The 110,849-nt window shown below is 67.7% G+C and carries 113 protein-coding genes, 1 tRNA gene and 3 pseudogenes (2 of these 117 only partly in view); 57 read left to right on the top strand and 60 right to left on the bottom strand.

The genetic code is table 11. The annotated features are described in order from the left end of the window. On the bottom strand, positions 1 to 197 hold the 5' portion of the coding sequence (locus MF610_RS15680; RefSeq protein ID WP_339328539.1) for a YnfA family protein. Its footprint begins 148 nt before the window's first position; only the first 197 of its 345 coding nucleotides appear in the window; the start codon lies at positions 195 to 197; its stop codon lies beyond the left edge, outside the window. Between the two features lie 24 nt (positions 198 to 221). Next, positions 222 to 308, bottom strand: a tRNA-Tyr gene (locus MF610_RS15675). Between the two features lie 181 nt (positions 309 to 489). On the opposite strand from MF610_RS15675, the gene MF610_RS15670 reads away from it, so the two are divergent. Further along, on the top strand, positions 490 to 2,040 hold the full coding sequence (locus tag MF610_RS15670; RefSeq protein ID WP_242200330.1) for a M20/M25/M40 family metallo-hydrolase: 1,551 nt from the start codon (positions 490 to 492) through the stop codon (positions 2,038 to 2,040). 1 nt (position 2,041) lies between these two features. Next, positions 2,042 to 2,788 (top strand): 23S rRNA (guanosine(2251)-2'-O)-methyltransferase RlmB, encoded by a 747-nt coding sequence (gene rlmB / locus MF610_RS15665; protein ID WP_242199956.1) that lies wholly within the window; start codon positions 2,042 to 2,044, stop codon positions 2,786 to 2,788. Between the two features lie 372 nt (positions 2,789 to 3,160). Here the strand turns inward: rlmB and MF610_RS15660 are convergent, their stop codons facing one another. Further along, positions 3,161 to 3,478: a 2Fe-2S iron-sulfur cluster-binding protein gene (locus MF610_RS15660; protein WP_242199944.1), complete on the bottom strand. Its 318-nt coding sequence runs from the start codon at positions 3,476 to 3,478 to the stop codon at positions 3,161 to 3,163. 59 nt (positions 3,479 to 3,537) lie between these two features. On the opposite strand from MF610_RS15660, the gene MF610_RS15655 reads away from it, so the two are divergent. Continuing rightward, positions 3,538 to 4,182: a DNA-3-methyladenine glycosylase family protein gene (locus MF610_RS15655; RefSeq protein WP_242199942.1), complete on the top strand. Its 645-nt coding sequence runs from the start codon at positions 3,538 to 3,540 to the stop codon at positions 4,180 to 4,182. Between the two features lie 383 nt (positions 4,183 to 4,565). On the opposite strand, the gene MF610_RS15650 is transcribed toward MF610_RS15655, so the two are convergent. The 3 genes from MF610_RS15650 to MF610_RS15640 all read right to left on the bottom strand — a co-directional run bounded on the left by MF610_RS15650 (position 4,566) and on the right by MF610_RS15640 (position 8,142). Continuing rightward, entirely contained in the window at positions 4,566 to 4,877 is a 312-nt protein-coding gene (locus tag MF610_RS15650; protein ID WP_242199937.1) for a hypothetical protein, read from the bottom strand. Then, entirely contained in the window at positions 4,874 to 6,538 is a 1,665-nt protein-coding gene (gene recN / locus MF610_RS15645) for a DNA repair protein RecN (protein WP_242199935.1), read from the bottom strand. Before recN ends, MF610_RS15650 begins: the two co-directional genes overlap by 4 nt. 632 nt (positions 6,539 to 7,170) lie before the next feature. Beyond that, positions 7,171 to 8,142, bottom strand: a complete 972-nt coding sequence (locus MF610_RS15640; protein ID WP_242199929.1) for an outer membrane protein assembly factor BamD — start codon at positions 8,140 to 8,142, stop codon at positions 7,171 to 7,173. A 94-nt stretch (positions 8,143 to 8,236) separates the two neighbouring features. Here MF610_RS15640 and MF610_RS15635 point away from each other — a divergent pair, with 94 nt between their 5' ends. Both MF610_RS15635 and MF610_RS15630 read left to right on the top strand, forming a co-directional pair. Next, positions 8,237 to 9,061 carry a class I mannose-6-phosphate isomerase gene (locus MF610_RS15635; protein ID WP_242199927.1) on the top strand — a complete coding sequence of 275 codons (825 nt, stop codon included), beginning with the start codon at positions 8,237 to 8,239 and terminating at the stop codon, positions 9,059 to 9,061. Positions 9,062 to 9,152: 91 nt separating this feature from the next. Continuing rightward, positions 9,153 to 9,716, top strand: a complete 564-nt coding sequence (locus MF610_RS15630; protein ID WP_242199925.1) for a glycine zipper 2TM domain-containing protein — start codon at positions 9,153 to 9,155, stop codon at positions 9,714 to 9,716. Between the two features lie 7 nt (positions 9,717 to 9,723). On the opposite strand, the gene rarD is transcribed toward MF610_RS15630, so the two are convergent. Together rarD and MF610_RS15620 are read right to left on the bottom strand one after the other, a co-directional pair. Continuing rightward, on the bottom strand, positions 9,724 to 10,626 hold the full coding sequence (rarD, locus tag MF610_RS15625) for an EamA family transporter RarD (RefSeq protein ID WP_242199915.1): 903 nt from the start codon (positions 10,624 to 10,626) through the stop codon (positions 9,724 to 9,726). 4 nt (positions 10,627 to 10,630) lie between these two features. Next, positions 10,631 to 10,852, bottom strand: a complete 222-nt coding sequence (locus MF610_RS15620; protein WP_242199904.1) for a hypothetical protein — start codon at positions 10,850 to 10,852, stop codon at positions 10,631 to 10,633. 123 nt (positions 10,853 to 10,975) lie between these two features. On the opposite strand from MF610_RS15620, the gene MF610_RS15615 reads away from it, so the two are divergent. Both MF610_RS15615 and MF610_RS15610 read left to right on the top strand, forming a co-directional pair. Then, positions 10,976 to 11,692 (top strand): hypothetical protein, encoded by a 717-nt coding sequence (locus MF610_RS15615; RefSeq protein ID WP_242199900.1) that lies wholly within the window; start codon positions 10,976 to 10,978, stop codon positions 11,690 to 11,692. A 49-nt stretch (positions 11,693 to 11,741) separates the two neighbouring features. Beyond that, on the top strand, positions 11,742 to 12,188 hold the full coding sequence (locus MF610_RS15610; RefSeq protein WP_242199898.1) for a hypothetical protein: 447 nt from the start codon (positions 11,742 to 11,744) through the stop codon (positions 12,186 to 12,188). 57 nt (positions 12,189 to 12,245) lie between these two features. Here the strand turns inward: MF610_RS15610 and MF610_RS15605 are convergent, their stop codons facing one another. The 5 genes from MF610_RS15605 to MF610_RS15585 all read right to left on the bottom strand — a co-directional run bounded on the left by MF610_RS15605 (position 12,246) and on the right by MF610_RS15585 (position 20,911). Next, positions 12,246 to 13,814 (bottom strand): efflux transporter outer membrane subunit, encoded by a 1,569-nt coding sequence (locus tag MF610_RS15605; protein WP_242199896.1) that lies wholly within the window; start codon positions 13,812 to 13,814, stop codon positions 12,246 to 12,248. Beyond that, positions 13,811 to 17,005 carry an efflux RND transporter permease subunit gene (locus MF610_RS15600; protein WP_242199893.1) on the bottom strand — a complete coding sequence of 1,065 codons (3,195 nt, stop codon included), beginning with the start codon at positions 17,003 to 17,005 and terminating at the stop codon, positions 13,811 to 13,813. The genes MF610_RS15605 and MF610_RS15600 overlap by 4 nt, the downstream gene beginning before the upstream one ends. Before the next feature lie 3 nt (positions 17,006 to 17,008). Further along, entirely contained in the window at positions 17,009 to 18,220 is a 1,212-nt protein-coding gene (locus MF610_RS15595) for an efflux RND transporter periplasmic adaptor subunit (RefSeq protein ID WP_242199881.1), read from the bottom strand. 296 nt (positions 18,221 to 18,516) lie between these two features. After that, on the bottom strand, positions 18,517 to 19,806 hold the full coding sequence (locus tag MF610_RS15590; protein ID WP_242199866.1) for an L-fuconate dehydratase: 1,290 nt from the start codon (positions 19,804 to 19,806) through the stop codon (positions 18,517 to 18,519). A gap of 301 nt (positions 19,807 to 20,107) precedes the next feature. Next, the gene (locus tag MF610_RS15585) at positions 20,108 to 20,911 is read right to left on the bottom strand and encodes an IclR family transcriptional regulator (protein WP_242199840.1); all 804 of its coding nucleotides are present in this window, start codon (positions 20,909 to 20,911) and stop codon (positions 20,108 to 20,110) included. A 138-nt stretch (positions 20,912 to 21,049) separates the two neighbouring features. Here MF610_RS15585 and MF610_RS15580 point away from each other — a divergent pair, with 138 nt between their 5' ends. The 10 genes from MF610_RS15580 (at position 21,050) to MF610_RS15535 (ending at position 34,658) form a co-directional block, all read left to right on the top strand. After that, complete coding sequence (locus MF610_RS15580) at positions 21,050 to 23,125, top strand: TonB-dependent receptor (RefSeq protein ID WP_242199838.1); 2,076 nt, start codon at positions 21,050 to 21,052, stop codon at positions 23,123 to 23,125. Between the two features lie 140 nt (positions 23,126 to 23,265). After that, positions 23,266 to 25,431, top strand: a complete 2,166-nt coding sequence (locus MF610_RS15575) for a primosomal protein N' (RefSeq protein ID WP_242199837.1) — start codon at positions 23,266 to 23,268, stop codon at positions 25,429 to 25,431. Between the two features lie 94 nt (positions 25,432 to 25,525). Then, entirely contained in the window at positions 25,526 to 27,040 is a 1,515-nt protein-coding gene (locus MF610_RS15570) for a hypothetical protein (RefSeq protein ID WP_242199834.1), read from the top strand. A gap of 88 nt (positions 27,041 to 27,128) precedes the next feature. Next, entirely contained in the window at positions 27,129 to 28,676 is a 1,548-nt protein-coding gene (locus tag MF610_RS15565; RefSeq protein ID WP_242199825.1) for a S1C family serine protease, read from the top strand. Between the two features lie 413 nt (positions 28,677 to 29,089). Next, the gene (locus MF610_RS15560; protein WP_242199816.1) at positions 29,090 to 29,689 is read left to right on the top strand and encodes a F0F1 ATP synthase subunit delta; all 600 of its coding nucleotides are present in this window, start codon (positions 29,090 to 29,092) and stop codon (positions 29,687 to 29,689) included. Positions 29,690 to 29,691: 2 nt separating this feature from the next. Beyond that, the gene (gene atpA / locus MF610_RS15555) at positions 29,692 to 31,221 is read left to right on the top strand and encodes a F0F1 ATP synthase subunit alpha (RefSeq protein ID WP_242199814.1); all 1,530 of its coding nucleotides are present in this window, start codon (positions 29,692 to 29,694) and stop codon (positions 31,219 to 31,221) included. A 129-nt stretch (positions 31,222 to 31,350) separates the two neighbouring features. Continuing rightward, positions 31,351 to 32,229, top strand: a complete 879-nt coding sequence (locus MF610_RS15550; RefSeq protein WP_242199786.1) for a F0F1 ATP synthase subunit gamma — start codon at positions 31,351 to 31,353, stop codon at positions 32,227 to 32,229. Next, a complete protein-coding gene (locus MF610_RS15545; RefSeq protein ID WP_242199782.1) occupies positions 32,229 to 32,813 on the top strand; it encodes a hypothetical protein in 585 nt (194 codons plus the stop codon). The genes MF610_RS15550 and MF610_RS15545 overlap by 1 nt, the downstream gene beginning before the upstream one ends. After that, the gene (atpD, locus tag MF610_RS15540; RefSeq protein WP_242199779.1) at positions 32,813 to 34,285 is read left to right on the top strand and encodes a F0F1 ATP synthase subunit beta; all 1,473 of its coding nucleotides are present in this window, start codon (positions 32,813 to 32,815) and stop codon (positions 34,283 to 34,285) included. Before MF610_RS15545 ends, atpD begins: the two co-directional genes overlap by 1 nt. 121 nt (positions 34,286 to 34,406) lie before the next feature. Continuing rightward, positions 34,407 to 34,658 carry an ATP synthase F1 subunit epsilon gene (locus MF610_RS15535; protein ID WP_242199777.1) on the top strand — a complete coding sequence of 84 codons (252 nt, stop codon included), beginning with the start codon at positions 34,407 to 34,409 and terminating at the stop codon, positions 34,656 to 34,658. A gap of 186 nt (positions 34,659 to 34,844) precedes the next feature. Here the strand turns inward: MF610_RS15535 and MF610_RS15530 are convergent, their stop codons facing one another. Next, positions 34,845 to 35,726, bottom strand: a complete 882-nt coding sequence (locus MF610_RS15530) for a tyrosine recombinase XerC (RefSeq protein ID WP_242199775.1) — start codon at positions 35,724 to 35,726, stop codon at positions 34,845 to 34,847. A gap of 198 nt (positions 35,727 to 35,924) precedes the next feature. Then, a complete protein-coding gene (fsa, locus tag MF610_RS15525) occupies positions 35,925 to 36,578 on the bottom strand; it encodes a fructose-6-phosphate aldolase (protein WP_242199773.1) in 654 nt (217 codons plus the stop codon). Between the two features lie 246 nt (positions 36,579 to 36,824). Between fsa and MF610_RS15520 the strand changes: the two genes are divergently transcribed. Together MF610_RS15520 and aguB are read left to right on the top strand one after the other, a co-directional pair. Next, positions 36,825 to 37,790, top strand: a complete 966-nt coding sequence (locus tag MF610_RS15520; RefSeq protein WP_242199771.1) for an agmatine deiminase family protein — start codon at positions 36,825 to 36,827, stop codon at positions 37,788 to 37,790. A gap of 12 nt (positions 37,791 to 37,802) precedes the next feature. Continuing rightward, positions 37,803 to 38,648 carry an N-carbamoylputrescine amidase gene (aguB, locus tag MF610_RS15515; protein WP_242199770.1) on the top strand — a complete coding sequence of 282 codons (846 nt, stop codon included), beginning with the start codon at positions 37,803 to 37,805 and terminating at the stop codon, positions 38,646 to 38,648. 6 nt (positions 38,649 to 38,654) lie between these two features. Here aguB and MF610_RS15510 read toward each other — a convergent pair whose 3' ends face one another. The 5 genes from MF610_RS15510 to MF610_RS15490 form a co-directional block, all read right to left on the bottom strand. Beyond that, positions 38,655 to 39,428 carry a crotonase/enoyl-CoA hydratase family protein gene (locus tag MF610_RS15510; protein ID WP_242199766.1) on the bottom strand — a complete coding sequence of 258 codons (774 nt, stop codon included), beginning with the start codon at positions 39,426 to 39,428 and terminating at the stop codon, positions 38,655 to 38,657. A gap of 63 nt (positions 39,429 to 39,491) precedes the next feature. Further along, positions 39,492 to 40,112 carry a winged helix-turn-helix domain-containing protein gene (locus MF610_RS15505; protein ID WP_242199762.1) on the bottom strand — a complete coding sequence of 207 codons (621 nt, stop codon included), beginning with the start codon at positions 40,110 to 40,112 and terminating at the stop codon, positions 39,492 to 39,494. A 33-nt stretch (positions 40,113 to 40,145) separates the two neighbouring features. Next, positions 40,146 to 41,054, bottom strand: a complete 909-nt coding sequence (locus MF610_RS15500) for a transposase (protein ID WP_242199760.1) — start codon at positions 41,052 to 41,054, stop codon at positions 40,146 to 40,148. Then, entirely contained in the window at positions 41,042 to 41,986 is a 945-nt protein-coding gene (locus MF610_RS15495) for a hypothetical protein (protein WP_242199758.1), read from the bottom strand. The genes MF610_RS15500 and MF610_RS15495 overlap by 13 nt, the downstream gene beginning before the upstream one ends. A 1-nt stretch (position 41,987) precedes the next feature. Continuing rightward, on the bottom strand, positions 41,988 to 42,143 hold the full coding sequence (locus tag MF610_RS15490; protein ID WP_242199756.1) for a hypothetical protein: 156 nt from the start codon (positions 42,141 to 42,143) through the stop codon (positions 41,988 to 41,990). Positions 42,144 to 42,275: 132 nt separating this feature from the next. On the opposite strand from MF610_RS15490, the gene MF610_RS15485 reads away from it, so the two are divergent. The 3 genes from MF610_RS15485 (at position 42,276) to MF610_RS15475 (ending at position 46,007) form a co-directional block, all read left to right on the top strand. Continuing rightward, positions 42,276 to 42,719, top strand: a complete 444-nt coding sequence (locus tag MF610_RS15485; RefSeq protein WP_242199754.1) for a PaaI family thioesterase — start codon at positions 42,276 to 42,278, stop codon at positions 42,717 to 42,719. Further along, complete coding sequence (locus MF610_RS15480) at positions 42,716 to 43,093, top strand: PaaI family thioesterase (RefSeq protein ID WP_242199753.1); 378 nt, start codon at positions 42,716 to 42,718, stop codon at positions 43,091 to 43,093. The genes MF610_RS15485 and MF610_RS15480 overlap by 4 nt, the downstream gene beginning before the upstream one ends. A 103-nt stretch (positions 43,094 to 43,196) precedes the next feature. Further along, positions 43,197 to 46,007, top strand: a complete 2,811-nt coding sequence (locus MF610_RS15475) for a porin family protein (RefSeq protein ID WP_242199750.1) — start codon at positions 43,197 to 43,199, stop codon at positions 46,005 to 46,007. Between the two features lie 86 nt (positions 46,008 to 46,093). Here the strand turns inward: MF610_RS15475 and MF610_RS15470 are convergent, their stop codons facing one another. The 13 genes from MF610_RS15470 to flgB form a co-directional block, all read right to left on the bottom strand. Beyond that, a complete protein-coding gene (locus tag MF610_RS15470; RefSeq protein ID WP_242199747.1) occupies positions 46,094 to 47,086 on the bottom strand; it encodes a flagellar motor protein MotB in 993 nt (330 codons plus the stop codon). Between the two features lie 3 nt (positions 47,087 to 47,089). Beyond that, positions 47,090 to 47,953, bottom strand: coding sequence for a flagellar motor stator protein MotA (gene motA, locus MF610_RS15465; RefSeq protein WP_242199744.1), 864 nt, complete (start codon positions 47,951 to 47,953; stop codon positions 47,090 to 47,092). Positions 47,954 to 48,084: 131 nt separating this feature from the next. Further along, entirely contained in the window at positions 48,085 to 49,077 is a 993-nt protein-coding gene (flgL, locus tag MF610_RS15460; protein ID WP_242199741.1) for a flagellar hook-associated protein FlgL, read from the bottom strand. An 8-nt stretch (positions 49,078 to 49,085) separates the two neighbouring features. Beyond that, a complete protein-coding gene (flgK, locus tag MF610_RS15455; RefSeq protein WP_242199739.1) occupies positions 49,086 to 50,414 on the bottom strand; it encodes a flagellar hook-associated protein FlgK in 1,329 nt (442 codons plus the stop codon). Beyond that, a complete protein-coding gene (locus MF610_RS15450; RefSeq protein ID WP_242199736.1) occupies positions 50,411 to 50,770 on the bottom strand; it encodes a rod-binding protein in 360 nt (119 codons plus the stop codon). Before MF610_RS15450 ends, flgK begins: the two co-directional genes overlap by 4 nt. Continuing rightward, on the bottom strand, positions 50,767 to 51,861 hold the full coding sequence (locus MF610_RS15445) for a flagellar basal body P-ring protein FlgI (RefSeq protein WP_242199733.1): 1,095 nt from the start codon (positions 51,859 to 51,861) through the stop codon (positions 50,767 to 50,769). The genes MF610_RS15450 and MF610_RS15445 overlap by 4 nt, the downstream gene beginning before the upstream one ends. Before the next feature lie 9 nt (positions 51,862 to 51,870). Next, on the bottom strand, positions 51,871 to 52,497 hold the full coding sequence (locus MF610_RS15440; RefSeq protein WP_242200329.1) for a flagellar basal body L-ring protein FlgH: 627 nt from the start codon (positions 52,495 to 52,497) through the stop codon (positions 51,871 to 51,873). A 70-nt stretch (positions 52,498 to 52,567) separates the two neighbouring features. Then, the gene (gene flgG, locus MF610_RS15435) at positions 52,568 to 53,356 is read right to left on the bottom strand and encodes a flagellar basal-body rod protein FlgG (RefSeq protein WP_242199730.1); all 789 of its coding nucleotides are present in this window, start codon (positions 53,354 to 53,356) and stop codon (positions 52,568 to 52,570) included. Positions 53,357 to 53,368: 12 nt separating this feature from the next. Next, on the bottom strand, positions 53,369 to 54,121 hold the full coding sequence (locus tag MF610_RS15430; protein WP_242199727.1) for a flagellar basal body rod protein FlgF: 753 nt from the start codon (positions 54,119 to 54,121) through the stop codon (positions 53,369 to 53,371). Between the two features lie 57 nt (positions 54,122 to 54,178). Next, positions 54,179 to 55,462, bottom strand: a complete 1,284-nt coding sequence (locus MF610_RS15425; protein WP_242199715.1) for a flagellar hook protein FlgE — start codon at positions 55,460 to 55,462, stop codon at positions 54,179 to 54,181. A gap of 40 nt (positions 55,463 to 55,502) precedes the next feature. Further along, positions 55,503 to 56,171, bottom strand: coding sequence for a flagellar hook assembly protein FlgD (locus MF610_RS15420; protein WP_242199713.1), 669 nt, complete (start codon positions 56,169 to 56,171; stop codon positions 55,503 to 55,505). A 2-nt stretch (positions 56,172 to 56,173) separates the two neighbouring features. Next, positions 56,174 to 56,581 (bottom strand): flagellar basal body rod protein FlgC, encoded by a 408-nt coding sequence (flgC, locus tag MF610_RS15415; RefSeq protein WP_242199710.1) that lies wholly within the window; start codon positions 56,579 to 56,581, stop codon positions 56,174 to 56,176. A gap of 4 nt (positions 56,582 to 56,585) precedes the next feature. Next, the gene (gene flgB / locus MF610_RS15410) at positions 56,586 to 56,936 is read right to left on the bottom strand and encodes a flagellar basal body rod protein FlgB (RefSeq protein WP_125654134.1); all 351 of its coding nucleotides are present in this window, start codon (positions 56,934 to 56,936) and stop codon (positions 56,586 to 56,588) included. 27 nt (positions 56,937 to 56,963) lie between these two features. Between flgB and MF610_RS15405 the strand changes: the two genes are divergently transcribed. The 9 genes from MF610_RS15405 (at position 56,964) to MF610_RS15365 (ending at position 63,520) form a co-directional block, all read left to right on the top strand. Continuing rightward, on the top strand, positions 56,964 to 57,131 hold the full coding sequence (locus tag MF610_RS15405) for a hypothetical protein (RefSeq protein ID WP_242199704.1): 168 nt from the start codon (positions 56,964 to 56,966) through the stop codon (positions 57,129 to 57,131). Further along, the gene (locus MF610_RS15400; RefSeq protein WP_242199703.1) at positions 57,128 to 57,781 is read left to right on the top strand and encodes a motility protein A; all 654 of its coding nucleotides are present in this window, start codon (positions 57,128 to 57,130) and stop codon (positions 57,779 to 57,781) included. Before MF610_RS15405 ends, MF610_RS15400 begins: the two co-directional genes overlap by 4 nt. 5 nt (positions 57,782 to 57,786) lie before the next feature. After that, positions 57,787 to 58,326 carry an OmpA family protein gene (locus tag MF610_RS15395; protein ID WP_242199702.1) on the top strand — a complete coding sequence of 180 codons (540 nt, stop codon included), beginning with the start codon at positions 57,787 to 57,789 and terminating at the stop codon, positions 58,324 to 58,326. Next, a complete protein-coding gene (locus tag MF610_RS15390; RefSeq protein WP_242199701.1) occupies positions 58,323 to 58,853 on the top strand; it encodes a flagella basal body P-ring formation protein FlgA in 531 nt (176 codons plus the stop codon). Before MF610_RS15395 ends, MF610_RS15390 begins: the two co-directional genes overlap by 4 nt. 205 nt (positions 58,854 to 59,058) lie before the next feature. Beyond that, on the top strand, positions 59,059 to 59,367 hold the full coding sequence (gene flgM, locus MF610_RS15385) for a flagellar biosynthesis anti-sigma factor FlgM (RefSeq protein WP_242199700.1): 309 nt from the start codon (positions 59,059 to 59,061) through the stop codon (positions 59,365 to 59,367). After that, positions 59,354 to 59,695 carry a flagellar protein FlgN gene (locus MF610_RS15380; RefSeq protein ID WP_242199699.1) on the top strand — a complete coding sequence of 114 codons (342 nt, stop codon included), beginning with the start codon at positions 59,354 to 59,356 and terminating at the stop codon, positions 59,693 to 59,695. Before flgM ends, MF610_RS15380 begins: the two co-directional genes overlap by 14 nt. 71 nt (positions 59,696 to 59,766) lie before the next feature. Then, positions 59,767 to 60,678, top strand: a complete 912-nt coding sequence (locus MF610_RS15375) for a lytic transglycosylase domain-containing protein (RefSeq protein WP_242199698.1) — start codon at positions 59,767 to 59,769, stop codon at positions 60,676 to 60,678. Continuing rightward, a complete protein-coding gene (flhA, locus tag MF610_RS15370) occupies positions 60,678 to 62,777 on the top strand; it encodes a flagellar biosynthesis protein FlhA (protein ID WP_242199697.1) in 2,100 nt (699 codons plus the stop codon). Before MF610_RS15375 ends, flhA begins: the two co-directional genes overlap by 1 nt. Next, positions 62,774 to 63,520, top strand: coding sequence for a sigma-70 family RNA polymerase sigma factor (locus tag MF610_RS15365; protein WP_242199696.1), 747 nt, complete (start codon positions 62,774 to 62,776; stop codon positions 63,518 to 63,520). Before flhA ends, MF610_RS15365 begins: the two co-directional genes overlap by 4 nt. Positions 63,521 to 64,389: 869 nt before the next feature. Here MF610_RS15365 and MF610_RS15360 read toward each other — a convergent pair. Together MF610_RS15360 and MF610_RS15355 are read right to left on the bottom strand one after the other, a co-directional pair. After that, a pseudogene (locus tag MF610_RS15360) lies at positions 64,390 to 64,641 on the bottom strand (flagellin); the annotation flags it as partial. Positions 64,642 to 65,964: 1,323 nt separating this feature from the next. Continuing rightward, a pseudogene (locus tag MF610_RS15355) lies at positions 65,965 to 66,372 on the bottom strand (flagellin N-terminal helical domain-containing protein); the annotation flags it as partial. A gap of 245 nt (positions 66,373 to 66,617) precedes the next feature. On the opposite strand from MF610_RS15355, the gene MF610_RS15350 reads away from it, so the two are divergent. The 23 genes and pseudogenes from MF610_RS15350 to MF610_RS15240 all read left to right on the top strand — a co-directional run bounded on the left by MF610_RS15350 (position 66,618) and on the right by MF610_RS15240 (position 85,558). Then, positions 66,618 to 67,907, top strand: coding sequence for a sigma 54-interacting transcriptional regulator (locus MF610_RS15350; protein ID WP_242199694.1), 1,290 nt, complete (start codon positions 66,618 to 66,620; stop codon positions 67,905 to 67,907). After that, positions 67,904 to 68,269, top strand: a complete 366-nt coding sequence (gene fliE, locus MF610_RS15345) for a flagellar hook-basal body complex protein FliE (protein WP_242199692.1) — start codon at positions 67,904 to 67,906, stop codon at positions 68,267 to 68,269. The genes MF610_RS15350 and fliE overlap by 4 nt, the downstream gene beginning before the upstream one ends. A 1-nt stretch (position 68,270) precedes the next feature. Further along, positions 68,271 to 69,959, top strand: a complete 1,689-nt coding sequence (fliF, locus tag MF610_RS15340) for a flagellar basal-body MS-ring/collar protein FliF (protein WP_242199686.1) — start codon at positions 68,271 to 68,273, stop codon at positions 69,957 to 69,959. Continuing rightward, positions 69,956 to 70,963, top strand: coding sequence for a flagellar motor switch protein FliG (fliG, locus tag MF610_RS15335; protein ID WP_242199658.1), 1,008 nt, complete (start codon positions 69,956 to 69,958; stop codon positions 70,961 to 70,963). The genes fliF and fliG overlap by 4 nt, the downstream gene beginning before the upstream one ends. Further along, positions 70,956 to 71,705, top strand: coding sequence for a FliH/SctL family protein (locus MF610_RS15330; protein ID WP_242199655.1), 750 nt, complete (start codon positions 70,956 to 70,958; stop codon positions 71,703 to 71,705). Before fliG ends, MF610_RS15330 begins: the two co-directional genes overlap by 8 nt. Beyond that, on the top strand, positions 71,705 to 73,033 hold the full coding sequence (locus MF610_RS15325) for a FliI/YscN family ATPase (RefSeq protein ID WP_242199651.1): 1,329 nt from the start codon (positions 71,705 to 71,707) through the stop codon (positions 73,031 to 73,033). The genes MF610_RS15330 and MF610_RS15325 overlap by 1 nt, the downstream gene beginning before the upstream one ends. Beyond that, on the top strand, positions 73,026 to 73,454 hold the full coding sequence (locus MF610_RS15320) for a hypothetical protein (protein WP_242199637.1): 429 nt from the start codon (positions 73,026 to 73,028) through the stop codon (positions 73,452 to 73,454). Before MF610_RS15325 ends, MF610_RS15320 begins: the two co-directional genes overlap by 8 nt. Positions 73,455 to 73,485: 31 nt before the next feature. After that, positions 73,486 to 76,137 carry a flagellar hook-length control protein FliK gene (locus tag MF610_RS15315; protein WP_242199634.1) on the top strand — a complete coding sequence of 884 codons (2,652 nt, stop codon included), beginning with the start codon at positions 73,486 to 73,488 and terminating at the stop codon, positions 76,135 to 76,137. An 11-nt stretch (positions 76,138 to 76,148) separates the two neighbouring features. Next, on the top strand, positions 76,149 to 76,823 hold the full coding sequence (locus MF610_RS15310) for a flagellar basal body-associated FliL family protein (protein WP_242199632.1): 675 nt from the start codon (positions 76,149 to 76,151) through the stop codon (positions 76,821 to 76,823). A gap of 78 nt (positions 76,824 to 76,901) precedes the next feature. Beyond that, on the top strand, positions 76,902 to 77,783 hold the full coding sequence (locus MF610_RS15305; RefSeq protein WP_242199629.1) for a flagellar motor switch protein FliM: 882 nt from the start codon (positions 76,902 to 76,904) through the stop codon (positions 77,781 to 77,783). Continuing rightward, positions 77,780 to 78,076, top strand: coding sequence for a flagellar motor switch protein FliN (fliN, locus tag MF610_RS15300; protein ID WP_242199628.1), 297 nt, complete (start codon positions 77,780 to 77,782; stop codon positions 78,074 to 78,076). The genes MF610_RS15305 and fliN overlap by 4 nt, the downstream gene beginning before the upstream one ends. Continuing rightward, entirely contained in the window at positions 78,076 to 78,330 is a 255-nt protein-coding gene (locus tag MF610_RS15295) for a FliO/MopB family protein (protein WP_242199626.1), read from the top strand. The genes fliN and MF610_RS15295 overlap by 1 nt, the downstream gene beginning before the upstream one ends. Before the next feature lie 185 nt (positions 78,331 to 78,515). Then, complete coding sequence (gene fliP, locus MF610_RS15290) at positions 78,516 to 79,265, top strand: flagellar type III secretion system pore protein FliP (RefSeq protein WP_242200328.1); 750 nt, start codon at positions 78,516 to 78,518, stop codon at positions 79,263 to 79,265. 4 nt (positions 79,266 to 79,269) lie between these two features. Then, positions 79,270 to 79,539: a flagellar biosynthesis protein FliQ gene (fliQ, locus tag MF610_RS15285; RefSeq protein ID WP_055758396.1), complete on the top strand. Its 270-nt coding sequence runs from the start codon at positions 79,270 to 79,272 to the stop codon at positions 79,537 to 79,539. A 259-nt stretch (positions 79,540 to 79,798) separates the two neighbouring features. After that, the gene (gene fliR / locus MF610_RS15280; protein ID WP_242199623.1) at positions 79,799 to 80,581 is read left to right on the top strand and encodes a flagellar biosynthetic protein FliR; all 783 of its coding nucleotides are present in this window, start codon (positions 79,799 to 79,801) and stop codon (positions 80,579 to 80,581) included. After that, entirely contained in the window at positions 80,578 to 81,705 is a 1,128-nt protein-coding gene (locus MF610_RS15275; protein ID WP_242199619.1) for an EscU/YscU/HrcU family type III secretion system export apparatus switch protein, read from the top strand. The genes fliR and MF610_RS15275 overlap by 4 nt, the downstream gene beginning before the upstream one ends. Positions 81,706 to 81,756: 51 nt before the next feature. After that, positions 81,757 to 83,262 carry a flagellar filament capping protein FliD gene (gene fliD, locus MF610_RS15270; RefSeq protein ID WP_242199616.1) on the top strand — a complete coding sequence of 502 codons (1,506 nt, stop codon included), beginning with the start codon at positions 81,757 to 81,759 and terminating at the stop codon, positions 83,260 to 83,262. Next, a complete protein-coding gene (locus tag MF610_RS15265) occupies positions 83,262 to 83,663 on the top strand; it encodes a flagellar export chaperone FliS (RefSeq protein WP_242199613.1) in 402 nt (133 codons plus the stop codon). The genes fliD and MF610_RS15265 overlap by 1 nt, the downstream gene beginning before the upstream one ends. Before the next feature lie 209 nt (positions 83,664 to 83,872). After that, positions 83,873 to 84,406: an NADPH-dependent FMN reductase gene (locus MF610_RS15260; RefSeq protein WP_242199609.1), complete on the top strand. Its 534-nt coding sequence runs from the start codon at positions 83,873 to 83,875 to the stop codon at positions 84,404 to 84,406. 190 nt (positions 84,407 to 84,596) lie between these two features. Beyond that, positions 84,597 to 85,025, top strand: coding sequence for a HAMP domain-containing protein (locus tag MF610_RS15255; protein WP_242199606.1), 429 nt, complete (start codon positions 84,597 to 84,599; stop codon positions 85,023 to 85,025). Between the two features lie 24 nt (positions 85,026 to 85,049). Then, positions 85,050 to 85,235, top strand: coding sequence for a hypothetical protein (locus MF610_RS15250; RefSeq protein ID WP_242199603.1), 186 nt, complete (start codon positions 85,050 to 85,052; stop codon positions 85,233 to 85,235). Further along, a pseudogene (locus tag MF610_RS15245) lies at positions 85,205 to 85,327 on the top strand (methyl-accepting chemotaxis protein); the annotation flags it as partial. The gene MF610_RS15250 and the pseudogene MF610_RS15245, both read left to right, overlap by 31 nt. Then, the gene (locus MF610_RS15240; protein WP_242199594.1) at positions 85,301 to 85,558 is read left to right on the top strand and encodes a hypothetical protein; all 258 of its coding nucleotides are present in this window, start codon (positions 85,301 to 85,303) and stop codon (positions 85,556 to 85,558) included. The pseudogene MF610_RS15245 and the gene MF610_RS15240, both read left to right, overlap by 27 nt. A gap of 7 nt (positions 85,559 to 85,565) precedes the next feature. Here the strand turns inward: MF610_RS15240 and MF610_RS15235 are convergent, their stop codons facing one another. From MF610_RS15235 to argH, 5 genes are all read right to left on the bottom strand, one after another. Next, on the bottom strand, positions 85,566 to 86,519 hold the full coding sequence (locus MF610_RS15235) for a zinc transporter ZntB (protein WP_242199591.1): 954 nt from the start codon (positions 86,517 to 86,519) through the stop codon (positions 85,566 to 85,568). 10 nt (positions 86,520 to 86,529) lie between these two features. Further along, positions 86,530 to 87,285, bottom strand: a complete 756-nt coding sequence (locus tag MF610_RS15230; RefSeq protein WP_242199587.1) for a precorrin-2 dehydrogenase/sirohydrochlorin ferrochelatase family protein — start codon at positions 87,283 to 87,285, stop codon at positions 86,530 to 86,532. Then, positions 87,282 to 88,547 carry a diaminopimelate decarboxylase gene (gene lysA / locus MF610_RS15225; protein ID WP_242199584.1) on the bottom strand — a complete coding sequence of 422 codons (1,266 nt, stop codon included), beginning with the start codon at positions 88,545 to 88,547 and terminating at the stop codon, positions 87,282 to 87,284. The genes MF610_RS15230 and lysA overlap by 4 nt, the downstream gene beginning before the upstream one ends. 158 nt (positions 88,548 to 88,705) lie before the next feature. Further along, the gene (locus MF610_RS15220; protein WP_242199580.1) at positions 88,706 to 88,945 is read right to left on the bottom strand and encodes a lipoprotein; all 240 of its coding nucleotides are present in this window, start codon (positions 88,943 to 88,945) and stop codon (positions 88,706 to 88,708) included. Further along, on the bottom strand, positions 88,942 to 90,306 hold the full coding sequence (gene argH / locus MF610_RS15215; RefSeq protein WP_242200323.1) for an argininosuccinate lyase: 1,365 nt from the start codon (positions 90,304 to 90,306) through the stop codon (positions 88,942 to 88,944). Before argH ends, MF610_RS15220 begins: the two co-directional genes overlap by 4 nt. A gap of 16 nt (positions 90,307 to 90,322) precedes the next feature. Between argH and MF610_RS15210 the strand changes: the two genes are divergently transcribed. After that, complete coding sequence (locus MF610_RS15210) at positions 90,323 to 90,913, top strand: TlpA family protein disulfide reductase (protein WP_242199577.1); 591 nt, start codon at positions 90,323 to 90,325, stop codon at positions 90,911 to 90,913. 134 nt (positions 90,914 to 91,047) lie between these two features. Here MF610_RS15210 and MF610_RS15205 read toward each other — a convergent pair whose 3' ends face one another. The 6 genes from MF610_RS15205 to MF610_RS15180 all read right to left on the bottom strand — a co-directional run bounded on the left by MF610_RS15205 (position 91,048) and on the right by MF610_RS15180 (position 95,684). After that, positions 91,048 to 92,328, bottom strand: coding sequence for a pilus assembly protein TadG-related protein (locus MF610_RS15205; protein WP_242199574.1), 1,281 nt, complete (start codon positions 92,326 to 92,328; stop codon positions 91,048 to 91,050). Positions 92,329 to 92,391: 63 nt separating this feature from the next. Beyond that, positions 92,392 to 92,928, bottom strand: coding sequence for a TadE/TadG family type IV pilus assembly protein (locus MF610_RS15200; RefSeq protein WP_242199567.1), 537 nt, complete (start codon positions 92,926 to 92,928; stop codon positions 92,392 to 92,394). Continuing rightward, positions 92,925 to 93,470, bottom strand: a complete 546-nt coding sequence (locus MF610_RS15195) for a TadE/TadG family type IV pilus assembly protein (RefSeq protein ID WP_242199557.1) — start codon at positions 93,468 to 93,470, stop codon at positions 92,925 to 92,927. Before MF610_RS15195 ends, MF610_RS15200 begins: the two co-directional genes overlap by 4 nt. Before the next feature lie 302 nt (positions 93,471 to 93,772). Continuing rightward, positions 93,773 to 94,114, bottom strand: a complete 342-nt coding sequence (locus MF610_RS15190) for a hypothetical protein (RefSeq protein ID WP_242199553.1) — start codon at positions 94,112 to 94,114, stop codon at positions 93,773 to 93,775. Between the two features lie 34 nt (positions 94,115 to 94,148). After that, positions 94,149 to 94,493: a hypothetical protein gene (locus MF610_RS15185; protein ID WP_242199551.1), complete on the bottom strand. Its 345-nt coding sequence runs from the start codon at positions 94,491 to 94,493 to the stop codon at positions 94,149 to 94,151. A 42-nt stretch (positions 94,494 to 94,535) separates the two neighbouring features. Further along, positions 94,536 to 95,684, bottom strand: coding sequence for a phospholipase D-like domain-containing protein (locus MF610_RS15180; RefSeq protein WP_242199549.1), 1,149 nt, complete (start codon positions 95,682 to 95,684; stop codon positions 94,536 to 94,538). Positions 95,685 to 95,810: 126 nt separating this feature from the next. Between MF610_RS15180 and rpoZ the strand changes: the two genes are divergently transcribed. Then, positions 95,811 to 96,155 carry a DNA-directed RNA polymerase subunit omega gene (gene rpoZ / locus MF610_RS15175; RefSeq protein WP_125654076.1) on the top strand — a complete coding sequence of 115 codons (345 nt, stop codon included), beginning with the start codon at positions 95,811 to 95,813 and terminating at the stop codon, positions 96,153 to 96,155. A gap of 99 nt (positions 96,156 to 96,254) precedes the next feature. Here the strand turns inward: rpoZ and MF610_RS15170 are convergent, their stop codons facing one another. Then, positions 96,255 to 96,635, bottom strand: coding sequence for a winged helix-turn-helix transcriptional regulator (locus MF610_RS15170; RefSeq protein ID WP_242199547.1), 381 nt, complete (start codon positions 96,633 to 96,635; stop codon positions 96,255 to 96,257). A gap of 99 nt (positions 96,636 to 96,734) precedes the next feature. Between MF610_RS15170 and MF610_RS15165 the strand changes: the two genes are divergently transcribed. Further along, on the top strand, positions 96,735 to 97,796 hold the full coding sequence (locus MF610_RS15165; protein WP_242199545.1) for an SDR family oxidoreductase: 1,062 nt from the start codon (positions 96,735 to 96,737) through the stop codon (positions 97,794 to 97,796). On the opposite strand, the gene MF610_RS15160 is transcribed toward MF610_RS15165, so the two are convergent. The 13 genes from MF610_RS15160 to MF610_RS15100 all read right to left on the bottom strand — a co-directional run. Continuing rightward, positions 97,786 to 98,511 carry an RlmE family RNA methyltransferase gene (locus tag MF610_RS15160; RefSeq protein WP_242199543.1) on the bottom strand — a complete coding sequence of 242 codons (726 nt, stop codon included), beginning with the start codon at positions 98,509 to 98,511 and terminating at the stop codon, positions 97,786 to 97,788. The genes MF610_RS15165 and MF610_RS15160 overlap by 11 nt on opposite strands. After that, the gene (locus tag MF610_RS15155) at positions 98,508 to 99,548 is read right to left on the bottom strand and encodes a Ppx/GppA phosphatase family protein (RefSeq protein WP_242200321.1); all 1,041 of its coding nucleotides are present in this window, start codon (positions 99,546 to 99,548) and stop codon (positions 98,508 to 98,510) included. The genes MF610_RS15160 and MF610_RS15155 overlap by 4 nt, the downstream gene beginning before the upstream one ends. 271 nt (positions 99,549 to 99,819) lie before the next feature. Then, positions 99,820 to 100,365, bottom strand: coding sequence for a hypothetical protein (locus MF610_RS15150; protein WP_242199541.1), 546 nt, complete (start codon positions 100,363 to 100,365; stop codon positions 99,820 to 99,822). Continuing rightward, entirely contained in the window at positions 100,365 to 101,543 is a 1,179-nt protein-coding gene (locus MF610_RS15145) for an SGNH/GDSL hydrolase family protein (RefSeq protein ID WP_242199538.1), read from the bottom strand. Before MF610_RS15145 ends, MF610_RS15150 begins: the two co-directional genes overlap by 1 nt. 147 nt (positions 101,544 to 101,690) lie before the next feature. Continuing rightward, positions 101,691 to 102,092 (bottom strand): hypothetical protein, encoded by a 402-nt coding sequence (locus MF610_RS15140; protein WP_242199535.1) that lies wholly within the window; start codon positions 102,090 to 102,092, stop codon positions 101,691 to 101,693. Further along, positions 102,092 to 102,235 (bottom strand): hypothetical protein, encoded by a 144-nt coding sequence (locus MF610_RS15135; RefSeq protein ID WP_242199532.1) that lies wholly within the window; start codon positions 102,233 to 102,235, stop codon positions 102,092 to 102,094. The genes MF610_RS15140 and MF610_RS15135 overlap by 1 nt, the downstream gene beginning before the upstream one ends. Continuing rightward, entirely contained in the window at positions 102,232 to 102,459 is a 228-nt protein-coding gene (locus MF610_RS15130; protein ID WP_242199530.1) for a hypothetical protein, read from the bottom strand. Before MF610_RS15130 ends, MF610_RS15135 begins: the two co-directional genes overlap by 4 nt. After that, on the bottom strand, positions 102,456 to 103,070 hold the full coding sequence (locus MF610_RS15125; protein WP_242199527.1) for a TIGR02594 family protein: 615 nt from the start codon (positions 103,068 to 103,070) through the stop codon (positions 102,456 to 102,458). Before MF610_RS15125 ends, MF610_RS15130 begins: the two co-directional genes overlap by 4 nt. Continuing rightward, positions 103,067 to 103,405: a hypothetical protein gene (locus tag MF610_RS15120; RefSeq protein WP_242199525.1), complete on the bottom strand. Its 339-nt coding sequence runs from the start codon at positions 103,403 to 103,405 to the stop codon at positions 103,067 to 103,069. The genes MF610_RS15125 and MF610_RS15120 overlap by 4 nt, the downstream gene beginning before the upstream one ends. After that, positions 103,398 to 103,568, bottom strand: a complete 171-nt coding sequence (locus tag MF610_RS15115; protein WP_242199522.1) for a hypothetical protein — start codon at positions 103,566 to 103,568, stop codon at positions 103,398 to 103,400. Before MF610_RS15115 ends, MF610_RS15120 begins: the two co-directional genes overlap by 8 nt. A gap of 3 nt (positions 103,569 to 103,571) precedes the next feature. Then, positions 103,572 to 106,196, bottom strand: a complete 2,625-nt coding sequence (locus tag MF610_RS19180; RefSeq protein WP_242199520.1) for a right-handed parallel beta-helix repeat-containing protein — start codon at positions 106,194 to 106,196, stop codon at positions 103,572 to 103,574. Between the two features lie 110 nt (positions 106,197 to 106,306). Beyond that, positions 106,307 to 108,925 (bottom strand): hypothetical protein, encoded by a 2,619-nt coding sequence (locus MF610_RS15105; RefSeq protein WP_242199518.1) that lies wholly within the window; start codon positions 108,923 to 108,925, stop codon positions 106,307 to 106,309. Continuing rightward, positions 108,922 to 110,849, bottom strand: partial view of a hypothetical protein gene (locus MF610_RS15100; RefSeq protein WP_242199516.1) — the 3' portion only. It continues 1,027 nt past the right edge of the window; the window shows 1,928 of its 2,955 coding nt (coding positions 1,028-2,955); its start codon lies off the right edge, out of view — the gene reads right to left on this strand; its stop codon occupies positions 108,922 to 108,924. Before MF610_RS15100 ends, MF610_RS15105 begins: the two co-directional genes overlap by 4 nt.

Here is a 110,849-nt window from a genome sequence, read left to right as displayed (position 1 = left end):
CGCCCCGCCCCGCCGGTGTCGCTATGTGCCAATATCCATGCAAAGCCGATCAGCGCGGCGATGCCGGGCACCAGCCACCAGGGCGACCGGTCGAGCCGCCACCATGCCCAGAAGGCGAAGCAGCCGCCGATTTCGAACAGTGCCGCGAACATGAAGAGGATGGGGGTCGGGATGTCGTGGTTTCCCGGGAAAAACACCGCCGCGCATTCCCGCGCGGGCGGTGGTGGACAGGGCTGGATTCGAACCAGCGTACGGGAAACCCGGGCAGATTTACAGTCTGCTGCCTTTAACCACTCGGCCACCTGTCCAGCCGCCACTTGCGGGGCCAGCCCCGAAGCGAGCGCGCCCATTGCCGTCCCCGAGCGGCGCTGTCAACGCCTTGCGCCACTTTGTTGGGCAACTTAGCGTCGTCGTCATCGCATTTCCGACCCGAGGATTTTCATTTTGCGCGCAATTTTGCTGGCTACCACCCTGATCGCCACGCCCGTCATGGCGCAGAGCGTCGACCGCGACGCCGTCAACCGCATCGTCGACGAGGGCACGTCGCAGACGCAGGTCATGCCGATCGCCCAGCACCTGACCGACCGCATCGGCCCGCGCCTGCCCAATTCGCCGCAGATGCGCGAGGCGGAACGCTGGACGCAGGCCAAGTTCCGCGAATGGGGGCTGACCACCAGTGCCGAGGGGTTCGAGTTCGGCCGCGGCTGGACGATCGAGCGTTCCAGCGTGCGCATGGTCACGCCCCGCCCGGTGCAGCTGACCGCGATCCCGATCGCATGGACGCCGGGCACCAACGGCCGCATCACCGCGCCGGTGATCGTCGCGCCGATCGCCGAGGAGGCGGACTTTGCCGAGTGGCGCGGCAAGCTGTCGGGCAAGGTCGTGATGGTGACGCGGCCGGGCGACGGGTCGGAGCCGGGCGAGGCGCCGTTCCGCCGCCTGACCGGCGAGGACCTCGCCAAGGCCGATAGCTGGAAGGAACCGGTGTTCGATCCGGCCGATACCGATCGCCGCGCCAAGCGGCTGGACTTCGCGCGGAAGCTCGATGCGTTCCTGAAGGCCGAGGGCGCGGTGGCGATGGCGACGATGTCGTCGCGTGACGGCAAGCTGCTGCACGGATCGGGCTATCTGTTCACCCGCGAGGTCGCGCCCGCGGTGCCGGCGATCGAGATCGCGGCGGAGGATTATCGCCGCCTCGCCCGGCTGTCGGTCGGCGGCACCGCCCCGACGATCGAAATCGATACGCAGGTCCGCTTCGACGACAGCGACCCGACCGCCTACAACATCATCGCCGACCTGCCCGGCACCGATCCCAAGGCCGGATATGTCATGGCCGGCGCGCATTTCGACAGCTGGGTCGCGGGCGACGGCGCCGCCGACAATGCTGCGGGCACCGCGGTGGTGATGGAGGCGGCGCGCATCCTGTCGACGCTGAAGGTCCGGCCGAAGCGCACCATCCGCTTCGCGCTGTGGAATGCCGAGGAACAGGGGCTGCTCGGCAGCCTCGCCTATGTCGAGCGGCATATCGCCTCGCGGCCCGAACCGACGGGCGGCAAGGACGGCGGTCTGGCGCGCTTCTATGGGTGGACCAACCGCTTCCCGATCACCAAGAAGCCCGGCTACGACGCGATGACCGCGTATTTCAACATCGACAACGGGTCGGGCAAGATCCGCGGGATCAATGCCGAGAACAATGTCGCGGCCGTCCCGATCCTGCGCGACTGGCTGAGCCCGTTCGCGTCGATGGGCGCGACGACCGTCGCCAACCGGCGGACCGGGTCGACCGATCACTATTTCTTCCAGTCGGTCGGATTGCAGGGCTACCAGTTCATTCAGGACCCGCTCGACTATGGCAGCCGCTTGCACCATACGAGCATCGACACCTACGACCACCTCAAAGGCCCCGACATGCGGCAGAACGCGATCATCCTCGCGTCGATCCTGCTGAGCGCGGCCAATGCCGAACGGCCGCTGCCGCGTCCGCCCCTGCCCACCCAGCCGGTCGCCACCGACCCTTACGCTATCCCCGAGAAAGACTGACATGGCCCGCAAAGGACACCGCCCCAGCAAGGCATCGCCGCAGCGTCCGCGCTTCTGGGGCCGGCACGCCGCCTTCGCTGCGCTGGACAATCCCGAGCGCAAGATCCGCAAGATCTGGTGCACGCACGAGATGGGCGCGCAGCTGGTGCTGCCCGAGGGGGTGCCGGTGGTCTATGCCGAGGTCGCCGACCTCGCCCGGCTGGTGCCGGCCGACGCACCGCATCAGGGGATCGTGATCGAGGCCGATCCGCTGGAGGATATCTGGCTGGCCGACCTGATCGAACAGGGGCGCGACGACGACCGGCCGATCCTGTTGCTCGACCAGGTGACCGACCCACATAATGTCGGTGCGATCCTGCGGTCGGCGGCGGCGTTCGACGCGCTGGGTATCGTCACGCAGGACCGGCACGCCCCGCCCGAATCGGGCACGGTGGCGCGCTCGGCTTCGGGCGCGCTGGAGAGCGTGCCGTGGGTGCGGGTGGTGAACCTGTCGCGCGCTTTGGTCGAGCTGGGCGAGGCCGGATATTGGCGCGTCGGGTTGACCGGCAAGACCGACACGACGCTGGCGCAGGCGCTGGGGCCGAAGCGGGTCGCGCTGGTGCTGGGTGCCGAGGGTGAAGGCATGCGGCAAAATACCGAGGCGCATTGCGACATCCTCGCCAAGCTGCCGATTTCGGACCGGGTGGAGAGTTTGAACGTGTCGAATGCCGCGGCGATCGCGCTATATGCGGTGGCAATGGCGGGCTGACGAATTAGCGACGCTAATTCGCAACCCGCCATTGCCCGGCCGGCGGGGCAACGCCCTGTCCGACGCCATGGGCTTTGCCCATGGCGGGTGCGTTCGCGGAACCCCGTTCTCGATACGGGCTCTCGACTTCGCTCGATCCCTACTCGAACCAAACGGGTGGGTGGGGAGAGGGGTCGCGCCAAACGCTACTCCGGTCCTGCCGCAAGATATCCCGTTCAGTTCGAGCAGCTTCGAGCCTGTCGAGAAGCGTCCGTCGAGAACCGGGCTGTCCCGAACACCGGCCCGACATGGGCGAAGCCCATGTCGTCGGTCGGGCTGAAGCCCGCCGGCCGGGCGGGGCATGTTGCGTCCGAGGCTAGCGCTACCGCGTCTCTAGTCCTCGTCTGCAATGGTGATTTTGAGTCCATCCAGCCCCGCCGTCACCGGCAACTGACACGACAGCCGCGACGTCGCATCCCGGTCCTCCGCCACGTCGAGCAGATCGTCCTCGTCCGCGCTGATCGGCGGCAGGCGGTCGAGCCAGGCCGGGTCGACATGGACGTGGCACGTCGCGCACGAACAGCAGCCGCCGCACAGCGCGAGCAGTTCGTCGAAGCCGTTGATCTTCAGCACCTCCATGACCGACAGCCCGATCTCCGCGTCCACGGTTCGTTCTTCCCCGGCACGGTCGACGACGGTAAGCATGGGCATCGTTCATTCTCCTGTCGCCGTCCCATGCCGGGGGCCGCGGCGCATTTCAAGGACCGCCCATGGGCCTTTCCGCCGATCAGTTGCGCGCCTCGCTCGACGCGCTTGCCCGCATCGAACCGGGCTTCGCGACCGCGCTGGCCTATGCCGGTTATCCCGAACCGCGCATCCGCGAGCGGGGGTACGTCACGCTGCTGCGCACGATCGTCGGGCAGCAGGTGAGCTACAAGGCGGCGGACGCGGTGTGGAAGAAGCTGGAGGCGACGCTGGGCGATGCCGCCGACCCGACGCGCATCGCGACCAAGACCGACGAGGAACTGCGCGCCGCCGGGCTGTCGCGGCAGAAGAGCGGCTATGCCCGCAGTCTGGCCGAGGAAGTGCTGAGCGGGCGGCTCGATTTGGCCAACCTGCCCGACGATGACGAGGAAGCGATCGCGCCGCTGGTGCGGGTGAAGGGGATCGGGCGGTGGTCGGCCGAAATCTACCTGCTGTTCGCCGAGGGGCGGCTGGACGTCTGGCCGGCGGGCGACCTGGCGGTGCAGGTCGAGATCGGGCGTATTTTGGGCCTGCCCGAGCGGCCGAGCGAAAAGACGATCCGCGAACTGGCCGAGAAATGGCGCCCCCATCGCAGCGCGGCGACGGTGTTCGCATGGCATCACTATATGTTCGATCCGGCGACGAAAGCGGCGAAGAACAGCGCGATCTGACGCGGCGGCCGAGGTCCGGCAAAGCCGGACCAAGCGCGCAAGCCGCGCCCGGCCGGCGGCGCCTGAAGCGCCGTCCGACGGCACGGGCTTTGCCCGTGGCGCGCCCCGATTTGTCCACCATGTGGTCAAAGTTCACTAAGTTCACACTCGCCACGTTTTCGTGCGGCGTTCGGGCCGGGTCACGGCGGGGGTGCGGTTGTCAAAGAGCGTCGGTGACTTTGACAGGCGGCTGGGCTGTAGGACAGGGGTTTCGCGCTTTACCTGTATCGCACCCTCACCCTTCCGCGGCTCCGCCGCTCCCTCCCTCTCCCCTCGGGAGAGGGAAAAGACGCCGGAGGCGGCGACGGGTAAGGGCGATCGGTAGGGCGGCCAAGGGGAGTCGCCTACCGCCCGGCCCACCACGCGGCATAGGGTGTATTCTCGACCTTGCGCCGGTTGAAGTCCGGGGCGCCGTCGTCCCACCACACCGGGCCGCGTTCGCCCAGCCCGACCTTTGCGGCATCGACCGATCGCCGCGCCTTCGCCACCGCGGCATCGTCCCCGGCACGCTTGCCCGCCCCCACCGCGCGTCTCGCGTCCATCAGGTCGTGGACCAGCCGGTCGCGGTCCTTGTCCGACAGGTCGGGACGGGTCGCACGCCACAGCACGCCGTCGACCACGATATAGCGGCCGTCGGGCGTGGTGGGCGGGGTCATGCCGGTTCGATCAGGCGGCGGGCCTGGGCGCGGGCTTCGTCGGTGATCTCGGCGCCCGAGAGCATCCGCGCGATTTCTTCGCGGCGTTCGTCGCTCGACAGGGGCCGCACGCCGGTGCGGGTGACGGTGCCGTCATGGGCTTTGGCGATCAGCAGGTGGCGGTCGCCGCGCGCCGCGACCTGCGGGCTATGGGTGACGACCAGCAGCTGGGTGGCGCGCGACAGGCGGTGGAGGCGGTCGCCGATCGCCGAGGCGACCGCGCCGCCGACGCCGCGGTCGATTTCGTCGAAGATCATCGTCGCCGCCCCGCCCTCTTCGGCCAGCGCGACCTTCAGCGCGAGGATGAAGCGCGAGAGTTCGCCGCCCGAGGCGATCTTGGCCAGCGGTGCGAACGGCGCGCCGGGGTTGGTGGAGATTTCGAATTCCACCCGGTCGCGGCCCGCCGAGGACCATTGTCCGTCGTCCAGCTCGGCGACGACGGTGCGGAAACGTGCGGCGTCGAGCTTCAGCGGCGCCAGTTCGCCCGCGACCGCCGCGTCGAGCCGGGCGGCGGCGTCGAGGCGCGCGGCGTGGACGCGGTCGGCCTCTTTCGCATAGGCGGCGCGGGCGGCGGTGACCTTCGCCTCCAGCGCGCCGATCCCGGCCTCACCCGATTCGAGCAGGGCCAAGCGCGCGGCGAGGTCGTCGGCGAGGGTGGCGAGGTCGTCGGGCTGGACGCGGTGCTTGCGCGCCATGGCGCGCAGCGCGAACAGCCGCTGTTCGTCGTCCTCCAGCGCGCCGGCGTCGAACGCCAGCGCGTCGGTCGCTTCGCGTAGCGCGACCTCGGCCGCTTCCGCCTCGATCAACGCGCGGTCGACCGCAGCGAGCGATTCGGTAAGTGCGGGATGCGCCTCGGCGATGCGTTCGAGCGCGCGGCCCGCCTGTCGCAGCGCCGACAGCGCGCCGTTCGGGCCGTCGAGACGTTCGTCGACCTGGGTCAGGTCGTCGGCGACCTTTTCGGCGCGCTGCATCGATCGGCGGCGCTCGTCGAGGATTTCCTCTTCGCCCGGTTCGGGGGCCAGCGCGGTCAGTTCGCCGACGGCGTGTTCGAGCCAATCGCGGTCGCGCTGCGCGACCTCGATCTCGGCCAGTGCCGCGCCCCGTGCCGCCTCGGCATCGCGCCAGTCGCGATAGGTGCTGCGCAGCGGCGCGGTGTCGATGCGGCCGAAACCGTCGAGCAACGCGCGGTGGCCGCGCGGGTTGAGCAGGCCGCGATCGTCGTGCTGTCCATGGATTTCGACCAGATGCGGGGCGAGGTCGCGGAGCAGTCCGGCCGAGGCCGGCTGGTCGTTGACGAAGCCGCGGCTGCCGCCATCGGCCTTGACGAGGCGGCGGATGATCAGCGGTTCGCCGGGTTCGAGGTCGAGGCCGTTATCGTCGAACAGCTGCGCGACGGGGCCGTCGGGGATCGGCGCGGCGAAGATCGCGGTGACCGCCGCCTGTTTCGCACCGTGGCGGACGAGCGCGGTGTCGCCGCGTGCGCCGAGCGCCAGGCCCAGCGCGTCGAGCAGGATCGACTTGCCCGCGCCGGTTTCCCCGGTCAGCACGCCAAGCCCGGCCGCGAAATCGAGGTCGAGCGCCTCGATCAGCACCACGTCACGAATGGAAAGCGCCGTCAGCATCGCGCCCTCCATACCCGCGGAACAGCCGGAGAACAAATGGCTTCGTACGGGTTGGGCGGGTTTTGGGGGTCTAGGGGACCAATTCTGTCGTACCTCCGCGCAGGCGGGGGTCCAGAGCCAAGCGAAACGATGGTTGCGTGTGCCGCCCTGGACCCCCGCCTTCGCGGGGGGACGGCAAATGTTGGGGGAGCGCTGCGAACGTCCTTGGTCCGTACCCCGGGTGAAGGCCGGCCCAGTTTTGGGCAATTGGAAGCGTCACCCCAGCGTAGGCTGGGGTCTCCAGCGGCTCCTGCTGCGTGCTGTCACCGGGAGATCCCAGCCTTCGCTGGGATGACGTTTGGGGCGTTGAGGGTGGAGAGCGGCAGAGGTAATCGCTGCCGTCGCGGCCGCTTTCGTCATTCCCGCACAGGCGGGAATCCATAGCCGCCGACGGTTCGGCTGGAGTTGCCAGGTCCGCGTGTATGGACTCCCGCATTCGCGGGAGTGACGATGGACGTGGGTCGTCCTGGTCAAACCCGAGCGATCGTCACGCCGGACTTGATCCGACGCTCCGCTTTCGCTCGACCGCTAAAGAAGAAGCGGGACCCCGGATCAAGTCCGGGGTGACGTAGGACGCAAGGCCCCCCCACCCGTCAGTTCGGAACGCCGCCCGGTGCGCCGGGACTGCCGCCGGTGGCGCCGGTGGTCGGGCCGACCGGCGACGGGGTGACCGGCGGCGGGGTGGTGGTCGGCTGCGCGGGCGGTTCGTCGGTGTCTTCGAGCTTCACTTCGCCGGTCAGCGGCTTGGGCTTGGCATAGGTGACCGGGATCGGCTTGGGCGGCGGCGGGGTCTTGTCGTTGATCAGGTCGTAGGCGCGCTTGTACCAGTCGGTGCCGGGATAGTTGGCGCCGAGCACCGCGGCCGACTTCTTCGCCTCACCCGGCACGCCCAGCGCCAGATAGGTTTCGGTCAGGCGCATCAGCGCTTCGGGGGCGTGGGTCGTCGTCTGATACTGGTCGACGACCGAGCGGAAGCGCATCGAGGCGGCGAGCCACTGGCCGCGCTGCTGATAGAAGCGGCCGATCTCCATTTCCTTGCCGGCCAGGTGGTCGCGCACCAGGTCGAGCTTCAGCCGCGCATCGGCGGCATAGGAGGTGTTGGGATAGCGGCGCGACAGTTCGCCCAGCGCGTCCATCGCCTGCATCGTGATCTTCTGGTCACGGGTCACGTCGCTGATCTGTTCGTAATAGCTCAGCGCGATCAGATAATAGGCATAGGGCGCGTCGCGGTTGCCGGGGTGAACCGACAGGAAGCGCTGCGCGCCGGCGATCGCCTTCGTATAGTCGGCGTCGAGATAATAGCTGAACGCGCCCATCAGCTGCGCGCGGCGGGCCCAGACCGAATAGGGGTGCTGACGCTCCACCTCGTCGAACAGCGCGGCGGCCACCTTGTACTGGTGACGGTCGAGCCGGCTCTTGGCGGCGGAGTAGAGCGTGCCCACGTCGCGCGCGACATAGGGCAGGTCGCGGCCCGCGCCGGCACCGCCCCGGGCACAGGCGGAAAGGCCGACACCGGCCAAGGCGACGAGGATGAGCGCAGAGGCGCGGGTCGATAGGGTACGCATATGGGCGATGCTTCTACTGCGGCAGGGGTAGCGCGAACAGTCCCTTTCGCGCATGAGCACGCGGACCCGTTCAACGATGTTCCGGAGCGTATCCATGCCCGTCACCAAGCTCGAAATGCACCGCGTGGAAAAGCCGTGGGGGCGCCATTCCCTCGGCTTCGGTTTCGCCGATCAGCCCGCCGATGCCGATCCGGTCGGCGAAATCTGGTACAAGACGCCGGGCGACGACACCCCCGACCTGCTGGTCAAATATCTGTTCACGTCGGAAAAACTGTCGGTGCAGGTCCATCCCGACGACCAGCAGGCGCAGGCGCGTGGGCTGCCGCGCGGCAAGGACGAGTGCTGGACGCTGCTGGCGGCCGAGGCCGATTCGACGATCGCGCTGGGCACGCTGGCGCCGATGACCGCCGAACAGCTGCGCGATGCGGCGCTCGACGGGTCGATCGAGGCGAAGCTGGACTGGAAGCCGGTGAAGGCCGGCGATTTCTTCTATGCGAAGTCGGGCACGGTCCATGCGATCGGCGCGGGCATCACGCTGATCGAAATCCAGCAGAATTCGGAAACGACCTACCGGCTGTACGATTATGGCCGCCCGCGCGAGCTGCATCTGGAAGACGGGGTCGCGGTGTCGGACGCGCGGCCGTTCGTCGCGCCGCCAGCGCCCGGCAAGATCGCCGAGGACCGGTCGATCCTGGTCGACGGGCCGAAATTCGTGCTGGAGCGCTGGACCGGCGGCACCCGCAGCGTGACGGTGCCGGCGGGGGTCAAGGGCTGGTTCGTGCCGGTCACCGGCAGCGGCAGCGCCGACGGGACGGCATGGGCGGCGGGCGACTGCCTGACCTTCGAAGGCGAAGTCCAGTTGGAGTCGAGCGAAGATGCCGACCTGTTGTTCGCCTATCCGGGCAGTCAATACGCCTGACCTGAAAATGAACGGGAAGTAGTTTTCCGTTCACGCAACTTGGGACCACACGCGTCGTTCTACTGCCAGTCCTCTGGATAGGAGTAGAACGATGCGTACCCCGATGCTTGCCGCGCTGGTCGCGGCCGTGACCTTGCCGACGATCGCCGCCGCGCCGGCGATGGCGCAGACCCCGCGCCAGGAATATCGCGACGAAGTGCGCGACGCACGCCGCGACTATCGCCGCGATGTCCGCAACGCCGACAGCCGCCGCGACCTGCGCCGCGCCGATCGGGAATACCGCCGCGACGTAAACGACGCGCGCCGTGACCTGCGTCGCGACCAGCGCGACTGGCGCGGCTATCGCAACTATAACTACAACCGGTTCGAGCCGGGCCAGAACCGCTACTTCGCCGACCGCTATTATCGCGACGGTCAGTTCTATCGCCAGCGTGCGCTGACCCGCAACGACCGCATCTATCGCGGGCAGAACGGGCGCTATTACTGCCGCCGCAGCGACGGGACGACCGGCCTGATCATCGGCGGCCTGGGTGGCGGTGTCCTGGGTAACGTGATCGCAGGTGGCGATTCGCGGCTGCTCGGTACGCTGATCGGTGGTGGCGCGGGTGCGCTGCTCGGTCGGTCGGTCGATCGTGGGCAGGTCGTCTGCCGCTAAAACCCCGCTACGCTCTGGTCGGGGCGGCCCCGCGCCGCCCCGGCTTGCGTCCGCCGAGGATGTAGACGGCCAGGCCAGCCCAGATCAGCGCGAAGCAGCCCAACCGCGCGGGCGTCAGATGTTCGCCGAATACGGCGATCGCCAGCAGGAACTGTAGCGAGGGCGCAAGGAACTGCAGCATCCCCATCGTCGCCAGTCGCAACCGGCGCGCGGCGGCGGAGAACAGCAACAGCGGCGCGGTGGTCACTGCGCCTGCCAGCACCAGCAGCCCGGCCATGTCCGGCCCCTGTTCGAACGCCATCGGCTGTTTCGCGCCCAGCCACAGCAGATAGCCTAGCGCGATCGGAGCGAGCAGCGTGGTTTCGACCATCAACCCTTCGAGCGTGCCGACCGACACCGTCTTGCGGATCAGGCCGTAGAGCGCGAAGCTGATCGCGAGGCTGAGGCTGATGCCCAGCGCCACCCAGGACGATCCGAACGCGAACAGCGCGACGCCCGCCCCGGCCAGCGCTACTGCCACCGCTTGCGTCCGGTTCATCCGTTCGCCCAGCAGCACGACGCCGAGCAGGACGTTCAATAGCGGGTTGAGGAAATAGGCCAGGCTGGCGGCGAGCACCTGTCCGTGCAGCACCGCCCACACATAGACCAGCCAGTTGATCGCGATGCACGCGGCGCTGGCAATAAGGTTCAGCAGCGCTCGGGCGTCGGCGAAGGCGGCACGCAGCGCCCTCCCCCGCCGTGCGGCCACGACGATGCCGGCGACCAGCAGCGCCGACCACAGCACGCGCTGTGCCACGATCTCACCCGCGTCGATCGGCCCCAACAGCCGGAAATAAAGGGGCAGCAGCCCCCACAGCACATAGGCGCCGACGCCGAACGCCAGCCCCCGCCGGTCCGCCGCTTCGTTCACGGGTTTAGATCAGGCCGCCGGTCAGGAAGAGGCGCAGGCCGGCGATGATCAGGATCACGAGGTTCAGGTTGCGGCCGGTATTCTTCGACGACAGCAACCCGACCACGAACCCGACCAGCGCGATCGGGAAGGCGATCCAGTTCATCAGCGAGACGACGGGGATCAGCGCGGGGATGGCGATCACCAGCGCGACGAGACCGATCACGATCGAGACGATGTTCAACATGGGACACGACATGGCCCCGCGGCGCGTCCACGGCAATGGCGGATGCGCGATTCTACGATACGATGGTTTCTTAACCGCGAGGCCCTAGCCTTGCGGCGCTTACTTCCGCGGAGTGCGTCGCCGATGATTCGTGCCGTTTCGATCCTGGTGCCGCTGGCGCTGCTCGGTGCCTGCAACCAGCAGGGCACGCCGCCTGCCAACAATGTCGATACGCTGGATGCCGAGCTGTTGCGCGGCAATGCCGGCGATCCGGCGGTGACCGCGGCGTTGCAGGACCAGATCATGGTCGACCCCAGCCTGGCCGGGCAATCGGGCAACGGCGCGGTTCGCCCGCCCGACCGGCCGTACAGCGCCGCCGGCCCGGCAGCGAACGTCGCATCGGGCAGCGCCGGGCAGAGCGAATCGCTGCAATCCGCGCCCAAGCCCGGTGCATGCCCGTCGTGCAAGGGCGGGCGCGAGGCGCTGACGCTGGGCGAACTGGCCGCAGTGCAACAGGCCGGCAACCGCCAGTGCGCGAACAAGGTCGGCTATAGCGCCGCATGGGCCAACCGCCTGCCCGCCGCGTTCGCGCTCCACCCCGATGCCAGACTTTCCGAAGCGGCGGGCACCGATGCCAATGGCTGCCGGATGCGGGTGGTCAGCTTTACCATCGCCCAGCCGGTCGATCGCATGGTCGACTGGTATTACACGCGGGCACGCAAGGGCGGCTATTCGGCGGAGCATCAGGCGGACGGGCAGCAGCACGTGCTGGGCGGCACGCGCGGCAATGCCGCCTATGCGGTATATCTGTCGCCCGAGGGGCGCGGCACGTCGGTCGACCTGATCGTCGACGGCGGCTGATCTTTACGGCCGACGATCGGCTCCCCATGTCGTTGCTGAGGGGGAATATATGCTGATCGTCGCCGCTACCTTGGTCGCCTGTATTGTCGTCCTGTGGCTATGGCCGGACCTGCCGGTGGCGCGGGTGTTGGCCGGGCTGCTGGTTGTGCCGGTCGCGCGGCGGTTCGCTGCGCTGACGCCGGGGCATTGGTTGCTGTTCGCGATGCTGTCGGCGGCGGCGGGTGCCGTCGTCTGGATGGGCGGCGACATGTTGGTCGTGTCGGCGATGGGATCGCCCGAACTGGCCGGGGTGCTGATGGCGATCGATATCGCCGCCTATCTCGATGCGATGCTGGCGGCGCTGGCTGTGGCGGGCGCGGTGCGGGGCACCTCGCTGAAGCTGTGGGTGGCGCGGATGTTGCCGCGGTCGCGTAGCCGCCGGGCGCGGCGGGTGCGCGTCGCGCGGAAGGCGGCGAATGATGACGACCCGGCGGGGGTTTGGCTGGCGGTGGCCTGAGCCAGTTTCGTCACCCCAGCGCAGGCTGGGGTCTCCCGCGGCGGGGCGCGCGTTTCCTTACCGGGAGATCCCAGCCTTCGCTGGGATGACGTTTGTGGCTGGCGTGCCTGCCGTCGCGGGCGTCACCGGCACCGGGCCGTTCGACCCCGCCTCCAGCAGCGAATCGCCGCCCAGCGTCCGGTACAGCGTCACGCGGTTGGTCGCCGCGACCAGCTGCGTCGCGACCAGCCGGCGTTGCGCGCTATAATAGGAACGCTGCGCGTCGAGGCTGGTGAGGAAGGTGTCGATACCGCCGCGATAGCGCGCCTCGGTCAGGCGGAACGTGTCCTGTGCCGCGACCAGATTGGCCTGTTCGGCGCGGGTTTGTTCGGTGATCGTCCCCTGGCGGGCGAGCGCGTCGGAGACTTCGCGGAACGCCGACTGGATGGTGCGTTCGTAGGTGCCGAGCAGGGCGTCACGCTGGGCGCGGCTGAATTCGACCCCCGCCCGCCCGGCGCCGGCGCGGAAGATCGGGTAGCTGAGCGAGGGCGCGACCGAATAGTTGAACGCGCCGCCGGTGAAGAGCGTGCGCAGCGCGTCGCTGGCGAAGCCGACCAGCCCGGTCAGAGACAGTCGCGGGAACAGTGCCGCGCGCGCCGCGCCGATATCGGCATTGGCCGCCAGCAGTTCGTACTCAGCCTGGACCACGTCGGGGCGGCGCAGCAGGATGCCCGAATCGATTCCCGCCGGCAGGTTGGCGATGGTCGGCAACGCGACGTCGATCGAGGCGGGCAGCGTCGCGGGATCGATCGGTGCCCCGACCAGCAGTTGCAGCGCGTTGATGTCCTGCGCCAGCTGCGTGCGCTGTTCGGCGAGGTCGCTTTCCGCGGTGGCGAGGATCTGTTCGGCCTGGCGCAGGTCGGTGCGCGGGGCGATGCCGCCCTGCAACCGGGCGCGGGTCAGCGTCACGCTGCGCCGCGCGCTGGCGGCGGTGGCCTCGGCCACGGCCATCAGGCTGCGGTCGGCGCCATAGGTGACCCATGCCTCGGCAATGTCGCCGACCAGCGTCAGGCGGGTGGCGCGGGCGCCGGCCTCGGTCGCGAAATAGCGGTTCTGTTCGGCTTCGGTCAGCGAACGGATGCGGCCGAACAGGTCGAGTTCGAACGCGGTCGCGCCCAGGTCGAGCGAGAAGCTGCTGGGCGAGCGGCTGCTGGTGACAACCGTGCCGCCGGTCCCGCCCGTGCCGGTGCCGGTGCCGCCGTTTCCGGTGCCGGTGCCCGTGCCCGGAATCGTCGTCGTGGTCGCGCCGTCACCGGTACCGCGATAGCTGTAGCGGGCCGAGGCATCGAGCTGCGGGAACAGGTCGGCGCGCTGGATGCGATATTGCGCGCGGGCCGCGCGGATGTTGGCGGCGGCGATACGCAGGTCGCGGTTGTTGACCAGCGCCTGCCCGACCAGCGTGCGCAGGCCGGGCGCGGTGAACACCTGTTCGAAGGTCAGCGCGGGCAGGCTCGCCTCGCTCTGCCGCAGATAGGCGTCGCCGACCGGCCATGATGGCGGCACCACGGCGGTCGGGCGTTCATAGGCCGGGGTCATCGAACAGCCGGCGAGCAACACCGCCGCCAGCGGACCAGCGAACCGCCTCATGCCTCGGCCTCCTTCGGCTCGTGATGGCGGAGTTTCGCGAGGCCGTCGCGCACGCCGCGGCGGACCAGCACGAAGAACAGCGGGATGTAGAAGATCGCCAGCACGGTCGCGGTGAACATGCCGCCGATCACCGCCGTGCCGATCGCGATGCGGCTGTTGGCACCCGCCCCGGTCGAGATGGCGAGCGGCAGCACGCCGAAGATGAAGGCGAGCGACGTCATCAGGATCGGGCGGAGGCGGATACGCGCCGCCTCCAGCGCAGCGTCGATGACGCGCGCGCCCTTCTTCTCCGCCTGTTCGGCGAATTCGATCATCAGGATCGCGTTCTTGGCGGCGAGGCCCATGGTGGTGAGCAGGCCGATCTGGAGATAGACGTCGTTCTCCAGCCCCCGCAATGTCACGAAGGCGATCGCGCCGATGAGCCCCAGCGGAATGACCAGCAGCACCGCGATCGGGATCGACCAGCTTTCGTAGAGCGCGGCGAGGCACAGAAACACGACGAGGATCGACAGACCGTAGAGCAGCGGCGCCTGTCCCGACGACAGCCGTTCCTGGAACGACAGCCCGGCCCAGGCGACGCTGGTCCCCGGAATCTGTCCGGCGAGTTCGGCGATGCGGTCCATCGCCTCGCCCGAGCTGACGCCCGACGCCGCCTGCCCCTGAAATTCGAACGAGGGCAGGCCCTGGAAGCGCGACAGGGTGGTCGGGGCGACGGTCCAGTTGGTGCGCGAGAAGGAGGAGAAGGGCACCATCTGCCCGTTGCTCCCCCGCACGAACCATTGCGACAGGTCGGTCGGTTCGGAGCGATAGGGCGCGTCGCCCTGCACGAACACGCGCTTCACCCGGCCGCGATCGATGAAGTCGTTGACGTAGCGCCCGCCCCAGGCGGTCGAGATCGTGTTGTTAACGTCGCCCTGGCTCAACCCCAACGTCGACAAGCGTTGCTGGTCGATATCCACGTTGAGCGTCGCGATGTCCGGCAGCTCGGACAATCGGACGCCGGTCAGCATCGGATCGGCGCTGGCGGCGGTGAGCAGCTTATCGCGCGCCTCGGCAAAGTCGGCCGCGCTCATCCCGCTGGCGTTCTGCAGCTCCATGGTGAAGCCGTTGGCCTGTCCGAGGCCACGGACCGCCGGGGGCAGGATCGCAAAGACCTGCGCATCGCGGAACCCCCGGAACGCGGCGGAGGCGCGCTCGACGATCGCGTCGGCGCCGTTGTCCTTGCCGGGGCGCTGCGACCAGTCGGTGAAGTTGATGAACCCCTGCCCCGTATTCTGTCCCGACGCGCCACCCCCGCCACCGCCGGCGACGACGAGCAGGGTCCGGACATTGTCCTTTTCATAGGTCAGGAAATATTTCTCGACCTCGCGCTGCACCGCTTCGGTGCGGCCACGCGTCGATCCGGCAGGCAGCTGGAACCGGATCGATGCCGCGCCCTGATCCTCGGTCGGCAGGAAGCTGGTCGGCAGGCGGAAGAACAGCAGCGCCAGGATCGCCAGCACCGCGGCATAGAGCAGCAGGTACAGCCATTTGCGGTCGATGACGTGGATGACGCCGCGTTCGTACTTGTCGACACCCTTGTCGAAATTGCGGTTGAAGCCGTTCCGCAGCCGTTCGCCGACATGGGCCACGCGCGGCAATTTTCGCTCCAGCCAGCCACCCTCAAGGCTGCCGTCGTCACCGCGCTTCTTCTGCTTGAGCAGCGTCGCGGTGAGCGCGGGCGACAGGATCAGCGCGACCAGCACCGACAGCACCATCGCCGCGACGATCGTCACCGAGAACTGGCGATAGATGACGCCGGTCGACCCGCCGAAGAACGCCATCGGCAGGAACACCGCCGACAGCACGATCCCGATCGCGATCAGCGCGACCTGGATTTCCTTCATCGATTCGATCGTCGCTTCGCGCGGCGTCATGTCGGGATTTTCGTCGAGCAGGCGCTCGACATTCTCCACGACGACGATCGCGTCGTCGACCAGCAGGCCGATGGCGAGCACCAGCCCGAACAGCGTCAGCGTGTTGATCGAGAAGCCGAAGAGATAGAAGATGCCGAAGGTGCCGAGCAGCACGACCGGCACCGCGATCGTCGGGATCAGCGTCGCGCGCCAGCTTTGCAGGAACACGAACATGACGATGACGACGAGGATGACCGCCTCGACCAGCGTCTTGACGACTTCCTCGATCGACAGCTTGATGAAGGCCGTCGTGTCGTTGGCATAGGCATAGGTGAGGCCGGCAGGGAAGTTCTTCGACTGGCGTTCCACCTCCGCCTTCACCAGCTCGGCGGTCTCCAGCGCGTCGGCGCCCGGCGCGAGGCTGATGGCGAGGCCGGCGCCGGGATGCGCGTTGACCCGGCTGAGCGCCGCATAGCTTTCCAGCCCCAGTTCGATCCGTCCGACATCGGACAGGCGGACGGTCGAGCCGTCGGGCAGCGTCTTGAGGATGATCGCCTTGAACTGCGCCGGGGTCTGGAGCCGCGACTGGGCGGTGACGGTGGCGTTCAATTGCTGTTCGGGACCGGTCGGCTGCCCACCCAGTTCGCCCGCCGCGACTTCGGTATTCTGGTTCTGGATCGCGGTGACGACGTCGCCGGGCATCAGCGAGAAGGAGGCGAGCTTGGCCGGATCGAGCCAGATGCGCATTGCATATTGCGACCCGAACACGTTGGTTTCGCCGACGCCGTTGATCCGCGCCAGCGGTTCGACGAGGTTCGCCTCCATGAAATCCGACACGTCACCATTGGTACGCTGGTCGGTTTCGTCGTAGATGCCGACGATCATCAGGAAGTCGGGGTTCGACTTGGTGACGCGGATGCCCTGTTGCTGGACCTGCTGCGGCAGGCGGCTGAGCGCCTGCTGCACCTGGTTCTGGACCTGCACCTGCGCGATGTCGGGGTCGACGCCCTTGTCGAAGGTCGCGCTGATCGTCACCTGCCCGCGCGACGAGCTTTGCGAGCTGAAATAGAGCAGGCCGTCGATGCCGGTCAGCTGTTGCTCGATGATCTGCGTGACGGAGTTCTGGATCGTGTCCGCATTCGCACCCGGATAGGTCGCGCGGATATTGACCTGCGGCGGGGCGACGTCCGGATATTGCGCGATCGGGAGCGACAGGATCGCGCCCAGCCCGCCGAGCATCACGATGATCGCGATGACCCACGCGAAGATCGGGCGGTCGATGAAGATGCGTGACATGGCTTATCCCGCTTTCGCGGGCGCCGACGGCTGGTCACCGGCGGGCTTGGGCTGGATCCGTTGCGCCACGTTGGCGGGCACGGGCTTGATCTTCGCCTTGGGACGCAGGTTCGCAGTCCCCTGCGTAATCACCTTGTCGCCGGGGTTCAGCCCGCCGGTCACGACCCAGAATTCACCCTGCGTACGGTCGGCCTGGATCACCTTTTGCAGCGCGGTGTCGTTCGGACCGACGACGAAGACCGTCGCCTGCCCCTTCGGATCGCGCTTCACCGCCTGTTGCGGCACGAGGATCGCGCGCTGGTTGATCGCCTGCGCGAACTGCGCCCGCACGAACATGCCGGGCAGCAATATGCCCTGCGGATTCGGGAAGCGCGCGCGGAGCGTCACCGTGCCGGTCTGTGCATTCACCATCACCTCGGCGAACTGGACGCTGCCGGTCTGACCGAAATCGCTGCCGTCCTCGAGGCGGAGGCGTACCGCAGCGGAGGCCGGAACCACCCCGCCGCTGGCCAGCTCGCGGCGCAGCGTCAGCAGGTCGGCCGCCGATTGCTGGATATCGACGAAGATCGGGTCGAGCCGCTGGATCACCGCCAGCGGATCGGCCTGGTTGGTCGTGACCAGCGCGCCTTCGGTAAAATAGCTGCGCCCGATCCGCCCGGTGATCGGCGCGGGGACGCGGGTGAAGGACAGGTTCACGCGCGCCGTTTCCAGCTGCGCGCGGCTCTGTTCGACCGCCGCGGCGGCCTGGCGCGCCTGTGCGGCGGCGTCGGTATAGTCCTGGCGGCTGACCGCCTCGATCTCGGCCAGCGGGCGGAAGCGTTCGGCGCGCACCCGCGTCGCTTCGGCATTGGCACGCGCGCTGTTGAGGTTGGCGGTCGCTTCGTTGGCCTGTGCGCGATAGAGGCGCGGGTCGATTTCGTAGAGCGTCTGGCCGGCGCGGACCAGCGCGCCTTCGGTAAAGAAGCGGCGGCGGATGAGCCCCGCGACCTGCGGACGGACTTCGGATTGCTGGAACGCGACGACGCGCGCGGCGAGGTCGGCGGTCTGCGCCACGCTGGTCTGCTGGACCACGACGAAGCCGACCTGGGTCGGGCCCTGATTGCCGCGGCCGCCCTTGGTCGCCTTCTCACTCCCGCCCCCGCCACAGGCCGAAAGCGCGATCAGGGCGGAGACGAACACGAACGGGCGGACGCGCGACGACGCGGATCGGATCAAGGCTGCAACCTTTGCGACGGAAAAGCGGCGCGGACGCGCCGACGCGTAACCGCCGGCCCATCCGAAAGTTTCATTGACCGTTTTCATACGCCCGACGTCGGTCGACGCAATGCGCGAGTTGTCGCAATTTGTCGCGGACGGGCAAAGAATCGTTACGCCAAGTGCCGATCAGCTTCCATCGCCTCGGGAAACGGTCGACCACACGTCATTCCAGCGAAGGCGGGGATCTCCCTGTGACAGCACCGGGCAGGAGCCGCCGGAGACCCCAGCCTTCGCTGGGGTGACGCTTCAGTCGGTCAGGCCTTTACGCCGCCCGTCCAGCGATGGGCGTCCATCGAGTCGCGCTTCATCTCGATCGAATAGCCCGGCCGGGTCGGCGCGACATACGCCCCGTTCCGCACGATGCACGGGTCGACGAAATGTTCGTGCAGGTGATCGACAAACTCGGCCGCGCGGTCGTGCTTCACGCCCGAGAAGCACAGATAGTCGATCATCGAGAGATGCTGGACATATTCGCACAGCCCCACGCCACCGGCATGCGGCCAGACGGCGAGGTTGAACTTGGCCGCCATCAGCAGCACCGCCAGCACCTCGTTCACCCCGCCCAGTCGGCAGGCGTCGATCTGCACCACGTCGAGCGCGTGGCGCATGATGAATTGTTTGAAGACGATCCGGTTCTGGCACATCTCGCCGGTGGCGACCTGCACCGGCTTCACGCCTTCGCGGATCGCCCGGTGCCCCTCGACATCGTCGGGCGAGGTCGGTTCCTCGATGAAGCGGGGCTTGGCGAAGGCGAGGTCGTTGACCCGGGCGATCGCCTGATCGACTTCCCATACCTGGTTCGCGTCGATCATCAGGTCGATGTCGGGCCCGATCGTTTCACGCGCCAGTGCGACGCGGCGGCGGTCGTTTTCGGGATCGCCGCCGACCTTCAGCTTGATATGGGTAAAGCCGTCGGCCACCGCCGCCTTGCACAGCCGCACCAGCTTTTCGTCCGAATAGCCGAGCCAGCCGGGCGAGGTGGTGTAGGCCGGATAGCCGTCCGCCAGCAACGTCGCGCGCCGCTCCGCCTTGCCGATCGCGCGTTCCTCGAGCAGCGCGACGGCTTCCTCAGGCGTGATGCAGTCGGTCATGTAGCGGAAATCGATCAGGCCGACGATCTCGGCGGCGCTCATCGACCCGATATAGTCCCATAGCGGCAGGCCCGCGGCCTTGGCCAGCAAGTCCCACACCGCGTTGACGACGGCGCCGGTGGCAAGGTGGATGATCCCCTTTTCCGGGCCGACCCAGCGCAACTGGCTGTCGCCGGTCATCCGCCGCCAGAAGCCCGCGCCGTCGCTGCGGATCGCATCGAGCGACAGTCCCTCGACCAGCGGCGCCAGCGTCGCGATCGCCGCGCAACACAGGTCGTTGCCGCGCCCGATGGTGAAGGTCAGGCCGTGCCCTTCCAGCCCCGGCATGTCGGTTTCGAGGATGCAATAGGCGGCCGAATAGTCCGGCTCCGGATTCATCGCGTCCGACCCGTCGAGAAAGGCCGAAGTCGGAAACCGGATGTCGTGGACCGATAGCCGGGTGATGATCGTCATGCACAGCCCCCATGGGGCGCCGCCCATGATGATCGATCCGCCCCGTTCCGGTCATCGACACCGATGCCGAACGGTTTTCATATGTGAACGGATTTTTGCTTGCAACTGGAAAGCGTCGGCTGGGTGTATGGAAAGTCCCCGCTGCATGCCAGCGGTCCATCAATTTTCGTCATCCCCGCGAAGGCGGGGATCCATACACGCCGATGTTCGGGCAAGGGCGCTGCCGCTGCGTCTATGGATCCCGCCTGCGCGGGGCTGGCGAACAGGGATGGGAAGGCGGTTCGCTTCAGACCATTACCCCTCACGGATGGTGATCGTCGTCCACCAGCTGTTCCGAAATGCGCGCCGCCGCCGCCTGCACCGCAGCTGCCGCCGCATCGATCGCATCGACCTCCGCCAGTTTCGACAGATAGGGCATGGTCAGTGCCGCCGCCGCAGCACCGCCGCGCAGGATCGGGGCGGACAGGTCGGTCACGCCGCTGACGAAGCGGCTGGGGGTACGTTCGATGCCGCTGACCGCCACTTCCTCGGCATGGCTGCGAAAGGCGGCGAGCGCGTCGGCGCTCGGCACCGGATCGAGCAACGCTTCCCAGCGGGCGCGAACGTCGGCCGGCTGGAAGGCGTAGAGGACCACGCCCGACGCCGCCTGCAACATCGGCCGACGATAACCGACGCGAACCGAGAAGCCCAACTGGTCCGCCGATTCCATCCGCGCGATCACCGCCATGTCGCCCATGGTGTGGACCGCGACATGGCATGACTGGCCGGTTTCCTGCGCCAGCCGTCGCATTTCGGGCAGCGCGACCTCGATCAGATAGCGGGTGCGCGGCTGGTTCATGCCGAGCGAGAACAGGCGGTCGCTGAGCGTATAGCCCTCGCCCCCCGCCTCGGTCGTCAGATAGCCGCGATATTCCAGCACCTGTACCATGCGGAACAACTCGCCATGCGACCGCCCCAGCCGCTGCACGATCTGCGTCAGCGTCAGCGGCGTCGCGACGCCGGCGAGCAGTTCGAGGATGTCGAGCCCCTTTTCCAGCGCGGGCGCGCGATAGCGGCGGTCGTCGGTAGCATCGGTGTCGGCGGGGTCGGGTTCCTGGCTCGTCATGATCGCGACATTCGCCGGAAAAAAGCGGACGCGCAAGGCGACGCCGCGTGCAAGGCGCTGCGACGCACAAAGGATGTGGTATGTTGTATCATCTTGCGCTAGGCGCGGCAGGTTCGTGTAACTTGGAGTCGCCCCGCAATGTTCCGTCCCGCCCTGTGGCTGTCGAGCACCGCCCTGATCCTGCCCGCCACCGCCCATGCCCAGAGCACGCCGGCCCCGGCAGGCGACAGCTATCACCGCGAGGCGCCGGCGGAGATCATCGTCACCGCCCCCTATCAGCGCAACCAGGCCGATGTGCTGTCGGGCACCAGCGTGCTGAGCGGCGAGGAACTGACCCGCGAACTGCGCCCGACGATCGGCGAGACGCTGGCGCGCCAGCCGGGCGTGTCGGCCACCAGCTTCGGTCCCAACGCGTCGCGCCCGGTGCTGCGCGGGTTGCAGGGGGAGCGGGTGCGCGTGCTGACCGACGGTATCGGCAGCTTCGACGTGTCGAACACTTCGGTCGACCATGCCGTCGCGATCAACCCGTTGACCGCCGACCGGATCGAGGTCCTGCGCGGGCCGGCGGCGCTGCTGTTCGGGTCGTCGGCGATCGGCGGCGTGGTCAACGTCATCGACAGCCGCATCCCGCGCCGGGTGCCGGACGAGCCGGTCCATGTCGACGCGCTCGCCACCTATGGTTCGGCCGCGAACGAGCGTAGCGCATCGGCGGCGGTCGACGTGCCGGTGACCGACAAGGTCGTGTTCCACCTCGACGGCACGTACGGCAAGACCGACGACCTGAACACCGGCGGCTATATCCTCTCGCGGCCACTGCGGGCGCAGGCGGCGGCGAGCGCCGATGCCGACATTCGCCAGCTGGCCGACCTGCGCGGCAAGCTGCCCAATTCGCAGTCGGAAATGTGGGAGGTCGCGGGCGGTGCGGCGATCGTGACCGAAACCGGCAATCTCGGCTTTTCGGTCAACCATCTCGACAATCGCTACGGCGTACCGGTGCGCTATTCGCTCGACGGCGGCGAGGCGGAGGAAGTGACGCTGCATGTCCAGCAGACCCGCGCCGACGTGCGGGCCGAGGTGAATACCGGCGACGGGCTGCTCGAAAAGATCCGCCTGCGCGCCGGCTTCGCCGATTATCGCCATGACGAGATCGAGGATACCGGCGAGATCGGTACCAGCTTCTTCAACAAGAGCGTCGAAGCGCGCCTCGAGCTGGTGCAGGCGGCGCGCGGCGGCTGGCGCGGCGCGGTGGGTGGACAGATGTTCATCCGCGACTTCAATGTGCAGGGCGACGAGAAGTTCGTGCCGCGCAACGAGACGCAGCAATATGGCCTGTTCACGCTGCAGTCGTTCGACATGGGCGCGTTCCGGGCCGAGGCCGGTGGGCGCTACGAATACACCGTCGTGCGCGCCGCGGCCGACGCGCTGCTGGGCAACGACAATATCCGGCGCGGCTTCGACAGCTTCTCCGGGTCGCTGGGCGGTAGCGTCGGGCTGGCCGACAATGTCCGTTTCGGCATCAACGCCAGCCATACCGAGCGCGCGCCGTCGGCCGAGGAACTGTTCGCCAACGGCCCGCATGCCGGCACGCAGGCGTTCGAGATCGGCAACCCGGCCTTCGCCAAGGAGATCAGCGACGGGCTGGAGGCGACGCTGAAGGGGTCGGGCGACGGCTACAGCTTCGGGCTGTCGGCCTATCACAACTGGTTCCGCAACTTCATCTATGAGAACCCGACCGGCGCGGTCGAGGACGACCTGCCGGTGTTCCAGTACAGCCAGGCCGATGCGCGGCTGTGGGGGTTCGAGGCAGAGGCGTCGGCGCGCGTCGCCAAGTTCGGTGAGACCGCGATCAACCTAGACGGCCTCGCCGACTATACCCGCGCGACGATCGTCGATCGCGGCCCCGCTCCGCGCATCCCGCCGCTGCGCGTGCTGGGCGGCATCGAGGCACAGGGCCGGATGGTGCAGGTGCGCGGCGAAGTCGAGCATGTGACCCGCCAGGACCGCGTCGCCGATCTGGAGACGACGACGCCGGCCTATACGATGGTCAACGCATCGGTATCGCTGCGGCCGTTCGGGCGCGACAGCCGGACGACGTTGATGGTGTCGGCCAACAACATCTTCGACGTCGAGGCGCGGCGGCATGCCAGCTTCCTGAAGGACTTCGCGCCGCTGGCCGGGCGGGACGTGCGGGTGACGGCGCGACTGGCGTTGTAACGCACACCATCGTCGTCCCCGCGCAGGCGGGAATGACGAAGGGGGTGGGAGAGCGACGCGCAGCTCGGCGATGCCCCGCCGGGACGACGAAGGTGGGCGGCGGATTCCATTCCGCCCCCACACACCCTATCTACCGCTCCATGTCCCGCGCCCGCGTCCTCCTGCTCAACGCCGCACTCGGGCCGCTCGACTATCGCGTGCCGCATGGGCTGACGGTCGAGCCCGGCTCGATCGTCACCGCCCCGCTCGGCCCCCGCCAGCTGGTCGGCGTGGTATGGGATGCCGAGCGGCTGGCGACCGAAGAGGTCGGCGACAACCGGCTGCGCCCGCTGCTCGCCGTTGCCGACGTGCCGCCGATCGCCGCGCCGCTCCGGCGATTGGTCGAGTGGACGGCGGGCTATTATCTCGCCGCGCCGGCGTCGGTGCTGCGCATGTGCCTCGCATCCAACTCGGCGCTGGAGGGAGCGAAGCTCGCCATCGAGTATCGCGCGACCGGCGTGGTGCCGGAGCGGATGACGCCGCAGCGTGAACAGGCGCTGGAGCGGATCGGCGAGCGGCGCGGACTGGTGCGCGAGCTGGCGACACTCGCCGACGTGTCTGACGCGGTGGTCCGCGGGCTGGTGAAGCTCGGCGCGATCGAGGCGGTGTCGGTCGATATCGACCAGCCCTATCCGGTGCCCGATCCCGACCATCATCAACCGACATTGTCGGGCGACCAGCAGGCGGCGGCCGACCAGCTGACGACGGCGGTCGATGCGCACAGCTTCCACCCGTTCCTGCTCGACGGCGTCACCGGATCGGGCAAGACCGAGGTGTATTTCGAGGCGGTGGCGGCGGCGATGAGGCAGGGGCGGCAGGTGCTGGTGCTGCTGCCCGAGATTGCGCTGACCGAACCGTTCCTGAAGCGCTTCACCGCACGCTTCGGCTGCGAGCCGGTGCCGTGGCACAGCGACCTGCGCTCCACCCAGCGCCGCCGTGCGTGGCGCGCGATCGCCAGCGGCCAGGCGAAGGTCGTCGTTGGCGCACGATCGGCGCTGTTCCTGCCCTATGCCGATCTGGGGCTGATCGTCGTCGACGAGGCGCACGAGACGAGCTTCAAGCAGGAAGAGGGCGTGCATTATCACGCCCGCGACGTCGCGGTGATGCGCGGGCTGTTCGAGAAATGCGCCGTCATCCTCGCCAGCGCGACCCCGGCGATCGAGACCCGGCAACAGGTGGCGCAAGGCCGCTATACCGAGGTCAAGCTGCCCGGCCGCTATGGCAAGGCGCAGTTGCCGTCGATCGAACCGATCGACCTGATCGAGCAACCGCCCGAACGCGGCCGCTGGATCGCGGCGCCGCTGGTCAAGGCGATCGACGAGACGCTCGCCCGCAAGGAACAGGCTTTGCTGTTCCTCAACCGGCGCGGCTATGCGCCGCTGACGCTGTGCCGGTCGTGCGGGCACCGCTTCCAATGCCCCAATTGCACCGCATGGATGGTCGAGCACCGGCTGATCCACCGGCTGTCGTGCCACCATTGCGGCCATGTCATCCCGACGCCACGCGCCTGCCCCGAATGCCAGGCGGAGGATGCGCTGGTCGCCTGCGGTCCCGGCGTCGAGCGGATCGCCGACGAGGCGGCGGCGCTGTGGCCGACCGCGAAGATCGCCATCGTCACGTCGGACACCATCTGGTCCCCGGCGAAGGCGGCGGAGTTCGTCGGGCGGATGGAGGCGGGCGATATCGACATCGTCGTCGGCACGCAGCTGGTGACCAAGGGCTATCACTTTCCGAACCTGACCTGTGTCGGGGTGATCGACGCCGATCTGGGGCTGCAGGGCGGCGATTTGCGCGCGTCCGAACGCACCTTTCAGCAGATCGCCCAGGTGGCGGGCCGGGCGGGACGCGGGACCAAGCCCGGCCATGTCTATATCCAGACGACGCAGCCGAATGCGCCGGTAATGCAGGCGCTGATCTCGGGCGATGCCGACAGCTTCTATGCCGCCGAGACCGAGGCACGGCGCGAGGCGGAGGTGCCGCCGTTCGGGCGCTACGCGGCGATCATCGTGTCGTCGGAGGACAAGGCCGCGGCGGAGGCGACCGCGCGGGCGATCGGGCGTGCGGCACCGCAGGTCGACGGGTGTCATGTCTATGGCCCCGCCCCCGCCCCGCTCGCCATGCTGCGCGGGCGGCACCGGTTCCGCCTGCTGGTCCACGCCACCCGTGCGCTCGACGTGCAGGACGTCATCCGCGAATGGCTCGACGGGGTCGAATGGGGGACGAAGGTGCGGGTGGCGGTCGACGTCGATCCGTATAGTTTCGTGTAGGCGGGACGGCTTAGGGGCTCTAATCGATGCCATTACGCCCTATCCGGCATCCGTACCACGCCATAGAACCCGCCGGAACGATCGGGAGTCGCGCATGATTCGCAAGCTGTTGGCGGCGTTAACCGTGCTCTGGCCGGTGGCGGCGCAGGCCGAATGGCATGAGGCGCGGTCGGATCACTTCATCGTCTATTCCGACGACCGGGCCGACGATGTCGCGCGCTTTGCCGAGCGGCTCGAACGGTTCGATGCCACGCTGCGGTTGCTGACCAAGATGCCGACGACGCCGATCGCGGCGCCCAACCGCGTCGTCGTCTATCGCACCGGCGATATCAGCAGCATCAACCGGCTGGCGCGGTCGAGCAACGTCGCGGGCTTCTATATCCCCCGTGCCGGCGGATCGGTGGCATTCGTGCCGAGGACCGCACCGGGCAACGGCATCGACCCCGAAGAGGTGCTGTTCCACGAATATACCCATCATTTCATGCTGTCGAACTGGGCCGAAGCCGCGTTCCCGGCATGGTATGTCGAAGGGTTCGCGGAGTTCTTTGCCCCCACCCGCTTCCGCGACGACGGATCGATCGAGATCGCCCGCCCGCCGATGTACCGCGCGCGACAGTTCGCAAACGGCCTGCCGGTATCGGCCAGCGCGCTGCTGACCGGCGATCCCGACAAGGTGGATCGCCCCGCGCTCTATGCCGGCGGCTGGCTGCTGACGCATATGCTGCTGCTCGACCCGGCGCGGCGCGGGCAGCTCGACACGTTCATGCAGGCGGTCGCCAAGGGCGAACCGGCGACGAAGGCGGCGGCCGCGTTCGGCGACCTGCGCGCGCTTGATCGCGACATGGCGCGCTATGCCCGCACGGGCCTGCGCTATTCGACGCTGCCCAAGGCGATGGTGCCGGCAGCGAAGGTGACGGTGCGGGCGCTGACCCCGGGCGAAGCGGCGACGATGCCCGCGCGCATCCGGTCGGACCGCGGCGTCAACCGCAAGCAGGCGATCGAGCTGCTGCCGATGGCGCAGCGGGCTGCCGCGCCCTATCCCAATGATCCGGCGGCGCAGGTCGCGCTGGCCGAAGCCGAATATGACGCGGGCAACTATGCCGCGGCCGAAGCGGCCGCACGCCGCGCGATCGCCGCCGATGCAAAGCGCGGCGATGCCCATGTCTATCTCGGCATGGCGCAGATGGCGCAGGCACGCGCGGCCCGCGACGCCGATCCGAATCGGTGGAAGGATATTCGCAAGTCGTTCCTGGCCGCCAACCGGATCGAGCATGACGATCCCCAGCCGCTGCGGCTGTTCTATCGCACCTTCCAGGTGCCGGGACAGGCGCCTAACCAGAATGCGCGCGACGCGCTGCTGCGCGCCCATGCGCTGGGACCGCAGGACCGGGGGTTGCGGATGGAGGCGGCGCGGGTGCTGCTGGAAACCGATCGCGCGGCCGAGGCGAAACGCGTGCTGGGGCCGGTCGCCTATGCGCCGCATGGCGGGGCCACCGCCGCCTTCGCCGCCGAACTGATCGCGATCATCGACCGCGACGGCGGGGCGGCGGCGCTGACCCGCTGGCGGGGCGGGTCGAAGGTGCAGCAGGGCGAGGACGAGGCCGGATAGGCCGTTTGGAAACAGGCGGCTGCGCGGGTTGCGGTTCGGGCCCGCGCCCCCTTGCCCCGCGCGTCGCTTTGCCCGAAACGGCGGCGTCATGGGGAAAGACGTTATGCCGATCATGCGATTGCTGACCTGCTGGCTGGCCACGCTCGCCGCGCTGCTGGTGTTCACCGCGCCGGCACGGGCCGACGACGTGTCGGCGGCGGCGCGCGGCGTCGTCCGTGTCGTGGTGATCGCGACGGTCGATGGCGAGATGGTCGATGTCGAGCACGGCACCGGCTTCGCGGTCGCGCCCGGCCGGATCGTCACCAACGCGCATGTCGTCGAGCTGCTGGAGCGCTATCCGGGCGAGGCCGTGGTCGGCGTGGTCCCTTCGGAGGGCGACAAGTCGTTCGAGGGTCGCGTGCTGCGCCTCGACAAGTCGCGCGACCTCGCGCTGATCGAGGTGAGCGGCGTGCGCCTGCCGCCGCTGACCCTCTATACCGGGTCGTTGGGGGAGAGCGACCCGCTGATCGCGCTGGGCTATCCCGGCAATGTCGACCTTGCCACCGCGCGGTCGGCCGATGATTTCGTGACGCCGACCGCGCCGGTGCGATCGCAGGGGGTAATGTCGGGCAACCGCACGCTCGAAGGCACGTCGGTGCTGGTCCATACCGCCAGCATCGCGCGCGGCAATTCGGGCGGGCCGCTGCTCGACCGCTGCGGCCGGGTGCTGGGCGTCAATTCGGCGCTGACTCGCGGCGAAGAGGGCGATGCGAGCTTCGCCTTCGCCATCGCCGATTCCGAACTGATCGCGTTCCTGCGCGAGGCGAGCCAGCCGGTGTCGACCATCGCCACTCCCTGCCTGACGCTGGCCGATGCCGATGCGCGCGACCGCGCCGATGCCGAACGGCAGAGCGTCGAAGATCGCGAACGCGCCCGCGCCGCCGCCGAACGCGCGCGCGACGAACGCGAGACGGCATTGGAAAAGGCGAAGGCCGACAATGCCGAAACCCGCGAGAACATGATCGCGCTGGCCGCGCTGTTGCTGGCGCTGTCGGTGCTGGCGGCGGGCGGGGCCGGGTTGCTGGCGACGCGTGGGCAGAAGCGGCAGGCGATCTATGCCGGGATCGGCGGCGGGGTGCTGTTGCTCGGCGCGATCGTCACCTTTGTCCTGCGGCCCGATTTCGATCCGGACTCGGTCGCTGCTGCCGACGAATCGGGCCGCACCGCCGCGACCCGCGTGGCGCCGCTGAACGGGGCGCTGTCGTGCACGCTGGTGCCCGAACGCAGCCGCATCATCCTGTCGCCGGTGGAAACCGTCCGCTTCGACTGGCGCGCCGATGGCTGCATGAACGGCCGCACCCAATATGCCGAGGCGCCGGGCGGTGGCTGGGAACGCATCCTCGTGCCGAGCGAGGACGCGACCGTATCGGTGCTGCGCTTCGATCCGGTCAGCGGCAGCTATACCAACACCCGCTATCTGCTGTCGGCCGAGGCGATGACCCGTGCGCGATCGTTGCGCGGGCAGGTGCAGCAAAAGGCCTGCGCCGCAGACACCGGCGGCCGCGCGGCGCTGGCGACGCAGCAATCGGCGATTCGCACCGCGCTGCCGGCACAGGCGAACGAGCGGCTGGTGTATCGCTGTACCGCGGCGAAGTAGGGTTTTCACGCGAAGGCGCGAGGACGCGGAGGAGTTGCGTCCGGCGTTTGATATTTGCCTCGAGCGTCACCCCAGCGAAGGCTGGGGTCTCCCGCGGCTCCTGCTGCGCGCTGTCATTGGGAAATCCCAGCCTGCGCTGGGATGACGTTTGTTTCCAAGGCGAATGGATCAGGCCTGGGCGCAACCCCTCCGCGCCTTCGCGTGACCAAACTTCCTTCTACCCCTCCAATAATCCCCCGTTCAGCTTCGGTACGAATCACAACCCGCCATCCGCCGTCCCACAAAGCTTGCGAAATCGTGACACCGATGCTAGCGGCCCCACGACCCATCGGGGGCGCATGGGCCGGTCAGCGGCGCGACATCGGTTCGCGACGGCGGTTGGGAATGCAAGCGCCCCTACCCGCATGGGACGTATGAAGTTGACCCCTGACAAGGACGCGCGCGTGGAGACATCCAGCGGAACTACTGGCGGTACGATCCAGGCGAGCCTGGGCGGGCGCTATGCGACCGCGCTGTTCGGCCTCGCCGAGCAGCAGGGACAGCTGACCGCGGTCGAATCGAGCCTGAAGACGCTGTCGGCGGCGATCGCCGAATCGGACGACCTTGCGGCGCTGGTGAAGAGCCCGCTGATCGGCCGCGACGAAGCCGGCCGGGCGCTGACCGCGCTGGTCCCGGTACTGGGCCTCGATCCGCTGACCGCCAATTTCCTCGGCGTGCTGGCGCAGAACCGCCGGCTGGGCGACCTGCCCGCGATCATCCGCGCGTTCCGCGAGCTTGCCGCGCGCAGCCGGGGTGAAACCAATGCGGAGGTCGTCTCGGCGCACCCGCTCAACGATTCGCAGGTGGACGCGCTCAAGCAGCAGCTGCGCCACCGTGTCGGCCGCGAGGTCGCCATCGACCTGAAGGTCGACCCTACTCTCCTTGGCGGACTGGTCGTGAAGATCGGCAGCCAGATGATCGATAGCTCGATCAAGACCCGACTGAACACGCTCGCGCACGCGATGAAAGGCTGAACATGGATATCCGCGCCGCAGAAATCTCGAAGGTCATCCGCGACCAGATCGCCAATTTCGGCACCGAAGCGCAGGTTTCGGAAGTCGGCCAGGTGCTGTCGGTCGGTGACGGCATCGCCCGCATCCACGGGCTCGACAACGTCCAGGCGGGCGAAATGGTCGAGTTCGGCGGCGGCATCCAGGGCATGGCGCTGAACCTCGAAGCCGATAACGTCGGCGTCGTGATCTTCGGATCGGATTCGTCGATCAAGGAAGGCGACACCGTCAAGCGCACCGGCACCATCGTCGACGTTCCCGTCGGCAAGGGGCTGCTGGGTCGCGTGGTCGATGGCCTCGGCAACCCGATCGACGGCAAGGGCCCCATCGTCAGCGAAAAGCGCGCCCGCGTCGACGTGAAGGCACCGGGCATCATCCCGCGCCAGTCGGTTTCGGAACCGATGCAGTCGGGCCTGAAGGCGATCGACGCCCTCGTCCCCGTCGGCCGTGGCCAGCGCGAGTTGATCATCGGCGATCGCCAGACCGGCAAGTCGGCGGTCGCGATCGACACCTTCATCAACCAGAAGACCGCGAATGCGGGCGATGACGAAAGCAAGAAGCTCTATTGCGTCTATGTCGCCGTCGGCCAGAAGCGCTCGACCGTCGCCCAGCTGGTGCGCACGCTCGAAGAAAACGGCGCGATGGAATATTCGATCGTCGTCGCTGCGACCGCGTCGGACCCCGCCCCGCTCCAGTATCTGGCGCCGTACACCGGCACCGCGATGGGCGAATATTTCCGCGACAACGCGATGCATGCGCTGATCGTGTTCGACGATCTGTCGAAGCAGGCCGTCGCGTATCGTCAGATGTCGCTGCTGCTGCGCCGTCCGCCGGGCCGCGAAGCCTATCCGGGCGACGTGTTCTATCTGCACAGCCGCCTGCTGGAGCGCGCCGCCAAGATGTCGGACGCCAATGGCGGCGGCTCGCTGACCGCGCTGCCGATCATCGAGACGCAGGCGGGCGACGTATCGGCGTACATCCCGACCAACGTGATCTCGATCACCGATGGTCAGATCTTCCTCGAAACCGACCTGTTCTTCGCCGGCATCCGCCCCGCGATCAACGTCGGCCTCTCGGTCAGCCGCGTCGGTTCCGCCGCGCAGACCAAGGCGATGAAGAAGGTCGCAGGCTCGATCAAGCTGGAGCTGGCGCAGTACCGCGAAATGGCGGCGTTCGCGCAGTTCGGATCGGACCTCGACGCTTCGACGCAGAAGCTGCTGAACCGCGGTGCGCGCCTGACCGAGCTGCTCAAGCAGGCACAGTTCTCGCCGATGCCGTTCGAGGAACAGGTCGCATCGATCTTCGCCGGCACGCAGGGCTATCTCGACACCGTCGCGGTGAACGACGTCACCCGCTATGAGCAGGCGATGCTGTCGGACCTCAAGGCGAACCACCCGCAGGTGCTGGCCAAGATCCGCGACACCAAGGATCTGGGCGACGAGGCGAAGTCGGGGCTGAAGGCCGCGCTCGACCACTTCGCGAAGACCTTCGCGTAAGATCCACTAGCCCTCTCTCCGCTTGCGGGGAGAGGGTTGGGAGAGGGGAAGTGCGGGCCACTCGGTAACGAAGCCCCCTCTCCCCGACCCTCTCCCCGCACAGCGGAGAGAGGGAGCAGGAAGAAGAACATGGCGTCACTCAAGGCCCTGAAACTGCGCATCGGCTCGGTGAAGTCGACGCAGAAGATCACCAAGGCGATGAAGATGGTCGCCGCCGCCAAGCTGCGCCGCGCGCAGGAGGCGGCCGAGGCCGGTCGTCCCTATGCCCAGCGCGTCGAGCAGGTCGTCGCCAGCCTGGCGCGTACCGCGCAGATCACCGAGGGCAGCTCGCCGCTGCTCGCCGGCCATGGCCGCGATCAGGTCCATCTGTTCGTCGTCGCGACGTCGGACAAGGGTCTGGCCGGCGCGTTCAATTCGAACATCGCCCGCCTCGCCCGTCGCCGTGCATTGGAGCTGCAGGAACAGGGCAAGACCGTCAAGTTCCTGACGATCGGCCGCAAGGGTCGAGCGGTGCTGGCGCGCCAGTTCCGTGACGGCTTCGTTCACGCGGTCGAGCCGGGCGATCTCGGCAAGCTGACCTTCGCCGATGCGAAGGGCTATGCCGACGACCTGATCCGCCGCTTCACCGCGGGCGAGTTCGACGTCGCGCACCTGTTCTATGCCACGTTCAAGACGGTGCTGACGCAGGAGCCGACCGAGCAGCAGCTGATCCCGGTCAAGATCCCTGCGCAGTCGGCCCAGCCCGCCGCCGACGCGGTGGTCGAATATGAGCCGAGCGAGGAAGCGATCCTCGACAGCCTGTTGCCGACCAACATCGCGGTGCAGATTTATCGCGCGATGAAGGAAAACGCCGCGTCCGAACAAGGTTCGAAGATGACGGCGATGGACAACGCCACGCGCAATGCGGGCGACCTGATCAACCGCCTGACCATCGAATATAACCGCACGCGTCAGGCCGCGATCACGACCGAACTGGTCGAGATCATCTCGGGCGCCGAAGCGCTGTGATGCGGCGTGCCGTCCTGCTGGCGCTCGCCGCCACGCTGGCCGGCTGTGGCCAGCCAGCTGCCGACAAGGCGGCGGAAAAGCCGCGCGCGACGCCGACGCCGTTCGTCACCGGCGGCTGGGCGACCGTATTGGGCGATGCGCCCAGGACGATCGAGCTGCTGAACGGCATGGGGTTTCGCCTGTCGGCCTATGCGCCGGACGGTGGTGCCTTCGTCGCCAAGGCGCAGCCGACGCCGATGGCAGATCCGTCGATCACCCCGGTCAACACCGCCAATCTGACGGTGACCGGCGATGCGCTCCGGATCGGCGAGCTTCGCTTCGCGCTGGATATCGTCAACCTCGATTCCAGCCCGTTCGCCAAGGAGCAGTTCGCGCGCTGGGTCGATCGTCCGCTGGCGTCGATGAACCTGCCCGGTCGCGACGACGTCAAGCGCGGCATCATGACCGAGAGCCCGGCCAAGGGCACCCTGCCCGGCGCCGATTACCAGATTACCCGTGAACCGATCGACGGCGGTCGCCGTCTGGTCGTGACCTTTACCCGTCCCGCGCCCCAGGCCGGGGACAGCCACCCGAGGAACCCGTAATGGCAACCGCCGCAGACACCTACGCCCCGCAGGGCAGCACCAACAATACCGGCCGCATCAGCCAGGTGATCGGCGCGGTCGTCGACGTGACGTTCGACGGCGAGCTGCCCTCGATCCTGTCGGCGCTCGAAACCGACAATAACGGCAACCGGCTGGTCCTCGAAGTCGCACAGCATCTGGGCGAGAGCACCGTCCGCACGATCGCGATGGACGCGACCGAGGGTCTGACCCGCGGTCAGGCGGTGCGCGACACCGGATCGCAGATCCGCGTGCCGGTCGGCCCCAAGACGCTCGGCCGCATCCTGAACGTCGTCGGCGAGCCGATCGACGAGCGTGGCCCGGTCGGCGCCGAAACCACCGCCCCGATCCACGCATCGGCGCCGCTGTTCGTCGACCAGTCGACCGAGAGCGCGATCCTCGTCACCGGCATCAAGGTCATCGACCTGCTCGCCCCGTACGCGAAGGGCGGCAAGATCGGCCTGTTCGGCGGCGCGGGTGTCGGCAAGACCGTGCTCATTCAGGAACTGATCAACAACATCGCCAAGGGCCATGGCGGCACGTCGGTGTTCGCCGGCGTGGGTGAGCGGACCCGCGAAGGCAACGACCTGTACCACGAATTCCTCGACGCGGGCGTCATCGCCAAGGATGCCGAAGGCAATCCGACCAGCGAGGGATCGAAGGTCGCGCTGGTTTACGGCCAGATGAACGAGCCGCCGGGCGCGCGCGCCCGCGTCGCGCTGTCGGGCCTGACGATCGCCGAATATTTCCGCGACGTCGAAGGGCAGGACGTGCTGTTCTTCGTCGACAACATCTTCCGCTTTACCCAGGCGGGTTCGGAAGTGTCGGCGCTGCTCGGCCGCATCCCGTCGGCGGTGGGCTATCAGCCGACGCTGTCGACCGACATGGGTGCGCTGCAGGAGCGCATCACCTCGACCAACAAGGGATCGATCACCTCGGTGCAGGCGATCTACGTCCCCGCCGACGATTTGACCGATCCGGCGCCGGCCACCTCGTTCGCCCACCTGGACGCGACGACCGTGCTCAACCGTGCGATCTCGGAACTCGGCATCTATCCGGCGGTCGATCCGCTCGATTCGACCAGCCGCGTCCTCGAACCGCGCACGGTGGGTCAGGAGCATTACGACACGGCGCGCGCCGTGCAGTCGCTGCTCCAGCGCTACAAGTCGCTGCAGGACATCATCGCCATCCTCGGCATGGACGAGCTGAGCGAAGAGGATAAGGTCACGGTCGCCCGCGCCCGCAAGATCCAGAAGTTCCTTAGCCAGCCGTTCCACGTCGCCGAGGTCTTCACCGGCATCAGCGGCAAGTTCGTTGCGCTGGAAGACACGGTGAAGTCGTTCAAGGCGGTCGTCGAGGGCGAGTACGACCACCTGCCGGAATCGGCCTTCTACATGGTCGGCGGCATCGACGAAGTCGTCGCCAAGGCGCAGAAGATGGCGCAGGACGCTTAAAGCGCTGTTCCCTCTCCCCTTCAGGGGAGAGGGTTAGGGAGAGGGGCAGCGCGACGCCTCTCCCGAAAGCCCCTCTCCCCGGCCCTCTCCCCTGAAGGGGAGAGGGAGTAAGGTGTTAGAAATGCTACACTTCGAACTCGTGACCCCCGAAAAGCTGGTGCGGTCGGAATCGGTCTATATGGTCACCGTGCCGGGCACCGAAGGCGACTTCGGCGTCCTGGAGGGCCATGCGCCGTTCATGTCGACGATCCGCGACGGCGATGTGCTGGTCCAGCGCACCGAAAAAGGCGAGGCCGAACGTATCGCGATCCGCGGTGGCTTTGCGGAGGTCACCGCCAAGGGGCTGACGATCCTTGCCGAACAGGCGGGGTAAGGTCCTTTCGATAATTTCAGGCGAACGCCGCGTCGGACCGAGGGTCTGGCGCGGCGTTCGTGTTTTGGGTTGGCGACAATTGCGAGGAGACCCCAGCCTGCGCTGGGGTGACGTTTGGGACAAGTCCTGCCCGACCACGAGCGTCACCCCAGCGCAGGCTGGGGTCTCCCCGTCATGGCCACAACCTCACCCATGCGGATGCGCGTTGCGATACACATCGAGCAGATGCGCCGCATCGACCGCGGTGTAGATTTGCGTCGACGACAGGCTGGCATGACCGAGCAGCGCCTGTAGCGAGCGCAGATCCGCCCCCCGCCCCAGCAGATGCGTCGCGAAGCTGTGGCGCAGCGCATGCGGCGTTGTCCGCTCGCCCAGCCCCAGCGCCACCCGCGCCGCGCGCACCGCCTTGCGCACCACCCCGGCGTCGAGCACCCCGCCCTTCGCCCCGCGGAACAATGGGGCGTCGCGGGCAGTGCCCCATGGCTGCTGCGCGACATAGGCCTCGACAGCGGCGCGTACCGGCGGCAGCAGCGGCACGACGCGGGTCTTGTCGCGCTTGCCGGTGACGGTCAGCGTCGCCCCCAGCGGCAGCGCCCGCCCGGTCAGCGACAGCGCCTCACCGATGCGCAGCCCGGCACCGTAGAGCAGCAACAGGACCGCCCAGTCGCGCGCACCGATCCATGGTTCGGCAGCGGCATCGGTGACCTCCTGCGCCAGCGCGATGGCTTCGTCGGGCGAGATCGGGCGCGGCACGGTTTTCGCGACGCGGGGGCCGCGTAGCGGCGGTGCCTCGCCCCCGACAAAGGCGATGAAGCCGCGCACCGCCGACAATTCGCGCGCGGCGCCGGCATTGCCCAGCCCCTCGCCGCGGCGATGCGCGAGGAAGGCGCGCAGGTCGGCGGCGGATATCCGGCCGATCGCCGCGGCATCGACCGCCCCGCCCCAATGGCCTTGCAGGAACGCGATCAGCCGCTCGGCGGTGGCGGCATAGGCCCGCACGGTATGCGCCGACCGGCGCCGGTCACGGGCGAGATGGGTGGCGAATAGAAGGGGGAGCGGCTGCGTCACGGCCTTTCGATAGCGACACCCGACGGGCGCTGTCGATTAGAACGCGGCGAGCCGTGCGCAACCGTTCGTCCTGAGTAGCCCCTGAGCCTGTCGAAGGGGCATATCGAAGGACCGCTTACCAAATGCTTCGATACGGGTCTTCGACAAGCTCGGCCCCCACTCCGCACGAACGGTTGGGCTACAATTCCATGCCTCCGATCAGCCGATCTGCTGGCCCGACTTGGCCCAGTCGGCCATGAAGCCTTCGATGCCCTTGTCGGTCAGCGGATGCTTGACCAGCGCGCGGATGACCGATGGCGGCGCGGTCATCACGTCGGCGCCCATCTTCGCCGATTCGAGGACGTGGATCGGGTGACGGACGCTGGCGACGAGGATTTCGGTGCCGAAATCGTAATTGTCGTAGATCATGCGGATATCGGCGATCAGGCCCATGCCATCGAAGCCGATATCGTCGTGCCGCCCGACGAACGGCGAGACGAAGCTCGCGCCGGCCTTCGCCGCCAGCAGCGCCTGGTTGGCCGAGAAGCACAGGGTGACGTTGACCATCGTGCCGTCATCGGTCAGCGCCTTGCAGGTCTTCAGGCCATCGATGGTCAGCGGCACCTTGACCGCGACATTGTCGGCGATCTTGCGCAGGATTTCGGCCTCGCGCATCATGCCTGCGTGATCGAGCGCGACCACTTCGGCCGACACCGGTCCCGGCGTGATCGAACAGATTTCGCGGACGACCTCTAGGAAATCGCGGCCCGACTTGTGGATCAGCGACGGGTTGGTGGTGACGCCGTCGAGCAGACCGGTATCGGCCAGTTCGCGGATGTCGTTGGTATCGGCGGTATCGACGAAGAATTTCATGGGACTCGGGCTCCGGGCGGATGGAAGCGATGGCGGCCCCATCGCCCATCGCCGCTTCTGGAGCAAGGTTTGCCGGGGTGACAGGAATACACCCTTCGTCACCCCGAACTTGATCCGGGGTCCCGCTTCTTGTCCGACGGCAGAAAAAGCGGGACCCCGGATCAAGCCCGGGGTGACGCAATGGCGGCATGGATCGTCGATCGGCGCCCCTTTTCCTCGGCTCCACGATCCACTATTTCCGCGCGCATGACCGCGCCGAAACCCGAATGGGCCCGCCACGCCGCCGTATGGATCGGCTATCCCAGCCACGCCGAACTGTGGCAGGAGGACCTCGACCCCGCCCGTGACGAGGTGGTCGCCTTTGCCCGCGCGGTCCATGCCGATGGCCGTGGCGAGACGGTGATCCTGGTCGCCGCCGATCTGGAGGCCGCCGACGATGCCCGCGGCCGTGCGCCGTTCGCACAGGTGGTGGTCGAGCCGTTCGGCGATATCTGGCTGCGCGATACCGGGCCGATCGTCGGTGGCGACGGCACCGCGCACCGCTTCCGCTTCAATGGCTGGGGCGGGAAATACGACCTGCCGGGCGACGACGATATCGGGCTGCGGCTGGCACGCGAGCGCGGGATGGCGATCGCCGATCACGACTGGGTGGTCGAGGGCGGCGCGCTGGACGGCGATGGCACGGGCCTCGTCGTGACGACCGAGCAATGCCTGCTCAACCCCAATCGCAACACCGGCTTCTACAAGAACGCGGCCGAACGGCGGCTGCACGACGATCTCGGTTATGACCGGGTGCTGTGGCTGGGCGACGGGCTGCTCAACGACCATACCGATGGCCATGTCGACAATCTGGCGCGCTTCGTCGGGCCGAACCGGCTGGCGATTCCGGAGGCCGCAGAGAATGATCCGAACTGGCGCATCTATCAGGATGCGGCCGCGCGGGCGAAGGCGTTCGGTGTCGAGGTGGTGCTGGTCCCCTCGCCCGGCCGCGTGCTGTCGCCCGAGGAAGAGATCATCCCGGGCAGCCACATGAACTTCTATATCGGCAATGCGACGGTGGTCGTGCCGCTCTATGGCACCGGCACCGACGATGCGGCGGTCGCCGCCTTCGCCGAACTCTTCCCTGACCACGAGGTCGTAGGGCTGCGCGCCGACCATATCCTGACCGGGGGCGGCAGCTTCCACTGCATCAGCCAGCAGATTCCGGCGTAACCAAGGACCGTCATGACCCAGATTACCGTCGCCGCGCTGCAGCTCGGCTTCACCGCCGATATCGATCGCAACATCGCCAACGTCTCGCGTCTGGTGCGCGAAGCGGCGGCGCGCGGGGCGCAGGTCGTGCTGCCGCCCGAATTGTTCGAGGGCGAATATTTCTGCCGCGTCGAGGATGAAGGCCTGTTCGCCAATGCCAGGCCTACGCAAGAGCACAAGGCGGTGCTGGCGATGCAGGAACTGGCGCGCGAGTTGAACATCTCGATTCCAACCAGCTTTTTCGAAGCCGACGGCCCGCACCATTATAACAGCCTGGCGATGATCGATCCCGACGGTCGCATCCAGGGCGTGTATCGCAAAAGCCATATCCCCGACGGGCCGGGATATGAGGAGAAATTCTATTTCCGGCCTGGCAATACCGGGTTCAAGGTATGGGACGGTCCGGCCAAGCTGGGCGTCGGCATCTGTTGGGACCAATGGTATCCCGAAACCGCCCGTGCGCTGATGCTGATGGGGGCGCAGGTGCTGTTCTATCCGACCGCGATCGGTAGCGAACCGCACGACACCAGCCTCGACACCGCGCGGCTGTGGCGTCGTGCGATGGTCGGCCATGCGGTGTCGAACGTCGTGCCGGTGGTTGCCGCGAACCGCGTCGGCGTCGAACATGGCCAGACCTTCTACGGCACGTCGTTCATCACCGACGAGCGCGGCGACATCCTCGCCGAGCTGGACCGCGAGGAAGAGGGCGTGATCATCGCGACGCTCGACCTTGACCGGGTAAAGCGCCACCGCGCCGCGTTCGGCTTCTTCCGCGATCGCCGGCCGGAACTGTACGGGCGGCTGGTGCAGGATATCTGACGCCGGTCAGTCGGTGGAGCCAGGCGCGCGTCGTTCCATTCCGGCGCGCACCGCCTCGACCTGGTTCGGGCGGCCGAGCAATGCTTGTTGCTCCGCACTTTCGGCCGCGAGGATCGCCCTGGCATCGGCATCGTCGGCAAGGTTGGCGAGCCGCTTGGCCGCGCGGACCGCGTCAGGGCTGCGTCCGGCGATGGTACGGGCGAGGTCCAGCGCCGCGGCGTAGGGATCGTCCGCCAGTCGCGTGACGAACCCCGTCGCCTGCGCCTCGGCCCCGTCAAACTCGCGCGCGGTGTAGGCCAGTTCGCGCAACGCGTCGCTGCGCACGCCCCGCCACAGCGCGAAGCCCGCCATATCGGCGACCAGCCCCCATTTCGCCTCCATGATCGCGAAGCGGGTGTCGGGCGCGGCGATGCGGATATCGGCGCCGGCCATGATCTGCATGCCCCCGCCGAACGCCAGCCCGTGGACCGCCGCGATCACCGGCATCGGCAACGTGCGCCAGCCCCACGCAACCTGCTGCACCCGGTTCGCCGGACCGTGGCTGCGCGTGGCGAGGTCGATGCCGGCGGCACCGGCCGCCATGCTGGCCATGTCGAGCCCGGCACAGAACGCCCGCCCCTCACCCGACAGCACGACGCAACGCGCGGACGAGGTTTGCAGCGTGTCGATCGCGTCGATCAGCGCATCGAACATCGCCGGGTCGGTCGCGTTCATCTTGTCCCCGCGGGTCAGCCGGACCTCGGCAATCCCGTCGGTCACGCTCATCGTCACCCGTGTCATCGGCGAACCCTCTCCATCGCTTGGCCCGCGACGCTATCGGGGGTCGGGCGGAAAGGATAGGCGCTATGCGTCACCCAACCGATAGCCGCGCCCGCGATCGGTATGCAGTATCGGCGGCCCGGCGGCATCGAGCTTCGCACGCAGCCGCGACATCTGCACCTGCACGACGTTGGTTTCCGGATCGAAATCGCGCGCCCAGACTGCCCGCAGCAGGTCCGCGCGCGGCACCGCGCTACCGGCATGGTCGGCAAGGTGGAGCAGGACGGCATATTCGCGGGGAAGCAGGTTCAGCTGGACGCCGCCGCGTCGCACCGTCCGGGTCGCGCGGTCGATCGCGAGGTCGCCGATCGTCAGCAACCGGTCGTGCCGCGTCGCGCGCAACAGGGCGAGCAGCCGCGCGACGATCTCGACCGGATGTGCGCGTTCGAGCGCGGCATCGTCGGCCCCGGCGTCGAGGCCGGCGGCAAGCGCCGCCTCATCCTCGACGAGCAGCATTGCGCGCACCGCATCGGCGCTCGCGCGGATGCGGCGCAAGCGGGCCGGCGCCCCTTCCTCGCCCCGTCGCCAGCGGGCCAGCCGCACCGGGGCTTGCGGCACCTCCGCGAGCGGACGCAGCGCGATGCCGCGACGCCGGGCCGGGGCGATCAACGCCGGCATGGGATCGAGGATCGCGACGAACTGCATCGACGCCATCCTTAGCCACCCACATCCGTCCGATCAGGACAACTGCGTCCGATCCGGATCGAACTGTTCGACCATCCGCCGGGCATGGTCCGCCACCCCCCGCGACGGATCGGCGGTCGCGCGGTACAGTGCCGCCAGCGGATCGGGGCCGCTGCGCACCAGCGCGTCGAGCGCGGTGATCCGCATCCGCTCACAGGGATGGTGCGTGGCGAACTGTTCGGCCAGATCGATTCCGCCGGGCAGGTCGGCACCGACCGCCAGCGTCACCAGCGCCTCGGCCGGGGTCGAGGTCAGCACCTGCGCGATGGTGTTGCCGCGAATGTCGAAGCGATACTGATCGAGCCAGGGCTGCGCCGCGTCATAGCCGAGGATGTTGAGCGACACCGAAAAGGCGTCGGGCGGCAACTGCACATGCACGTCGTCGCGCATGCGATAGAGCAGCACCTTGCCCGGATCGAGCCGGGAGCGCCCGACATGGCGCAACCCCGCCGGCTCGCCGACGCGGCCGTCGATGCGCGTGACGTCGTAACGGTAATCGTCGCTCCAATAGCCCGGCCCATGATAGCCGACCGTCAGGAACGGGAAATTATGGTCGTGCGGCAGGTCGTAGAAGAACGCCGCCCGCCCGCCGGCGCGCAGCGCGCGGTCCTGCGCCGCCGGCCAGAAATTGGCGCGCAGCACGAACCGGCCGTCCGGCGGGCGCAGCAGCAGGACCTGCGCGCCATAGGCATTGCCATCAACCTGCCCGCGACAACGCTGCTTCAATTCGGCAAGCGCAAGGTCGGCGAGAAAGTGGCGGTTGCGCCCCAGCCGGGCGAGCGCGGACCCGAGCGAGGCGAACGCATCCTCGTCGCGCACGTCGATCGGTTCGGCGGCCAGCAGGTCGACCAGATCGTCGAGGTCGATCGCATCGCCGCTGCCCGGATCGATCAGCCGGGCCATGCCGCCCCCATCCGCGCCTCGACCACCGGCAACATCGCCTGCGCCGCCGTCCGTACCTCCGGGTGCGGATCGCCGGTCATGGTGCGAAGCCGGGGCAAGGCGCTGCGGGCGTCGGCCGCCAGCCATTCGCGCATCGCGTCCCAGCGGACGAAGAAGGCGGGATCGCGCGACAGGGCGTCGAACACGGCTGCATCGCCCTGCCCTAGTTCGCGCAGCAACGTCAGCAGCATCGTGCTGCGCGCGGCCGCGTCGTCGAGCGTCGCCACGCGGACCAGCGCGCCGCCGAGGCGGTCATATTCGCGCAGGAACGGCGCCGCGCCCACGCGCAACGTCACCGTGACCGACACGATCGGCGCCGACGGATCGACCAGCAGCATCGCCTCCTGCCGCCCGTCGATCCGCACCACCGCCCCGTCGGTCAGCGGACGCACCGCTAGCGGGCGCGCGGGTGCCGCCACCCCGCCATGCCAGTTCGCGTCGACGGCATCGGCGCGCCAGCGCCATAGCCGCGCCTCGCCGCCGCGCATGTAGCGCGTCCACGACACCCGCCCACCGACCACCACCGTATCGGGCAGTACCCGCGCCGCCGGGGCGAACGAATCGATCGCCGCCATCGTCACGCTCGCGGCCGGCGTCTCGGCCAGCACCATGCCGGTACGCAACGCGTCGCGCTGGCTCTTGAACGGCGGTTCGAACAGCGGATCGCCCCGTAGCCGGGCGATCCACGGGCCCAGCAACGCGGCAACCCAGCCGGCATCCTCCACCAACGCCCGTGCCGCGGCCTCTCCCTCGGCCAGCGTCGGAATATCGGTGAAGCGCGCCGTTACCGCGCGGAGCGCCGCGTCGTCGATCCACGCACGACCCGCCGCCAACGAACGCTCCCGCGCCGCGGCGATCGCATCGCGCAACCCCGCTTCGATCGGCGCAGGCATGTCAGTTGGGATACATCTCGTACACCAGCATCGCGACGGCGATGATATATTCGAAGACCTGATCGCCCGACGCCTCCGCCGCGCGGATCGCGCCGGTTGTCGCGACCTGTGTCCCCAATTCGACGATATCGGCCATGGCGATGGTGACGAGCGGCATCGTGTTTCCCCCTTGCGCGACACCGATGCGCCGCCGCCCCGACCCTATGGCCGCGCCCCGCCGCGCCCTAGTTACAAAGCTGTTATGGTTCGCCGCTTCAACCCGGCCGCGATCCGATCTAAGGAAACGGGGATGACCGCTTTCAGCCTGCCCCCCGGGTTCGATCCCGCCCGCTTCTTCGCCGCCCGCATCGGCGGCCATGGGTCGCGGCTGGGCATCGGCTATCAGGCGCATGGGGCCGACTGGTGCGAACTGCTGCTGCCGTTTCGCGACGACCTGGTCGGCGATCCGGCGCGCGGCGTGCTGGCGTCGGGGCCGATCGTCACGCTGATGGACATGGCGACCAGCGTCGGCGTGTGGCTGAAGCGCGGCGCGTTCCTGCCGCATGCGACGCTCGACCTCCGGCTCGACTATCTGCGGCCGGCGACGGCGGGGCGGACGGTCGTCGGGCGCGGCGAATGCTACCGCGTCGCACGGCAGGTCGCGTTCGTGCGCGGCATCGCGCATGACGGCGATCCCGACGATCCGGTCGCGCATGTCGCGGGCACCTTCATGCTGCTGGACGCTGCGGCATGACGCTGTCCCCCTATGCCGAACTGCTCGGCCTGACGTTCGACACCGACGACCGCGGCCATCCGATCGTGACGATGCCGTTTGCCGGCGACCTGCTCGGCCGCCCCGGTTTCCTGCACGGCGGCGCGATCGGCGGGATGCTGGAGATGGCGGCATGGGCTGCGCTGCGCGCCGCGCTGGGCGACGACCATGCGACGATCAAGCCGATCAACGTCACCATCGACTATATGCGCGGCGGGCGCGAGCGGACGACCTTTGCCGGCGGGACCGTCACCCGGCTGGGCGCGCGGATCGCCAATGTCACCGCGACCGCGTGGCAGGACGATCGCGACCGTCCGATCGCGGCGGCGCATCTGAACTATCTGCTCAAGCGATAGGCCTTCGCCCGGATATTTTCATCCCGCGCGATAGTTGTGCGACATTTGGACCGTAACGCCCCTGATACCGCCTCGACGCGGACAGGGTTTGGAAGGAATGCGCATGGCGCGATGGACGTTGGTGGTACTGGCTTTGGGAACGGCGCCGGCGGCGTGGGCCGCGCAGACGGCGTCGGTCGCGCCACCGACCACGACCGCGCAGACGCCACCGGTCACCCCGCTCACCCCGACCACACAGACCCCGGCGCAGACGCCCGACCCGGTCGGAACCGGTGCTGCCGGCACCGACGCCGAAGGCGAGGTCGATGAAATCGTCGTCACCGGTCGCCGGCTACCGGGCGCCGTGCCGGGTGACATCAAACCCGAATTGCAGCTGACCCCGGCCGACATCCGCAGCTACGGCACCAATTCGATCACCGACCTGTTGAGCGAACTCGCCCCGCAGACGCAGTCGGTGCGCGGCGGCGACCCGGTGATTCTGATCAACGGACGGCGATCGGCGGGCGTGCGCGAGATTGCCGACTTCCCGCCAGAGGCACTGTTGCGCGTCGATATCCTGCCCGAGGAAGTGGCGCTGAAATTCGGCTATCGCGCCGATCAGAAGGTCATCAACTTCGTGCTGCGCCCGCGCTTCCGCAGCTATACCGGCGAACTGGAGGGCAGCGCGCCGACCGACGGGGGATCGAGCAACTTCGAGGCGGAAGGCGGCCTCGTCCGCATCGACCGCGACAAGCGCTTCAACCTGAACCTTCAGGCGGAGACGACCTCCAACCTGCTGGAGAGCGAGCGTGGCATCGCGCTCAATCCAACGGGCACGCCGTTCGACCTGACCGGTAACGTCACCTCGACGGTCAGCGGCGCGGCGATCGATCCGGCGCTCGGCACCGCCACGATCGCGGGCGTTCCGGCGGGGTCGCCGACGCTGGCCGGGTTCGCCGCCGCGGCGGGCAATCCCAATATCACCGATACCACGCCGTTCCGTACGTTGCAGGCGCAGAGCGACCGGTTTTCGGCCAACGCGGTCTATAGCCGCAACGTATTCGGCAACGTGGCGGCGACGGTGAACGGGCGCGTCGAGCATAATCGCAGCGAATCGCTGCTGGGCCTGCCCAGCCTCTCGCTGACCCTGCCCGGTACTTCGCCCTTCTCGCCGTTCGACAACGACGTGCGCGTGTTGCGCTATGCCGACACCGATCCGCTGCGTCGCAATGCCGAGACGACGACCGCCAATCTGGGCGTGGTGTTGAACGGCGACATCGGGCGGTGGCGCTGGACGCTGAACGGCAGCTACGACCGCACCGAGAGCGAGACGCGGACCGAACGCGGCGTCGATGCCACCGCATTGCAGGCCGGTATATTGGCCGGGACCGCCAGCCCGTTCGGCGATCTGGGCAGCTTCCTGCGCATTGCCGATCGCGCGCGATCGGTGTCGAGCGCGGGCGCGATCGAGGGGTTGGCGTCGGGATCGCCATTCTCCCTGCCCGCCGGCGAAGCGAATGCCAGCATCCGGTTGGCCGCGCGTACCACCGATTTCAGCAGCCAGTCACAGCGTTCGGGGATCGACAGCAGCGTCGAACTCGGTCGCGATTCGGGATCGGTACGTGCCAATATCGACCTGCCGATCGCCAATGCCCAGAACGGGGTGCTGAGCTTCCTTGGGCGGCTGTCGCTGAACGGCAATGTCGAGCTGGAGCAGCTGTCGGACTTCGGCACGCTCACCACCTATGGCTATGGCGTCAACTGGCAGCCGGTCACGCCGGTCCGGATCATCGCCAACTTCACCACCGAAGAGAATGCGCCGACCCAGCAGCAGCTCGGCAATCCGACGGTCGTCACCCCGTTCGTGCGGGTGTTCGATTACGTCCTGGGCCAAAGCGTCGACGTGACCACGGTGACCGGCGGCAATGCCGCGCTGGTCGCCGAAACCAACAAGAGCTTCAAGCTGGGGCTGAACATCAAGCCGTGGAGCGCGCGCAACCTGACGTTCCAGGCGGATTATCTGTCGGAGCGGACCGACAATCCGATCCAGGGTTTCCCGGCGATCACCGCCGAGATTCAGAACGCCTTTCCCGACCGGTTCGTGCGCGATGCCGACGGGACGCTGATCCGGCTCGACACGCGTTCGATCAATTTCGCGCGGGCGGAGAACAGCCAGCTTCGCTACGGGCTGAACTTCTTCCAACGGATCACCACCGCGCGTTCGCGTGCCGCCGATGCCCAGCGGCAGGCGCGCATGGAGGCACGGCGTGCGGCGCGCGACGCGGCCGAGGCCGGACGCCCGACCAGCGATGCCCCGCCCCCCCCGCCACCGGGTGACGGCCCGCGCGAGGGCCGCGGCTTTGGCGGGCCGGGCGGACAGGGTGGCGGCGGAGGTCGCGGCTTCGGCGGCCCCGGCCGCGGGTTCGGCGGGCCGGGCGGTGGTGGTGGCGGCGGCGGACTGCGGGTCAGCCTCTACCACACGATCGTCTTCACCGACCGGATCCTGATCCGACCCGGCCTTCCCGAGCTGGACCTGCTCAACGGATCGGCGACCGGCGACACCGGCGGCACGTCGCGCCATCAGGTTCAGCTCCGTGGCGGCTATACCCGGGACGGCTATGGCGCCAATTTCGGCATCGACTGGCGTGAGGGCACGCAGGTGAACGGTGGCACCACGGGCGCGCAGGCGCTGGATTTCGGCAGCCTCGCGCGGGTCAACCTGCGGCTGTTCGTCAATCCGGGCGAGCAACCGTCGTGGGTGCGCAGCAATGGCTGGCTACGTGGAAGCCGGATCAGCCTCAGCGTCGACAATCTGTTCAATGCCCGCCAGCGCGTGACCGGTCCCGACGGCGAAGTACCGTTCCGTTTCCAGCCGGGCTTCATCGACCCGCTCGGCCGGGTGGTGCGCGTCACCTTTCGGAAGCTGTTCTTCTAGGCGTAGGGCGAATCGCCACGACGCGCTGCGTCATTCCCGCGCAGGCGGGGATGACGAAGCTACAGCAGATACGACCGCCGCACCGATCAATGCGTTGCGCCATGCTCCACGCCCGGCCGCGGTACTTCGGCACGGGCGGCGGGTTCGCTGTCGATGCTGGCCATACGCTGCCGACCGCCAAAGCCAGCCGTTTCCTGATACAACAGGGTGATCGCGACGCGACGGTTGCGCGGGTCGTAGGGGTCTTTCGCGATCATCGGTTCGCGATCGGCCACGCCCTCGATCCGTTCGAAGCGGCGCTCGCCGACCCCGCCCAGCGCGAGGCGGCGGCGGGTCGCTTCGGCCCGGCCCGACGACAGCATCCAGTTGTTCATGTCCTGCGGCCGGCCATAGGCGACGGCGTCGGTATGGCCGCGGATCATGATCGTGTTGGGCAGGTCGCGCACCGTCTGCGCGATCATCGTCATCAGCTTGGACGCTTCGGGGGCGAGGGCGGTCGTGCCGAGCGCGAACATCGAGTAATCGGCATTGTCGACCAGGTCGATGCGCACCCCGTCATGGGTCGGCACGAAGCGGACGTTGCGCGCCAGCTTGCGCAGTTCGGCGTTGCTCGCCATCCGCTGTGCCAGCGTCCGCTTGACGCGTTCGAAGGCCTTTTTGTCGGATTCGGTCATTTCGGATTTCTTCTTCAACCGGCCCTTTTCGCCGGCGCCTTCCTTCGCGCCGCCATTGGCGTCGACGGGAATGGTCAGCGAGCGGGTGCCGGTCTGTGCGGCGCGGTGGGGATAGCTGTCCTGGTCGACGATCGATTCGCCGCCGAACAGCCCGTTCGACCCCGCCGATCCCGCCTTCACGGTGACCAGCGTCGGCGCGAAATAATCGGCCAGCCCCTTGCGCTGCTTCTCGGTCGTGGCACCCAGCAGCCACATCAGCAGGAAGAACGCCATCATCGCCGTCACGAAATCGGCATAGGCGACCTTCCACGCGCCGCCGTGATGGCCGCCATGGCCGGCTTCGATGATCTTCTTGACGATGATGATGGGTGGCGGCTGGTTATTGCCGTGCGGAGCGCGGGCCATGGATCAGCGCCCGCGCAGGCCGTCGAAGACTTCGGCGAAGCCGGGCTGGTTGTGATGCGCGATGCCCGAACGCGCCGCTTCGATCACCAGCGGCTGCGGATGGCCGTGGAGCGAGGCGATGATGATCTGCTTTACGACGTGATAGATGGCGGCATCGGCATCGATCACCTGTTGCAGCCGCGTCGCAAGCGGACCGACCAGACCGTAGGCGAGCAGAATGCCGAGGAACGTGCCGACCAGCGCCGACCCGATCATGCCGCCAAGGATCGAGGGCGGCTTGTCGATCGATCCCATCGTCTTCACCACGCCCAGCACGGCGGCGACGATGCCGAGCGCCGGCAACGCGTCGGCGAGGCCCTGCAGCGTGGTTTGCGGCCCCTGTTCCTCGTGGTGGTGCGTCTTGATGGCGTTGTCCATGACCTCTTCGACCGCATGTACGTCGAGCGTGCCCGACGACACGACGACGAGGCGCAGCGTGTCGGCGATCAGGTTGACCAGCGTATGGTCCTTCATCAGGCGGGGATATTCGCCGAACACCGACGACGATTTCGGGTCCTCGACATGCGGTTCGAGCGCGATCGGCCCTTCGGCGCGCAGCATCTTCATCAGCTTCGACACGAGGAAGATCGCGTCGAGATAGTCCTGCTTCTTGTACTTGGGGCCCTTCATGACCTTCATGAAGCCGCCGCCCATCCCCTTCAGCTCGCGGCCGGAATTGCCGATGATCAGCGCGCCGACGGCGGCACCGCCGATGATCAGCATCTCGTGCGGCAGGGCATGCATCACGGGGCCGAGGTCACCGCCGGTGAACGCGAACCCGCCGAACACCATGGCGAGTAGGACGACTAAGCCGATAGCCGGAAACATGTGGCGCTTGCCCCCTGGGGTTACGAACTGCCGCGTCGCAGGGTGCGGCGCGTCATGCGATCCCCCTTTTCCACGATAGAGGTCGAGAAATCGTTACCGGCCGCAAATCAGGTAAAAAGGCCGGTCAGCATTCACTTGAGGTAGTTGAACAGCGACAGGCCGGCGAGCTTGGCGATGCTCGCCTGCGTCGCGCTGAGGATGGTGACCGTCTTCTGAAATTCGACCATCGTCGTGGACAGATCGGTATCTTCCAGCGCGCTGCGCGCCTCCTCGCGGTCGAGGCCGATGGTATCGAGCTGCGTCGATTCGATCTCCAGCCGGGCCGCGCGCGCGCCGGACGAGGCGCGGGCCGAGGTCACCTGTGCCTCCGCCCGGTCGAGCTGGCCCAGCACGGTGCGGATCTTGGTGGCGAATTCGGCACGCGGCACGGCAGGGTCGAACACCGGCGGGTTGGCCGGATCGACCGGCGGCGCGTCGGGATCGACCGGCGCTTCGGTGAACGAAATACCCATCGCCTTCACCAGATCGTCGATCATTGCAAAGACATCGACGGTGCCGGGGGTGTCGGGATCGCCGCCGAACACCCGGCGGCCGTCCAGCCCGACCTGCACGTTGCTCGATTCGCCGATGCGGACGTTCGCGACCGATGCGTTGCCGGTATAGGTGATCGCGCCGGTCGTCGCGTCCTGGGCAAAGGCGGTTTCGCCGGTGCCGCCGAACACGGGATGGCCGCGCACGTCGCGGCTGTTGGCGATCGCCAGCAACCCGTCGCGAATCTCGGTCAGTTCGGTCGCGATCGCGGCCTTGTCCTTGTCGTTCAGCGTCTCGCTGCTCGCGCGCGTCGCCAGTTCGCGGACGCGCACCAGCCGTTCATCGGCATTGGCCAGCGCCGTATCGGATTGCGCCAGCAGCCCGCGCGACAAGGTGATGTTGGCGCGGAACGCGGCGGAATCGGCGTCGTCCTTCTTGATGCCGCCCAGCAGCATCCACGACGTCGAATCCTGCGACGCGACGTTCAGCCGCTTTTGGGTCGACAATTCGGTGTTCAACCGGTTCAGGTCGTTGTTGAGCAACGACATCTGCTTGGTCGACCGGTTGTAGAAGCTGGCGGTGGAAATCTGCATCGTTCGTCCTATCGGATCGCAAGCAGGGTATCGATCGTCTCGCGCGCGACCTGGATCACGCGGCTGGACGCCTGATACGCCTGTTGGAAGCGCATCAGGTCGACGGCCTCTTGGTCGAGGTTGACGCCCGCAGCGGAATCGCGGGCGTCGACCGCCGAATCGCGGATCGCGCCCTGCGCCTCGGCAATGGTCTGGCGCGCCTTCAGCGCCGATCCGTTGCTCGATTGCAGCGACACGATGGACTGTTCGAAGGCGCCGGTACGGCGGATGGTCGCTAGCGTCTGGAGATTGCCGCTGTCGCGCGGGCCGGCATCGGTGGTGGCGGCACCGATCAGCTTGGGGTCGTTCAGCACCCGCGTGACCCGCCCGGCATCGTCGATCAGGAACATGTCGGCCCCCGGATCGCCGTTCAGGTCGTCGCCGGTATTGAGCGCACCATTGACGCCGTCGACGAACGCCTTGGTGACGGCGACCACTTCGCCGCGCATCTCGCTGATCCGCTGTGCGCCATCGATCATGCCCGCCATCCCGCCGCCCTTGGGGGTAAGGCCGTATTCGGTCCCGCCGCGCATCACGGTGAAGATCGGCTGACCCGATTCGCTGCGGCCGAACTGCACCGTCGATGCCACGATCCCGTGGACCATCACCGGGCCTTCGGTCCCGCCGGCGCGAACGGTCACCCGTCCGACGGGATCGAACTGGACGTCGATATCGGTCAGCTCGCTCATGGCGTCGAGCATCCGGTCGCGCTGGTCGAGCAGTTGCGCCTGTCCGGTCGATCCGCTGGCGACCCGCGCCAGCCCGTCGTTGATGCGGGCGAGCGCCGCGGCGGCGTTGGTGACCTTTTCCGCTGCGTCGCCGGCCGTCAGGTCGAGCGTTTTGGACGCGGCATCGAGCGTGGAGACGGTGCCCAAAAATGCCTGGGCAACGCCCTCGGCCGCCTCGAGCATCGACCGGCGCGGCGCATCGGCCGACGGATCGGCCGACAGCGCGGTGCCGGCGTTGAAGAACGCGGTCATGCGGTCGGTCAGCGCCTGGCTGTTCAGTGCCGCTTCGATCCGTTCGAGCCACATGACGCCGCCGTCGCTGCGCGTCACGTCTGACGTGGTCTGCCGTACCTGTGCCGATCGGAACACATCGGCCGAACGGGTGATGCCGGCGATCGCCACGCCGCTGCCGTTCGTCTGTCGCGACGATCCGACGCCCACCTCGGCAAGCGTGGCGGTACGGCGGACATAGCCGGTCGTCCCGGCGTTCGCGATGTTATCCGACGTCGTGGTCAGCGCCGATTGATAGGCCCTGACCCCGCTCGCGCCGATCGACAGCAGGTCGCTCATCCGCTCTTCCCTTCGGAGGGATTAACGGCCGGTTGCGGCTCAGCTTGCGTCGAATTGGCGGTTTCCGCCATGTTAACCTTCTGCGACCGGGCCAGAAACTCGGTCATCGCCTTGCCGATGCCCAGCGGCGTGGTGACCGCCATGTTCTCGGCGACCTTCTGGTCCCACATGTCGCGGAACTGGCCCGATGCCTTGTTCTCGAACAGGCCGTCGGCGAGCTTCGCCTGGCGCATCGATTTCAGCATCATGCCGGTGAACACCGATTCGAAGCGTTCGCCCGCGGCCTTCAGGTTCTTGTTCGAACCGATGCGGCTGGTGTCGACCCCGATGCCGGTCGTCGCGCCGATCACGCTCACAGGACGACCAGCTCGGCCTTGAGGGCCCCCGATTCCTTCAGCGCCTCGAGGATGGCGACCAGATCGGCGGGCGATGCGCCGATCGCGTTGATCGCCTTCACCACGTCGGCCAGCTTCGGACCCGGCGCCAGCAGGAACATCGGCTTGACCTCCTGCTCGACCGTCACGCCGCTCTTCTGCTCGACGGCGGTCTGGCCCTGGCTCAAGGGTGCCGGCTGGCTGATGCGCTGGTCCTCGTCGATCTTCACGGTCAGCTTGCCGTGGGTGACGGCCGAGGGCGAGACGCGGACGGCGGAGTTGATGACGACGGTGCCGGTGCGGGCGTTGACGATGACACGCGCGGCGGTTTCCGCCGACTCGACGGGCAGGTTCTCGACCTCGCTCATCAGCATCGAGCGGGTATCGGCGCCGGGCGCGGCGCGCATCGCCACCGACACCGCGTCGATCGCGGTCGCGGTGCCGGCGCCGAAGCGACGGTTGATCGCACCCGCGACGTTCTGCGCGGTGGTGAAGTCGGCCTGCGCGAGGTTGAAGGTAAGCGTCGGCGCGGTAGCGAAGCCGGTGTCGACGGTGCGCTCGACAGTCGCTCCGTCGGGAATGCGCCCGGCCGAGGGGATGTTGACGACGATCTTCGACCCGTCGGCACCCTCGGCCCCCAGGCCACCGACCGCGAGGTTGCCCTGCGCCATCGCATAGATCTGCCCATCGGCACCCATCAGCGGTGTCATGACCAGCGCGCCGCCGCGCAAGCTCTTGGCCTTGCCCATCGACGCGACGGTCACGTCGATCCGCTGGCCGGGTTTGGCGAAGGCGGGCAGTTCGGCGGTGATCATGACGACCGCCGCGTTCTTCAACCCCGGGTTCATCCCCTGCGGCAGCTGCAGCCCCATGCGCGACGTGATCGCCTTCACCGACTGCACGGTATATTCGAGATTGTCGTCGCCGGTGCCGGGCAGGCCGACGACGATGCCGTAGCCGGTCAGCTGGTTCGAGCGGATACCCTGGAAGCGGCCGAGGTCCTTGACCCGTTCCGCCGCGGCGGGCTGAACGATCAGGAGGGCGGCGGCGAGGATGGCGAGCAGGAAGCGCATCGGGCGGTCCTAGAACGGGCTAACGACCTGGAAGAAGCGGCTGAGCCACCCCTGCCGGCTGGCGCGGGCGACATCGCCCTTGCCGGTGTACGAGATGCGGGCATCGGCGACGCGGGTCGACGGCACGCGGTTGTTGATGTCGACATCGGCGGAGCGCACGACGCCCTTGATCGCGACGAATTCGTCGCCGCGGTTCAGCGTCACCCGCTTCTGCCCCTGCACCAGCATGGTGCCGTTGGGATAGACTTCGGCGACGGTCACCGACAGTTCGCCCGACAGTGCGTTGGTCTGGTCGGCGGAACCGGTGCCGCCGAAATTGCGGCCGCCCGATGCCTTGGCGATGTTCGGGTCGAACGACAGCGGCCCGACCGACGGCGGGGTGACCGAGAAGCCACCCGAGCTGTCGAGCTTCGAGCCCGCCGATTTCGACGCGCTGGTGCGTTCGACCAGCACGATGGTCAGCGGGTCGCCGACCTTCTTGGCGCGCCAGCCTTCGTACAGTGCGGCATAGCCCTGATCCGCCTGAAAGATCGCGCCGGTCGCGACGACCGGGACCACCGGTGCCGCGGGACGCGAGGCGGTGTAATCCTCGGGCGGCAATTTCTTGCCGAACAGCGGGCGGGCGGTTGCCGGCATTGCCGCCAGCACGACCGCGGCAAGCGCGAACACGCGCGCGATCGTTGCGAGCGCGCGGGCGCGCGCGGGGTCAGATGTTCTGGTTGACATATTTCAGCATTTCATCGGTGGCCGAGATCATCTTGGAATTGACCTCATAGGCGCGTTGCGTCTCGATCATGTCGACGAGTTCCTCGACGACGTTGACGTTCGATCCTTCCAGCATCCCCTGCCGGATGCGGGCGCGGCCATCCAAACCGGCGACGCCGGTTTGCGCTGCGCCCGATGCGCCGGTTTCGATCAGGAAATTGTCGCCGACCGGCTGGAGGCCCGCCGAATTGGCGAAGGTCGTGACCTGGATCTGGCCGATTGGGGTCGCTTCGGTCTGGTTGGGGATCGTCGCGCTGACCGTGCCGTCGCCGCCGATGGTGATCGAGGTCGCCCCTTCGGGCAGGGTGATGCCGGGCATCACCTGATAGCCTTCGGTCGTGACCAGCATGCCCTCTGGCGAGCGGCTGAAATTGCCGGCGCGGGTATAGCCCAGCTGCCCGCCGGGCAGCTGCACCTGGAAATAGCCGTCGCCTTCCAGCGCCACGTCGAGCGTGTTGCCGGTCGAGGCGAGCGAGCCCTGCGTCTGAATGCTGGCCGTCCCCTGCACCTTTACGCCGGTGCCGAGGTTGAGGCCGGTGGCATAGCGCGATTCCTGGGTCGATGCGGCACCCTGTGCGGTGACGATCTGGTAGCTCAGCGTTTCGAACGACGCGCGGTCGCGCTTGAACCCGGTCGTGTTGACGTTCGCCAGGTTGTTCGAGATGACGCGCATCCGCGTGTCCTGGGCGTCCAGCCCGGTGCGGGCGATATGCAGTGCGGCGTTGGCCATGTCCTGTTTCCCTTAACTCTGGACGCGCATCAGGTTGGCGGAGGATTCATCCATCTCCTTCGCCTGCTTCAACATGCCCGCCTGTACTTCGTACGAGCGCTGGTTCTCGATCATGTCGACCAGCGCCTGGGTCATGTTGACGTTCGACTGTTCCAGCGCGCCCGAGCGCACCTTGGCGGTCATGTCGCCGGGCAGGACCCCGCCGCCGCGAACGTGCAGCAGGTTGTCGATGCCCTTGACGGTATTGCTGCCCTGGGGGCTCGCAAGCTTGATCTGGCCGATCTCCTGATCGGGGGTGCCCGGCGCCGCGCCCTGCGGCACGATCATCACCCGGCCATCCGCGGTGATCGAGATCGCCTGGTACGGCGGCACGGTGATCGGGCCGCCGGTTCCCATGACCGGCAAGCGATCGCCGGTCTCCAGCGTGCCGGCGGCAGAAACCTGCAGGTCGCCGCGGCGGGTATAGGCTTCGGTGCCGTCGGGACCCTGCACCGCCATCCAGCTGTCGCCTTCCAGCGCGATGTCGAGCGGGCGGCCGGTCGCGAGGATCGCGCCGGCCCGGCGGTCCATGTCGCGCACTTCCTCCGAAGAGGGCGAACGGGTTTCGAGCTCGCCGTTCTTGCCCTTCAGCAACAACTGCTCGAAATCGATCTTGTCCGCGCGATACCCGATCGTCGAGCCGTTCGCGATATTGTTCGCGATCGTCGCCTGCGCGGCCATATGGCCACGCATCCCCGACATTGCGGTGTAGACCAGCCGGTCCATCGAAACCTCCCAACTATGACCCTCGCTACACAGCAAGGGTCATGCCAGTTTCAGCAGTTAAGCACGCAGATCGAGGATCGACCGCGTGATCTGGTTCGAGGTGTCGAGCGCCTTCGAGTTCGCCTGGAAGTTGCGCTGCGCGGCGATCAGGCCGACCAGTTCCTCGGTGATGTCGACGTTCGACCCTTCGATCATGCCCGACATCAGCGAGCCGGCGCCGTTCTCGCCCGAGCTGGCGAAGGTCGGTTCGCCCGACAGGCCGGTCGCCTGCCAGTTGCTGTTGCCCATCTGGCGCAGGCCGGGCGAGTTCGAGAAGGTGACCATCGCCACCTGGCCCAGCGCCTTGGTATCGCCGTTCGAATAGCTGGCGGTGACGATGCCCTTTTCGTTGATCGTCACGCCCTGCAGCCGGCCGACGGCGATGCCGTCCTGCGTCTGGGTACCGACCTTGAACGGCTTGGTAGTCGCAGCCGAAGTGGTCGGGATGGTCAGCGTGATCTGCTGCTGCGCCACGCCGCTGGCCGGCATGAACGAGTCGAAGGTCGTGGCAACCGGCGTCGTCAGCTTTCCGGTCGCGTCGAAGGTGACCGGTACGGCCTGGGTCGCGCCGACCTTCATCTCCTGATCGCCGACGAAGCTGTACGCTTCCCACGTGCTCGACAGATCCTCAGCCGCAGGCGGCGTGGTGACGACCGGCGGGGTGGTGCGCTTCAGATAGGTGGTCATCGTCATCGGATTGCCGGCACCGTCATAGACGGTGGTGGCGATCGATTCGTTGTAGCTCGACGAATCGAACCGGCTGAACGCCGCGGTTTCCGGCACGACCGACCGCGCGTTGAGATTCACGCCCAGCGCGACGTTGTTGGTGCCCGAGGCCTTGCCCGAGGTGCTGGCGAGCACGAGGTCGCTCAGCGACGCGCGGGTCGTCGCGACGACGTTGCCCGAACCGTCGACCGGATAGACCTGCAACCGCGCGCCCTGCGCATCGGTGACGAACTGGTTGGCATCGACGCGCAGCGAACCGTTGCGGGTGAAGGTCAGCCCTTCCTTGGTCGGGTCCTGCTTGAGCGCCAGGAAGCCGTCGCCGGCGATCGCGATGTCGAGGGACGACGACGACTGGACGAGGTTGCCTTCGCCGAACTGCTGGCGATTTCCCTTCACCACCGTACCCGAACCGACCATCTGCGTCGGCGCCACGGCAAGGTTCGACGCGATCACGTCGGCGAATTCGGCACGGCTCTTCTTGAAACCGGTGGTGCCGACGTTGGCAAGGTTGTGCGAGATCGACGCCATGTCGACCTGCGAGGCCTTCAGACCGGAGAGCGAAGTGTAGAAGGACATGGGTTAGGCTCCTGCGATAATTCGAATGAAAAGATTGAAATCAGGCAATCTTGCGAACGGTTTCGGCTTGCACCTGCTCGCCGCTCGACAGCGTCAGCAGCGGCTTGCCGTTGTTCGGAACGACGGACGACACCCCGGCCCAGGCAAGGTTGCGGGCCTTGACGACCTGTCCGTTCTGGTCGGTGGCGGCGACGCTGATGGTATAGGGACCGGCCCCGGCGGCGCTGCCGTCGTCGGTCTTTCCGTCCCACTGGTAATCGACCATGCCGGCCGGCTGGGCCCCCAGCGAGACGGAACGGGCAAGGTTGCCCGACGCGTCGCGGATCTCGACCTTCACCTGCTGCGCTTCGCCGTCCAGTTCGACCGCACCGGTCACATTGCCCTTGGCATCGGCCACCGCGGTCGCGGTGGGGGTCAGGACCGCCTTGCCGATCCACGACACCGCGTCGCTGGTCCCGCCCATCCGGGCGGCCAGCGACTTCAGCGTCGAGCTCATCTCGGTAATGCCCGACAGCGACGACATCTGCGCCATCTGCGCCACCATCTGGGTGTTGTCGGTCGGGTTGAACGGGTCCTGATATTGCAGCTGCGCGGTCATCAGGCGCAGGAAATCGTCCTGCCCCAGCGACCGCTGGCCGAGCTTCGCCTTGGCAGCGGCGTCGTTCGCACCCTTTACCGTCGGAATATTCTGGATCGAAGTAGTGGCCATGATCAGCGTCCCAGGCGGAGCGTTTCGGTGATGAGCGACTTGGCGGTCGACATCACTTCGACATTGTTCTGATAGGTGCGGGCGGCATCGAGCATGTCGACCAGCTCGCGCGGTTCGTCGACGGCGGCTTCCCACACATTGCCCTCGGCATCGGCCAGCGGGTTGCCGGGGTCGTGGCGCTTCGACGGCGCTTCGCCGGCGGTCACCACCTGTGCCGCATCGACCGTCGCCAGGCCGCTGGCGGCATCGAAGCTGGTGCGGAACACCGGCTTCATCGTGCGATAGGCGCCGGCCTCGGTCGTCGACACCGCGCCGGCATTGGCAAGGTTCGACGCGGTGGTGTTCATCCGGATCAGCTGCGCCGACATGGCGCGGCCCGATACCTCGAAGATGCTCATGGGTGCGGGCATGGGCTTATTCCCCCTTCAGCGCGCGGGTGATGGTGGAGATACGCCCGTTGAGGAACGCGAGCGTCGTCTGATACGCGACCGCATTCTCGGCAAAGGCGGTCTGTTCGGTGACCAGTTCGACGGTGTTGCCGTCGAGCGAGGGTTGCAGCGGCCGGCGATAGAGCGTGTTGCCGTCGATCGAGCGGTCGACGTTGCCGCCCTGCTCGGCCCCTGCCAGCGCCGCGCGGAAGTCGACGTCCTTCGCCTTGAATCCGGGGGTGGACGCGTTGGCGATGTTCGACGCCAGCATCCCCATGCGCTGCGCACGCACCTGCAGCGCGGCACCATGTATCCCGAAGAGAGCGTTGTCGGCCATCGGACGAACCCCAAGTCGACGCGCCGGATGCGCATCACACGGGATCACAGCAAAGGGCGTGCCAGTTTCGCCGAAACCGGCCAGAAATCGGAAAATCGCGCCGATTGCCGCCATCGACCGGCAAGCGGCAACCGCGACCGGCAAGCGCTTGCCGGCACGAAAACTGGCATCGCCCTTGCAGAGAAGCGGGCATGATGCCGCCCGTGCTCGCCCCCTATGCCGATCCGGTCGCCGCCGCCTTCGTGGTCGGCGGCACCGCGCTCGCGCTGTTGATCCGTACCCCGCCCGCCGACCTCGGCCGCGCGCTGCGCGCGCTCGCCACGCTTGGGCGCCGGCCGTTTTCCGCCGAGGATGCGCTGGACCAGATCGGCAAGCTCGACCGGATCGCCAAGCGGCACGGCGTGATGACGCTCGACCGGTCGCGGATCGCCGATCCCGATATCGCCGACGCGATCGCCGGCATCGTCGACGGCGCCGGACCCGATGCGGTCGGCACGCGGCTGCGCCACCGCAACGAGGCGCGGGCCGAACGGCACCTTGCCGCCGCCGACATGTGGGGGGCGATCGCCGAACTGGCGCCGCTGCTGGGCATGATCGGCACGCTGGTCGGGCTGGTGCGGATGTTCATGGCGATGACCGACCCCGCCGCGATCGGACAGGCGATGGCGATCGCGCTGCTGTCCACGCTGTACGGCGCGCTGCTGGCCGCACTGGTCGGCATGCCCATCGCCGGGCGGTTGCGCCGGCTGGCGCGCGCCGAAGCATTCGAACGTGCCCGTCTGGAGGCACCCCTCGTCGCGCTCGCCAAACGCGAGCGCCCGCATCTTCGCGAGGCCGCAGAATGATGAGAATGACCCGTTTCGACACCGCGCCCGGCAGGCCGCTCTGGCTCACCACGCTGGCTGATATCTCGCTGCTGCTGGTCGGGTTCTTCGTATTCCTGCAGGCCGCGCAGGCGGTCGATCGCCGTGCGTTGACCGCCGGCATTCGCGCCGGGTTCGATGCCGAACCGATCCCGATGACGCTGGAGCGCGCGGTGGTGGACGGGTTCGCGCCCGGTTCGGCCGCCCTGCCCCGCGGTACCGCCAATACCGTCGACTTCGTGCGCGAGGCGGCGGCCGATCGCCGCATCGCCGTCACGCTGACCGGCGGGACCGATGGTGACGTCGATCCCGCCACCGGCAGCGCCGCGATCCTCGCCACCGACCGGGCGCGCGCCGTCGCCGCGCTGCTGGTGCGCGAAGGTGCGGTGACGCCGGCGCAGGTCGCCTTCGCGCCGCCGGGGATCGGCGGGCGCGGCGTCCATATCGACCTGGGCTTTGCCGGCGACCGGCAAGCCGTTGCCGACCGGCAAGCGCCGGTTGCCGCTTCCAACGGAGCCGACCAATGATCCGCCACAGCCTGTTCGCCGCCTTGCTGATCGCCAGCCCCGCCACCGCGCAGACCTTTCAGTCCACCACCCAGCTCGACGAGGCGGTGGTACAGTTCACCGGGGCCAGCATCGGCATGGACGGCGGCGCGCAGATGCCGGTCGACCCGCGCCTCAAGCTGGCGCGCTGTGCGATGCCGCAGTTCGGCTGGCTGTCCGACCGGCAGGATGCGGTCGTCATCAGCTGCATGGGGCCGGCATGGAAAGTCTATGTGCCGGTCCGCCGCATGACCCGCACGGTGCCCGAACGGGCGGTGCCGACCCCGATTGCGGCGGCGCCGGTCAAGGCGGAACCGGTCATCCGCCGCGGCGATCCTATCATGGTCGAGGCGGGCGCGCCGGGCTTTTCGATCACCCGCGACGGGGTGGCGATGGGCGATGCCCCGGTCGGCGGGCGGTTGATGGTGAAGGTCGACCCGGCCAAGCCGCCGATCCAGGCGGTGGCGCTGGAATCGGGACGTGCCGCGCTGCCCGGCTTCGGGCGTTAAGGTGGTTTTTGATCCGCTCGCGCGGATGGGCGGGACCTGCCCGCTCCCCAACCCGGCCACCCACACGGTATCCTCAATGGGTGACTGGGTGGGGGAGCGGGCAAGTGCCGCCCCGAACAAAAAATAATGGCCCGTAACTTTTTGCTAAAGAAATCCGCCCGGCCACCGTTTCTCCTCATGTCAGCAGTTCGCGAAGGACGGGGACATGGTGGATTCAGTCGGATCAAGGCTAGTTTCGTCGATCGGTGGGCGCGGTGTCGCGCGGACCGAGGGACAGGCACGCACGGGCACGACGCAGGCCCCACAGGACACCGGCGCGCCCAAGAGCGGCGTCGAACTCCTGTCGGGCGGCACCACCGCCAAGACGCTGTCGGCGTCGCCCCCGGTCGATACCGACCGCGTCGCGACGATCCGCAAGGCGATTTCCGAAGGACGCTTCCCCCTGTCCCCCGCTACCATCGCCGACCGGCTGATCGCCCTGAAACTCGATTGGAACAGCAATGAACCGGCGTGATGCGCTGATCCGGGTGATCGACAGCCTCCATGCCGAGATCGCGGCGTTGCAGGCGAACGACATCGCCGCGCTGGAAACCGCGACGGCGATGAAGCTGCAGGGGATCGAGGCGGTCGCCGCCAACGACGACCTGCCGCTCGATGCCGAGCTGGAGGTGCTGGCGCGCGAGGCGCAGCGGCTGAACGAGACGGCACGCATCTACGTCAACCTGATGGCGGCGAATGTCCGCCGACGGATCGACCAGCTGGCGGGCGGCGGCGGATTGCCGGCCTACCGGCCAGGCCTTGCCGCCACGCCGCAGCGTATGGCCGCGGCGGCATATCGGTAAGCAGCCGGATACCAAACTGGCACGCGCCTTGCTGTGATGCTTCCTGAACAGGGGAAGCGAAGTACAGCCCGATGAGCGTCGTTCCGGTAGAAGCCCGATCCTATGTCCACAGCGCGATCGCGAAGGCGAGCGCGAGGACCGGCGTCGATTTCAATTATCTGCTGGGACAGGCACAGGTCGAAAGCGGCCTGCAGACCAACGCGCGTGCGGGCACCTCCTCCGCGACCGGCCTCTACCAGTTCGTCGAACAGAGCTGGCTGGGCGTGGTGAAGGCGCACGGCGCCGAACACGGCATGCAATGGGCTGCCGACAGCATCCGACAGGGCAGCAACGGCCGCTATTACGTCGCCGACGGCGCGACCCGCCATGCGATCCTGCAGCTGCGCAACGACCCGCAGGCATCGTCGCTGATGGCCGCCGAACATGCCGCCGACAACAAGGCGGCGCTGGAAGGCGCACTCGGCCGCAGCGCGACCGGTACCGACCTGTATATGGCGCATTTCCTGGGGCTGGGCGGTGCGCGCCAGTTCCTGACGACGATGCAGAGCAATCCCGACCGTTCGGCCGCAAGCATGTTCCCCGCCGCCGCCCGCGCGAACCGGTCGATCTTCTACGGCGCCGGCGGCCAGCCGCGCTCGCTCGCCGAAATCTACGACAGGATGGCGACCAAGCTGGACCGCGGGGCGAAGGCCGGCGGCGGCAGCGGCGCCGACATGGGCGATGCGTTGGGCGGCTTTCCGGTCAACCGGATGCAGCAGCCCGCCGTGATGCTCAACGGCTTTGGCGGCGACGTCATCATGGGCACCGAGGCGCAGGGCGGCGACGAGGCGTGGCTGACCACGACGCTCGCCAACCTCAACGTCGTGCGCAGCCGCGGTGGCGATGCGACCGCCAATCCGGCGCAGATGGCCTCGCTCTATCGCCCGACGCCCGAGTCCGCACGGCTCGCCTATTCCATCCTCGCCAATCTGGGTAACGCGTGATGCAGGCGATCCTGAGCAATCCCAAGAGCGTCCTGCCCGCGCTGCGCCAGTCGGCGCTGCCGGGCGCGATCCTGCTGCTCGTCCTGCTGATGGTCGTGCCGATCCCGGCGTTCATGCTCGACATCTTCTTCGTCATGAACATCATGATCTCGATCGCGGTGTTGATGGTCGCGCTCAATGCGCAGAAGCCACTCGACTTTTCCGCGTTCCCGACCGTGCTGCTGTTCGCGACGCTGTTCCGTCTGGGGCTCAACGTCGCGTCGACCCGCGTCGTGCTGGTCCACGGGCATGAGGGCGAAGCGGCGGCGGGCCATGTCATCGAGGCGTTCGGCACCTTCCTGATCGGCGGCGACTATGTCGTCGGTCTCTTCGTGTTCTCGATCCTGATCATTATCAACATGATCGTGGTGACCAAGGGCGCGGGCCGCGTGTCCGAAGTGTCGGCGCGCTTCACCCTCGACGCGTTGCCCGGCAAGCAGATGGCGATCGACGCCGACCTGAACGCCGGCCTGATCACCCCCGACGAAGCCCGCAACAAGCGGATCGAGACCGGCGCCGAAGCCGATTTCTACGGCGCGATGGACGGTTCGTCGAAGTTCGTGAAGGGCGACGCGGTCGCCGGCCTGCTGATCCTGGCGATCAATATCGTCGGCGGCCTGATCCTCGGCGTCGTCAGTCACCAGATGGCGGTGGGCGAAGCGGCGCAGACCTATGTCCTGCTCGCGATCGGCGACGCGCTGGTCGCGCAGGTGCCCTCGCTGCTGCTCTCGATCGCCGCCGCCGCCATCGTGACCCGCGTCACCTCCACCTCGTCGCAGGACCTGGCCGGGCAGATCGGGACGCAGTTCGCGTCGCACCGTACCTGGGCACCGGTCGCCGGTATCCTCGGGCTGCTGGCGATGCTGCCGGGGATGCCGTTCCTCGTGCTGGCGCCCGCCGCGGGCATCGCCGGCTTCGCCTCGTGGAAGCTCGCCAAGCAGAAGAACGCGCCCCCGCCCGCCCCGCCGGTCGAGGCGCTGGCCGAACCGACCGACCTGTCGAAGATCGGCTGGGACGAGGTCAGCGACACCTGCCACATCATGCTCGACATCGGTTACGGCCTCGTGCCGCTGGTCGACGAGCGCAAGGGCGCGCCGCTGATGAGCCGGATCACCGGGGTCCGCCGCCAGCTGTCCAAGGAACTGGGCTTCGTCGTGCCGCAGGTGAAGGTGCGCGACGACATCAACCTCGCCCCCTACACCTATCGCATCTCGATCGGCGGCGTCGTCGTCGGCGAGGACATGGCGTCGGCGACCGAGATGCTGGCGCTCGACACCGGCCAGGCGGTTGGCGGTTTCCTTGAAGGCAAGGCGGCGAAGGACCCGACCTTCGGCCTCGACGCGGTGTGGATCCATCCGGGCGATTCGGATGCAGCCACGGGCGCCGGCTATCTGGTGGTCGATGCCGGGACGGTGATCGCCACCCACCTGAACCATGTGCTGACGGTCAACGCGACCGAGCTGCTGGGTCCGGACGAGGTGCAGTCGCTGCTCGACGGCCTGAAGGATCGCGCCGCCAATCTGGTCGCCGCGTTGTGCCCGAACCCGCTGTCGCTCACCACGCTGACGCAGGTGCTGCGCGCGCTGCTGGCCGAGAATATCACGCTCAAGGAATTCCGCCGCATCGCCGCCGCGATCGTCGTCGTCGCCCAACGGACGCAGGATGCCGACGAGATCGTCGAGCTGATCCGGCCGGAGCTGGGGGCGCTGATCATCCAGAAGCTGTGCGGGGTGCGCGAGCCGCTGCGCGTCATGACGCTGGAGGGGCAGCTGGAGGCCATATTGGGTCAGGCGATGCGCAACGACCCGACCGGGCGCCACGCGATCGAACCCGATCTCGGCCGCCGCATCGTCGACGCCCTGACCCACGCCGCGCAGCCGCTGATGGCCGAAGCCAAGCCGTTCGCGCTGGTCGTGCAGCCGTCGATCCGCGTCGCGATCCGCAAGCTCGTCAAGACCTGCCTGCCCGACACCCCCGTCATGAGCTTCTTCGAAGTTCCCGAGGACAAGGCAGTCGAAGTCGTCGCCGTCATCGGCGCCCCGGAGGCCATTCCCGCATGAACGCCCCCTTCTTTCCCCAGCCCGAGCTGAGCACGCCGGTCTATACCCGGCATGCCAGGCCCAATGACGGCGACGCGATCGTCCGCCGCCACCTGCCGCTGGTCCGCCGCATCGCGTGGCACGTCCATGGCCATATGAGCACGATGGTCGATGTCGAGGACCTGGTGCAGGTCGGGCTGGTCGCGCTGGTAGAGGCGGTGCCGGGCTTCGAGGATCGGGGCACGGTGACGTTCGAACAATATCTGGCGACCCGGCTGCGCGGGGCGATGATCGACGAGCTGCGGCGCCAGGCGACGATCAGCCGCGGCGCGATGAAGCGGCGGCGCGACTATGCCAAGGCGGTGTCGAGCCTGACGGTCGAGTTGGGGCGGACGCCGGTGCCGGCGGAGATCGCCGACCGGCTGGGCGTGCCGCTGGGACGGCTGCGGGTCGATTATGCCGATGTCCAGTCGGTGCAGTTCGATTCGATCGACGACGTCTATACCGACGAGGCGCCGTGGTTCATGGACGACGGCCCCGACGCGTTCGAGGCGCTGGCCGAGGGCGAGCTGCGCGAGGCACTGATCGCCGCGATCGCCGCGCTGCCCGAGCGCGAGGCGCAGGTGATCCAGCTTTATTATGTCGAGGAACTCAACCTCGAGGAGATCGGGCAGGTGCTGGGCGTCGGCGCGGCGCGGATCTGCCAGATCAAGAAGGCGGCGCATGAGAAGCTGAAACGGGGGCTGGCGCGAGCTACCGGGTAGTTTCGGTTATCTTTTCAGTGACTTGGTTGGGGTCGGACGGGGAGTCCGGCCCCGTCTGTGCGTCCAAAGTTCACAAAGTTCACACTAGTGGCGTTGTTTTGCGCGGGTGGACCGGGTGGCGTGGGGTCGGCGATGGGACCGGGCGGGATGCGGATGCTAGCGTAGGGCGTGGGGTGTAGGAAAGCGGGCTTTCCGGCCGGTGCGACTGCGCATTCCAGCCCCGCGCCTCGCCACAGTAGGCCCTAGCCTGCGCTGGGGCGACGGGCCGTGGTGTGGGTGTTGTCGATTACCCCCGCCCACAGCCGTACCCCGGCGGAGGCCGGGGTCCAGTTGGGAGGCGCCGGCGATGGAGGCGAAACGTCCCCCGACTGGGCCCCGGCCTTCGCCGGGGTAGGGGCTGTTGGGGCACGGACAACCTTATAACCCGACTGACGTACCCCCGCGCAGGCGGGGGTCCAGGGACCAGCAAGCTGCCGTTGCGATCGGTACTCGGGAACCACCGCCTGCGCGGGGGGTGCGCGTCGTCAGGCGTTTGGTCACGCGCGACATCCAGGTCTGTCCCCGCCTGCGCGAGGATGCGACCGATAGGCGGCCGTTTCGTTCCCCTGCCCTCGCTGCCGGCGCATCTGCGGCGATGCCCCTCCACCGTCCTTCGGACGGTCCCCCTCCCCGCGGGGCGGGGAGGATCTTGGCGCACACACATCTCGGCCGCAGCGCGCCCCTATATATCCTATATATAGAGTCTGCCCGCACCCCTGTCCGGACGCCGAAACCCCCGGCGACCTTGCGGTCGCCGGGGGCTGGTCCCGTTGCCGGGAGGTCCGCCGTCGCCGCCTTCTTCAAGGGGGAACGGCGACGGCGGGGCCGGATTAGCCGAGGAGCTTCAGCACGCCCTGCTGCGACTGGTTGGCCTGCGCCAGCATCGCGGTCGAAGCCTGGCCGAGGATCTGCGCCTTGGCGAGCGCCGTCGATTCCGACGAGAAGTCGGTATCTTCGATGCGGCTGCGGGCTTCCTGCAGGTTCGACGAGGTCGTGGTCAGGTTGTTGACGGTGACCTGCAGACGGTTCTGGACCGCACCAAGGTCGCCGCGGATCGACGAGACCTTGTCGAGCGCCTTGTCGATGGCGTTCATCGCCACCGAGGCATTCGCCTGGGTCGAGACGTTCAGCGCGCCGCCGACCATGCTCTCCGCACCGCCCTGGGCAGCCAGGCCGACCTTGGCGAGCGAGGCCGTCGAACCTTCGACGCGGATTTCCGCACCCGAGTCCGACTTCAGCTCGACACGACCGCGCAGTGTCAGGCCGGTGGCGATCGCACCGGTCGAGGCGCCGCCGTCATCGCCCTTCATGCCGATGACGAGGCCCGCCGAGGTGCCGGCCGCGCCGTCCTTCAGCGTGATGTCGTTGCCGGTCGACGAGGTCAGGATCAGGTTGCCGTCCTTGTCGCTCGAGGCGACCAGGCCGCTGATGCCGGCGTCGTTGATGTTCTTGACCACGTCCGACATCGACATGCCGGTCGTGCCGTCGGCATCGCTCAGCGTAACGGTCGCGCCGTTGATGGTCAGTTCGTTGGCGGCGACGATCTTCGACGCATCGAGGGCGACGGTGGCCGTCGTCGTCGCGGTCGCGGTCACGCCGCTGCTCTTCGACGTGGCGTTGATCGCGGCAGCTTTCGACGCGGCCGATGCATCGTTCGACGCACCGACGGCGACACCGTTGATCTTCACGTCGTCGGTGACGGCGAGCGCGGTGGCGCCGACGGCCGAACCCTTGACCGCGTCGGTCGTCGAGGTTTCGTTCAGGCCCAGCGCCGTCAGGTCGGTCGCATCGCCCGCGGTGCCGCGCTTGATGTCGATCGGCTGGCCGTCCGAGCTGTTGAGAGCGACGAAGCCGCCATAGGTGCCGGCGGTGAAGCCTGCCTTGCCCGCATCGGCGCCGGCGATGACGATGGTCTTGCCGGTGTCGTTCGACAGGACGATCTTGCCTTCGCTGTCGAGCTGCGCGCTGATGCCGCCCACGTCACGGTTGATCTTGTCGACCAGTTCCTGGCCGTTGGCGCCGGTCACGTTGACGGCGGTGCCGCCGCCGACCGCGATCGAGAAGCCGGTCGCGCTGGTCACGCCGCCCGAAGCGATCGGGCCGCCCGACAGGGTGTTGTATGCGGTCGCCGACACGCCGGTCTGGCCGGTGTTGGTGTTGATCGCGGCGGCCGTGGTTTCGGCGGTGCCGGCGGTCAGGTTGGCGCTGAACGCGTTCTTGCCGTTGATCTGGATGTCGCCGGCGTTGACCGTCGCGGCGCTGATGCGGCCGGTGGTCGCCTGACCTTCGACGCGATAGCCGTTCAGGCCGAGCGCGGTGGCCGAGGTGTTGGCGAGGCTGACCGAGGTGGTCTGGCCGGCCTGCGCACCGGTCTGGAGCGAGACGCTCTTCACCGAACCGTCGAGCAGGTTGATGCCGTTGAAGTTGGTCTTGTTCGAGATGTCGTTGATCTGCGCGGTCAGCTGCGAGACTTCCGACTGGAGCGACTTGCGTTCCGACGAACCCAGCGTGCCGTTCGCGGCCTGGCCGGCGAGTTCCTTCATGCGCTGCAGCATGTTGGTGACTTCGCCCAGCGCGCCTTCGGCGGTCTGCGCCATCGAGATGCCGTCGTTGGCGTTGCGCGCGGCGACGGCCATCGTCTTGATCTGGCTGGTCATGCGGCTGGCGATGGCGAGGCCGGCGGCGTCGTCCTTGGCCGAATTGATGCGCTTGCCGGTCGACAGGCGCTCCATCGACGCCTTGAGCGAATCATTGGCGGCGGTCGAGGCGTTGGCGGCGCGGAGCGATCCGATGTTGGATCCGATGACGGTCATTGGGTGTGTCCTCCAGTGTGACTTCCAGCGCCCCGCGTCCCCCCTTGAAGCGATCGGGATCGAAGCTGCTGCCCGGAGAAACGGCACGCGTCGGACCGAGTTAAGGAAAAAAGTTCCGGATTTTCGCCGGCCTCGCGCGCGCGAGGGTGCGTACGCGGCATACAGAGCCGAATCGGGGGTCGTTTTACCGGACGTTAACCAATTTGCCGGCAAAGAGGTGCCGTTCAGGGGGAATCTTCAAACCGATGCGCTCGATCTATCCATCCGCTGCCGTGCTCGCGTCCAAGTTCACGCTGGTTTCGTCGCTGCGTGCACAGGGGTTCGCCCTCGCCAATGCCGGGCAGAAGCCGGGTGCCGGCGACGTGTTCCTGGTCATGGAAGGCGAAGTGCCGCCGATCGCCGCGCGCACGCTGGTGCTGGCCGACGGTCCGGCAAGCGCCACGCCGTTCGCCGACGGCCGCCCGGCCCGCCTGTCCTATTCGCACGCCGACACCGAACTGGCCCATGCCTTTGCCGCAGCGCTGCTGTGCGGCCGGCACGAAGCGGTGGCCGCGGATCCCGAGAGCCTCGCGCTCCAGGCGCTGGCCCGCCGCGTCGCCGCCGCCGACATCACCGTGCTGGTGAACGGTCCGACCGGCACCGGCAAGGAAGTGCTGGCCCGCACCATCCATGCCGAAAGTGCCCGTGCCGACGGCCCGTTCATCGCGATCAACTGCGCGGCACTCCCCGAAACCATGCTCGAAGCGATGCTGTTCGGCCATGTGAAGGGCGCGTTCACCGGTGCCGGCGCGGCGGGCGAAGGCTTTTTCCGCGCGGCGCATGGCGGCACGCTGCTGCTCGACGAAATCGCCGAGATGCCGCTGCCGCTGCAGGCCAAGCTGCTGCGCGTGTTGCAGGAGCGCGAAGTCGTGCCGATCGGCGCGACGCAGGCCGAAGCGGTCGACGTCCGCGTCGTCGCCTGCGCCAATCGCGACCTGCAGGACGAAGTGGCGGCGGGCCGGTTCCGCGCCGACCTCTATTACCGGCTGAGCGTCTTCCCGCTCGCCACCCGTGCGCTCAACGAGCGGACCGGCGACGTCGCCGCACTCGCCGCCGCGATGGTGGTGCGCCATGCCGGGATGCGCGCCACGCTGCCGTGGATTTCGGACGAGGCGCTGGCGATGCTGGTGCGCCACGACTGGCCGGGCAATGCCCGCGAGCTGGAGAATGTGATCCAGCGCGCGCTGCTGCTGGGCATGGGCGACCGCATCGAGGCGCACGACATCGTGTTCGACCGGGCGAGCGCCAACAGCAACGCCGCCCCGGCGCTGCGCAGCGTCGAGCCGGTGGCGGGGACGCTCACCAACATCGTCCAGATCCACGAGTTCGCGGCGATCCGCCGCACGCTGGAGGAATGCGGCGGTAACCGGATCGAGACCGCCCGGCGGCTGGGGATTTCGGAGCGTACGCTCCGCTACCGCCTCGCCAAGGCGCGTGAGGCCGGCGAAGTGCTCGGGCAGGCTCCGGCGGCCCAGTCGATGGCGGCGTCGGCATGAGCGGCGTCGGCGGTGTCGGCGGCGCGATGGGCGTCGACCGGGTGATGCAGCTCCGTGCGCAGATCCTCGAGCGCAACCAGGCGCTGTCCAAGGCGAATGCGCAGGTCGCGGCCGCCCCGGTGCCGGCCGAGCCGGCGAAGCCGACCAGCTTCGCCGATGCGATGGGCGACGCGCTGAAGGGCGTGAACCAGCAGCAGAACAAGGCGAGCGAACTCTCGGCAATGTACGAACGCGGCGAGACCGTGGACATCGCCAAGGTGATGATGGCGCGCCAGCAGGCATCGGTCGGCTTCGAAGCCACGATGCAGGTCAGGAACAAACTCTTGTCCGCCTACAAGGACATCATGAGCATGCCGGTCTGATATGGAAAACGCACTCGCCACCACCGGTGCAGGCGGCGTTCCCGCCGCTGCGGCCCCCGCCAAATTCGCCAACCCGCTGACGCAGATCGGCGGGATCATGAAGAATCCTGCGGTCAAGCGCAGCCTGCCGATGATCTTCATCGTCGGGCTGGTGCTGTCGGCGGCGCTGGCGTGGATGGCACTGGCCACCCCGCCGCAGCGCACGCTGTTCCCGCAACTGCCCGACAGCGACAAGCAGGCGGTGGTCGACGCGCTGGGCGCGGCGAAGATCAGCAGCAGCGTCGACGACTCCGGCGGGATCACCGTTGCCGAGGACGATTATCACCGCGCACGCATCCTGCTGGCCGGCCAAGGCCTGCCCAAGGCGGCACCGGGCGGCTATGCGATCCTCGACCAGCTGCCGATGGGCGTGTCCCGCGCGGTCGAGGGCGAGCGGCTGCGCCAGGCGCGCGAGACCGAACTGGCCAAGTCGATTGGCGAGATCGAATCGGTGGCGGACGCCCGCGTCCACCTCGCGATGCCCGAAAGCTCGGTGTTCGTGCGCGACAATGCGCAGCCGTCCGCTTCGGTCATCGTCCGCCTCGAACCCGGCCGGAGTCTCACGCAGGCGCAGGTCCGTTCGATCGTGAACCTCGTCGCCAGCTCGGTGCCGGGGATGAAGGCCGATCAGGTGACGATCATCGACCAGATGGGCGCGCTGCTGAGCAAGCCGACCGATGGCAGCGAAGGTTCGACCCTGTCGGGCGAGCGGATCGATTATCAGCGCCGCATCGAGGACAAGTATCGTGCGCAGCTCAACACGCTGCTGACCCCGCTGCTGGGTGCCGGCAACTTCTCCGCCGAGATTCAGGCGGACGTCGATCTCGACGAGAGCCAGGCGACGCGCGAAAGCTATGACAAGCAGGGCGTGGTCCGCGCCGAACAGGGCACGTGGGCCGGCAACACCCCCGGCGAGACGACGCCTGGCGGCATCCCCGGCGCGCTGAGCAACACGCCGCCCGCCGCATCGACGCTGGCGACCGCCACGCCGGGTCCGGCCGGTGCCACGGTACAGCCCGGCACCGCCGCAGGTGCCCCGGCACCGGTCAAGACCAGCGAGAATTTCAACCGCGCCTACGACCTGGGCAAGGAAGTGTCGGTGACCCGCGCCGCGCCGGGATCGATCCGTCGTCTGTCGGTCGCCGTGCTGCTGCGCGAACCCGAAGGTGCGAAGCCCCGCACCCCGGCCGAAATCCAGCAGATCAACGATCTGGTGAAGGCGGCGGTCGGCTATAACCAGCAGCGCCAGGATACCGTGACGGTCATCAGCCGCAAATTCTCGCCCGAAGCGGTGGCTGGCGACGTCGTCCGCCCGTGGTACGATGCCGACTGGGTGCCGATGGCGGCACGGAACGGCACCGCGCTGATCATCGCGCTGCTGGTCCTCTTCATGGGCGTCCGCCCGATGGTGAAGGCGATCAACAAGCGGCGCGAGGCCGATGCCGCCGCGTCCAGCGCCGCTGCCGCCGCCGCGCTTGCCGCACCGGCCGGCCCGATCCCCGGCGCCGCCGAACAGGTGAGCATGGAGATGCTGGAGAGCGCGCGCAGCTATGACGACCGCGTCGGGCTGGTCCGCGGCTTCACCCGCGACAATCCGGCACGCGCCGCACTCGCGATCCGCGACATGATCCAGTCGGACGCCAAGCAGTGAACGCCCCCGCCCGTATCCACAACGGCGTCGAACGCGCCGCCGTCCTGATGATGCTGGTCGGCGAGGACGAAGCCGCCGCGATCCTGCAGAAGCTGGACCCCGAAGAGGTGCAGCAACTGGGCAAGGCGATGTTCAGCGTCGCCGATGTCAGCGAGGACGAGGTGACCGTGGTACTCGACGATTTCGTCGAGAAGGCGCGCGAGCGCACCACCGTCGGGTTCGACCCCCGTCCGCATATCGAACAGGTGATGAACCGCGCACTGGGCGCGGACAAGGCGGAGAGCGTGCTGGCCCGTATCACGCCGGTCGAAACCGCCTGCGCGATCGAGCTTCTCGACTGGATGGACGCGGCCGAGATCATCAGCCTGATCAAGGACGAACATCCGCAGATCGCCGCGGTGCTGCTCGCCAATCTCGAACCCGGCATCGCCGCGCAGGTCCTCGAAGGGCTGCCCGAAGCCGTGCAGCCGCAGATCCTGCACCGCATCGCCAAGCTGGGCCCGATCCAGCCCGAGGCGATCGAGACGCTGAAGTCGATGCTGTCGCGGCGGATGACCGGGCGGACCAGCGGCACCGGCGTGCAGCTGGGCGGGGCCAAGGATGCCGCCAAAATCCTGTCGTCGGGCCGCAAGGCGACCGAGACGCGGGTCATGCCGAAACTGGCCAAGATCGACCGCGACATCGCGCGCCAGATCGAGGACCAGCTGTTCGTCTTCGACAACCTGCTGGAGATGGACGACAAGAATCTGGGCGTGCTGATCCGCAACGTTGACAGCGACATGCTGGTCCGCGCGCTGAAGGGCGTGGACGAGACGGCACGTGGTCGCTTCCTCGGTTGCATGTCGGCACGCGCCGCCGACGGCATCCGCGACGAGATGGAAGCGCGTGGTCCCATGAAGCTGGCCGAGGTGCTCGACGCGCAGAAGGGCGTCATCACCGTGGCGCGCCAGCTGGCCAAGGACGGGACGATCATGATGGGCGGCGGCGACGACGATTATGTTTGAGAGCGCCGCCTCCTCCCCCGCCAACGGCTTCGTCGCGGGCTTTGCCAGCCGCCATGTCGCCGCCGCCGACATCCTGGCGCGCGCGTTCGGCACGCCCGATCCGTTCGCGGCGACCGGCGTGATGCCGGTGCGCCCGGTCGATTTCGGCGCGACCGCGACGACCGGTGGACCCAAGCATTTCCGCCCGGCCGATCCGGATGCCAACCCGACCGAGGGCTGGGACCCGTTTTCGACCGTGGTCGACGAGGTCGCATCGACGCTGGACCCGGTGGCCGAGGCGCATGCCGCGGGCTATGCCGAGGGTCTTGCCGCCGCGGCCGCCGCCAGCCAGTCGGACGCCGCGCGCGACCATGCGCTGCTCGCCAGGCTGGCCGAGGCGCTGGGCACCGCGACCCATGTCGACCGCGAAGCGATGGCGACCAAGCTGCGCCAGACGGTGCTGACCTTGGTCCGCCAGATCGTCGGCGAAGTCGGCGTCTCGGCCAATCACCTGATCGAGCGAATCGACGCCGCCGCCGACCTGTTGGCCGACGGTACCGAATCGGCGATCCTGCGGATGCACGAGGCCGATATCGCGCTGGTCGAGGGCAAGCTGCCCAAGGCGGTGTTCCCGGTCGCCGACGCCCATGTCGAGCGTGGCGGCTTCATCCTAGAATCCGCCTCGACCGTGGTCGAAGACGGGCCGTCGCTCTGGCTGGAGCAGCTGGGCGCGGCGATCGAAACCGTACCGGTGCCCCGCTGATGCTGAACCGTTTCGCAGGCGATTATATCGACGCCCTCGCCCCCACCGATTTCCGTCCGCGCGCACGCGTCGCCGGCCGCCTCGCCAGCTATGACGGGCTGTTGATGGAAGCGGTCGGGTTGTCGCTGCCGGTCGGCACGGTGTGTCAGGTCGGCACCGGCGATGGCAGTTTCGTCGAAGCCGAGGCGATCGGGTTTCGTAACGGCCGTACGCTGATGATGAATCTGGGCGGCCCGGCGCCGCTGCTGCCCGGTGCGCTGGTGCGGCCGGGCGACAAGCCGGGCGAGGCCCAGGTCGGCGAGGCGCTGCTCGGCCGGGTGGTCGATGGTGCCGGCAAGCCGATCGACGGCAAGGGTCCGATCCGCGGCGCCGGCCGCTGGCCGCTGGCCGGACGTATCCAGTCGCCGCTCGACCGCGGCCGCGTGCTCGAACCGATGGATGTCGGCGTCCGCGCGATCAACGGGTTGCTGACGATCGGTCAGGGCCAGCGCGTCGGGATCATGGCCGGGTCGGGCGTCGGCAAGTCGGTGCTGCTGGGCATGATGGTCCGCGCCGCCAAGGCCGATGTGATCGTCGTCGGCCTGATCGGCGAGCGCAGCCGCGAAGTCTCCGACTTCCTCGAAACGAAATTGAAGGGCGATGCCCGCGCGCGATCGGTCGTGGTCGCGGTGCCGGCAAACCATTCGCCGGTGCTGCGCATTCGTGGCGCGCTGCGGGCGACCGCGATTGCCGAAGCATTCCGCGAACAGGGCAAGAAGGTCCTGCTCATCATCGATTCGCTGACCCGCGTCGCCCATGCCGGGCGTGAGATCGGGCTGGCGCTGGGCGAGCCGGCATCGGCACGCGGCTATCCGCCGAGCGCCATCGCGATGCTGCCGGGGTTGATCGAGCGGGCGGGCACCTGTGTCCGCACCGGCGGGTCGATCACCGCGATCTATACCGTGCTGGCCGATGGCGACGACAATAGTGATCCCGTCGTTGATTCGGCGCGCTCGATCCTCGACGGCCATATCGTACTGAGCCGGCAACTGGCCGAGCGCGGCGTGTATCCGGCGATCGATCTGGGTCCGTCGGTCAGCCGCGTGATGACCGATATCGCCGACAAGCCGCATCTGGCCGCCGCGCGGGTGCTGCGCCGGCATCTGGCGACGTACGAGGAAAATCGCGACCTCGTGTTGATGGGCGCCTATCGCCCCGGCACCGATGCCGCGATCGACGGCGCGCTGGCCGCGCATCCCGCGGTCATGGAATATGTGAAGCAGGATTCGGACGAGATCGTCTCGCTCGACGATGCCGTCGCCGAACTGGTGGGGGTGTTCGGTGGCTGACAAGGCGAAGCGCCTGTCGCGCGTGCTGCGCGTCCGCACGATGCAGCTGAACCTGACCCAGGCCGAGGAAGTGCGCGCCGCCGCCCGCGTCGCCGATGAGATCGCACTGCGCGAACGCATCCTCAACCTGGCGCACGCCGTGTCGCCGGTACCGACGCCGAGCGCCAGCGCGCAGACGCTGGGCGCCGCCGCGCACTATCGCGAGAAACTGCACGCCACCGCGCAGGTGGTCGAACGCCGTGTGGCGCAGGCCGATGATGGGCTGATTCGCGCAAGGTCGGCGACGATGGCGGCCAAGCGCGACCAGAGCGCGGTCGAAAAGCTGCTGGGGCGCGCGCATGCCGCGCGTGCGCTACGCGAACTCCGCGCGCTGGAGAACGCACCGCCAGTGCGCCGTCCAAATCGGCACGATCCTTGCTGATCGACCGGTCGAACGCTTGACGGATCGACCTATGCAGCTGCTCTCCGCCCTTACCAGCACCACTTCCCCGCTCGCGATGCAGGCGATGCCGGTCGTCGCCCCGCAGACGGCCGACTTCGCGGCATTGCTGGCCGGCATGGCGCCGGGCGAGGCGATGGCGGCAGCGGCGGCGCCGGACGTACGGCAGTTCGCTGCCCTGCCCGGCAAGGGTTTGCCGCCGGTTGCCTTGGGCGAAGTGGCGGACGCGACGCCGGTGCTGCCGGTCACGGCGACCGAGGCGGTGTCGATGCTGCCCGCCGCGCTGGCCGATCCGAAGGTCGCCGTGCCGGTGATTGCCGCCGCGGTCGGCGCGCCGGCAAAGCTGCTGCCCGAGCAAGACGCCCCGCCGCCCGAACCCGAAAAACCGGCCGTGATCGTGCTGTCGACCCCGCCGCGCTTCGCCCTGCCGCTGCCGCGCGGGCGCAAGCTGGAGGCGGAGGTGCCGCGCGAACAGCCCCCCGAGCCGGCGGACGAGGGCGATGCGGAGACGGTCGCTTCCGACCCGGTGCCGGTGCCGGTGCCGGTGCCCGAGGTTGTGGTTGCCGCCGATCCGGTCGTGCGTGCGGATATCGTGCTGCCCGCGCCGCCGCGCGTTGCCCATGCGGCGGACGCATCGCCACCGGCGCAAACGATCCTCGAAGACGGATCGGTGGTCGCTGCCGATCCGACGACGCCGATGCGTCCGGCGAAGCGCACTGGAAAGGCTCCCATCGCATCGCCTGCCATGCCGGTAGCGTCGGCAGTACCGCAGGCGGTCGATGCCCGGGCCGTCGGTCGCTCCGCACCTCCAGCGGTCGCTGGCTCCCCGGCGAGCGGGACCGCACCGCTGCCCGGCGAGCCGGTTCCCGCATCGACAGCAACAGCGGCGCTCGCGCCGATGGCGACCCCGACTTCGACGGAGCAGGTGCCGCCCGCCATCGGACGGACCACGCCGCTACAAGCGGATGGCGTCGTTCCGGTCCACATCGTCGTGCCGCCGCAGGGCGATGCTGCGATCGCGGCCGACCCGCTGTCGCCGCTTGCCACTCCTGCGCGGACGGCGCCGTTCGATGCGGAGGCGATCGTCCGTCCGGCCGCACCCCGCGTGCAGGCGGCGGCGAATGGGCTCCGCGCTGGCGCCGAGTCAGGACTTGCGCCGCGCGATGCCAGGTCGCCGGTTCAGCGGCAGGCCCCGATCTGGGATATCGCGGAGCCCGTTCGACCGGTCCGCGATGCCGTGGCACCGACACCGCAAGCGGCCTCTGCCTTCGAGATAGCCGAGTCCGGTCCGCCGGCGCGAGACACCGCGGTGCCGGTACCGCAACAGGCTTCGATCAGCGACATGCCCGCCCCCGTCATTACCATTGCCGATCCCATTGCCGCGCAACCCGCGATTATCGGCGCAGCACGCTCCGCGCGCCCTACACCGGCATCGGTACGGCAGCAGCCAGCAATCACGGAACGCCTAGCGGCCGCGCCGGCACTGCCGCTGGCCGAAGCGCCCGCCATCCAGGCGTTGGCAGGTGCGGCGGTTCGGACGTTGCCGAGCGACAATGCCGTCGGCCGGTCGGTGCTTGGCGGCACGCTACGCCAGCCGGAGGCGGACGCCATGCCCAGCGAAGCGCAGCCGGCGATTGCTGCCGACGCAGGTACGCCCGTGCCTTCGCTCGTTACCGCCCAGCCCATCGCGATACCGACACCGGCCGCCACGGCGCCTGCCTCCGCGAACGATCCGATCGCATCGACCGTCACCCGTTTCGATCCGATCGCAATAGCCGCCCGCAGGGCACCGACTGCGATCCCGCGTCAGCCCGGCGTCGACGTGCCGCATAGCGATGCCGCGCCGGCAGCGGTCGCTCCAATTTCGGTTTCGGTGGCCAACACTGCACCGGTCGCCGCCGAAGCACCGACGCAGCCCGTTCCGCAGGCGATCGCCTCGCCGCTGCCCGGCGTGACGACACAGCCGCTCGCCGACGCCGCCCAGGTTCGCCAGCCGATTGCGGGCGAAGCCGCCGCGCCGGTCGTGTCCGTGGCGCCGCATGCCGACCCGGTCGCCAAAGCCGCACCGGTGACCCGCATCGCCATGCCGACGCCGAGCGCCGAATCGGTCGCCGCGCCGGCGATCGTCGATGCCGCCGCGCCGGCATCCCGCGCGCGGCGGGACGAGGATGCACCGGCGCTGCCGACCGCCACGGCCGGTACACTCGACCCGGTCGTGCTGCGCCCGGTCGCCGCACCGGTGCAGGCCGGCCAGCCGACGCTCGACACCCGCCAGCCGCAATGGATGGAGGGGATGATCGACCGGATCGAGACGCTGCGCGAGTCGGCCGGCACGAACGGCGAGACGCGCATCCGCCTGTCGCCCGATGCGCTCGGCGATGTCGAGATCGCGATCCGCACGTCCGACGACGGCAAGGTCCATATCCATTTCAACAGCGAGAACGCCGATGCCGGCCGCCTGCTGGCCGACGCCCAGCCGCGGCTGGTGCAGCTGGCCGAAGCGCGCGGGCTGAAGCTTGGTGGCATGCAGGTCGATGTCGGCACGCAGCAACAGCCATCGCAGCGGCAGGCGCAGGAGCAGGGCAACGCCCCGCCCCGCGCCCCGCGATCGGCGACGACCACCGCCGCACCGCCATCCACGAACGATAATCAACGAATCGCCTGAGGAACCACGACATGAGCGACAAGGACGCGCCGGACGAAAAGCCGGCCAAGAAGAAGGGTCAGCTGGGCAAGATCGTCGTGATGGCGGTCGGGGTGCTCGTGCTGCTGGGCGGGGGCGTCGGGGCGGGGCTGTATGCCAGCTCGTCCGGCCTGATCGGCGGCGGCCATGCCAAGGAAGGCGAGCATGCGGAAAAGAAGGACCTGCCCAAGCTGGTCCCCAAGTCCGAGGAAGTGAAGGCCAGCGGCGGCGAGGGCGGCGAAGGCGGCGGCGGCCACGGCGGCGGCGGTGAGGGCGAAGGCGGCGGCGACGCGGCGGCCAACAACGGCGAAGGCGGCAAGCCGACGCCCGAGATGGAAGGCGGCGATCGCTATGCATCGAGCTATTACGCGATGGACAAGGAGTTCACCTCCAACCTGACCGACAGCGTGCATTTCATCCAGGTCGGCGTCGCCATTTCGACGTCCTATGACCACAAGGTGCTCGACAACCTCAAGACGCATGAGATCGCGGTCCGATCGGCGATCCTGCTGGCGCTGGGCGAGACGACCGAGGATCAGGTGTTCACCGCCGACGGCAAGAAACAGCTGTCGTTGCGCATCAAGAAGGCGATCAACGACACGCTGGAGCAAAAAGAGGGCTTTGGCGGCATCGGTAACGTTTATTTTACCCAATTTGTCGTTCAGTAAACGGGCATGGTTAACAGCCCGTCCACCACTGCGCCCGAGCGCCGCGAACGAGCCCGCCGGACTCCGCCGGCGTCGCACGTGCCCAGCCTAGGCGCGGCGAACCTCAACCCGTTCGGCGACCTCCACGCGCTGGAGCATCTGTCGGCACGCATGGCGCGGTCGATGCGGCAGGTGTTCGAGCCGTTGCTCCGGCGCGGGGTGCGCAGCTGGTCCGAACCGGTCGAGGTCGATCGATTCGCGGGCTATGTCGCCGCACGGCGCGCCGACAAGCTGACCGGATGGGTGCCGATGACGCTGTCGACCGGGGGCAGCCCGGCGATCATCGTGTTCGACGGCGCGTTCCTGCTCGAAGTGCTCGACATCTTCTTCGGCGGGTTCGGCGAAGCCCCCTCCCCGCTGCCGGTCGAATTTTCGCCGGCGGCCGAAGCGATGCTGCGTCGGCTGGCGGGCGCGATCGCCACCCCGCTGGGCGAGGCATGGGGGCCGCTGGCCGGCATCGGCTTCGAACCCGGCAATCCCGAATCGAACCCGGCGATGATGGGCGCGATCGATGGCGAGGACGCGGTGATCGCGACCCGATTCGGTATCGCATCGGGTGAGGGCGAGCCGACCTTCATCGATATCCTCTATCCGGTCGCGGCGCTGAAACCGCATGCGCCGCAGCTGTCGACCAAGGTGCATGGCAAGAGCGCGCCCGATCCCAAATGGCTGTCGGGCCTGACGCGTGCGGTGATGGGCGTGAAGCTGCCGGTCCGTTCGGTGCTGGCCGAACCGGTCGTGTCGCTGGCGATGTTGCTCGAACTGAAGGAAGGCGACATCATACCGATCAGTTTCGGGCCGCAGGTACCGGTATGGGTCGCCAACCGGCGGCTGGGCACCGGCACGGTCGGCACCGCCAACGGACAGGCCGCGATCAAGCTGAACACCATCGACCCCGGTTTCGAAGAGGAATTCCAATGAACGAGATGACCGGTGGCTTCCCCGCCGAAGCGTCGCTCGCCACCAATTTCAAGCTGTTGCAGGATGTCGACGTCCGGCTGACGGTAGAGATCGGATCGACCCAGCTGACGCTGCGCGAATTGCTGGCGCTGAGCGAATCGAGCGTGATCGAGCTGGACCGCGCCGCCAACGAACTTCTCGACGTGTTCGTCAACGGCACGCTGATCGGACGCGGCGAGGTGGTGACCGTCGGCGACCGCTTCGGCGTGCGGATGACCGAACTGGTCAGCCCGGACAAGCGGGTCAGCCGCTGATGATGTGGTCGTACATCCTGAAGCTGGTCATCCTGCTGCCGCTGGTCTGCGGGCTGATGATCGGCTGCCTGTATCTGTGGCGTCGCCTCGAAGCGCGGATGCCGGGCAATCAGGGCGAACGGCTGGTCAAGGTGCGCGAGACGATGATGGTGTCGACCGGCACCAAGATCGCGGTGCTGGAGTTCGACGACCGGCTGTTGCTGGTATCGGTCAGCCGTAACGGGGTCACGCTGCTGGACCGGGGCGACAAGTGAGCGTTCTGGGGGGGAAGCTGAAGCCGGTGCTGGCACGGATGCGCTATCGGCCGTCGCCGGTTGCCGCCGCACGCCGCAGGACGATGGCGACCGTGCCGACGCCGGTCGTAAAGGTGCGCCGCCCGTCGCGCACGCTGCCGCACTGGCGGTTCGAGATCGTGCTGGCGGTGCTCGGCATCGCGCTGATGCTGTTCCTTGCGGTGCCGGCGATGGCGCAAGGCGTGCCCGCCGCGCCTGCCCCGACCCCCGGGGCCGCTGATGCGCTCGACCGGGCGCTGGGGCAGCTGGGTGGGGGCAATGACGCGCCGATGGCGCTGTCGCTGCAGATCCTCATCATCATGGGGCTGTTGTCGATCCTGCCCAGCATCCTGCTGATGATGACCAGTTTCACCCGGATCATCATCGTGCTGGCGGTACTGCGCCAGGCGCTGGGGCTGCAACAGACGCCGCCCAACCAGGTGCTGATCGGGCTGTCGCTGTTCCTGTCGCTGTTCGTGATGTCGCCGGTGATCGGGCGGATCAACGAAACCGCGATCAAGCCCTATGCGGCCGGGCAGATCAATTCGACGCAGATGATCGAGGCGGCAAGCCTGCCGCTCCATTCGTTCATGCTGAAGCAGACCCGGACCAAGGACGTGACGATGTTCGCGCAGATGGCCAAGACCGGCCCGATCGCGACGCCGGCCGACACGCCGTTTTCGATCCTGTTGCCCGCCTTCGTCACCAGCGAACTCAAGACCGCGTTCCAGATCGCGTTCCTGATCTTCCTGCCGTTCATCGTCATCGACCTGGTGGTCGCGACGGTCCTGATGTCATTGGGCATGATGATGTTGTCGCCGACGATCATCTCGCTGCCGTTCAAATTGCTGCTGTTCGTGCTGGTCGATGGCTGGGCATTGACCATGGGCAGCCTTGCCGCCTCTTTCGGGACGTAACGCCATGGACGCAGGCTATTTCATGACCGTCGCGCGTGAGGCGATGTGGGTGCTGGCGCTGGTCGCGGCACCCATTCTCATTCCGGCGCTGCTGTCCGGGCTGATCCTCGGCATGATCCAGGCGGCGACGTCGATCAACGAACAGACGCTGTCGTTCGTGCCGAAACTGGCGGTGGTCGGCATCAGCCTTGCGGTATTCGGGGGGATGATCCTCGGGCTGCTGAGCGATTTCACGACGAGTATCTTCGAGCGGATTCCGGATCTGGTGCGGTGACGTTCGCTCGCTCTCCCTCCGTTATTCCGGCGGAGGCCGGAATCCATGGATGGGGGGACGGTTGCGCGCCTTCGATGACACCCGACACAATGGATTCCGGCCTTCGCCGGAATGACGGGGTTGGTGAGGCGACCGGTTCTCCCGCCTCCTGCCGTACCCCCGCGCAAGCGGGGGTCCAGAGCCCCGGGCGTTGGCGTTCGTGGCTCTGGGCCCCCGCCTGCGCAGGGGCACGGATGCGCGCGGTTGGAGCGCGACCGCCATGCTAGGCTTCGGCCTCGCGGTCGAGCCGCAGCTTTGGGCGCTGCTCTTCACCATGGTCCGCATCGGCGCTGCGTTCATCGTCGCGCCGGTGTTCGGCGCGGTGGCGATGCCGGTGCAGGTGCGCGTGCTGTTGTCCGCCGCGATCTCGATACTGGTGCTCAAGGCGCAGCCGTTCGCGATCCCGACCGAGATTTTTTCGCTCACCACCTTCCTCAGCATCGCCGCCGAGGGTCTGGTCGGGCTTGCCATCGGTTTCGTGCTGCAGATCGCATTCGCCGCGCCGCTGATCGCCGCGGAGGTCATCGGCATTTCGATGGGCATCGGTTTCGCGGCGATGGTCGATCCGCAGAACGGGGCGCAGAGCCCGGCGCTGGGCACTTTCCTATCGGTGCTGCTGACGCTGTTGTTCCTCTCGCTCGACGGGCATCTGCTGCTGATCGACCTGATCGTGCGGTCCTATGAACTGCTGCCGCCGGGCGCGGCGTGGCTCACCCCGGCGAAGCTGGAGAATATCGCGATCTTCGGCGGATACGCGTTCATGTCTGGACTGCTGCTGGCGCTGCCGGTCGGGTTCCTGCTGCTGTGCCTCAACCTCGTGATGGGGATGTTGTCGCGCTCGGCCCCCGCGCTCAACCTGTTCGCGGTCGGGCTTCCGGCCAGCCTGTTCGTCGGGGTGGTCGCGTTGTTCGTCGGCTTGCCGGCGATGACCGATTACATGCTGGTCATCGTGCAGGAGGCGCTGGATGCCGCCAATACGCTGGTACTGGGGGGCGTGCGTTGAGCGAGGATAAAACCGAAAGTCCAACCCAGAAGCGCCTCGACAAGGCGCGCGAAGACGGCGACGTCCTCAAGTCCAAAGAGCTGGGCGCGGCGCTGGTGATCCTTGCGGGTTGTGCGTGGCTGGCGCTGCTCGGGCCGTCGCTGGTCGGGGCGTGCAAGGCGATCATGACCGCCAGCTTCAGTTTCGGCCGCGCGGACGTCGAGGACTTCCAGCCATGGCGCCCGCTGATCGAGGCGGGATGGAAGCTGCTGCCGTCGCTGGGCGGTATCCTCGCGCTCGCGGTATCGGCCAGCATCCTCGCGCAGGCGGGACTGACCGGCATCCGCTTCAACGGCGGTGCGCTGGCGCCAAAGGGGTCGCGGATCAACCCGGCGTCGGGGATGAAACGCATCTTCGGTACGCAGGGCTGGATCGAACTGGGCAAGTCGCTGCTAAAGGTCGTCCTGCTCGGCGCGATCGGCTATATCATGCTGAAAAAGGCGGCGGTCAGCTCGGTCGGGCTGGTGTCGTCGAACGTCGATCAGGCGGTCGGCGACCTGGGCGGCACGTTCCTGACGCTGTTGTTCGTGATGGCCGGCGGGCTGGTGCTGATCGCCGGGCTGGACGTGCCGCTGGCGATCTTCCAGCGGATGCAGCGCCTGCAGATGACCAAGCAGGAAGTCCGCGACGAGCACAAGGAAAGCGACGGCGATCCGCATGTGAAGGCGCAGATCCGTCAGCGCCGGCATGAGATTTTGAAGGGCGGTTTCCGGCAGGCGGTGGGCGAGGCGCAGGTCGTGCTGACCAACCCGACGCACTTCGCGGTCGCGCTCCGCTACGACCATGGCCGCGATCAGGTGCCGGTGGTGGTGGCCAAGGGCCGCGGCGCGACCGCGCTCGCCATCCGCGAACTGGCAGCGGAGGCCAAGGTGCCGATGCTCGAATATCCGCAGCTGGCGCGTGCCGTCTATTATACCAGCCGGCAAGGGCAGGAGATACGCGACGACCTGTACCTCGCCATCGCGACCGTCCTCGCCTTCGTCATGGGCGTCAATCGACAGGCGGGCGGCATCCAGCCGCCGGTGACCGTGCCCCAGGAAGCCCGCTACGACGAGAACGGCAATCTTTCGGTGAAATCTTCCTAAAGATTCGGGCTCCCGTGCCGTTGGATGGGGGAGAGCGACCGGGGATGAACGATGGCGATCACGACGACCAGTGCGACGGCCACCGCCACCACGGCCAAGACCGCCACGACGACCAAGGCGACCACCCCCAACCTTGCCAACGCATTGGGTGCGGGGTCGGGCGTCGACACGACCGCGCTGGTAAAGAGCCTGGTCGAGGCGCAGTTCGCCAACAAGAACGCGCTGCTGGCAAAGAAATCCGACACGCTGACCGCACAGATTTCGTCGGTCGCCGAATTGAAGTCGGGCATCACCGGCTTTTCCGCGGCACTCACTACGCTGGCCGAAACCGGTGGGCTGTCGACCCAGCTGAGCAGCAGCGGCGCGGCGGTCAAGGTATCGGTCGCCGCCGGATCGAAGGTCGCCAGCCTGAACGCCAGCGTGACCGTCGCCCGGCTGGCCACGTCGCAGGTCGCGGTGACCAAGGACACGTTCAGCACCACCGAATCGGTCGGCACCGGTACGCTGCAGCTGCAGCTCGGCAGCGTGCAGACCGACGGTACGTTCAAGGGCAATGGCACGACCATTCCGCCGATCACGATCACCGCGGGCGATGCGACCTCGCTGCAGAAGGTCGCCGACAAGATCACCGCCGCCAAGGCCGGCGTCACCGCCAGCGTCGTGACCGACGCCAATGGCCAGCGGCTCGTGCTGCGCAGCACCGACGGTGCGAACCAGGCGTTCACGATGACCGCGACGCCCGACAGCGGCAGCGCGACGCCGGGGCTGGAGCGGCTGAACGTCGATTTCGATGCCGATAACGGCGGTGCCGAGGTCGTGACTCGCGCGGGGAACGCGGTGTTCAGCATCGACGGCGTGCCGATGGTCAGCGCGTCGAACACCGTAACCGGAGCGCCCGGCGTCAAGCTGGAGCTGAAGGCGGTCACGACCGATACCGGTCCGGTGACGCTCAGTTCGTCCAAGCCGACCGAGGCGCTGACTGAGGCAGTGAACAACGTCGTCGCCGCCTATAACGAGATGCTGGCGTCGGTGAACAAGGCGACCGACCCGATCACCGGCGACCTGCGCGCCGATCCCGCGGCGGTGGCGATGAAGCGGGCGTTGCAGCGCCTGACGAGCGCCGACCTGACCGGCGCGACGGACGGCAGCCCGAAGACGCTGTCGTCGATCGGCGTCGCGACCAACAACGACGGCACGCTGCGCGTCGACAAGGACATGCTGACCCGCGCGCTGGCAAACAATCCCGATGCGGTCGAGGCGATGTTCGCCGCCGCCACCGGCACCGACGGCACGACCGGCACCAGCCTGCCCGCCGCGCTCAACCGGATCGCGGCGACCGCCAAGAGCACGACGCTGGGCCTGGGCGCCAGCGACAAGCGCTATGCCGAGGCACAGACCACGCTTGCCAAGGAACAGGCGAAGGTCGCCGAGCAGACCGACGCCACCTCGACCCGCATGACGCAGCAGTTCGCGGCGTCCGAAGCGCGCGTCGCCGCGTACAAGGCGCAGCAGACGTTCATGGAAAATCAGATCAAGATGTGGACGAGAAGCGAATAATGGCCCGCTATGCCACCGCCCTCGCCGGCGATCCCGCACAGACCTATCGCTCGGTCGACCTGGCCGCGCGCACCGGCGGCGCCGATCCGCACGCGCTGGTCGCGCTGTTGTACGAGGAAGCGATCCGCGCGCTGCGCTCCGCCGCCTGGGCGACGACCAACCGCCAATATGCGATGAAGGGCGAACGCGTGACCCGCGTGACCGCGATCCTGTTCGCGCTGGAAGCGGGGCTCGATTTCGACAAGGGCGGCGATTTGTCGCAGACGCTGTCGCGGCTCTATACGGGCCTGCGCGACCAGATCGTCAACGCCAGCATCGGGCAGGATCCGCAACCGTTCCTGAATGCCGCCACGTCGCTGACCGATATCGCCGAGGCGTGGGAAGCGGTAAGGCCGCGATAGGACGGACGACGGGGCGCCACTGGCGATAGCGACCTTTTCGTCACCCCGGACTTGATCCGAAGTCCCGTTTTCTACCGCACGTAGAAGAAGGGGCGGGACCCCGGGTCGAGCCCGGGGTGAGTATGTGGCAGGTGGCGGCGTTCGCCGACGACCCCTGCCCCGTTCTCAGCGGTGGCATGTCCGCCCATGATCCGCTAGCGCATGCGCCCATGAAGCAACCGCATATCGTCGCGCTGGGGGGCACGCTGCGCCCGACGTCCGGCACCGCCGCCGCGTTGGAACGGGCGCTGGCCCATGCCGCGACGCTGGGCGCCCGGACCACGCTGCTGACCGGGCCGGCGATCGATTTCCCGAACTACGAACCCGAAACGGCCAAGGGCAATACCCGGATACAGTCGTTCCTGCGTGCGCTGCGCGATGCCGACGGCGTCATCATCGGGTCGCCGGGCTATCACGGCACGCTGTCGGGGCTGGTCAAGAACGCGCTCGACCATGTCGAATTGCTGCGCCGGGACGACCGCGTCTATTTCGACGGAATGCCGATCGGGATCGTCGCGACGGCGGCCGGATGGCAGGCGGCGGTCGCGACGATGACCACGCTGCGCACCGTCGCCCACGCCTTGCGCGGTTGGCCCACGCCGATCGGCGTCGCCATCAACACGGCGGAAGACGGCGCGATCGATCAGGCCGACGGACAGCTGCGGCTGATGGTCGAACAGATGATCGGCTTTGCCACGCGCTAACGTCGCCTGCGTACGATCGAATATAGTTTCATACGATATTAAATATCTGCACCTGGCTGTCGGTCCCAATCGGGGGATCGTTCATGGCATCGAACGGCAGGTTTCGCTCGATCGGAACGCGTATCCTCGGCATCCAGCTGATCGCGAGCGCCGCGATCGCGGTCGTGTAGGCGGGACAGGCTATTACGGCATGCAGGCGCTGACCGGATCGATGACCGCGATCTATGACGACCGGATCGTGCCGCTCAAGCAGCTGAAGCAGGTGTCCGACGCCTATGGGCTGAACGTCGTCGATACGACGCACCAGCTGCGCGCGCACAAGCTGGACTGGCAGCAGGCCAGCGCGCGGATCGACAGCGCGATCCGCCGCAACCTGCGCGACGCGACCGACCTCGTCGCATCGGTCGCGCGGGGCGACGTGTCGACCACGGTCGAGGCGCGCAGCAATGACGAGGTCGGCACGCTGATCGATGCACTGAACGCGATGGTCGTGCGCCTGCGCGGGGTGATCGGCGAAGCCAATGCCGCCGCCGAAAATGTCGCGGCGGGCAGCCAGCAACTCTCCGCTTCGTCGGAACAAGTGTCGCAGGGCGCGACCGAACAGGCGGCATCGACCTAGGAAGCCTCGGCATCGATGGAGCAGATGGCAGCCAACATCAAACAGAATGCCGACAATGCCGCGCAGACCGAAAAGATCGCGCGCCAGTCGTCGCAGGATGCCGAGGCGAGCGGCGCCGCGGTCGACGGGGCGGTCGGCGCGATGCGGACTATCGCCGAAAAGATTTCGATCGTGCAGGAATCGCGCGGCAGACCGACCTGCTGGCGCTGAACGCCGCGGTCGAGGCGGGACGCGCCGGCGAACATGGCCGCGGCTTCGCGGTCGTCGCCTCCGAAGTGCGCAAGCTCGCCGAACGCAGTCAGATCGGCACGGTATCGGGACAGCCGGTGCAGGCGGCGGCGCAGGCAGGCGAGATGCTGACCAGCATCGACACCGCCGCCGCCTCCGCCGCCCCGCGCAAGCCCGCGCCGAAACCCGCCAAGCGCCAGCCCGGATCGATCGTCGATCAGCAGGCGCGTGCCCGCGGCTTCGCAATCGACCTGTCGCAGGGCGGGCTGGACGAGGACGACGCAGCGTTCGGGCGCGCCGCCTGATCGGCCGTTACCGTCCGATCCAGTGTTTGCGCACGAACCACGCAACGATCCCGACGCTCATCGCCACGCACAGCGCGACCACCGCCCCGAACGCCCAGGGTTCTTCGGCATAGGGGATGCCTTTCACGTTCATGCCGAGCAGCCCGGTGAGGAAGGTCAGCGGCAGGAACACCATCGCGACGATCGCGATCTGGAGCGAGCGTTGGTCGAGCTGTTCGGCGCGCAGGTCGGTCAGCGTTTCGTGGACCAGCGCGGCGCGTTCACGGATCGAATCGACCTCCTCCGCCATGCGCGCGGCGCGATCGGCAGCGGCGGCGAGGTGGAGGCGGTCGTCCTGTTGCAACCAGTCGCCGGGGAGCTGGCCGAGCTTCTCCAGCGCGGAACGCTGCGGCACGAGGAAGCGGCGATAGCCGATCGCGCGGACGCGGGTATGGGTCACCGCGCGGCGCTGTTCGAAAATACGGGCCGGGTCGAGCGCCTCTTCGCATTCGTCGAGCGTATCGCCCAGATCGGCGATCAGCGGGTCGAGCTGTTCGGTGATCGCGCTGGCGAAGGCGACGATCAGGTCGCCGGGATCGGCGACGTCGCCGCCCTCGACCCGGTCGATCACCGTCCTGAACGCGGTCAGCTTGCGCCGGGTCACCGAATGAACCCGCCCGGCGCTGGCATAGAGCCGCACCGATGCCAGCGGGTCGGAACTGGTCAGGGGATCGTTGGACAGGCCGCGCAGATTGACGAACGCCCCCTTGCCGATCGCGTCGCAGCGCGGGCGCGTTTCGATGGCCGTCAGCGGGTCGATGACATATTCGGGCAGATGGGCGTGATCGCGCAGCCATGCTGCGACCACATCGCCGTCGCCGTGCAGATGAATCCAGACGAAACCGCCGGTCGTGTCCACCGCCGCCAGCGGATCGATCGGCGTCGCCTGCCCCCCCTCGATATGCCATGCGCGACACTTCATGCCCGGTACCTCACGCCAGGTCGATCGTCAGGCCGGGAAGCGGATCGGCAGGTACGGGGCCGGCGATCCGCACCGCATCGGCGCGGGCGCGGTCGAGGATCGCTGCCGGCACGTCCACCGTGTGGTGAATGCGGTCGGCCTGTCCCAGCCAGCGGGCTTCGCGTAAGGTCAGGTCGTCGGGATCGGGCGAGCGGAGGCGGATCGTTTCCACCCGGCCGGCGACCGGCGCGGCGCCGGCGAGCCATTGCGCGACCGCATCGTCGGCATGGGGGACCATCGGGTCGAGCGGGCCGCCCGCTGCGATAGCTGCGCCGATCGCGCGGCGGCGGTCGCCGCCATCGGGGAAACGCCTGCGTAGTTCGGCGCGGGCGGCGCCAAGTCCTTCGGCCAGTCGTCCTACGCCCGCCGGCAGGATCGCCTCCAGCCGCTGACGGATCGCCGCCGCCAGCCCTGCCGAGACGCCGCCGGTCGAGATCGCGATCAGGATCGGCGAGCGGTCGACGATCGCCGGCAGGGTGAAGTCGCAGTCGGCCGGACGGTCGACCGCGTTGATCAGGATGCCGCGTGCCTTAAGCGCGTCGATCGTGCTGCGGGCCTTCGCATCGTCCTCGACCGCGACCACCGCGATGCGGGCGTCGTCCGTATCGGTGACGACGGTGAGGCCACTGCGTTCAAGCAGGCGGCGCTTGGCGTCGGCGGCCTCGCCTTCACCGATCAGGATGACGCTACGCCCGGCAGTGCGCAGCAGGATCGGCAGGCCGTTCACAGCCAGGGCGGCAGACGATCGGCCTGCGCCAGTGCCTCGATCGGCGGACGTTCGCGGACGACCGCGAATTGATCTCCCGACACCAGCACCTCGGGCACCAGCGCGCGCGAGTTGTAGGTGGAGGCCATGGTCGCGCCATACGCTCCGGCGGTCATGAACGCGACCAGATCGTCGGCGGCGACCACGTCCATCTCACGGCCGAGCGCAAAGGTGTCGCCGGTCTCGCAGACCGGACCGACGATGTTGGTCACGGCGCGCTCGCCGGTCGGCACGACGGCGCGGATGTCGTGATAGGCGTCGTAGAGGCTGGGACGGAGCAGGTCGTTCATCGCCGCATCGACGACGACGAACGGCGCGGTCGCGCCCTGCTTCACGCGGATCACCCGCGACACCAGCACGCCGGCATTGGCGACGATCAGCCGGCCGGGCTCGAACATCAGCCGCGTGTTCCAGCCTGCCGTCGCGCGGGCGACCATTTCGCCATAGGCGGCGGGTGACGGCGGCAGCGGCTTGGCGGGGTCGTAGGGGACACCCAGCCCGCCGCCGAGATCGGCATGGGTGATGTCATGGCCAGCGGCACGTAGCTCGGTGATCAGCGCGCCGACCCGGCCGAACGCGGCCTCCAGCGGCAAAAGGTCGGTCAGCTGGCTGCCGATATGCACCGCGACGCCGCGCACCTTGATCCCCGGCAATGAGGCTGCATGGGCATAGGCGGCGGGGGCGGCGTGGTAATCGATGCCGAACTTGTTTTCCTTGCCCCCGGTCGAAATCTTCGCATGGGTACCGGCGACCACGTCGGGGTTCACCCGGATCGCGATGTGCGCGACCTTGCCGAGCGAGCAAGCCACAGCGGAGAGCATGTCGAGTTCGGGTTCGGATTCGATGTTGAACTGGCCGATGCCGGCGTTCAGCCCCTGCGCCATTTCGTCGGCGGTCTTGCCGACGCCCGAAAAGACGATCTTGTCCGGGTCCATGCCGGCGTCGAGCGCGCGGTAGAGTTCGCCGCCCGACACGACGTCGGCACCCATGCCGGCGCGGGCCAGCGTCGCTAGCACCGCCTTGTTCGGATTGGCCTTTACCGCAAAGGCGACCAGCGGCTCGCCCTTGCCCAGCCCGGCGACGGCGTCGCGGAACACCTGCACATGCCGTTCGAGCGTCGCGGTCGAATAGACATAGACCGGCGTGCCGACGGCTTGCGCAATCGCTGGCAGGCTGACGTCCTCGGCATGGAGCGTGCCGTCGCGGAGGGTGAAGTTGTCCATGAGCGAGCCTCTAGAACGACACGGGCGGGTTGAGAATGGGTCCCGGCCCGTCATTCCCGCGAAGGCGGGAATCCATAGACGCAGGCTTTGGCGACTCTATCGCGACATCGGCGTTTATGGACCCCCGCCTCCGCGGGGGGTGACGAGCACCCAGGCAATCAGCGCGGCGGCAGGGCGAACGGGTCGTCGCCGCGCGCCTTCGATTCGGTCAGCAGTTCGTCGCTGCGTGACGGGCGTTGCTGCGTCGTCGGATCGAGCAATTCGGCGGGCGTCGGCGTCGCGGTCGCGCCATAGGGCGCAGGGGGCAGCGACGCATTCTCGCGCGGGTGCAGGTCGCGGCGCTGGCCGCAGCCGGCAAGCACCAGCGCGATCGCCATCAAGGCGACGCCGCGCATCATGCCTGCCCCCGCGCGGCGGCGATCGCTTCGCGCACGCGTTCGGGCGCGGTGCCGCCGAAGCTCCGGCGGCTTGCGACCGAGGCGTCGACGCTCAGCACGTCGAAGATGCCGCCATGGATGCGGTCGTCGATGCCGGTCAGGTCGTCGAGGGTCAGCCCGTCCAACCGGCAGCCCTTCTCCTCGGCCAGCTTGACCGCGCGGCCGGTGATGTGGTGCGCTTCACGGAACGGTACGCCCGCTTCGCGAACCAGCCAGTCGGCAAGGTCGGTCGCGGTCGAAAAGCCGGTTTCGGCCGCAGCGCGCATGCGTTTGGGGCGGAAGGTCGCGCTTTCGATCATGCCGGTCATCGCCGCGATCGAAAGCGCCAGCAGGTCGGTCGCCTCGAACACCGGCGGCTTGTCGTCCTGCATATCCTTCGAATAGGCGAGCGGCAGGCCCTTCATCGTCACCATCAGCGACGTCATGCAGCCCATGATCCGCCCGCTATGCCCGCGCACCAGTTCGGCCGCGTCGGGGTTGCGCTTCTGCGGCATGATCGAGCTGCCGGTCGACCATTGGTCGCTCAAGCTGACGAAGCCGAACATCTGCGACGCCCAGATCACGAACTCCTCGGCGAGGCGCGACAGGTGCAGCGAGCATTGCACGGCGGCGGTCAGATATTCGATCGCGAAGTCGCGGTCGGACACCGAATCGAGCGAATTGACCGTCGGCCCGTCGAACCCCAACGCCGCTGCCGTCGCATGGCGATCGAGCGGGAAGCCGGTGCCGGCCAGTGCCGCCGAGCCGAGCGGATTGTAGTTCAGCCGTGCGCGGGCATCGGCGAACCGCCCGCGATCGCGCGCGACCATGGTGTGGTACGCCATCAGGTGATGGCCGAGCGTCACCGGCTGCGCGACCTGCAGGTGCGTAAAGCCGGGCATGACCGTCGCGGCATGTTCCTCGGCACGCACCAGCAACGCCGCCTGCAACTGGCCGAGCGCGGCGTCGACCGCGTCGATCGCGTCGCGGGTCCACAGCCGGAAATCGGTCGCGACCTGATCGTTGCGCGAGCGGGCGGTGTGCAGCCGCCCGGCGACGGGACCGATCTTATCGGCCAGCCGCGCCTCGGTCAGCATATGGATGTCCTCGAGCGTCAGGTCGTCGGGGACGCCCTGTTCGGCATAGTCCGCCGCGACCGCATCGAGTCCCTCAAGGATCTTCGCCACGTCCGCCTCGTCGACGATTCCCTGCGCGCCCAGCATCGTTGCGTGCGCTTTGGACCCGGCGATATCCTGTCGCCACATCCGCTTGTCGAAGGGGATCGAGGCGTTTATCTCACGCATCACCGCCGACGGGCCTTCGGCGAAGCGCCCGCCCCACATGCTGTTGGAGCTTTCCATGCGCCCGGTAATCGCGCTTCTCCTTGGACTGAGCCTGTTCGTCGGCGCTTGCGATAAGCGAGCCGCCGCGCCGGAGCAAGCGGCTGCGGAAGGGGACGGCACCGTTCCCGATGTCGCCGCACCCGACAACGCCGCCACCCCCGAAGCCGCAGCGAAGGTCGATCGCAGCCACAAGGGCGAGGCGATGCCGACCTATCGGTTTCAGGACGGCGCGGGCAAGCCGGTGACGCTGGCCGATTTCCGGGGCAAGCCGGTGTTGGTCAATCTGTGGGCGACATGGTGCGCCCCGTGCGTGCGCGAAATGCCGACGCTCGATGCGCTCGCCGCCCGCGAAGGGGCGGCGCTGCACCTGCTGACCGTGTCGCAGGACATGGAACCGGCCAAGGTGCAGCCGTTCCTGACCGAGCGAAAGCTCGCGAACCTTAAAGGCTATCGCGATCCCGAGCTGCAATTCTCGACCGGGCTGGGGGTCAGCCTGCCGACGACGATCCTCTACGATGCCGGCGGCAAGGAAGTGTGGCGGGTGACCGGCGGCATGGACTGGGCCGGTGCGGAAGCGGCGAAGCTGATCGCCGAGGCGAAGGCGTAGGCCTCCCCTTCGTCATTCCCGCGCAGGCGGGAATCCATAGACGTGTCGTAGCGTCTCTTGCTGGAACGTCAGCGTTCATGGATCGCCGCCTGCGCGGGATGACGATTCCGGCAAGGGCGGCTGCCCCCGCCCTCCTACCGCGTCAGGCGCGACGTCTGGATCGTCTTCTGGAACAGCGTGTTCAGCGCCTGCGAGATGTTGCCGTCGGTCGACACTTCGAAGAACAGATCGTCCGACGCGCAGCGGCGTAGTGCCGGGGCGATTTCGGGCAGGCGCGGCACGACATTGTTGACCGACCACGGATCGTAGTTGACCGATTCGGGGGTATAGGTGGTGTAGAGTACCGCGATCCGCACCCCGCGGCCCTTGATCGCGTCGCATTGGTCGGCGGTCATCGGGCCGAGCTGGCGGCCGTTGATTTCTTCGTCGCGCATGCCGTCGGTGATCAGGAACAGCACCGCCTTCGGCCGGTCGCCTGCCACGCGGCGGCCATTGCCCGGATTGTCGGTGATCGCGCTGTTCAGCTTTGCGAGCGATCCGGCATGCTCGGTCTGGCGATCGTAGAGCTTGGCGTGCATCTCGACCGCGATGGTTTCGGCGGTCGCCGCCTTTGCCGCCACGAAATTCAGGTCGCTCGACGGCGTGGAACCGGTCAGTTCGCGATAGTTCACCGCCCGGTCGAACGTGGCGAGGTAGAAGCGATAGGCGGCGCCGTTCGCCGACGATTCCCGCCCCGCATTCGCCACCATGTCGCGGATCGCATGCTTGCCGGCGTCGATGCGCAGTTCGATCCCATTGTTATGGGCGAAGGCGTAATAGTCGATGATCTTGCCGCTACCGTCGCGGATGTTGGGGTTGTCCGGGTTCGTCTGATGACAGGCGAAGGCACAGCCGCTGGGGTTGCCGCTGCGCACCGTCTTGGCCTTCAGGAAATCGATGCCGGCGGTGGTCGTGGGCAACGCCATCGACGACGACGCGTCGAGCATCACATAGAAATCGGTGTCGGGCGCGATGCTGGCCTGCGCAGTGGCGGTGCCTCTTATGGTCAGCGTGCGCGTACCCAGGATGCCGGCGAAGCTGTTAATCGATTCGCCTCGATAGGTGACGGTCGCGGTCCGGACGAAGCCATCGGCCGCCGTGGTCGTTTCGGTCACCGTCGCCTGAAACTGTGCCGGGTCGGCGAAGTTCATCGGGACGATCCCGGGCAGGCTTCTCGCCTGCGCCTCGAACATGATCCGCGCCTGCGTCTTTGCCGCCTCCAGCGGCTTGTCCATCATGGTAGCGCTGGTCGCGGCCAGCGCCGCCGCATCGGCCGCCGCGTTCAATTCGGTCTGCAGCCGCATCGCGGTGCCGTAATCGATCGCCATCCCGGTCGCGAAGGTGATCGGCATCAGCGACAAGCCGAAGATCATCATGACATTGCCGCGCCGATCCCGGCGGAACGCGGATGACCGGGCCGACATAGGCATGATCACAACTCAGGTCAGGGTGATGGTGGACGACTTGCGCGGCAGCAGCCAGATGTCGTCGGCGAAGGTGATCGAGTCGAAATATTGCGTCAGCATCGAATCGTACGGATATGCCGACTGCGCGAAGATGAAGACCATGTTGGGCTGGCGATAGGCAGCGGGCAGCGCCGACGCATAGTAGCGCCCGACCGGCAACGCCGTCGCGTTATGACCCCTGCTCCAGTTCACCTGGAACACCGCTCCGCTGCTTTCGACCGTGATCTGCGTCACGCGCAATCGCGCCTTGTCGGGGGCATAGGGGGCGATGATGCTGGTCGACGCCCGGAGCAGCGCATCAACGTCGTCGGTACTGACCGTCCGGTTCTGCGACGTGATGTCGCCGACCGCGCGGGTCATGATCGTCACCTTGCGCTTGCACGCGATCGCATCGCTCAACTGATAACCGCCGACGAACAGGATGAGCAGCACCGGCAGCACGATGGCGAATTCGATGAGCGCGGTGCCGCGCGTCTCGCGCAGCAGGTCGAGCAACCGGCGCGGCATCATGCATAGGGCTCCGACTTGAACACCATCGTCCCGACGATCGTGCGCGAACTATCCCCCTGATTGCGCAGGTCGAGACCCAGCGGCAGCATGCCCATCGGCCAGCGATACAGGAGCCGAAGGACGACGAGGTCGCCCGACCCCGCCGGTTCGAACCGGGTCGTATTTTCCAGCCTGCCCGACGAATCGAACCGTATGCCGCCGCTGACCGTGCCGGCGTCGCCCAGATCGGTGACTTTGCGCATGTCGACATACAGGTTGCTGCACTTCAGGAACGCCGGCAGGTAGCCGCACGACTGGGTCCGGAACTGTTCCTGGGTCGTACCTGCGGGGATCTGTCCGGTCAGGACCTTGCGCGCCACCGTTTCAGCGGCCGTCTGTACGCTTTCCTGTACGAAGAAGACGATCGCGATCTGCAGGATGCCGATCAGCAGTGCGAAGAACGCCGCGGCACAGATAGCGAACTCGATCGTCGCTGCGCCTCTGCGATGGATTGCGATTACGCCATCGCGACGCGTGGGCAGGGAGGATCGATGCCATTGCATATGATATGCACTGGAGAGGTTGCTTTAACGATGTGTTAATCCGGAAGGTACCGAACGATTAACGATCCGTTTGAATGACCCTTGATACCGGTTACATCGCCAGCAGCAACATCCACGGTCGAAAGATTCGCATAGCAAAAGATCAATGCAGCTCATTATTCTGAAGAGATACACAGCAACATTGATCGATATCTGCCTTTCGGCCATCAAACTGCAACAATATCGTTAATTTATTTCGGCATCGTCATGATATTCATCGTTCCGCTGTCCGGATGGCGCTACGAAACGCAGCGTTTCTCCGATCAGCGCTGTCGGTCGGGTGCGGCACCGGCCTGTGCCGTCTCCGGACCGGCACCGGGGGTTCCTTCGTCGAAATCCTCGCCCGGCGCACCGCCGCCATTGCCGGCACCGCTGCCATGCACCTCCCCATTGGCAGCAATGAAGGCGCGCCGACCGGTTTCGGGCGGGATGTCACGACCATCGTCGGGCGGGGTCGGGCTGGTCGGGCGCGCATCCGCTGCCGCCTGTTCGGCGGCGCGATCGCGGTCGAATTCCTGCCCTGAATAACCGCTGGACCGGTCGAAGGCGTTCGACGGCGCGCCGCGCTCGGGATCGACCTTTGGATGCGAAGGGGTGTCGGCCATGGAAATTCTCCTCGACCGTCATAACCCCTTGCGATCAGGCGGCGTTCCCATCGACCGGCGGTTTGGCGCGCGGTTCGAACCGGTCGCGCAGGCGCAGGCCGATGAACAGCATCGTCGGCCAGAACATCGTATTGACGATGTCTAGCGAAGTGTCGTCCCAGCGCCACGATCCGTAATGCATCCGGTCGAGGACTTCGTTGGCCAGTTCGGCCAGTGCCACCACCGCCAGCGGGACCGGTGTCGACAGACGATATCCCGTCAGCACGCGCGTCGCCAGCAGCACCGCCATACCGGCATGGACGTGCAACAGGCTGTCGGCCATGCCGGTACCGTCGCCGATCTCCTGGATCAGCTGGGCGTATAAAGCGGGAATATCCATATCATCTGCGATGGACCAGCCGCCGCCGCCACTCAAGGGGGACTAATCCTTGTTGAGCCAGACGGTGATCTCGGGATCGAGCACCGACATGACGAAATAGGCACCGGCCTGCTTCACCCGCGCCCACCAGCCCGAGCGTTCGCGGTGCAGGTCGCGCGTCACCCGCCGCCCTTGCGCGATCTCGCCGTCCATATAGGCGCGCATATGCGCTGCGAACGCAGGGTCCTCGATCCGCAGCATCAGCTCCATGTTGAGGAACATCGAACGCACGTCGAAATTCGCCGACCCGATATGGACTGCATCGTCGGTGACGAACAATTTGGTATGCAGCTTGGTCGGGCGATATTCGTACAGCTCGATACGGTGGCGCAGCAGGTTGCGATAGGTGAAGCGCGCCGCGAGCAGAGCGATGGCATGGTCGGTCTTGGCGGGCAGGACGATGCGCAGGCGGGTGCGCTTCGCCGCCTGGTCCAGCCGCCGCATCATCAGCGGGCCGGGCGCGAAATAGGCGGCGATCATGTCGATCCGCTCGCTGTGGCGGATTTCGTGCTTGAGCGTCCGCGCCCATGGCGACAGCCGCCGCGACGGACCACCCAGCAGCCAGCGGATCGGCCCGCTCTCTTCGCTCCATTCGCGCAGCAGCCGCGACAATTTGCGTAAAGGCGCGCCGGGCAGCGCGGTCCATGCCTTCAACGCATCGAAATAGCCCGCCAGCCGCCCCGCCGCCGGCCCGTCGACCAACAGCCCCAGATCGCGCCACGCCTGATCGGCGACGGTGCCGAAATAGGCATCCTCGATATTGAAGCCGCCGACGATCACCCGGGCTTCGTCGGCCAGTGCCAGCTTCTGGTGGTTGCGCAGCAAATAGCGCCGACCGATCCGCGGCACGAACACGCATACCTCACCGCCCGCCTCGCGCAGCGGGCCGAAGAACCCGCGGCTGGCCGCCGCCTCCGCGCCCAGCCCGTCGACGATCAGCGACACGCGCACGCCCCGCCGGGCCGCCGCAACCAGCGCGTCGCGCACCTGCGTGCCCGCCCGATCCTCTCCCCAGATATAGAACAGGAACCGCAGCGAACGCCGCGCGCCTGCGATCAATGCCAGCAGCGCGTCGAGGCGCGCCGGCCCCTCGGTCAACAGCGTCAACTGGTTGCCGGCGACGGCAAAGGTCGGTTCCATCTGGTCGGCCATGCCCTCTCCTGATCCGTTGCCTGAGCGTAACGGCCGTGGGTGGACCGAGTTTCATTGACTTTGCGCGCATCGCCCGGTAGGCACCCGGCTTTCCGATACCCTCCGTTTTTGCAAGGAAGGCGTTTCATGGCGCGCGTCACCGTCGAGGATTGCGTCGACAAGATCCCCAACCGTTTCGACCTGGTGTTGATGGCCGCCCAGCGCGCCCGCCAGATTTCGGGCGGTGCCGAACTGACCCTCGATCGCGACCGCGACAAGAACCCGGTCGTGGCGCTGCGCGAAATCGCCGAGGAGAACATCACGCCCGAGCATCTGCGCGAGGCGGTGATCGGTTCGATGCAGAAGGTGCAGATCGACGACGAGGAAGCTCCGGACGAGCTGGGCTCGCTGGCCGCATCGGCAGAGGCGCTGCGCCTCACCGCCGCCGCGCCGCCGCGCAACCAGAATGTTGGCGGCGACTACGACGGCTGACGCCGTCGGTCATTGCGACGCGAAACGGGGCGGTCCTGCGGGGCCGCCCTTTTTCGTTTGGGCAATGGGTGAGCGTAGCGACAGTCCCAATTAGGGTCGTCACTCCCGCCGCGCCCCCGCCCGGCTCCCCAGCGCGTCGAGCGCATCGGCGTTCGCCCGGCCCCAGTCGTAGAGCATCGTCACCGGCTCGACGAACCGGCACCCCAGCGGTGTCAGACGATAGTCGACCGCCGGCGGCATCGCCGCCAGCACCCGCCGCTCGATCAGCCCGACCTCCTCCATCTCGCGTAGCGTCTGGGTCAGCATCTTCTTGGAAATGCCCGGCAGGCTGCGCAGCAGCACGCCGGTGCGCGCCTGTCCGCCGTGGCGGGCATGGAGCGTGTGCAGCACCATGCTGGTCCATTTGGTCGCGAACAGCGAAAGCACGCGGCGCGGCGCGCAATCCTCGCGCCATTCGGCTTCGTCGGTTCCGGGATGCATGGGTACTTTCTGGTGCCTGGGGGCCTGTCCGGTGCCGTCTTCAACCCCGGTCGCTTCGTCCCTAACTGCCCGGTCCGACAATGAAAAGGAACGGATGCGATGGCACGAACGGCATTGGTGGTGGGCGCGAGCGGGATCGTCGGCAGCGCGACGGCGGCGTTGCTCACGCAGCAGGGTTGGACGGTCCATGGGCTCGCCCGCCGTCCGGTGGCACAGGACGGGGTGCATCCCGTCGCCGCCGACCTGACCGATGCGGCGGCGACGCAGGCGGCGCTGGCCGACCTTCGCCCCGATGCGGTGTTCGTCACGACATGGTTGCGGCAGGATAGCGAGGCGGAGAATATCCGCGTCAACGGCGCGATGGTACGCAACCTGCTCGACGCCCTGCCCCGCCCCGATGCGCCGCGCCATGTCGCGCTGGTCACCGGTCTCAAACATTATCTGGGGCCGTTCGAGGCCTATGGCCAAGGCACGCTGCCGCAGACGCCCTTCCGTGAGGAACAGGGGCGGCTGGACGTCGCCAATTTCTATTATGCGCAGGAGGACGAACTGTTCGCCGCCGCCAAGCGCGACGGTTTCACCTGGAGCGTACACCGGCCGCATACCGTGATTGGCAAAGCGGTCGGCAATGCGATGAACATGGGCACGACGCTGGCGGTCTATGCCACGCTGTGCCGCGCTGAGGGGCGTCCGTTCGTCTTTCCCGGATCGGCGGCGCAGTGGGAGGGCCTGACCGACATGACCGATGCCGGGCAACTGGCCGAGCACCTGCTATGGGCCACCGAGACCGACAGAGCGCACGATCAGGCGTTCAACATCGTCAACGGTGATGTCTTTCGCTGGCAATGGATGTGGCAGCGGATCGCCGACTGGTTCGGTGTCGAGGCCGCGCCGTTCGACGGCACGATCCGCCCGCTGGCCGATCAGATGGCGGACGACGCGCCGCGCTGGGCCGCGATCGCGGCCGACCATGGACTGGTCGAACCCGATCTGCGCCGGCTGGCATCGCCTTGGCATACCGATGCCGATCTCGGCCGCCCGATCGAAGTCGTCGCCGACATGTCGAAAAGCCGGCGGTTGGGCTTCACCGGCTATCGCGCTACCGACGACAGTTTCTTCGACCTGTTCGAACGACTACGCGCCGACCGCATCATTCCATGACGTCGTGCGGGGACGGTTCGTCCGTCCCCGCCCCGGCATCTGCCGGCACGTCGCGCCGCCCCTTGAAGTTCGTCGCGATGACATACCATTCGGACGAGTCCTTGCGGCTCGCCGGCGGCTTGGCGTGCTTCACCACCTGAAAATTGCGCTTCAGTTCGGCGACCAGTTCGTTGTCGGCGCCGCCGGCCAGCACCTTCGCCACGAAGTCGCCGCCGGGCCGCAGGATTTCGCAGGCGAACATCACCGCAGCCTCGACCAGCGCCATGGTGCGCAGATGATCGGTCTGCGGATGGCCCACCGTATTGGCCGCCATGTCGGACAGGACGAGGTCCGCCTCCCCGCCCAGTTCCTCGCGCAGCCGGTCGGGCGCGTGGTCCGCGAGGAAGTCCATCTGCAAAATCGTCACGCCATCGATCGGATCGACCGGCAACAGATCAATGCCGACCACGGTGCATTCGGGCCGCACCTTGCGTACGACCTGCGTCCAGCCGCCGGGCGCAATGCCGAGGTCAACGACACGCTTCACGCCGCGCAACAGCTTGAAGCGTTCGTCGAGCTCGATCAGCTTGTACGCCGCACGGCTGCGATAGCCTTCGGCGCGCGCCTTCTTGACGTACGGGTCGTTCAGCTGCCGCTCCAGCCAGCGCGTCGACTGGGCCGAGCGCGAGCGGGCGGTGCGTACGCGTTGTCGTCCGGGGGGGCTGCCGCGGGTCATCGGGTTCCTGCCATCAATCGGCGCAGGATTCCTTCACGAATCCCACGGTCGGCGACCCCTAGCCGCTCGGCGGGCCAGAGCGCCAGAATCGTTTCGAGGATCGCACAGCCCGCGACCACCAGATCGGCACGCTCGCTGCCGATGCACGGCACCGTGCCGCGTTCGACCAGGCTCATGCCCGCCAGCCGCTGGCTGACCGCCAGCATCGATTCGGCGGGCACGATCAGCCCGTCGATCTGCGAACGGTCATAGGAAGCGAGGCCGAGATGCACGCTGGCGAGCGTCGTCACCGTCCCGCTGGTGCCGAGCAACCGGCGCGGCTCGTCGGTCTGCGGCAGGCGCTTGGCGAACGGTGCGAAACTCTCGGTCACGCAGGCGCGCATTCGGGCATAGGCACCCGAGGTCGTCGGCGCCTCCTTGCCCGCGCCGAGGCTCTCGGTCAGCGACACCACGCCCCACGGCGCCGAATGCCAGTCGAGCACGCGCGGCACCGGCCCCGACGCGTCGAGCAGCACCAGTTCGGTCGACCCGCCGCCGATATCGAACACCAGAGCCGGCCCGGTACCGGGTTCGAGCAGCGCGTGGCAGCCGAGCACGGCCAGCCGCGCCTCTTCCTCGGCCGTGATGATGTCGAGGTGGATGCCGGTTTCGTCCAGCACACGTTCGACGAAGGCCGGGCCGTTGCTGGCACGGCGACACGCCTCGGTAGCGACCGAGCGCGCCAGCGTCACGTCGCGGCGCTTGAGCTTTTCGGCGCAAATCTTCAGCGCGGCGACGGTGCGGTCCATCGCCGCGTCGGACAGCCGCCCGGTTGCCGCCAGCCCCTCACCCAGCCGGACGATCCGTGAGAACGCGTCGACCACTGCAAAGCCGTCGCCCTGTGGTCGGGCGATCAGCAGCCGGCAATTGTTGGTACCCAGATCGAGCGCGGCATAATGGCGCGCGCCCGGCCAGCGCGGACGCGCGGGCGAAGAGGATGCCTTACGGGGCGCAGCACGTGCCCCCCGGTGCGGCAACCGGGCGGAGAGATCCCCCATGCCGTCACTCACTTATGTTCTATCCGTCACGGCGGAACGCCGCTCGGTGCTTAGGGATCAACCTAGCGAAACCGGCGGTTCGCCACAAGGCGTTGCGACGAAACGAGCGATTCGGCGTTGACACGATCGGCAGGCCGGCCTATCGGACCGCCCTCGCTGCGACGCTGCCCTGTCGTCTAAAGGTAAGTTTTCGTACTACCCAGCGTTTTCAATGACTTAGCTGGCATTTTCTGTGCGACATGGGGTTTATTCATGCCATTTGACGCACGGCCTAACTCATGTCGCTGCGCGCCACTGCGATGCAGGAAAAGCGGACGCCCGCTGCCGGCACTTGGGTCGGGGCGTTGCTGGCAAGCAACGTCACGTTCAGAACCGTAGCGGTCGTCGTCGTCATCTGGAGCTTCCTCCAGCCAATCACCACGCCGGCGAATTTGTCGGCATCGGCTCCGGTCCCCATTACCCATTCGGCCACATATGGCGGAAGAAGAATGTCGCTGGCGCTGGGCTTGATCGGCATGATGTCGACCCCCGGTTCGCTGGTGAATAGCCGCGTGAAGATGATCGGCGGACTGAGCCCGTCGCTCTTGATCGTGTGGCTACCCGGAACCGCCGCCGTCCCGGCGGTGACGCTGGTCAGACGCGGATGCTGGTGATCACCCCAAGCGTACTGGTTCGGTTCTTCGCCGATCGCGGCCCCCGTCCGCTCCGGGCGCGGTACCGCCGAGGCGGGACGGGGCATTTCCTTCCGCACCGCCGCTAGGACGGCGGCGGTGATTTCTTCGACCGCCGCCACCGCTGCCGGATTGAGGACCTGCATTACAGCCCTGTGCCACATCCGATCGCGCGGACGCGGATCGTAGCGTTCACGACTGCCCCGTTGATCGGCAGGACGTTGAGGTTCAAGCGATTTTGCGTGCCGGTGAAGGTGAACAGCGGCGTTCGCAACACGCCGCGCAACCCGCCGGCCGGCAGCGGCGTCGACTGATTCGGTCCTGGGGAAGCAAAGGCACGCGCCTGCGACGCGGCGACGTCGCCCTGCCATGCGTAGAGATTGACGACGTTAACGCCAGCATAGCCCGGATCGATCTCGATTTCCGCCATCGCACGGTGCGGCGCGGCCATCGCAGCGACGTAGTTCTGCCGAAGCAGGATCACCTCGGCTGCCTGCGTCGCCGTGCCGCTGACCACGATTTCGAGCCAGTCCTTCGTAAGCGGTCCGCTTTCGTCGTCGCGATAGGCTTGCCCATTAAAGCCTGTTGTCGTCTTCTTCGCGAATGCCGCCGACAGCCCGGCGGACAGCTGCGACGTCCACCCGGTCGGCATGGTGCCGCTGCCACCCGCACCATGCGATCCACCCGTACCGTTCAGGTAAGGATTGAGCGTGTCGAGTCCAGCAATCGTGCGGGCGGTGGTGCCATCATGATTGCTCGACGGAAAGCCGAAGAACGGCGTGAAGAGCCGGCGCCAGAGCGGCAGCATCGCCCGGCCGATCAGGTACGCCGCTTGCTGTTGCAGATGAAGGCCGTCGTTCAGCAGTCCCGCCGCTGCTTGCCCGTTGACCGCCGCAGGATCGCGCATGATCGCCGCGGTATCGATCACATATACGTTCCGCCCCTGTTGCTGGAGCGTCCACGCGTTGACCGCTTCCCAATTGGTCTGCTGCGCCGCCGGCAGGATCAGCCCCGGAAACGCTGCGGACCCGTGCGGATAGTCGGGGAGAACGACGACTACCAGCCCGGCCGCCGCCAAACGCTCGATCATGATGCGGCTGTTATCGATCGATTGCTGCGCCGTCATAGTGTTGCGGTCATTGGCCGTCGGAGCCACCAACACGACCGTACCCGCCCCGCTCGCAATGACCGCGTCGACGCGCGAAAGTTCGCCGGGATAGCCGGCGTCGGCGCTCGATCGATCGCCGTTCCATCCGAAGCTGTCGGCCGTCTCCAGCACCGCACGACCACCGCTTAGAAAATTGGCCCAGTTCACCGGCCCCATCGCCGATCCATTCGGAGAGGATGGAAAGCCGCTCGCGCTGGACGTATTGAAATGATTGGCCGCGTGGCTCGGTCCAAGGATCGCGACCCTGTTGTTCGCCGGCAACGCGAACATCGCTCCGCCGGATGGAGGTGACACGCGCATCGATCAGGTCTCCGTAGCCGTCCATGCCTGTCCGGTGGTGGCACCCCACACCGAAACGGCACGATTGGTATCAACGTCGAAGCCACCGCCGCTCGGCCCGATCGGATAGCTGTCGGCGTCAGCCGGCGACGCCGTGCCGCCGACCTCATTGATGTACAGAATGCCGGTCGACCGGTTCACACCGCGCAGGGATCGCCGTGCTGGGTTAGCCGGGGCCAGCGGCTGCGCCTGCCCGCCTGTCGCAATCGAACCGCTTCGCGAGAAGCCATCCGCCTTGGTAGCAGTCGGCTTCCCATCCGCATCGGCCAACGCGACAACGGGAATTTTTCCCCGCTGCCCGTCGGCCGTAGTGACCTTGTGTGCGACGGGACTGCCGTCCAGCGCATCGCTCGGCGCGAAGGCCATCAGCTGCGCCCCGCCGGCGATTTACTGTCACGCAGCACCGCCTTTACCTCCCGCACAGTCGACTTCACCACCGGTACGGCGGCGATCGCGATCGGCGCGAGCTTCACGGCGACGCGTACGATATTCGCGAAATTGATCTTCATCTTACTTCCTCCGTTGCGATGGGATCGGTCTTGGTGCCGGCGGGCTCGACACCGTTTTTAGGGCGGAAGGTGCCGAGCACGCCCACCAGCCCCGTGGTCAGCCCGCCGAACCCGAGTGCCTCGGCATACTTGCCGTCCCGCGCCAGCCATGCGGCGATCGTGGCGAGGTAGCAGATGGCGAACAAGAGCGCGCCGAAGGCGATCAGGCTATGTCGCTGGCTCATGCCTCACTGGCCCCGATCGTGCCGGGCTTCATCACTGGCAGCGCGCCGGCCGTCATCGACACGCCGGCGGGCCAGCGGATCGCGTCGGTATCTGCCTTCAGGATGTCGATGATCGACACCCGGTTGCCCTGGTTGCCGCCCAACGCCTTGTAGTAGCGCGTGTCGGCCGTCTCGCCGACGATCAGGAAGACGTGGTTGCCGCCGGCCCGCGCCTTCACGCCGACCGCGCCGACCACCGCCTTGCACGCGACGCCCCAGTCGCGCCACGATGCAGCACGTGCCGCGATCTTCGGCGGATCGATCCCGGCCGCGACAAAGCACGCGGCGAGGAAGCCACCGCACCACGGCATTTCGTCATCGTTCCACCGGACGCCGTTCCAGCGCTGGGCGGTATTGAGCAACGCCAGCAGCCTGTTGTTGTGCGTCGGCCCCGGAATTTCGGCGAGGCCGAGATGCGACCGCGCGATCGCCGTCCACGTCGGTTCGGCCGCCGCACCGTCCGGCGGGATGCCGAGCTGAGACAATAGCTGGTCGACCATCGCGACCTCCGCCTGCGCGAACCCCTTGCCGCGCACGCCCTTGATGACGTCGAACACTTCACGACGGCTCATTCGCCTGCTCCCTTGCTGTGGCCGGTCCGCTCAACCGCGGACAGCCGCTCCTCGATCTTGTCCAGTCGCCCGCCGATCGCCGGTCCGTTGATCTGCTGGCGCTCGTCAATCCGCGTCACCGTCTGCTGGAGCTGCGACAGCGTGGACACGACCCATAGACACAGCGCGACAATACCGGCCGTCGCGACCGCGACCGCGAGCGCACCCGCCCATTTGAGGGGAGCGGGTATCTCTGCCTTCATCGGTGCCTGCTGCTGGTGAAATCGGGTGATCGCGGCATCGGCCACCTGCTCGGCAACCATACGGACCTGCGCGCTGTTGCCGCTGTCACTCATCTGCGGCCGCCCCGTTCACGACGGGCTGCGCCACGGCTTCCGTCACATCGTCCAGACCGACAAAATCCGCGCAATGCTGCGCCCACGCCGCCTCGATCGCAGGCCGATCGGCCGGGGTCGCCTCGTCCAGCGCGCGCTTCAGGACGGTACAGATGAGACTCATCGATCAGACCTTCGTCACGCGGACATGCAGCGTCGACGGAGCATCGTCGTTCGCGGCACCCGAGAAATTCTGGAGGCGTACCGTGGCGACATTCGCGGCGGTGACGCGACACGACACCACTTCCAGCGCACCGGGCCATATGGCGGTCGCGTGATCGCCGACGTCGGCACCGGGAACGGACACGGTCGTCACCGTCGTCTGGCCTGCGCCGACCGATGGCGGATCGAATGGCGCCGATCCCATCAACGGATCGGTGATGAAGACTGTCGTCGACGAGCGTCCCTGCACCGTCGTCGCACCGGAGAAACAGACGTTGTTTTCCCACCGGTTGAAGCTGGTGTCGCTTTCGGACATGCCGGCGACCGACGACGACAGACGGTTCCGTGCGATCGTGGTATACGCGACATACGACAGCACGATGCCGAGCCGCCCGTTGCTCGTCGTGTTGTCGCTGATGCTACTCTCGATCAGCGCATCCGGCCCCGCACCGCCGCCGATGACCTTGATGTCCGCCTGCCCGCCTTCGAATGGTACGGCCACCCACACATTGGCACCGTCCGCGACGCTCGCCCCCGGTGTCGACGGCCATAGCGGCTCCACCGTGCCGCTGGGGCCGCCCGCGCCGGCCTGCACATAGAACCGGCTGTTGCCGATCGCCGGCCTCACCAGCGCGACCTTGGGATACACCATGCCCGCGGTCCACGGTTCGATATTGACCAGCGGATCGGCGACGGAAAACCCGCTTACATCGTTCGCCGAAACGTCGACCCGCCTTGAGCCCGCGTTCGCGGCAAGGCGGATACCGTCACCGGCGACGAAGCCCGCCAGATTACCTGACGTACAGGTATTGCCACGCACCTTTGTACCGGTAAGTACCCCCTGATACACGCTGATCGCGCCCTGCCCGCAATGCAGGAATTTGTTGTTCAGGACGCTGTTGCCTCGTCCAGTGTCGGCGACGCCACGACCCATGACCTGTGCGCCACCGGCGCAGAACTCGGTCGTGTTGCCTTCGATCGTATTATCGTTGCCGTGCGTACGGATGACGAGCGTGATCGTACCCTGGATACGCGTGCCGGGCATGAACCCTGCGTTGCCCTGAATGCTGTTCTTCGATACGATGTGTCGGTCGCCGAAGATATAGGCGAATTTCTCGTAGGGGTTCTTTGCCGTATTACCTGTGATAACGCAGTCATTGACGCCGCTGAAGAAGATGCATTGCACCATCATCCCGCCGTCTGCGTTCGGATAGAACGCGCACCCGGAAATAATGTGCTGCCCACCGCCCGTCGCGCGAATGCCGAAATGCGCCGTCGATGTATCGCCACCATACACGGTCGGACCACCGGTGAACCGGCACGCCACCGAAGCCCGCACGCACGCGTACAAATGCAGCCCGATCTTGGGCGGATCCACGAAGCTGATGCCCTGGCATCGGAAATCGCTGGCGGTGACATCGACGAACACGAGACAGGGCATCGTCTCGTCGGTTCCCGCATTGGCGTCGTCGATCACGCCACTGCCGACGAACGCGCCGATCCCGGTGATGGTGACACCCGGCGCACGTACGACGATCAACGCGCTGGGATTCGGACCCAGCGGGCTGGTGGTCGACGCCTTTACCCGCCCGTCGAGACGAAGGCGGATCGGCCGGTCGATGACCAGCATCGAACTGCGGCCTCCACTGGTGTCGACGATCCCGTCGCCGGCACCGCGCGGTATCTTCAGCGTCGCACCGGTCGGGGTCGCGGCATAGGCCCGCTTGAGCGCGACGAGATTATCGACCGGCGACGCTGCCGACGAAAAGCCATAGTCGGCGGCCGACACTTCGATCTCGGCGATCCGGTCGCGTAATCCCCGGCCGATCGCACCGACGCCGGCGGCACGGTGCGCAATCCCGGCCGTACCCTGCCGCACCCAGGCACCGACGGTCAGCGGTGCGAAATCGGACTCAATGTAATCCTGCGGCCGGGCCGCGGCGAGAGCGGTGAAATCGCCCTCCGTCCACACCATCGACGTACCGCTGCCGTCATACGCCGCCGTCATCGCCGCACCGCTGATCAGCGACGCGCGCAGCTGCCCGATCGACTTGACGACATTGCCCGCACCACCCGGCGGCCCCGGCGGGAAGCTGCCAACGGGCAGATACCGTTCCTTGCCCGTAATCGGGTCGAAGCCCATCACGGTATCGCGCCGCATTGCCGGTGGCAGCAAGGTCCACCCGAACTCGCCCTCGGGCACGACGATCGCCCGTGCGCCGAAGTCCGCTACGTCATCGGCCGCCTCCTGCGCGGCCATCGTCTGCCGATCCAGCGACCGTTCGGCGGAAATGGCGGGGAACGGCTGCAACGGCCTGATCTGCGTATCCTGGACGATCGCGGTGCGTCGCAGGACTTCGATCACCTGTCCGGCTGCGAACGGGCGCAGGGGCTGGATAACGCCAGATTGCGTGGCACCGTCGCCGGATAACGCATAATCGACGTCGCGGACGAGCAAGACTACGACGCCGGCTGACCGCAGCGTAACGGTCAGGCTTTCCGGCTCAAGATAGGGATACGGGATCGCCTCGGCCGCCATCGCGCTGCCGGGTTCGAACCGATGCCGCCGTTTCGCCGTCCGTACCGTCACCCAAACCTCCAAACGCTCCCGGAATGGGAACGGTGAGGCCGGGTCGGAGTGGGGCGCTGGGACCGGCGGTTACCGACGATATAACCGGAACGAATCGCGCGCGATAGTGGCTATTGCGGTCGCGGTTCCCCAGCGCCGATCGCGTTCGCGAAGTCCGGCGCACGCAGCCCGCCGGCACCCGGCGGCGCATAGAAACCGCCGCCTTCCTTCGCGGCCCGCTGCTCCAGCTTCTTCGCGTGTTCCACCGGGTCCTCGCCCGCCCACGCCGCCACCTGATCGACCAGCAGCCGTTCGTACGCGGTGCGCAGATACCATAGCGACGATCCCGGCACTTCGCGGGTCAGCAGGTTACGCACCGCCCGCCCGCGCAGCTTGACCGCCTTCTCGACCGCATCAGGATCGTCCATGTCGACCGTCGCATTGACGATGCCGGCGCGGCCCAGATCGGCCAGCGTTTGCGCGGTGCCGAGGCTCGGCCCCTTCACGATATCGCCGACGTCCTGCCCATACTGGTTGCGGCTGAACTCGATCGCATCGCCGAACACGCCAAGGCCGCCACCCTTCAGCGCCGCCCGCCACCAGAAATCGCCGCCGGTCATGTCGCGCGGGTCTTTGCCCTTCGCCAACTCCGACAGCTGATATGCCATCCCGCCGGCGACCGTCGTCGCGCCCATGAATGCCGCCGCATAGCCCGCGCGCTTTGCCAGATTCGCCTGCATCATCATCCGCGTGCCGTGCATCGCCATGACGGTAATCGGGAACATCTTGAACTGGAACGCGGTGCGGATGAACTCGCCGCCCCACGTCCCCGGCGCCTGCGCGTTGACCCGCGACCGGATATACAGCCCGCCGGTTGGCACCGCGAAATCGATCTCGATGTTCATGCCCTGCACGAACTTGTCGCGGATGCCTTTATCGGCGATGTCGTCGGGCCTGATCCATTGCGCGCCCTTGTAATCGGTCATCGGCGTAGCGCGCAGCCGCTCCCAGCCATCCGCGCCAATGCCATGGCGATCGAGGAACCCGCGCCACGGTGGCGGCAGCTGGCCCCACGCGTCGGGCGCGTAGTGGGCCAGCGCCGCCATGAACTCCATCCCCATCGCCTCACGGCCGGCGACGGTATGCGCGTTCAATCCCGACGTGCGCATGACGCCATCGGCCAACCGCCGGCTGACCTCGTTCGCGGTTTCCAGACGTTCGCCCAGCGCGCCGCGCCCGGCCGCCAGTCGACCGCCGAACGCATCCTCCATGTGCATCCGCCCCTGCGCCGCCATGCGCCCGGTGAACTCGTCGCCGATGATCCCGGCACGCCGCGCGAACTCCCGATCGCGCCCGTCGAGCGGGTTAAGCTGTTTGAGATACTGGCCCATCGCCTTCGCGGCGGGCAGGCCGTTGTAATGCCGCGTCAGCTGGCGCGTGGCGTGATCGCTGATCGACGCGATCGCCGCGCTGCCCAGCTTCGTCGCAGCTTGCCAGTTGCGCATGGTAGATCCGAACAGCGCGAGGTTGCGGCTCTCCACCCGCCGGTTCTGCCCTTGGATTTCATTCCACACGCCGTCGATGCGCGTCCGCCACTTCGACGCCGCCTCGCGATCCTTCATCGTCCCCTTCAGCGCCGCGTCGCGCTCGATCATGTCGCCCATCCACTGGATGGTCTGCGCCGGGTTCGGTCCCAGCACCTGCATCGCGGCGATGTCGCGGCTCATGATTTCGACGTGATGCATCATCGCCTCGAACGGCGTGCCGCCGCCGAAATCGGCATTGTACGCCAGCCAGTCGTCGGCCGACCGGAAATGCAGCACGCGATGCTCGGCATGGCGGTTGCCCACCGCCTTGCCCGCCATGCCGCCCGGCACGCGCTTGTTCCAGCCTTCGGAGACGATCGTCTCGTACATGTCGCCCAGTACCAGGTACAATTTACCATCCGACAACGGCTCGCCGGTGGACAGGTCGAGCATCTTGGCGCGGTCGAGACGCGGCAGGATCGTATCGACCCATTGGTCCCGGCCGATCGCGCCGACTTTCAGGCTGTCATGGCTGTGCGGCAGCGCCCAGCCTTCCAGCTGACCGATCCGCCCGCCGGCGGCGTTGAACGACGATCGTAGATATTCGGCCGTCCGCGTCCACGCATCGGCCATCTCGCGCGCGTTGACGTCTGCCTCGCCCGGTTTCCACAGCGCCCGCACGACATCGTCCAGCTCGGCCTTGTTGCGCACCTCGCCCAACAGGTTGGCGCGATGCTTCGCCAGCACGTCGTACATGATCGCCAGCGCCGATTGCTTGACGTCGCGCCAGCGATACTCGACGTTCGCCATGCCGCCGGCCTTTTCGTCACGGACCAACTTGGCGAGCATTCCCCGGCCATCCAGCGGACGTTCGGGGCGGCGGTCGCGCCTTTTCGTCAGCAAGACATCTACGGGCGTCGTGAGAACGGAGCGGTCCTGCCCAGCCCTTATCCTGTCGCGAAATCGCGGCTCCATGCTCCGCGCCTCGGCGGCGATCGACAGCTGCGCCTGCGCCTGCAACAGCTTGGCACGCTTGCGATGCAGGAAATCGTCATCGATCGCCTTCATCGCCTTCTGCGTCGCCATACTCTCGGCGGCGGCGCGGCCGAACTTGGGTTCGTATTGCTGGACCAGCTCGTCATAGACCGCGCGCATCGCCGCCGCCCGTTCCTCACTGATCGCCTTGCGCGTGACCAGATCGGTCAGACAGGCACCCATGCTCATGCGTCGTCGCTCCCTGCCTTCGCCGGCGGCAGGCACGACCGCAACAGATCGATGTCGCCGCCCTCCCCGTCGAGGTCCTCGAACATCTCACCCAGCGACCGTTCGCTGCCGTCTTCGAATTTCAGCTTCGTCTGATCGCTGGCGACGAACAGGCCCAGCCCGATCGTGCTTTCCTGATCGACGTTCGACTGCATCGGCGATGCCGCCTTAAGCGCCGCTTCCTGTCGCTGCCGTTCGACGATCGCCGGATCGACCGCCGCAGCCATCCGCAGATCATGCTCGACGCTCTCGACCTGGGCGCGCGGCGCTTCGCCTTCGGGATCGCCGAACGCGCGAACCTGCGCCTCGATCAGCTCGGCCGCTTCGTCTCCAGATAACGGCCCATACGCAGCAGGTCCGCCGCTTCGCTCCGCAGCGCGTCCGACAGGCGCGGATCCGTCGACGCCTTCTCCAGCATCGCCAAATCGACCGTCGGGCGCGTCGAGGTCGGGTTCGGTTGGTCGGTATTCGACATAATCGCCTTCCTCGAACGCCCGCTGGCGCCAGTTGTTGACCCGTTGCTCGACGACACGTGCCAGCGCATCGAACGCATCGGCACCGCTGTCCTCGATTTCCGATAGCACATCCATCACCGCTTCGCGATCCTTGACCGGATCGAGGGGAAAATCGTCGGGCAGGCGCGATACCGCCGCCTCGAACTGCATTTCCTGTTCGTCGGTCAGCGCGCGGGCGGCCATGACGTCGGCATCGGGCAGCGCATAGATCTTCTCGCCGCCGTTGACCGCCCGTTCCAGCATGTCGAGGACCTCGGTTTCGGTCGGCCGCTCGCGGAAATATCCCGCTTCCCACAGCAGCTCGCCGGCGGCGTCGATGCCCATGCCCTTCTTGCGGATTAGCGGCCCGGCACGCGGCACGAGCTTCTTCCCCATGCCACGCATCGCGGCCAGCGAATGGCCTTCGTCATCGCGCAACCCGCCGCGATCGGCGATGAACTCTACGATATCGCTCGGCCGACGCCGTACCGGCAGCGTGCGAGGCTTGACCGCGCGCACGATCGGCTCCGCGTCGACCAGCGCATCGATCCGCACCGGCGCGTCGCCCGCGCTGTCGATGATCGGCGCAGCCTGCGCCACATCCCCGCCACGCGTGACCGGCGCGACGTCGACCGGATCGGCAACCCGCTCCACCGGTGCGACGTCGATCGGTTCGATCGCACGCACCGGGGCCGGGGCGGGTTCCAGCAGATCGGACACGTCGCGCAACGCCGGCGGCTCCGCAGCGCGCGCAACCGCGCCCGCCTGCAACGCATCGATCTCCGATTGCAGTCGCGCGCGCACGTCGACCTCGCTGGCCGCAATGCCTCCCGCCAGCTCGGCACGCGCGCCGGCACGGGCCGGTGCCGGTCCGCCCATGCGCTGATGCGCCCATGCGATTGTATCCCCGGCGGTCTTTCCGCGCAGGAACGGGTTCGCTCGAACCACATCCTCACCCAGCACGCGGGCGATCGGCGTCGACGGGTCGGCGGCGAACAGTTTCTTCGCTCCGCCCTGCCCGACGAAATGCACGACATACAGGTTACCGGCGCTCTCCGCCTCGCCCACGCGCTTCAGGAACGCGGCATTGTCCGCCAGCATGGCGTCCATCAATCGTTCCTGCACGTTCCCGTCGGTCGCCTGCGCCCAGCGCGCGGCATCGGACATGTCGCCGCCAAAGACCTGCTTGTGATAATTCAGGAACGTCCCGCGCGTGAACTGGTAGCGCCCGGTCGCACTGGACAGCGGATTGCGCGCGGTATCGCTCGGGCTCTCCGCCCGCCCGATCCGTGCCTTCACCGCCTCGCGCCCCATCGGCACCGTGCCGCTGCCGATCGCCGTCGAATCGGACAGTGCGCGCCGGGACGCTGCACGCGGCAGCGACATCGGCG

Source organism: Sphingomonas hankookensis, assembly GCF_022664465.1.
Classification (GTDB): domain Bacteria; phylum Pseudomonadota; class Alphaproteobacteria; order Sphingomonadales; family Sphingomonadaceae; genus Sphingomonas; species Sphingomonas hankookensis.
The sequence above is the reverse complement of the archived record's forward strand: the minus strand, read 5'-3'. Positions and strand labels throughout refer to the sequence as shown.

Excerpts from the sequence above, each read along its gene's own strand:
- MF610_RS15670 (WP_242200330.1), top strand. The coding sequence starts at position 490 with ATGGCGCAGAGCGTCGACCGCGACGCCGTCAACCGCATCGTCGACGAG.
- rlmB (WP_242199956.1), top strand. The coding sequence starts at position 2,042 with ATGGCCCGCAAAGGACACCGCCCCAGCAAGGCATCGCCGCAGCGTCCG.
- MF610_RS15660 (WP_242199944.1), bottom strand. The coding sequence starts at position 3,478 with ATGCCCATGCTTACCGTCGTCGACCGTGCCGGGGAAGAACGAACCGTG.
- MF610_RS15655 (WP_242199942.1), top strand. The coding sequence starts at position 3,538 with ATGGGCCTTTCCGCCGATCAGTTGCGCGCCTCGCTCGACGCGCTTGCC.
- MF610_RS15650 (WP_242199937.1), bottom strand. The coding sequence starts at position 4,877 with ATGACCCCGCCCACCACGCCCGACGGCCGCTATATCGTGGTCGACGGC.
- recN (WP_242199935.1), bottom strand. The coding sequence starts at position 6,538 with ATGCTGACGGCGCTTTCCATTCGTGACGTGGTGCTGATCGAGGCGCTC.
- MF610_RS15640 (WP_242199929.1), bottom strand. The coding sequence starts at position 8,142 with ATGCGTACCCTATCGACCCGCGCCTCTGCGCTCATCCTCGTCGCCTTG.
- MF610_RS15635 (WP_242199927.1), top strand. The coding sequence starts at position 8,237 with ATGCCCGTCACCAAGCTCGAAATGCACCGCGTGGAAAAGCCGTGGGGG.
- MF610_RS15630 (WP_242199925.1), top strand. The coding sequence starts at position 9,153 with ATGCGTACCCCGATGCTTGCCGCGCTGGTCGCGGCCGTGACCTTGCCG.
- MF610_RS15620 (WP_242199904.1), bottom strand. The coding sequence starts at position 10,852 with ATGTTGAACATCGTCTCGATCGTGATCGGTCTCGTCGCGCTGGTGATC.
- MF610_RS15615 (WP_242199900.1), top strand. The coding sequence starts at position 10,976 with ATGATTCGTGCCGTTTCGATCCTGGTGCCGCTGGCGCTGCTCGGTGCC.
- MF610_RS15610 (WP_242199898.1), top strand. The coding sequence starts at position 11,742 with ATGCTGATCGTCGCCGCTACCTTGGTCGCCTGTATTGTCGTCCTGTGG.
- MF610_RS15605 (WP_242199896.1), bottom strand. The coding sequence starts at position 13,814 with ATGAGGCGGTTCGCTGGTCCGCTGGCGGCGGTGTTGCTCGCCGGCTGT.
- MF610_RS15600 (WP_242199893.1), bottom strand. The coding sequence starts at position 17,005 with ATGTCACGCATCTTCATCGACCGCCCGATCTTCGCGTGGGTCATCGCG.
- MF610_RS15590 (WP_242199866.1), bottom strand. The coding sequence starts at position 19,806 with ATGACGATCATCACCCGGCTATCGGTCCACGACATCCGGTTTCCGACT.
- MF610_RS15585 (WP_242199840.1), bottom strand. The coding sequence starts at position 20,911 with ATGACGAGCCAGGAACCCGACCCCGCCGACACCGATGCTACCGACGAC.
- MF610_RS15580 (WP_242199838.1), top strand. The coding sequence starts at position 21,050 with ATGTTCCGTCCCGCCCTGTGGCTGTCGAGCACCGCCCTGATCCTGCCC.
- MF610_RS15575 (WP_242199837.1), top strand. The coding sequence starts at position 23,266 with ATGTCCCGCGCCCGCGTCCTCCTGCTCAACGCCGCACTCGGGCCGCTC.
- MF610_RS15570 (WP_242199834.1), top strand. The coding sequence starts at position 25,526 with ATGATTCGCAAGCTGTTGGCGGCGTTAACCGTGCTCTGGCCGGTGGCG.
- MF610_RS15565 (WP_242199825.1), top strand. The coding sequence starts at position 27,129 with ATGGGGAAAGACGTTATGCCGATCATGCGATTGCTGACCTGCTGGCTG.
- MF610_RS15560 (WP_242199816.1), top strand. The coding sequence starts at position 29,090 with ATGAAGTTGACCCCTGACAAGGACGCGCGCGTGGAGACATCCAGCGGA.
- atpA (WP_242199814.1), top strand. The coding sequence starts at position 29,692 with ATGGATATCCGCGCCGCAGAAATCTCGAAGGTCATCCGCGACCAGATC.
- MF610_RS15550 (WP_242199786.1), top strand. The coding sequence starts at position 31,351 with ATGGCGTCACTCAAGGCCCTGAAACTGCGCATCGGCTCGGTGAAGTCG.
- MF610_RS15545 (WP_242199782.1), top strand. The coding sequence starts at position 32,229 with ATGCGGCGTGCCGTCCTGCTGGCGCTCGCCGCCACGCTGGCCGGCTGT.
- atpD (WP_242199779.1), top strand. The coding sequence starts at position 32,813 with ATGGCAACCGCCGCAGACACCTACGCCCCGCAGGGCAGCACCAACAAT.
- MF610_RS15535 (WP_242199777.1), top strand. The coding sequence starts at position 34,407 with ATGCTACACTTCGAACTCGTGACCCCCGAAAAGCTGGTGCGGTCGGAA.
- fsa (WP_242199773.1), bottom strand. The coding sequence starts at position 36,578 with ATGAAATTCTTCGTCGATACCGCCGATACCAACGACATCCGCGAACTG.
- MF610_RS15520 (WP_242199771.1), top strand. The coding sequence starts at position 36,825 with ATGACCGCGCCGAAACCCGAATGGGCCCGCCACGCCGCCGTATGGATC.
- aguB (WP_242199770.1), top strand. The coding sequence starts at position 37,803 with ATGACCCAGATTACCGTCGCCGCGCTGCAGCTCGGCTTCACCGCCGAT.
- MF610_RS15510 (WP_242199766.1), bottom strand. The coding sequence starts at position 39,428 with ATGACACGGGTGACGATGAGCGTGACCGACGGGATTGCCGAGGTCCGG.
- MF610_RS15505 (WP_242199762.1), bottom strand. The coding sequence starts at position 40,112 with ATGCAGTTCGTCGCGATCCTCGATCCCATGCCGGCGTTGATCGCCCCG.
- MF610_RS15500 (WP_242199760.1), bottom strand. The coding sequence starts at position 41,054 with ATGGCCCGGCTGATCGATCCGGGCAGCGGCGATGCGATCGACCTCGAC.
- MF610_RS15495 (WP_242199758.1), bottom strand. The coding sequence starts at position 41,986 with ATGCCTGCGCCGATCGAAGCGGGGTTGCGCGATGCGATCGCCGCGGCG.
- MF610_RS15490 (WP_242199756.1), bottom strand. The coding sequence starts at position 42,143 with ATGCCGCTCGTCACCATCGCCATGGCCGATATCGTCGAATTGGGGACA.
- MF610_RS15485 (WP_242199754.1), top strand. The coding sequence starts at position 42,276 with ATGACCGCTTTCAGCCTGCCCCCCGGGTTCGATCCCGCCCGCTTCTTC.
- MF610_RS15480 (WP_242199753.1), top strand. The coding sequence starts at position 42,716 with ATGACGCTGTCCCCCTATGCCGAACTGCTCGGCCTGACGTTCGACACC.
- MF610_RS15475 (WP_242199750.1), top strand. The coding sequence starts at position 43,197 with ATGGCGCGATGGACGTTGGTGGTACTGGCTTTGGGAACGGCGCCGGCG.
- MF610_RS15470 (WP_242199747.1), bottom strand. The coding sequence starts at position 47,086 with ATGGCCCGCGCTCCGCACGGCAATAACCAGCCGCCACCCATCATCATC.
- motA (WP_242199744.1), bottom strand. The coding sequence starts at position 47,953 with ATGTTTCCGGCTATCGGCTTAGTCGTCCTACTCGCCATGGTGTTCGGC.
- flgL (WP_242199741.1), bottom strand. The coding sequence starts at position 49,077 with ATGCAGATTTCCACCGCCAGCTTCTACAACCGGTCGACCAAGCAGATG.
- flgK (WP_242199739.1), bottom strand. The coding sequence starts at position 50,414 with ATGAGCGACCTGCTGTCGATCGGCGCGAGCGGGGTCAGGGCCTATCAA.
- MF610_RS15445 (WP_242199733.1), bottom strand. The coding sequence starts at position 51,861 with ATGCGCTTCCTGCTCGCCATCCTCGCCGCCGCCCTCCTGATCGTTCAG.
- MF610_RS15440 (WP_242200329.1), bottom strand. The coding sequence starts at position 52,497 with ATGCCGGCAACCGCCCGCCCGCTGTTCGGCAAGAAATTGCCGCCCGAG.
- flgG (WP_242199730.1), bottom strand. The coding sequence starts at position 53,356 with ATGGCCAACGCCGCACTGCATATCGCCCGCACCGGGCTGGACGCCCAG.
- MF610_RS15430 (WP_242199727.1), bottom strand. The coding sequence starts at position 54,121 with ATGGACCGGCTGGTCTACACCGCAATGTCGGGGATGCGTGGCCATATG.
- MF610_RS15425 (WP_242199715.1), bottom strand. The coding sequence starts at position 55,462 with ATGTCCTTCTACACTTCGCTCTCCGGTCTGAAGGCCTCGCAGGTCGAC.
- MF610_RS15420 (WP_242199713.1), bottom strand. The coding sequence starts at position 56,171 with ATGGCCACTACTTCGATCCAGAATATTCCGACGGTAAAGGGTGCGAAC.
- flgC (WP_242199710.1), bottom strand. The coding sequence starts at position 56,581 with ATGCCCGCACCCATGAGCATCTTCGAGGTATCGGGCCGCGCCATGTCG.
- flgB (WP_125654134.1), bottom strand. The coding sequence starts at position 56,936 with ATGGCCGACAACGCTCTCTTCGGGATACATGGTGCCGCGCTGCAGGTG.
- MF610_RS15405 (WP_242199704.1), top strand. The coding sequence starts at position 56,964 with ATGCGCATCACACGGGATCACAGCAAAGGGCGTGCCAGTTTCGCCGAA.
- MF610_RS15400 (WP_242199703.1), top strand. The coding sequence starts at position 57,128 with ATGATGCCGCCCGTGCTCGCCCCCTATGCCGATCCGGTCGCCGCCGCC.
- MF610_RS15395 (WP_242199702.1), top strand. The coding sequence starts at position 57,787 with ATGACCCGTTTCGACACCGCGCCCGGCAGGCCGCTCTGGCTCACCACG.
- MF610_RS15390 (WP_242199701.1), top strand. The coding sequence starts at position 58,323 with ATGATCCGCCACAGCCTGTTCGCCGCCTTGCTGATCGCCAGCCCCGCC.
- flgM (WP_242199700.1), top strand. The coding sequence starts at position 59,059 with ATGGTGGATTCAGTCGGATCAAGGCTAGTTTCGTCGATCGGTGGGCGC.
- MF610_RS15380 (WP_242199699.1), top strand. The coding sequence starts at position 59,354 with ATGAACCGGCGTGATGCGCTGATCCGGGTGATCGACAGCCTCCATGCC.
- MF610_RS15375 (WP_242199698.1), top strand. The coding sequence starts at position 59,767 with ATGAGCGTCGTTCCGGTAGAAGCCCGATCCTATGTCCACAGCGCGATC.
- flhA (WP_242199697.1), top strand. The coding sequence starts at position 60,678 with ATGCAGGCGATCCTGAGCAATCCCAAGAGCGTCCTGCCCGCGCTGCGC.
- MF610_RS15365 (WP_242199696.1), top strand. The coding sequence starts at position 62,774 with ATGAACGCCCCCTTCTTTCCCCAGCCCGAGCTGAGCACGCCGGTCTAT.
- MF610_RS15350 (WP_242199694.1), top strand. The coding sequence starts at position 66,618 with ATGCGCTCGATCTATCCATCCGCTGCCGTGCTCGCGTCCAAGTTCACG.
- fliE (WP_242199692.1), top strand. The coding sequence starts at position 67,904 with ATGAGCGGCGTCGGCGGTGTCGGCGGCGCGATGGGCGTCGACCGGGTG.
- fliF (WP_242199686.1), top strand. The coding sequence starts at position 68,271 with ATGGAAAACGCACTCGCCACCACCGGTGCAGGCGGCGTTCCCGCCGCT.
- MF610_RS15330 (WP_242199655.1), top strand. The coding sequence starts at position 70,956 with ATGTTTGAGAGCGCCGCCTCCTCCCCCGCCAACGGCTTCGTCGCGGGC.
- MF610_RS15325 (WP_242199651.1), top strand. The coding sequence starts at position 71,705 with ATGCTGAACCGTTTCGCAGGCGATTATATCGACGCCCTCGCCCCCACC.
- MF610_RS15315 (WP_242199634.1), top strand. The coding sequence starts at position 73,486 with ATGCAGCTGCTCTCCGCCCTTACCAGCACCACTTCCCCGCTCGCGATG.
- MF610_RS15310 (WP_242199632.1), top strand. The coding sequence starts at position 76,149 with ATGAGCGACAAGGACGCGCCGGACGAAAAGCCGGCCAAGAAGAAGGGT.
- fliN (WP_242199628.1), top strand. The coding sequence starts at position 77,780 with ATGAACGAGATGACCGGTGGCTTCCCCGCCGAAGCGTCGCTCGCCACC.
- MF610_RS15295 (WP_242199626.1), top strand. The coding sequence starts at position 78,076 with ATGATGTGGTCGTACATCCTGAAGCTGGTCATCCTGCTGCCGCTGGTC.
- fliP (WP_242200328.1), top strand. The coding sequence starts at position 78,516 with ATGCTGTTCCTTGCGGTGCCGGCGATGGCGCAAGGCGTGCCCGCCGCG.
- fliQ (WP_055758396.1), top strand. The coding sequence starts at position 79,270 with ATGGACGCAGGCTATTTCATGACCGTCGCGCGTGAGGCGATGTGGGTG.
- fliR (WP_242199623.1), top strand. The coding sequence starts at position 79,799 with ATGCTAGGCTTCGGCCTCGCGGTCGAGCCGCAGCTTTGGGCGCTGCTC.
- fliD (WP_242199616.1), top strand. The coding sequence starts at position 81,757 with ATGGCGATCACGACGACCAGTGCGACGGCCACCGCCACCACGGCCAAG.
- MF610_RS15265 (WP_242199613.1), top strand. The coding sequence starts at position 83,262 with ATGGCCCGCTATGCCACCGCCCTCGCCGGCGATCCCGCACAGACCTAT.
- MF610_RS15260 (WP_242199609.1), top strand. The coding sequence starts at position 83,873 with ATGAAGCAACCGCATATCGTCGCGCTGGGGGGCACGCTGCGCCCGACG.
- MF610_RS15255 (WP_242199606.1), top strand. The coding sequence starts at position 84,597 with ATGCAGGCGCTGACCGGATCGATGACCGCGATCTATGACGACCGGATC.
- MF610_RS15250 (WP_242199603.1), top strand. The coding sequence starts at position 85,050 with ATGGCAGCCAACATCAAACAGAATGCCGACAATGCCGCGCAGACCGAA.
- MF610_RS15235 (WP_242199591.1), bottom strand. The coding sequence starts at position 86,519 with ATGAAGTGTCGCGCATGGCATATCGAGGGGGGGCAGGCGACGCCGATC.
- lysA (WP_242199584.1), bottom strand. The coding sequence starts at position 88,547 with ATGGACAACTTCACCCTCCGCGACGGCACGCTCCATGCCGAGGACGTC.
- MF610_RS15220 (WP_242199580.1), bottom strand. The coding sequence starts at position 88,945 with ATGATGCGCGGCGTCGCCTTGATGGCGATCGCGCTGGTGCTTGCCGGC.
- argH (WP_242200323.1), bottom strand. The coding sequence starts at position 90,306 with ATGTGGGGCGGGCGCTTCGCCGAAGGCCCGTCGGCGGTGATGCGTGAG.
- MF610_RS15210 (WP_242199577.1), top strand. The coding sequence starts at position 90,323 with ATGCGCCCGGTAATCGCGCTTCTCCTTGGACTGAGCCTGTTCGTCGGC.
- MF610_RS15205 (WP_242199574.1), bottom strand. The coding sequence starts at position 92,328 with ATGATGATCTTCGGCTTGTCGCTGATGCCGATCACCTTCGCGACCGGG.
- MF610_RS15200 (WP_242199567.1), bottom strand. The coding sequence starts at position 92,928 with ATGATGCCGCGCCGGTTGCTCGACCTGCTGCGCGAGACGCGCGGCACC.
- MF610_RS15195 (WP_242199557.1), bottom strand. The coding sequence starts at position 93,470 with ATGCAATGGCATCGATCCTCCCTGCCCACGCGTCGCGATGGCGTAATC.
- MF610_RS15190 (WP_242199553.1), bottom strand. The coding sequence starts at position 94,114 with ATGGCCGACACCCCTTCGCATCCAAAGGTCGATCCCGAGCGCGGCGCG.
- MF610_RS15185 (WP_242199551.1), bottom strand. The coding sequence starts at position 94,493 with ATGGATATTCCCGCTTTATACGCCCAGCTGATCCAGGAGATCGGCGAC.
- MF610_RS15180 (WP_242199549.1), bottom strand. The coding sequence starts at position 95,684 with ATGGCCGACCAGATGGAACCGACCTTTGCCGTCGCCGGCAACCAGTTG.
- rpoZ (WP_125654076.1), top strand. The coding sequence starts at position 95,811 with ATGGCGCGCGTCACCGTCGAGGATTGCGTCGACAAGATCCCCAACCGT.
- MF610_RS15170 (WP_242199547.1), bottom strand. The coding sequence starts at position 96,635 with ATGCATCCCGGAACCGACGAAGCCGAATGGCGCGAGGATTGCGCGCCG.
- MF610_RS15165 (WP_242199545.1), top strand. The coding sequence starts at position 96,735 with ATGGCACGAACGGCATTGGTGGTGGGCGCGAGCGGGATCGTCGGCAGC.
- MF610_RS15160 (WP_242199543.1), bottom strand. The coding sequence starts at position 98,511 with ATGACCCGCGGCAGCCCCCCCGGACGACAACGCGTACGCACCGCCCGC.
- MF610_RS15155 (WP_242200321.1), bottom strand. The coding sequence starts at position 99,548 with ATGGGGGATCTCTCCGCCCGGTTGCCGCACCGGGGGGCACGTGCTGCG.
- MF610_RS15150 (WP_242199541.1), bottom strand. The coding sequence starts at position 100,365 with ATGCAGGTCCTCAATCCGGCAGCGGTGGCGGCGGTCGAAGAAATCACC.
- MF610_RS15145 (WP_242199538.1), bottom strand. The coding sequence starts at position 101,543 with ATGGGGCCGGTGAACTGGGCCAATTTTCTAAGCGGTGGTCGTGCGGTG.
- MF610_RS15140 (WP_242199535.1), bottom strand. The coding sequence starts at position 102,092 with ATGGCCTTCGCGCCGAGCGATGCGCTGGACGGCAGTCCCGTCGCACAC.
- MF610_RS15135 (WP_242199532.1), bottom strand. The coding sequence starts at position 102,235 with ATGAAGATCAATTTCGCGAATATCGTACGCGTCGCCGTGAAGCTCGCG.
- MF610_RS15130 (WP_242199530.1), bottom strand. The coding sequence starts at position 102,459 with ATGAGCCAGCGACATAGCCTGATCGCCTTCGGCGCGCTCTTGTTCGCC.
- MF610_RS15125 (WP_242199527.1), bottom strand. The coding sequence starts at position 103,070 with ATGAGCCGTCGTGAAGTGTTCGACGTCATCAAGGGCGTGCGCGGCAAG.
- MF610_RS15120 (WP_242199525.1), bottom strand. The coding sequence starts at position 103,405 with ATGAGTGACAGCGGCAACAGCGCGCAGGTCCGTATGGTTGCCGAGCAG.
- MF610_RS15115 (WP_242199522.1), bottom strand. The coding sequence starts at position 103,568 with ATGAGTCTCATCTGTACCGTCCTGAAGCGCGCGCTGGACGAGGCGACC.
- MF610_RS15105 (WP_242199518.1), bottom strand. The coding sequence starts at position 108,925 with ATGAGCATGGGTGCCTGTCTGACCGATCTGGTCACGCGCAAGGCGATC.